Genomic DNA, 114,435 nt, shown 5'->3' with positions numbered 1-114,435 from the left:
ACGATCGAGCGGCACACCGACTGGTGGGTGACCGTGGCGGCCAAGGCCGACGCCAAGCGTTGAGGTCGGTGCCGCAACAAACGGGCTCCTGCACCAGCCCGACAGGGGCTGGCTGGCCGGCGAGCCCCCACTGACCTGAATCTAAATTATTTTCAGTTCGCCCTATCACTTTTCCCGTCTCGTCCGGCTCATAGGCAATTGCGAAACATTTCCATTCAGGAGCCGCCGTATGTCCCGCCCGCTAGACACCCTGTTGCGCCCCCGTCTGTTGGCCGTTGCCATCGCCCTCAGCGCCCCTTTGGCCAGCCCGGTACTGATGGCGGCCGAACAGTCTTCCAGCGTGCGCGCCTACGACCTGCCGGCCGCGCCGCTGGCCAGCACCCTGAACCAGATCGCCAGCCAGGCCGGCCTGGCCCTGAGCCTGAATCCGTCCCTGGCGGCGGGCAAGACCTCGGCCCCGGTCAAGGGCCAGTTCGACGCCCCCGGCGCCCTGCGTGAGGCCCTGCGAGGCACCGGTTTGCAGCTGGAGCACAGCAGCGCCGGCAGCTACAGCCTGGTGGCAAGCACCGACGGCGTGGTCGCCTTGCCGGAAACCAACATCACCGGCCAGCAGGCTGGCGAAAGTGCCTGGGGCCCGGTCGACGGCTACCTCGCCACACGTACCGCCGCCGGCACCAAGACCGACACCGCGCTGGTTGAAGCGCCGCGCTCGATTTCCGTCGCGACCCGCCAGCAGATGGAAGACCGCAACGTACAGAACCTCGACGATGCCGTGCGTTACATGCCCGGTATCGTGTCTGCCAGCTACGGCAGCGACACCCGCTATGACTGGATGCGGGTCCGTGGCTTCGAGCCCACCCAGTTCCTCGACGGCCTGCCCCTGCCCCGCGGCGTGTATGCCAACCCGAAAGCGGAAACCTGGAACCTCGACCGCCTGGCCCTGCTGCGCGGCCCGGCGTCCTCGGTGTATGGCCAGACCCCGCCGGGCGGCCTGCTGGACATGGTCAGCCGGCGCCCCAGCGCGCAAACCAGCCATGCCGTGCAGATCCAGTACGGCAGCGACAACTACCGTCAGATCAACTTCGCCAGCACCGGCAAGATCGACGACGAGGGCCAGTTTCTCTACGGGCTCAGCGGCGTGGTGCGCGATGCCGGCACCCAGGTCGATCACATCGACAACAAGCGCTACAACATCGCCCCCAGCCTGACCTGGAACATCGACACCGACACCCGCCTGACCCTGCTCTCGCAGTTCACCCGCGACGATACCGGCGCCACCAGCCAGTTCATGCCGATCCAGGGCACCAAGATCAAGTCGCCACTGGGCGAGGTTTCCCATCACAAGAACCTGGGCGACCCGGACTACGAGTTCTACGACCGCACCTACTACGCCCTGGGCTACGCCTTCGAGCACCGTTTCAACGATGTCTGGCAGTTCCGCCAGAACCTGCGCTACACCAAATCGGAGCTGTCCTTCCAGCAGTTGACCGTGGGTTCCTACGCCTACGCCCCGGCTGACGCGGCGGGCAACATCAGCCGTACCTCGACCAACGTCAACGAAGACATCGGCCAGTTCGCGGTCGACAACAACTTCCAGGCCAACTTCGCCACCGGCGACATCGACCACACCGTGCTCATCGGCCTGGACCACCAGCGCACCAGCACTTCGTACCTGTCGATTTATGGCGACGGGGGCAAAACCAATATCTTCAATCCGGTCCATGGCCAGCCGATCGTGCGCCCGGCGCGCGTCGACGCCTATTACGACTACGACCAGAAAACCATCCAGACCGGCCTCTACGTCCAGGACCAGATGGCCCTGAACCAATGGCGCCTGACCCTGGGCGGCCGTGAGGACTGGGTGCACCAGGGCACCACCTACCTCAACAAGAAGGACGTGACCAACACCGATCGCAGCCAGAACTTCAGTGGCAATGCGGCGCTGAGCTATGTGTTCGACTCGGGGGTTGTGCCGTACCTGTCCTACGCCGAATCGTTCCAGCCGGCCAGCAACGCCAGCGCGTCGCCGACCGAGTCGTACAAACCGACGCAAGGCCAGCAATGGGAGCTGGGCATCAAGTATCAGCCGCCGGGTTCGAACACTCTGCTGAGTGCGGCGGTCTACGACCTGACCCAGAAAAACGTCCTGGTAACCAGCATCGGCGCCGGTGGCGAATCGATCACCAACCAGACCGGCGAAGTGAAGGTCAAGGGCCTGGAACTGGAAGCCGTGTCTGACGTGACCGACAACCTCAAGGTCATCGCGGCCTACACCCTGGCCAAGTCCGAGGTACAAAAAGGCATCCACAAAGGCAACCGCCTGCAGCTGATGCCCAACCAGCAAGCCTCCCTGTGGACGGACTACACCTGGCACTCCGGCGTACTCGACGGTTTCGGCATCGGTGCCGGTGCCCGCTACACCGGCAATACCTATGGCGACCAGGCCAACACCTGGCTGGGCAAGGCCGACGCCTACACGGTGTTCGACGCTGCCGTGCACTACGACCTCGGTCGCCTGGACAACAGCCTCAAAGGGGCGTCGCTGAAACTCAACGCCACCAACCTGTTCGACAAGGACTACCTGTCCACCTGCGATGGTTCCTACTGCTATTTCGGCGACCAACGTAGCGTGGTCGCCAGCGCCACCTATCAATGGTAATCGGCTGCGTCTGAAGGCTAAGCAATGAAAAGCACGACCATCCGCCGCTGGTCCTTGATCCACACCTGGGCCAGCCTGATCTGCACGGTGTTTCTGCTGCTGCTCGCGCTCACCGGGCTGCCGCTGATCTTCCACCACGAGATCGACCACCTGCTGGGGGACGCGCCACAACTGCGGGAGCTGCCCGCCGACACCCCGCGCCTGGACCTGCAACAGCTGGTCAAGGCCGCCGAGGCTCACCGCCCCGGCGAGGTCATGCAGTACTTCGGCTGGGACGAGGACGAACCCAACGGCGTGCTGGCGATCATGGCCCAGAGCGCCGGCACCGAGCCCAATTCGTCCCACACCTTCATGCTCGATGCCCGCACCGGCGAGGCACTGGCCATGCCCTCGGCCAACGGCGGGTTGATGATGGTCATGCTGCGCCTGCATGTGGACATGTTTGCCGGGCTGCCGGGCAAACTGCTGCTGGCCTTCATGGGCCTGCTGTTTGTGCTGGCGATCGTCTCCGGCACGGTGCTCTACCTGCCGTTCATGCGCCGCCTGAAGTTCGCCACGGTGCGCCAGGACAAATCCAGCCGCCTGCGCTGGCTCGACCTGCACAACCTGATCGGCGTGGTGACCCTGACCTGGGCCCTGGTGGTGGGCGTGACCGGGGTGATCAGCGCCTGCGCCGACCTGATCATCGCCGCCTGGCGCAACGACAGCCTCAGCGCCATGGTCGCGCCCTACCGCGACGCCCCGCCGCTGACCTCGCTGGCACCGGCCAGCCGCCTGCTGGAGATCGCCAGGGAAGCCGCCCCGGGCATGCAGCCAGACTTCATCGCCTTTCCTGGCACACGCTTTTCCAGCGAGCATCACTACGCGGTGTTCCTCAAGGGCGACAGCCACCTGACCTCGCACCTGCTGACCCCGGTGCTGATCGACGCCAGCAGCCTGCAGGTCACAGCCGTCGGCGAGCGGCCCTGGTACATGGACGCCATGGGCATGTCCCAGCCGCTGCATTTCGGCGACTACGGCGGCCTGCCGATGAAGCTGCTGTGGGCAGCGATGGACGTCCTGACCCTCATCGTCCTGGGCAGCGGCCTGTACCTGTGGACCGTCCGCCGGCGGGCCGGCAAGCCGCGCCAGGAGGGACGCCGATGAAGCCGCGGCAAGCGAGTTTCTGGAAGGTCTTCGGCGCGCCCCTGGCGCTTGGCCTGCTGAGCGCCGCCGGGTTGTTCGCCGCGCTGCTGGGTGATGGCGTCTGGGACAGCCTGAGCTGGCTGGGCCTGGGCCTACCGACCCTGATCGCCCTGCACGGCCTGTTGCGACGCAAGCCGGCGGCCTGAACCCGGCGCCGGGAAACCGCGCCACAGGTACATCGAAAGCCCGAGGCCGATCAGCATCACCGGGATGAACACCCGGTTTTCCTGGAACGCCTCGATGGCCACCAGCACGCTGAACAAGGCCAGCCCCAGCAACGGCACATAGCTGGCCGCCAGGCTCCAGCGCCACCGCTGGGTCACCGGGTCGGGACCGCGCAGGCGTAACAGGGCGCAAGCCAGGCCCGGCAGGGCCAGCGCCGGCAGGGCCCAGTACCAGGCGATGTAGGCGAACGCCATGATCAGTTCCGGCTCGCCCTCGCCCTTGCGACGAAACTCGTATTGCAACGCCAGGTACACCGCCAGCGCGCCCAACAGGGTCAGGGCCAGGCTGTACAACCCGTGTAGAAAATAGGACCTGCGCACTCATCACTCCTTGTCTGTACCGCCGCTCGCCCCTGTGGCCAATGCCCCAGGCTGCGCTAAGATCCCCGGGCTGCGAGACTTCCACCCGCGAGGAATAATCATGTCCACCCCAAGCATGACGCTGTTCCACAACCCGGCATCACCTTACGTACGCAAAGTCATGGTGCTGCTGCATGAAACCGGGCAGTTGAACCGGGTCGCCCTGCAAGCCAGCCAACTGAGCCCGGTCAGCCCGGACGCCACCCTGAACCAGGACAACCCCCTGGGCAAGATTCCCGCCCTGCGCCTGGACAACGGCCAGGTGCTGTACGACAGCCGGGTGATCCTCGACTACCTGGACCAGCAGCACGTCGGCAACCCGCTGATCCCCCGGGACGGCTCGGCCCGCTGGCGCCGCCTGACGCTCGCGGCCCTGGCCGACGGGATCATGGACGCTGCCGTGCTGGTGCGCTACGAGCTGGCCCTGCGCGCCCCGGAAAAACACTGGGAACAGTGGCTCGACGGCCAGCGCGACAAGATCCGCCGCGCCCTGGCGGTGCTGGAGGCCGAGGCGATTGCCGAGCTGGCCTGCCACTTCGATATTGCCGCCATCAGCGTCGCCTGCGCCCTGGGTTACCTGGACTTCCGCCACCCCGACCTGGAATGGCGCCAGGACCAGCCTCAACTGGCCGCCTGGTACTTCGAGGTCAGCCAGCGGCCGTCGATGCTGGCGACCCGACCGCCGGCCTAATCGGTCAGGCGCTCGGCCCTGTTCGCCGGCAAGCCGGCTCCTGCAGCACGGGGAGCGGCTTGCTGGCGCACCAGCCACCAGGCATCCCGCGGAAACAACTGGCCAATCCGCTGCGTCAGGCGTTCGCGCTGACGCTGGTCCTCACGCAAGCCCAGTGACTTACTCATGGATGGCCTCCAGATCGAACTGCAGGGGCGCCGGGGTCTTGCTCTGGCCCAGGCCATACCAGTCCAGCTTGCGGGTCAGCACCATGAACACGCCCAACAGGCCGAACAGCAACAGCGACCCCATCAGCAAGGCGTAGTCCTCGGCGCTGAGCAGGCCATAGAGCAAGCCGTACAAGGCCGCCAGTGAAAGCGCGAACACCGCGCCATTACGCCAGCTGTGCAGCACATAGCTGACATAGAAGCCGATCAAGCCCACGCAAGCCGTAGCCGACACGCCATACGCCAGCTCGAAACCCAGGTGCTCCGACAGCGACAGCAGCAACAGGTAGAAGAACGCCAGCGCCACGCCCACCAGGCCGTACTGGATCGGGTGCACCGACAGGCTCTTGAGCACTTCAAACAGGAAGAAGCCGGCAAAGGTCAGGCCGATGAACAGCAGGGCGTATTTGATCGCCCGATCGCTTTTCAGGTACTGGTCCACCGGGTCGATGAAACTCACGCCAAAGCTGCGGCTGTTGAAGTCCTGGCATTGGCTGCTGTAAGCGCAGCGCTCCATGGCCTGCTCCAGGTTGGTGGAGAAGAACGAGGTCTGCCAGATCGCCGAAAAGCCCTGCTCGGTGACTTCACGCTGCACCGGCAGGTAGTTGCCGACAAAGCTCGGGTGCGGCCAGTTGGCCGTCAGCAGCACCTTGCTGGTCTTGCCCACAGGCAGCACCTGCAACTGGCCGGTGCCCTGCAAGCGCAGGTCGAAGGCGAAGTCCAGGCGGGTGCTCTTCTTCAGGTCCAGGGGCGGCAGCAGCACGTGCACGCCTTCGTCCAGCCAGCTGACAAAGGTGCCGGGGGCAAAGTCCAGGGTCTGGCCGTTGAGCTGCAGTTGCAGGGCGTTTTCGATGCCGCGGATATCGCTGATGCCCACCGCCAGGAACGGCTGGTCGAACTGGTAGTCCGCAAAATCCTCCTTGATGCCGTACTGCTCGGGCACGGCGAAATGGCCGCTGATGTGGTTGTCGGCGTGGAACAGCCGCGCCTCGTAGATCCCTCGGGAACGCAGCTCGGTCTGGGCCTTGCCGTCGAGTTCGAAATGCTCTGGCAGGAAGAACAACCGTCCCTGTTTCTGGCTGGTTTCCTGGTAGCGCTTCTTGGTCTTTTCGTCGGTTTTCCAGGTGCGCACGGTCTTGCGGTAATCCACCACCATCACCGGGCCGCTGATCTGCTGCTGAGTGCTGGAGCTGCGGGCGATATCCTCGAGCACGCCGTCGCGCAGGCTCTGGCGCTCGCCGATCAGGCCGCTGATCATCAACAGCGGTATCAGCAACAGCATGATCAACAGGCCGATGGCCCCGAGTTTGAAGGTCAGGTTACGGTTCATGAGGCTCTCCCAGTTCGAATGGGCGAGAGTCTGGAACGCGGGCATGGGGGTTTTATGGGGGCAATGTGGAGACTCTGTGGAGAATCCCCGCTCAGGGCAGGCGCAACGTCACCTGCACCCCACCCGCAACGTTCTCAATGCGCATCTGGCCGCCATGCAGCTGCACCACTTCCTCGACGAAGTTCAGCCCCAGGCCGGTGCTCTTGCGCCCGCTGTCCGGGCGCGGCAGGGAATAGAAGCGCTCGCACAGGCGCGGCAGGGCATAGTCCGGAATCGGCTCGCCCTGGTTGAACAGCACCAGTTCCACGCCTTCCTCCACCCGCTGCGCCGAGCAGCGCAACAGGCCGCCCACGGGGCTGAAGTCCAGGGCATTGGTCAACAGGTTGCCCAGGGCCTGGCGCAGCAGGAACGGCTCGCCGGACCAGGCCAGGTCCGCCGGCACCCGCAGTTCCACCTGCAGTTGCTTGCCTTCGATACGCCCGTGCTGGCTGTTCAACAGCTCCTTGCACAACGGCGCCAGGGGCACGCTGACCCGCTCTTCCAGGCCCTGGCGCTGCTCCACTTGCGCCAGGTTCAACAGGCGCTCGATCAACTGCTGCATGCGCGCGCTTTCGCTGTCGATATTGCCGACGAAGCGCTGGCGCTGTTCCAGGGGCATCTCGCTTTGCAGCAGCTCCGCCGCCCCACGAATGGCCGCCAGGGGGCTCTTCAGTTCGTGGGTCAGGGTGTGCACGTAACGCTCGACATAGGCCTTGCCTTCGAGCTGGGTGCGCATGTGTTCCACCGCCGTTGCCAACTGCTCCATTTCGCCACCGCGATAGTGCGGCAGCTCGGCCCGGCGCCCTTCACTGACCGCCAGCGCATAGGCCGTCATGCGCCGCAACGCCGCGCTCAGCCACCAGGACAGCAAGGCACCAAACAGCAGGCCCATGGCGATCAACCCGGCGCCGTACCACAGCAGGCGGCGTTCAGTACGGTCGACGTAGGGCTGCAAGGAACTGTTGGGCTTGGCCACGGTGACCACGCCGATGATCTGGCCGTTGTCGCGGATCGGCGCGCCCACGTGCATCACCGAAGAATTGGGATCGTCGGCCAGCGAGCGCGACGAACGCGCGCCATATTGGCCGCGCAGGGTCAGGTAGACATCGTTCCAGCGCGAATAGTCCTGGCCCACCGCCAGGCCGCTGGAGTCCAGGACCACGATGCCCTTGGCGTCGGTGACGTAGATGCGGTGGTTGACCTGATTCTTCGGCAGGCCCCAGATGGTCGCCGCCGGTTGCCGCTCACCGTAGGCCCGCAGCAGTTGCGGCCAGCGGTTCTCGCTGAGGGTGCCGGCCTTGAAATCGTCCCGCAGGATCTCCGCCAGCAGGTTGGCGGTGTCCACCAGGGTTTCCTCGGTGGACTGGCGCACGCCGGGGCGGATCTCCTTCATCACCGTGCTCAGCACGAAATAGCCGGTCAGGCTGATGAACAGCAAATAGACCAGGAAGATGCGGATGCCCAAGGTCATCAGGCGTGGCTCGGGCTGTAGCTGTAGCCCAGGCCGCGATGGGTCTGGATCGGCTCGGCCTCGGCCGCCACCAGCCGCAGCTTGGCCCGCAGGCTCTTGATGTGGCTGTCGATATTGCGCTCGTAGCCCACATCCGCCATCACCCCCAGGGCATCCAGCAACTGCTCGCGGCTGAACACCCGCTCGGGCTGCTCCAGCAGGCATTGCAGCAGGCGGAATTCATGCCGGGTCAGGCTCAGGGGCTGGGCCCGGTAGCTGATCTGCACCCGCTCGGCGTCGATGACGAACAGCGCCGTGGCCACCTCGGGAGCCGCTCGCGGGGTCATGCGCTTGAGGATCGCCTTGACTCGCGCCGCCACTTCCCGCGGGCTGAAGGGCTTGACCACATAATCGTCGGCGCCGATCTCCAGGCCCACCACCCGATCGATCTCGCCGTCCCGGGCGCTGAGAAACATCACCGGCACTTCGCTGAAGCGGCGCAGCTGCTTGCAGGTTTCAAAGCCGCTGATATCCGGCAGGCCGATATCGAGGATGATCAGGTCCGCGGGGCTCGCCTGCTGATACTCCAGGGCCGCGCGGCCCAGGCTCAACCAGGTGGTGGTGAAACCTTCGCCTTGCAGGGCGAAGATCAGGGTGTCGGCAATGGCCGCTTCGTCTTCGACAATCAGGATATGAGGCATGGCATCCAAGCACGCAAATTCAGTGGGCGAACGGTGCCGGATGCCTTGTAGACAGTCAATCAGCAGTCGGGCTTGTCAGCGGTATAGCGCCGCGCCGGGTTCACCGCCGCGCCGAATTCCCGCAGCGCCTTGGCGCCGATCAGCAGCGGATAGTTGAAGCTGCTGCGGTCGGTGAGGTTGACCTCCACCGTGCGCTTGACGTTGCCCAGGCACATCTCCAGCTCCACCACCGGGCGCTTGGCCGACTGCGGCTCTTCAGCCTCATCTCCCTCGTCGGAGCGGCTCTTGATCTTGCTGATCCGCGCCACCTTGTGCTCAAAGACCTTGCCGCCGCCATTCTTGGTGGCCAGGCGGAAACGTACCCAATCCTCACCGTCGCGGGTGAAGGTCTGGATATCCTTGGCCGACAGCGACGCGGTCAGGGCCCCGGTGTCCATCTTGGCCTGCAGGGTTTCACCGATTTCCGGCAGGCGAATGTATTCATAACGGCCATACAGGGTCGGCTCGGCGGCCATCACCGGCAGCGCCAACAGCGAAACAAGAGCAAGGACAGATTTCACGGCAGTGGATTCCTTGAAGAGAGGGGCAGCGGGATTTTAGACCGCTGCCAACGAATTGGTTCGTATAGAAGCAGCTTCAAGCCTCAAGCCTCAAGCCTCAAGCCTCAAGCCTCAAGCCTCAAGCTTGGAGCTTGCCGCTTGCCGCTTGCCGCTGCCACTTAGAATTTGGCCTGCCCGGCGAAGCTGCTTATCATGGCGCGCCCAAAAGATTGCAAAGAGTGCCTTATGCGCCGCCTGCTCACCGGCTGTTTCGTCACCCTGCTCCTGCTGCTCAACACCCTGGTGCTGTTCGGCCCGCTGATGGTGTTCGCCCTGCTCAAGCTGGTTCTGCCCGGGCGCCTGCGCGATTACGCCTCGGCCGCGGTGATGTGGATCGCCGAGACCTGGGCCGAGATCGACAAGCTGATCTTCGCCCTGTGCATCCCCACCCACTGGGACATTCGCGGCGGCGAAGGCCTGCGGGTCGACACCTCCTACCTGGTGGTGAGCAACCACCAGTCCTGGGTCGACATCCCGGCACTGATCCAGACCCTCAACCGGCGCACGCCGTTCTTCAAGTTCTTCCTCAAGAAGGAACTGATCTGGGTGCCATTCCTGGGCCTGGCCTGGTGGGCCCTGGACTACCCCTTCATGAAGCGCTACAGCAAGGCGTTCCTGGCCAAGCACCCGGAACTGCAAGGCAAGGACCTGGAGATCACCAAGGCCGCCTGCGAGCTGTTCAAGCGCCAGCCGGTGACCGTGGTCAATTACCTGGAAGGCACCCGCTTCACCCCGGCCAAGCGCCAGCAGCAAGACTCGCCCTTCCAGCACCTGCTCAAACCCAAGGCCGGCGGCGTGGCCTTCGTCCTCGCGGCCATGGGCGAGCAACTGGACGCCATGCTGGACGTCACCGTGGTCTATCCCCAGGAACGCATTCCCGGTTTCTGGGACCTGATCAGTGGCAGCGTGCCCAAGGTGATCATCGACATCCGCACCCGCGAGCTGGACCCGGCGCTGTGGCACGGCGATTACGAAAACGACCCGGCGTTCCGCCAACAGGTGCAGGACTGGGTCAACCGGCTGTGGACCGACAAGGACCAGCGCATCAGCGAACTGCTGAACGAACGCCGCTGATCAATCGCTGATCACGTGGGGCAGGAAGCGGCTGCTGTCCTTGGTGATCGGCGAGTTGTCTTCACGAATGCCGATCCCCGCTGGCTGGTCGCCAATCACCCAACTGCCAATCACCGTGTGGTTGCCGGCAAACACCGGCAGCGGGTGAAACCGCTGGCGGATACAGGGCCCGCCATAGGGCCCGGCCTCGATCAGGCGCTCACCGCCTTCGGTGCAGATTTCCACATTGGCGCCCTCTCGGGAAAAGAACGGCTTGCGCACCCAACCCGGGCCCAGGCTGGCGGAGGGGTCGTCGTCAATAAACGCCGGCAGCAGGTTCGGGTGCCCCGCGTGCCGCTCCCAGAGCAGGGCCAGCGCGCCCTTGTTGGAAAGAATCGCCTTCCACGGCGGCTCGACAAACTGCGTGCCGCTGCCGGCAATCGCCGGGCCGTAGGCTTCGTGGAACAGCTGTTCCCAGGGATAGAGCTTGAACAGGCTGTCGATGGGCATCTCCAGCAGGTCGACGAAACGCCCACCGGCATTGAGGCCGATGTCCTCGATATTGATCAGGCGCGTGCCCAGGCCAGCCTGACGGGCAATGTCGCGCAGGTATTCGACGGTGCCGCGATCCTCCAGTGAATCCCTGACCGAGGCGAAGTGCATCGGCGACTTGAAGCCGCCCTGGACGAAGGCCTGCAGCAGCTTGTCCTCGATGCTGTTGAACTGATCGCAGCCAGCCGGCAACCGCCCGCGCTGCAACTGCTGCTCAAGCCAGACGTACTGGAAGAAGCTCGCCTCATACAGCGAGGTCGGCGTGTCGTAATTGGTCTCCAGCAACTTGGCCGGGCCGCTGCCGTCGTAGCACAGGTCCATGCGCCCGTAGAGATGGGGGTCGCCCTGCTTCCACGACTGGCGGATCAACTCGTGAAAGGCCCGGGGAATGGCCAGGCGCTCCAGCAACGCTTCGCTGTCCACCACTTCGGCCACCAGGGCCATGCACAGCTCGTGCAGTTCCTGGGTCGGGTCCTCCAGGTCGTCCTCGATCTGCCGCAGGCTGAAGCGGTAGTAGGCCGACTCGTCCCAGTACGGCTCGCCGTCGAAGGTGTGGAAGGCAAAGCCCAACTGCTGCGCCGTGGCCTGCCAATCCGCACGCGGGGTGCTGGGGATGCGCTTCAAGAACCGAAACCCCAGCTGTGCCCGGAACCGAAACCGCCTCGACTGACCACCTCATGGGCGCCGGCCATGGAGTCGCCGGCGCGGGTGAAGCGCTCCGGACTGGAAATACCGAAACGGCCACCGTTGTTGGCATGGCTGAAGGTCTTGCCGGCCTCGACCTGCTGGCTGAGGGTGCTCAATTGCACACCGCCGCGACCGTCGCGCTCCTGGTACAGGGCCTCGCTGAAATACCGTGGCTCCGGGCTCGAATCCAGGCCGATCCAGCGCCAGAAACTGGAACCGGAACTGGAAGAGCCACCCCCGTACGAGCCTCCATTGCCGGCGCTCACCGCGCTGCTACCACTGCTACTGGTGCCGCTGGAATTGGAGCTGGTTTGCTGCGGCTCGTCCTCGGGCTTGACCGGCACCATGCGTTGGCTGGTCAGGGCAAAGCCCTGGAAAGTCGGTATGTAGGTCCGATTGTAGATGGAGACCTTGCAACTGCCGGGGTAGAAGTCCTCCTCGCAGTCTTGCAGGTCCGGGTAACGCGGGGCCACCACGTCACTACGCTCCCAGGCGTCGTCGCGGGCCGACTGGCAGATGTCCAGTGGGATCTGCGCCTGCTCACACTCCTGCGGGCTGGTGAAATGCTGGACTTGGCGAACTTCCCGAGTCGCCTGAGGCTCGCCGTCACAGGCGGCCAGGGCGAACGGCACGCTGCCCAGCAGCACCAGGCGCACGCTTTTACTGCGTTTCATGCCGGCGCCCTCAGACCGATGGGGTCATGCAGGCCGCATTCAGCAGGCCGACACCGACAGACACCGCCGCCACCAGGATCGCCGCGGCGTTTTCCTGGTTGGCAATGCGCTGGGACAGGCCCTTGAGGGTCAGGCTGACGACAAAGAACGCCAGCAGCTGCACCACCGAGGCGATGCCGGCCCAGAGCAGGAAATCGATGATCGAGATGGAATGGGAAATCGCGCTGGCCACCGGAATGGCAAAGCCCAGCAAGGCGCCGGACAAGGCGATGGCCGCCGCACTGTTGCCCTGGCGGATCAAGGCGAACTCGTTATAGGGGGTCAGGCGCGTATAGATGAACGCGTAGAGGGCAAAGACCAGGGCAGCGCCCAGCATGTAGAGCATGAAACCGAGCACCGCGTCGGCGGGCAAAGACATCTTCAGTGCATCCATGAACATCGCGTTCAAGCTTCCTTGGAAAACGGGGCGCGAGATATAGCACAGGCCCGATTCGGCGAAAACTCCGGGAAAGGTAAAGACCGCTGTTTCAGGAATCAGGGGAAGCCCCGGCGCGCCAGGCGCCGGAGCCGGAGCGCGTTACTTGGCCACGCCCCAGATGCCGCCCAGGCTTTGCAGCAGGGAACCGCCAACGCCCTGCTGGCCCAGGTACTGCAGGATCAGCGGCGCAAACTGGCCGATCATGCCGCTGTCCATGCCCAGGGCGCCAAAGGCGTTGTTCAGGTCATTGGTGTCCTTGACGTTGCCCAGGGCGCTGTCCAGGCCGGCGCCCTTGCCGGAAGACTGGCCGAGCAGGCCGCTCAAGGCGCCCAGGCTGCCCAGGGCGTTGCTGCCCGAGAGCTGGTCCAGGCCCGGTACGCTTTGGCTCAGTTGCGAATAGTCGGAACCGCTGAGCTGATTCTTCGCCAGGCCGAGCATGGCGCCGGTGCCGCCAATGGCTTGCTGGGGGGTGACATTGAGTTGCGCCAGGGTGCCCAGCAGGTCGGCGGTCTGGGAAGTCGGCGCGGCGGCAGCGGCCTTGTCACCGCCCTGCATGCCGGCAATGGCGTTGGCCGCATCGCTCAAGCTGAAACCGCCGGCCAACGCCGAACCGGCTGCCAGGCTCATCAGGGTGGCCAGGGCAAAACCGCGTGGAATATTCATCGAAACAACCTCAAAGGGCAGGAAACCATCCCTGGTCGGGTGGCTGGAAAACAGCCTTTTGACTGATCTGCACGGCGAATGTTCCGAAACGCGTGGAGCCGCGCTCGCGCCTCCTGGATTTTAGTCGACAATCCGCGCATCCATGGCCTCCCGCTCTGCGTATATCCCGCATCGACGATCGGCGGAGCCAAGACCGGCGCCCGCCGTAGCATGAGGCCGCACCCCGTGAATGGAACAACTGCCCACCCTGGACTACCCTCTGGCTGCATTGACCGTCGCCAGCAGTGGTCCATCCACTTGCCGCTTGCCTGGAGAACCGCCATTTCCGCTCTCGACCCTGATCAGCTCCGGCATCTGCTGGCCCAGTGTTCACTGGGTGATCGCCGCGCCTTCGAAACCCTGTACCGCAACGTTGCACCGCGGCTGATGGGCGTCGCCCTGCGCTTCATGGGCCGCCGCGATCTGGCCGAGGAAGTGCTGCAGGAGAGCTTCGTGCGTATCTGGAACAACGCCGTGCGCTACCAGCCGCACCTGTCCGCGCCCCTGACCTGGATGATCAACATCACCCGCAACCAGGCCATCGACCAGTTGCGCAAACACCGCGAACGGCCGCTGGGCGAACGCGAAGAACAACAGCTGGAGGATGAAAGCCCGTCGGCCCATGAACTGCTGGACAGCGCCCGCGCCGCCCAGGCCCTGAACCGCTGCCTGGAAAGCCTCGACGGCATGCAGCGCCAGTCGATTACCGTGGCCTACTTCCAGGGCCTGTCCTGCTCGGAACTGGCCGAGCACCTGGCGGCGCCCCTGGGCTCGGTCAAATCCTGGATCCGCCGCGGCATGGAACGCCTGCGCAGGTGCCTTGAATCATGAATTATCAAACCCCTGAACGCCGCCGCGCGCTGGCCGCCGACTACGCCATCGGCCTGATGCAGGGCGCCGCGCGCCGGCGTTTTGAAATGCTCCTGCTGGACGACGCGGCCCTGCGCGAAGAACTGGCGCAGTGGCAAGAAAGCCTCGCCAGCCTGACCGAAGCCATCCCCGAGCAGGCAGTACCGGAACAGGTCTGGCAAGGCATTCAGGCGCGTATCCTGCCCCAGGTCCTGCACCTGCCGAAGAAGAACCCGCGGTGGATGCGCCTGCGTCTGGCGCTTGCCGCCTGCGCCGTGCTGGCGACCCTGTACATCGGCTTTATCCAGCAGCGCGATCAGGTGCGCTACAGCGCCACCCTGCTCAGCGCCGAACAACAACCGGCGCTGCGGATCAAGGCCCACGCCCAGTACCTGCAAGTCGAACCCCTGACCCTGGCCGCCATCGGCCTGGACCGCAGCCTGGAACTCTGGGCGATCCCCGCCGACGGCCCGCCGATTTCCCTGGGCGTGGTGCCGGTGGGGGGCAAGGGCAAGATCAACCTGAGCCAGGCCCAGCGCGCCCTGCTCGATACGCCGATCGCCCTGGCGGTGAGCCTTGAGCCCCATGGCGGCTCGCCCACCGGGCAACCGACCGGGCCGGTGCTGTACCAGGGGCAACTGAGCGCGCTGTAACAGGCAACGGCTGCCGCAGGAGCGGGCTTGGCCGCCAACGCCCTCAAGGTAAACTCCGCGTCCAGGCCCCCACCCGCGTCCTTGCAGGCAGCCCCCTGCCTGCCATGGAAACCCCGCGTCGCCTGGCGCCACCCACCGAACGGACTCTTATGAAAGCTGCGCTCTACAGCGGCCTGCTGCTGGCCCTGGCAATCGCCATCCTCCTCTGGCGAATCGGTACCCCGGTCGATAGCCGCGCATGCACCGACGCGGCCCCCGGCCCGCTGACCGGCTTCATCCGCCAGCACTTCAGTGATAGCCAGGGAGCCGACTGGCGCGACGACGGCAGCGCCTTGGGCATTCTTGAAGATCCCGAGGCCCAGGCGTTCGCCCGCCAACCCGAGCGCTACTACTGCGAAGCCCTGAACCTGCTGCAGGACCCACAGCGCACCCAGACCGAAAAGGTGCACACCACGGCCCTGATGCTGTCCCTGCCCCTCGACTACTACCTGGACTTCATGGACCGCAGCCACCAGCTGTACCAGCGCGGGGCCATAGAGCGCCCCGTCCTGAGCCTGGTGCTGCTGCCAAGAGGCACGGCGCTCAATTACTGGTGGCTGCCCCAGTGGCGCTCGCGTTTCCTGCGGGATGCACCAGGGATTCTTGACGACGCCCACATGAACGAGATCCTGAGTGGAGAACACTGGTTCGACTACCCGGGCAGGGGCTATTGATCGAGTCGGGTTCGCAGGCAACGAAAAGCCCGCCAATGGGCGGAATGCTGTTCACTTGAGCGGCCGAACGAACAGGAACTTGTTGTAGTGGCAAGGCCTGTTGTGGCGAGGGAGCTTGCTCCCGCTGGGGTGCGCAGCGCCCCCCAGTAGCATCTACGCGGTGAGCCTGACAAGCCGCGCCAGCAGGTTTACGACCGCTACGCGCCGGGGCGCCGGCCGGGCGGGAGCAAGCTCCCTCGCCACAGAAAAAACGCCGCCTTCCCGGCAAGAGAAGGCGGCGTTTTCAGTTGGCTGACAGGCATCAACCCAAAGGCTGACGGTCCTCAGGCAGCGCTGAACAGCTTGTGCGGGTCGATGACGAATTTCTTCGGTACGCCGGCATCGAATTCGCCATAGCCGCGCGGGGCGTCGTCGAGGCTGATGACCTGCACGCCCACCACTTCGGCGATGTTGATGCGGTCCCACATGATGGCCTGCATCAGCTGGCGGTTGTATTTCATCACCGGGGTCTGGCCGGTGTGGAAGCTGTGGGATTTGGCCCAGCCCAGGCCGAAGCGGATGCTCAGGCTGCCGATCTTCGCCGCGGCGTCCACGGCGCCCGGGTCTTCGGTGACGTACAGGCCGGGAATACCAATCTTGCCCGCCACCCGCACCACGCCCATCAACGAGTTGAGCACGGTGGCCGGGGCTTCGTGCTGGGCACCGGCATGGCCGTGGCCACGGGCTTCGAAGCCCACGGCGTCCACCGCGCAGTCGACTTCCGGCTCGCCCAGCAGGGCGGCGATCTGTTCGTGCAGCGGGGTGTCTTTGGACAGGTCGGCAATTTCAAAACCCTGGGCCTTGGCGTGGGCCAGGCGCACCGGGTTGACGTCGCCGACGATCACCACCGCCGCCCCCAGCAGGCGAGCCGAGGCGGCCGCCGCCAGGCCCACGGGGCCGGCACCGGCAATGTAGACGCTGCTGCCCGGGCCGACACCGGCGGTCACCGCACCGTGATAACCGGTGGGCAGGATGTCGGAGAGGCAGGTCAGGTCGCGGATCTTCTCCATGGCCTTGTCGCGGTCCGGCAGTTTCAGCAGGTTGAAGTCGGCGTAAGGCACCAGCACGTATTCGGCCTGGCCACCGGTCCAGTCGCCCATGTCGACGTAGCCGTAGGCACCGCCGGCGCGGGCCGGGTTGACGGTCAGGCAGACCCCGGTGTGTTGTTCCTTGCAGGAACGGCAGCGTCCGCACGCCACGTTGAACGGCACCGACACCAGGTCACCGATCTTCAGGTTCTCGACGTCACTGCCCTTCTCGATGACTTCGCCGGTGATTTCGTGGCCCAGGACCAGGCCGACCTGGGCGGTGGTACGGCCGCGAACCATGTGTTGGTCCGAACCGCAGATATTGGTGGAGACCACGCGCAGGATGACGCCGTGCTCGATCTTCCTGCCGCGCGGGTCCTGCATTTTTGGATAGTCGATTTTCTGTACCTCGACCTTGCCGCTGCCCAGATACACGACACCACGATTACCAGACATGTCAGTCACCTCTTTATTTGTTGTTGTGACGAGAGTGAAACAAGCTTCAAGCGGCAAGCTACAAGCCGCAAGAAGTGTGCACGCCGCTTTTTCTAGCGGCTTGGAGCTTGCAGCTTGTCGCTAAAGAACGACCGTTCGGTTGCCGTTAAGGAAGACTCTGCGTTCGATGTGGTAGCCCACCGCCCGGGCCAGGGTCAGGCCTTCAATGTCTCGCCCCTTGGCAATCAGGTCCTCGGGGTAGTAGCTGTGGTCCACCACCTCCACGCCCTGGGCGATGATCGGGCCTTCGTCCAGGTCGTTGTTGATGTAGTGCGCGGTGGCGCCCACCAGTTTCACGCCCTTGTTGTAGGCCTGGTGATAAGGCTTGGCACCCTTGAAGCCCGGCAGCAGCGAGTGGTGGATATTGATCGCCTTGCCGTCGAGCTTGCGGCACAGCTCCGGCGACAGCACTTGCATGTAGCGGGCAAGGATCACCAGTTCGGCGCCGGACTCCTCGATCACCTGCCACACCTGACGCTCCTGGGACGGCTTGTCGTTGGGGTCGAGGGGGAAGTGGTGGTAGGGAATCTGGTGCCAGTCGGCCAGGGGCTTGAGGTCCGGGTGGTTGGACACCACCGCCACCACGTCCATGGGCAACTGGCCGATGCGCTGGCGATAGAGCAGATCGTTGAGGCAGTGATCGGCCTTGGAGACCATGATCACCACCTTCGGCCGGTAGTGCGGCGCGGTCAGTTCGAAGTTCATCGCGAAGGCTTTGGCGCGCTCGGCCAGCCCCTGGCGGAACCCCTGTTCGTCGAGGCCGTCGGGCTGGCGAAATTCCACGCGGATGAAGAAGCGGCCCGAGAGCCGGTCATCGAAGGAGTGGTGCTCGGTGACGTAGCAACCCTGCTCGAACAGAAAGCGGGTCACCGCGTCCACCGTGCCGAGCACGCTGGGGCAGTCGGCGGTGAGAATCCATGTATCGGGGGCGCGGCTCATGCGGGGTAACTCCTGTTCATAAGGGCAACCGCAGCGCGGTTGATCACCTGTAAAACCAAGGCCCGGCGATCAGGCCTGCACGCTCAGGCCGTATTCGGCGGCGGCATCTTGCAGCCACATCCACCAGTAATCGGAGAAGCTGCGGCGCACCAGCAATTCCCAGGTGTCTTCGCCGGTGCGGCGGATCACCAGTTGCGACTTGGCGAACACCGTCCCCACCGCCTTGCCCACCGGGAAGTTGTTGGGGTGCACGTCGTAGCTGGTGGACTTCATCAGCACCTGGCGCACGTTGGGCCCGGACAGTTCGAGGATCTGCTGGCCGCCGCTGACGTTGACGATCTGGATATGCAGGTCGCCCAGGGCCGCGCGCAGGTTCTGCTCGGCGGCGAACTCTTCGCCGCTAGGCACAATCAGCAGCCACTCATCCGGGCCCAGCCATTGCAGGCTGGTCTCGCCCTTGACCACCACGCTCAGGGCACCCGGCAATTCGATGCCCAGGGCCTTGTGCACTCCGGCGGCGAAGGCCGGGTCGTGGCCGTCGCCACGGATCGTCAGGTGGCCAAGCAGTTTCTTCTCGCGCAGGGTGACCCCGGCGTTCTTGCGGCCCTTGCCCACCAGGCTCGGCAGGTCGGCGTGGTGCAGGGACGACTCGGCCTTGGCCCCGGTGGTGGGGCGCTGTTGGTAAACGTTGACTGCGGTCATGGAGCACCTGTCCTTTATTCTGTGGTCCGGTTCCGGTTGCCGCCGCCAGAGGCTGCGATCGAGTGGGAACCGGGCGCAAGGTTTTGCCTCCCGGGAAGGTCCTGCGGACCTTGTCGCAGCCTGCGGCAGCGGCTACAGGGGGCCTACCCGGGTTCATGTCATATGTTCTGGCGATCGCCCTTGGGGTCGAAGAACACCGAGGAAACGATTTCCGCCTCGATCACCCGGCCATCGGCCAGGGGCGCGAAGACTCGCTCGCCCAGGCGCTTGAGACCGCCCTTGACCACGCCCAGGGCAAAGGAATACCCCAGGGAGTTGTGGGCGTAGCTGGAGGTCACGTGACCGACCATGCTCATCGGAATCGCCTGCTTGGGGTTGAACACCAGTTGCGCGCCTTCCGGCAGCCACTGGGTCGGGTCGATCGGCTTGAGGCCCACCAGTTGCTTGCGCTGCTCGCGCACGCAGTCTTCACGGTTCATCCCGCGCCAGCCGATCCACGAGAACGGCTTGGTCCGGCCCACGCACCAGCCCATGTTCAGGTCGTCCGGGGTCATCGAGCCGTCGGTGTCCTGGCCGACGATGATGAAGCCCTTCTCGGCCCGCAGCACGTGCATGGTTTCGGTGCCGTAGGGGGTCAGGTTGTATTTCTTGCCGGCCTCGACGATCTGCTCCAGCACGCCCATGGCGTAGTCGGCCTGGACGTTGACCTCGTAGGACAGCTCGCCGGTGAACGAAATACGGAACACCCGCGCCGGCACGCCGCCCACCAGGCCTTCCTTCCAGGTCATGAACGGGAAGCCGTCCTTGTCCAGGTCGATGTCGGTGACTTCGCTCAGCAGCTTGCGGCTGTTGGGGCCCGAGAGGGTCATGGTGGCCCAGTGGTCGGTGACCGAGGTGAAGTACACCTTGAGGTCCGGCCATTCGGTTTGCTGGTAGATCTCCAGCCACTGCAGCACGCGCGCCGCGCCGCCGGTGGTGGTGGTCATCAGGAAGTGGTTGTCGGCCAGACAGGCGGTCACGCCGTCGTCGAAGACCATGCCGTCTTCCTTGCACATCAGGCCGTAGCGGGCCTTGCCCACGTCGAGCTTGGTCCAGGCGTTGGTGTAGATGCGGTTGAGGAACTCCCGGGCGTCCGGGCCCTGGATGTCGATCTTGCCCAGGGTCGAGGCGTCCAGCAGGCCGACGCTGTCGCGCACCGCCTGGCATTCACGCTTGACCGCGGCATGCAGGTCTTCGCCGTTTTTCGGGAAGTACCAAGGGCGCTTCCACTGACCGACGTCTTCGAACTCGGCGCCATTCTTCACATGCCAGGCATGCAGCGCGGTGAAACGCACCGGCTCGAAGATGTGCCCACAGTGCCGGCCGGCCACGGCGCCGAAGGTGATCGGCGTGTAGTTCGGGCGGAACATGGTGGTGCCCATCTGCGGGATGCTGACGTTCAGCGAGCGGGCGGCAATGGCCAGGCCGTTGACGTTGCCCAGCTTGCCCTGGTCGGTGCCGAAGCCCAGGGCGGTGTAGCGCTTGACGTGCTCCACCGACTCGAAGCCCTCGCGGGTCGCCAGTTCGATGGCGGCAGCGGTGACGTCGTTCTGCAGGTCGACGAATTGCTTCGGCGCGCGGGCGGTGCCTTTTTCATGGGGCACCTGGAACAGCGCCAGGGTCGGTTCTTCAAGGCGGGTCAGGGCTTTGGGCAACACGCCCTCCACACTCTGGAACCCAGCTTCGCTGGCCGCGCGCACACCGCCCTCGAAACCGTCGGCCAGGGTATCGCCGAGGCTGTAGACGCCGTTGATGCCGCCGACGCACACGCGTTTCTGCGGTGCTTCACCGGGCACGAAACCGAGGATGTCTTCACGCCACACCGGCTTGCCGCCCAGGTGAGAGGCCAGGTGCACCACCGGGCTGTAGCCGCCGGAGCTGGCGATCAGGTCGCAGTCGAGCCACTCGCCGGGGCTGGTGACCTTGTGCGCCTTGACGTCGATGGCCGCCACCCGCGCGCCGGTCACGTGCTTGCTGCCACGGGCCTCGATCACCGCGCTGGAGGTGAGGATGCGGATGCCCTTGGCCCGGGCTTCTTCCACCAGGGCGCCGCGCGGGTTGTGCCGCGCATCGGCGATGGCCACCACTTGCAGGCTGGCGTCGAGCCAGTCCAGGGCCACGCGGTAGGCGTGGTCGTTGTTGGTGGACAGCACCAGTTTCTTGCCCGGGGCCACACCGTAACGGCGCACGTAGGTGGACACCGCGCCGGCCAGCATGTTGCCCGGCACGTCGTTGTTGCCGTAGACCAGCGGCCGCTCATGGGCGCCGGTGGCCAGCACCACGCGCTTGGCGCGGACCCGGTGGATACGCTGGCGCACCTGGCCGATCGGCGCACGGTCACCGAGGTGATCGGTGAGGCGCTCGTGAATGGTCAGGAAGTTGTGGTCGTGGTAGCCGTTGACCGTGGCCCGTGGCAGCAGCAACACGTCCGGCAGCGACTTGAGCTCGGCGACCACACTGGCCACCCACTCCACCGCCGGCTTGCCGTCGAGGCTTTCGCGGCTGTCCAGCAGGGTGCCGCCGAACTCTTCCTGCTCATCGGCGAGAATCACCCGGGCGCCGCTGCGGGCAGCCGCCAGGGCGGCGGCGAGGCCGGCCGGGCCGGCGCCGACGATCAGCACATCGCAGTGCTGGTTCATGTTGTCGTAGGTGTCCGGGTCGTTCTCGGTGGGCGAACGGCCGAGGCCCGCCGCCTTGCGGATGTACTTCTCGTAGGTCATCCAGAACGATTGCGGGTACATGAAAGTCTTGTAGTAGAAACCCGGCGGCATCAGCTTGCCGCCGACCTTGCCGAGAATCCCCATCATGTCGTTGTTGACGCTGGGCCAGCCGTTGGTGCTGGTGGCCACCAGGCCCTGGTACAGCGCCTGTTGGGTGGCGCGCACGTTGGGGATCTGGGTGGCTTCGGTGGCGCCGATCTGCAGCACCGCGTTGGGCTCTTCACAGCCGGCGGCGAAGATGCCCCGGGGCCGGGAGTACTTGAAGCTGCGACCGATGATGTCCACGCCGTTGGCCAGCAGGGCCGAGGCCAGGGTGTCGCCTTCAAAGCCTTTGTAGCTCTGGCCGTTGAAGGTGAAGGTGAGGACTTTGTTGCGGTCGATGCGCCCGCCGTTGGACAGGCGATTGGTCTGGCTCATACCTTCTCTCCAGCAGCCTTGGCGGTGAATTGCGGCTTGGTGCCTATCTTGTAGGTTTCAAGAATTTCGTAAGTGACGGTGTCGCGGGTGGCGTTGAAGTACTGGCGGCAACCGGCGGCGTGGATCCACAACTCGTGGTGCAGGCCGCGGGGGTTGTCGCGGAAGAACATATAGTCGCCCCACTCCTCGTCGGTGCAGGCGTTCGGGTCCAGGGGCCGGGGAATGTGGGCCTGGCCGGACGAATGGAATTCCTCTTCGGAGCGCAGTTCGCCGCAGTGAGGACAGAAGATATGCAACATAGGTGTTTGTCCTTTTAGTGGGCGACCGCAGCAGCGCCGTGTTCATCAATCAACGCACCGTTGTGGAAACGGTCGATGGAGAAAGGGGCGGCCAAGGGATGCATCTCGCCCTTGGCGAGGCTCGCGGCAAACACGTTGCCCGAGCCCGGGGTGGCCTTGAAGCCGCCGGTGCCCCAACCGCAGTTGAAGAACATGTTCGGCACCGGGGTCTTGGAAATGATCGGGCAGGCGTCCGGGCTGGTGTCAACGATGCCGCCCCACTGGCGGTTCATGCGCACTCGGGAAAGGATCGGGAACATCTCGACGATGGCCTGGATGGTGTGCTCGATCACCGGGTAGGAGCCGCGCTGGCCGTAGCCGACCCAGCCGTCGATACCGGCGCCGATCACCAGGTCGCCCTTGTCCGACTGGCTGATGTAGCCGTGCACGGCATTGGACATGATTACGCTGTCGATGATCGGTTTGATCGGCTCCGACACCAGCGCTTGCAGCGGGTGGGATTCGATCGGCAGGCGAAAGCCCGCGAGCTTGGCCATGTGCCCGGAGTTGCCGGCGGTGACCACCCCGACGCGCTTGGCGCCGATAAAGCCCTTGTTGGTCTCGACGCCGATGCACACGCCGTTTTCCTTGCGGAAGCCGATGACTTCAGTCTGCTGGATCAAGTCCACGCCCAGGGCGTCGGCGGCGCGGGCAAAGCCCCAGGCCACGGCGTCGTGACGGGCCACGCCGCCACGGCGCTGGACGGTGGCGCCCAGCACTGGATAGCGAGTGTTCTTCGAGCAATCAAGGTAGGGGATTTCGTCCGCCACCTGCTGGGTGTTGAGCAGTTCGCCATCGATGCCGTTGAGGCGGTTGGCACTGACCCGACGCTCGGAATCACGGATGTCCTGCAAGGTGTGGCACAGGTTGTAGACCCCGCGCTGGGAGAACATCACGTTGTAGTTGAGGTCCTGGGACAGACCTTCCCAAAGCTTCATCGCGTGTTCGTAGAGCTGCGCCGACTCGTCCCACAGGTAGTTGGAACGCACGATGGTGGTGTTGCGCGCGGTGTTGCCACCGCCCAGCCAGCCTTTTTCCACCACCGCGACATTGGTGATGCCGTGTTCCTTGGCCAGGTAGTAGGCGGTGGCCAGGCCATGCCCGCCACCGCCGACGATGACCACGTCATAGACCTTCTTCGGGGTCGGCGTGCGCCACATACGCTGCCAGTTTTCATGGTGGCTGAGAGAGTGCTTGAAGAGGCCGAAGCCCGAATAGCGTTGCATAGTCATTGCTCCAGTTGCGGCTCTCAGCGGTAAACCGGGAAATCAGCGCACAGGGTCGCCACCTGGCGAGCGACATTGGCCTCGACGTCGGCATCGCCGAGGTGGTCGAGAATGTCGCAGATCCAGCCGGCCAGCTCCGTGCACTGAGCGACCTTGAATCCGCGGGTGGTGACCGCCGGGGTGCCGATGCGCAGGCCGGAGGTGACAAACGGCGACTGCGGGTCATTGGGCACGGCGTTCTTGTTCACGGTGATGTGGGCACGGCCCAGGGCGGCGTCGGCATCCTTGCCGGTCAGGCCCTGGCGAATCAGGCTGACCAGGAACAGATGGTTGTCGGTGCCGCCGGACACTACATCGTAGCCGCGTTTGATAAATACGCCGGCCATGGCCTGGGCGTTGTCGATCACCTGTTGCTGATAGGCCTTGAAGCCGGGCTCCAGCGCTTCCTTGAAGCACACGGCCTTGGCGGCGATCACGTGCATCAACGGGCCGCCTTGGGCGCCGGGGAATACTGCGGCGTTGAGTTTCTTCTCGATCTCTTCGTTGGCCTTGGCCAGGATCAGGCCGCCACGGGGGCCGCGCAGGGTCTTGTGGGTGGTGGTGGTGACCACGTCGGCATAGGGCAGCGGGTTGGGGTACAGACCGGCGGCCACCAGCCCGGCCACGTGGGCCATGTCGACGAACAGCAGCGCCCCGACCTTGTCGGCGATCTGCCGGAAGCGCGGGAAATCCAGGGTCTTGGAGTAGGCCGAGAAGCCGGCGACGATCATCTTCGGCTTGTGTTCCACGGCCAGACGCTCGACTTCGTCGTAGTCGATCAGCCCGGTGCGGGTATCGATGCCGTACTGCACGGCGTTGTACAGCTTGCCCGAGGACGACACCTTGGCGCCGTGGGTCAGGTGGCCGCCATGGGCCAGGCTCATGCCGAGGATGGTGTCGCCGGCCTGCAGCAGGGCCAGGTACACCGCGCTGTTGGCGGAAGAACCGGAGTGTGGCTGGACGTTGGCGTAATCGGCGCCGAACAGCTGCTTGGCGCGCTCGATGGCCAGGGCCTCGACCTTGTCCACATGCTCGCAGCCACCGTAGTAGCGCTTGCCCGGATAGCCTTCGGCGTACTTGTTGGTCAGCCCGCTGCCTTGCGCCTGCATCACCCGCTTGCTGGTGTAGTTCTCCGACGCGATCAGCTCGATGTGATCTTCCTGGCGTTGTTCCTCGGCATTGATCGCCGCCAGCAGTGCATCGTCGTAACCCTGGATCTGGTCTTGCTTGCTGAACATCACGTCTCTCCCAGCGGCGGCGCTGCGCCTTTCGTCTCGGTGAGGCCAGCCTTAAAGCTGCGCCCTTTGGATGCGATGGTATGACCGGGAAGGGGAACTCAAATGCCTATGGACGCCACGCAAAGGTGCGTTTACGACATGCCTTGGCGCGCCGGGATAAATGCCCGGGGCCGCAACCGGCTGAAGGCTCTGGATCGGCGCCTTGCGGCGTGGCGCAGGTCCGGGCCGCAGGCGAAAGGCGCCCGCGCCTGTAGCCGCTGCTGAGCCCGCGAAGCTGCGCAAAGGTCCGCAGGACCTTGCCTGGCGATTTCCCGCCGAGCTGCGGCGCCCTCAAGATCGCTGCGTCTGCTACGTCGCAATGCCGCCCAAGCCGATCGCAGCCTGCGGCAGCGGCTACAGGAGTTGGCGCAGGGCCAGTAGCAGGAGAAAGTGCGCCGGGTACAGCAGGTAGGCCCAACGCCGCATCGCCGGCACCGTACAACCGCGCAACACTCGCAGCAGCATCACCCCCAGCCACGGCGCCAGCAGACAAGCGGCAATACCGCAGGTCGCCACCGGATTGCCCAGGCGCGCCGCCGGGAACAAGGTTTCCCATTGGTTGGCCGCCAGGCACAGCGCCCCGGGCAGCAGGCTGAAGTACCAGGGCCGGCGCAGCACCAGCAGCAGGGCCAGCGGCAGCAACACGCCGAAGGCGCCGAACATCAGCCGCTCACTGAAAACCACGGCCAGCAGCAAGGCCAGCAGGCCAAGCCCCAGGTCCAGGCCGCTGCGCCGTTGCCAGGTGCGCGCCACCAGCAGGCCCAGGGCCAGGGTGGGCAGCACATTCAAGGTATCGGGGTCGGGGATGAACAGGCGGTAGGGAATCTCGCTCAACAGGCTGAACAGCAGCAGCCAGCCCAGGTAGCGCCATGCTCCGGGCCGGCGCTCGGTTTCAACCCTGGCCCGCGCCAGGTTCACCGCCATCGCCAGGCAGAACCAGGGAAATGCCAGGCGCCCGGGCACATACAGCCAGTCCAGGCTCCAGCCCACATACCGCAGGTGATCGGCAACCATGCTCAGCAGCGCCAGCCACTTCAACGCATCCAGCGCCCCATCGCGCTGGGCGTTGTCGGTTTTCAGCATCGCATCACGCATAAATCCTTATGGGCCCTGCATTATTCCCGCATAAACAGAGCGTGTGCTGAGCCATTATTCTTGGGTAAAGTGCGCACCATCATCGACCACGGAGCCGGCCATGACCGACAAGAGCCAACAATTCGCCAGCGACAACTACTCCGGCATCTGCCCCGAAGCCTGGGCCGCCATGGAGCAGGCCAACCACGGCCACGAGCGCGCTTACGGCGACGACCAGTGGACCGCTCGCGCCTCGGATCATTTCCGCACACTGTTCGAAACCGACTGCGAAGTGTTCTTCGCCTTCAACGGCACCGCCGCCAACTCCCTGGCCCTGTCGTCGCTGTGCCAGAGTTACCACAGCGTGATCTGCTCGGAAACCGCCCACGTCGAAACCGACGAATGCGGCGCTCCGGAGTTCTTCTCCAACGGTTCCAAGCTGCTGATCGCCGGCACCCATAACGGCAAGCTGACCCCGGAATCGATCCGCGAGATCGCCCTCAAGCGCCAGGACATCCACTACCCCAAGCCCCGGGTGGTCACCCTGACCCAAGCCACCGAAGTGGGCAGCGTCTACACCCCGGAAGAAGTCCGCGCCATCAGCGCCACCTGCAAGGAACTGGGGCTGAACCTGCACATGGACGGCGCGCGCTTCTCCAACGCCTGTGCCTTCCTGGGCTGCACCCCGGCGGAACTGACCTGGAAGGCCGGCGTCGACGTGCTGTGCTTTGGCGGCACGAAAAACGGCATGGCCGTGGGGGAAGCGATCCTGTTCTTCAACCACAAGCTGGCGGAAGACTTCGACTACCGCTGCAAGCAGGCCGGCCAGCTGGCCTCGAAAATGCGCTTTCTCTCGGCGCCCTGGGTCGGCCTGCTGGAAAACGACGCCTGGCTCAAGCACGCCCGCCACGCCAACCACTGCGCGCAGCTGCTGGCCCAACTGGTGGCCGACATCCCGGGCGTGGAACTGATGTTCCCGGTGCAGGCCAACGGCGTGTTCCTGCAACTCTCTGAACCGGCGATTGCTGCCCTGACCGCCAGGGGCTGGCGCTTCTACACCTTCATCGGCAAGGGCGGCGCGCGCTTCATGTGCTCCTGGGACACCGAAGAAGAGCGCGTGCGCGAACTGGCGGCGGACATCCGCACCGTGATGAGCGCCTGACCCAGCCTCCCGACCAGAAAGCTTGCCGTGGCGAGGGAGCTTGCTCCCTCGCCACAACGGCAACCGAGCATCAGTTCACAAATTCCTGAACTGATTATTTGCCCCTGCTGATTCAACATCCGCCGCCTTTATCCGAGACTCCGGGGTCGACCTATAAAAACAAGGCTGCAGCCCATGACGACCTCTTCTTGCGTCACCGAGAAAGCCCATCCCCCGGGTCTTGCGATCGAAACCCGCTCCATCGATTACGTGCCGCGCAACGAGCGCCACGGCAAGGTCTGGCACCAGGGGCCCTTCTGGTTCACCGGCAATTTCGTGCTCACCACCATGGTCACCGGCTTCACCGGCGCGGCCCTGGGCCTGAGCCTGCAATACGCGATCCTGGCGATCGTCATCGGCGTGTGCCTGGGCACTTTCTGCATGGCTTTCCACGCCAACCAGGGCCCGCGCATGGGCCTGCCGCAGATGATCCAGTCCCGCGCCCAGTTCGGCCTGCGCGGGGCCATCGTGCCGTTCACCGCGGTGGTGTTCGTCTACATCGGCTTCAACGTGTTCAACGTGATCCTCGCCACCGACGCCATCAACACGGTGATCCCCGGGGCCCGGGCGCCCTGGTACACCCTGATGATCGCCGTGGCGGTGCTGATCGCGGTGGTTGGCCATGACCTGCTGCACACCGTGCAGCGCTGGCTGACCTACGTGATGATCAGCGTGTTCGCGGTGCTCACCCTCAGCGCCCTGCTGACCTTGCAGGCCGACGCCGCCGTGGCCGACGCGCATTTTTCCTGGTCGGCGTTCCTGATCCAGCTGTCGGCCGCGGCCGGTTACCAGATCAGCTATTCGGTGTACGTCTCCGACTATTCGCGCTACCTGCCGCACCAGACGCCGTCGCGCAAGGTGATCTTCTGGACCTACCTGGGCGCCGCCGGTTCGGCCCTGTGGCTGATGTCCCTGGGGGCCTTCCTGGCGTCCGCCCTGCCCTCGCCGGATGCCATCGCCAGCGTGCGCGAAGTGGGCAACCGCCTGATTCCCGGCTTCGGCACCTTCACCGTGCTGATCGCGGTGCCGGCGCTGGTCGGCATCATGGCGGTCAACTGCTACGGCGCGATGCTCACCGGCATCAGTGCGATCGACGGCTTCAAGTCGATCAAGCCCAACCTCAAGAGCCGGGTCTGCGGCATCCTGCTGGTGGCGGTGGTGATCTTCCTGATCGCCATGAACATTCCCGAAAGCTACCTGGGCAGCTTCAACACCTTCGTCCTACTGATGCTGTATTTCCTGGTGCCCTGGACCGCGGTCAACCTCGCGGACTTCTACCTGGTGCGCAAAGGCCGCTATGCCATCAGCGACATCTTCAACCCTGCCGGGATCTACGGCCGCTGGTCCAGCGCCGGGCTGCTGGCGTACTTCCTTGGCCTGCTGGCGATGGTGCCGTTCATGTCCCTGAGCTTCTACCAGGGCCCGCTGTCCCAGGCCCTGGGCGGCGCCGACATTGCCTTCGTGATTGGCCTGGCGGTGGCCGGGCTGGTCTACTGGGCGCTGACCCGCAACCTCGACCTGGAAGCGGAACGCCTGGCCATTCAGGCCAGCGAACAGCAGCTGGAAGGAGGCGCGCAATGATTCCTCAGGGTTCTGTCAAAGTGGCCTGCCAGCAACTGGCCCCGCACATCGGCGACCTGGAGTACAACCGCGCCCTCGGCGCCGAGGCGATTCGCCAGGCCGCCGCACGCGGCGCCCAGGTGGTGGTGCTGCCGGAACTGGTGCAGAGCGGCTATGTGTTCACCGACCGGCACGAGGCCCTGGCGCTCTCGGAAAGCCTCGACGGGCCGACCCTGAGCCTGTGGAAAACCCTGGCCGAGGAGCTGCAAGTGGTGATCGTCGGCGGCTTCTGCGAGCGCCTGGACAATGAGCGGGTGGCCAACAGCGCGGCCCTGGTGGAGCCCGAAGGCACCCTGACGGTGTACCGCAAGGCGCACCTGTGGGATCAGGAAAACCTGATCTTCACCCCGGGCGACGAGCCGCCGCCGGTGGTGGCCACGCGCTTCGGGCCGATTGCCGTGATGATCTGCTACGACCTGGAGTTCCCGGAATGGGTGCGCCTGCCGGCCCTCGCCGGCGCGGCGCTGTTGTGCGCGCCGGTGAACTGGCCGGACGGCCCGCGGCCGCTCGGCGAACGGCCGGCGGAGATGGTCCGGGTGCAGGCCAATGCGGCGGTCAATCGGATGTTCATTGCCGCCTGCGATCGCTGTGGCGAGGAACGCGGGGTGAACTGGGTGGGGGGCTCGACCCTTGTCGATGCCGACGGTTATCCGCTGGCGGGCAAGGATCGGCACAGTGCCGAGCAGTTGCTGCTGGCGGAACTCGACCTGGCCCAGGCCTGGCACAAGTCCATCAGTGAACACAACCATGTGCACCTGGATCGGCGCCCGGCGTTGTATTGAGCGCCAGGCCTACTTGTGGGAGTGAGCGGCCGGCTCACTCACCACAAGAGTGGGGTCAGAACTCCACCCGCACGTCGCCCTTGGGCACGCTGCAGCAGGACAGGATGTAGCCTTCGGCTTCGTCTTCCTCGGTGATCCCGCCGTTGTGCTCCATTTCCACTTCACCGCCCAGCTTGAGCACCTTGCAGGTGCCGCAGATGCCCATGCCGCAGGCCTTGGGAATCATCAGGCCGAGCTTGGCCGCGGCGGCATGCACGGTTTCCCCCGGCGCCACGCGGATGCTCTTGCCAGAGGCGGTGAATTCCACCTGATGCAGATCGGCCAGGTCCGGCTCCGGCGCCTCGGCCGCCTGTTCGGCGTGTTCCACGGCGTCGGCGCGGGCTTCGGCCGGGGTCGCGCCGAAGGATTCCTCGTGGTAGCGCGCCATGTCGAAACCGGCGGCTTCCAGCAGGCGCTTGACCGCATTCATGTAGGGCGTCGGCCCGCAGCAGAACACTTCCCGTTCGAGGAAGTCCGGGGCCATCAGCTCCAGCATCTTGTGGTTCAGGTAGCCGCGATAGCCGGCCCAGGGCTCGCCCAGGCCGTGTTTCTCGCAGATCAGGTGCAGGCTGAAGTTGTCGATCCGCGAGGCCATGTGTTCCAGCTCGCGGTGGTAAATGATGTCCTTGGGTGAACGGGCGCTGTGGATGAACACCATGTCGACGTTGGCGTTGGTGTCGTAGAACCAGCGCGCCATGGACATCACCGGGGTGATGCCGACGCCGCCGCTGAGGTAGAGGATCTTCGGGCTGGGGAAGTCGATGGCGTTGAACAGCCCCACCGGCCCGTGCACCGCCAGTTCCTGGCCTTCATGCAGGGTGTCGTGCAGCCAGTTGGAGACCTTGCCGCCCGGCACGCGCTTGATGGTCACCGAAAAACTGTAGGGCACCGACGGCGAGCTGGAAATGGTGTAGGAGCGCATCACCGGCTGGCCTTCGATCTCCAGCTCCAGGGTGACGAACTGCCCGGGCTTGAAGAAGAACATGATCGGCTGGTCGGCCATGAAGCAGAAGGTCCGCACATCCCAGGTTTCCTGGATGACTTTGACGCAACGGACGATGTGACGGCCATTGGCCCAGGTCTGGGTGGTTACCGGGTTGAGGAAGGTGTTGGACATGCTGTTCTCCACGGCCGACTGTCGGCGTCTTGTCAGCGATTCTGCGTAAGGCTTCTCGCGCCCATTTACCTATCTGCGACATTCACATGCTTATCGCGACCAGCCCCCATCTGCCGGGGTTGGCGCGTCGGGAACAGATTGGGCCATGTCGCCCATGGATAAGGTTCCTGGCGCCTGCGGACCCACACTCGCCTCAACGACAACAGCCGTTTTTTTCGTGACTTGCGTAGCACCCACCGTAGCCACTATTTAATTCGCCGGCCGCACAGAACGGCCATGAGGACTTGAACGATGGACGTCACCGCAACCCTGAGCTTGGGCGATCCACTGGAACCTGCACGCAAGGCCACTGCACAGATGCTGCAGGAGCGCGAGCGGACCTTCTCCCTGCCGCAGCCCTTCTACTGCGATGAAAGGCTGTTCGATATCGACATGCAGGAGATCTTCCAGAAGGAATGGCTGATCGCCGGCATGACCTGCGAGATCCCCACCAAGGGCAACTACATCACCCTGCAGATCGGCAAGAACCCGATCATCGTCATCCGCGGTACCGACGGCGTGGTCCACGCCTTCCACAACGTCTGCCGCCACCGCGGTTCGCGGCTGTGCACCAGCGACAAGGGCAAGGTCGCCAAGCTGGTCTGCCACTACCACCAGTGGACCTACGAACTGGACGGCCGCCTGCTGTTCGCCGGCACCGAGATGGGCGCCGACTTCGACATGAAGCAGTACGGCCTGAAACCGGTGAACGTGAAGACCGCCGGCGGCTACATCTTCATTTCCCTGGCCGAGAACCCGCCGGCCATCGACGACTTCCTGGCGACCCTGGCCCATTACATGGAGCCCTACGACATGGAGAACACCAAGGTGGCGGTGCAGACCACCTTGCATGAAAAGGCCAACTGGAAGCTGGTGCTGGAGAACAACCGCGAGTGCTACCACTGCGGCGGCTCGCACCCCGAATTGCTGAAAACCCTGCTGGAATGGGACGACGTCACCGACCCGCGGGCCGACCAGGCGTTCAAGGACCACGTGGCCGCTTCCGCCGCCGCCTGGGAAGCCGAGAAGATCCCTTACGCCCACGCCAGCTTCGGCCTGCGCAACCGCATCGTGCGCATGCCGCTGCTCAAGGGCACCGTGTCCATGACCATGGACGGCAAGCAGGGTTGCGCCAAGCTGATGGGGCGGATCAAGAACCCGGACCTGGGCTCGATGCGCATCCTGCATCTGCCGCATTCGTGGAACCACTGCATGGGCGACCACATCATCGTGTTCACCGTGTGGCCGATCAGCGCCCAGGAAACCATCGTCACCACCAAGTGGCTGGTGCACAAGGATGCCGTGGAAGGTGTCGATTACGACGTCGAGCGCATGCGCCAGGTGTGGGACGCCACCAACGACCAGGACCGGCGCCTGGCGGAAGAAAACCAGCGCGGCATCAACTCCACCGCCTACCAACCGGGCCCGTACTCCAAGACCTACGAGTTCGGCGTGGTCAACTTCGTCGACTGGTACAGCGAGCGCATGCTGAGCAACCTCGGCGCGGAACCGGCGCCTTATCTCAAGGGCGTGCCGGTACACGGATAACATCAGCCGCGAGCGATAAGCGATAAGCAGCAAGACAAGAGCCCGGGGGCGGGGTACGTCGGCCCCCGGGCATTGCCGTCGCTGCAGATCGCATCAAGCAAGTGGCCAGCTGATGACGCCATTCTCGCCAACAAACGCCTCAGTGATCGTGTCCCCCTGCAACCTCACCCTCACGTAGCCATTGCGTACCCGCAGCGGGTAGTTCGGATCGCCGGCCAGTTGGGTTTCCGACCACAGCACGCCCGGCGCGCCGTCCAGTTCGCTGGCATCGCCATAGGGAATCGCGCCGTGGCCGATGCAACGGCCGTTCATGCCGTTCATGTCGGCCTTGGGTGCATAGCAGATGCCATTGTGCAGGTGCCCCCAGTACCAGTAATCCGGCGCCCGATTCCCCAGGGCCGCGTACACCTGCTGATACAACGGGGTCGGATTCTGCCCGGTGATGTCCAGCCCCTGGTGATGGCTGAGCAGCATGATCTTCTTGCCCTGCCCCTGGGTACTGACCAGCGTCTTGAGCCACTGCTGCTGTTCCGGCCCCAGGTTGCCGTCCATGTACAGGCCCATCGGGTCCGAGTAGTAGGCGCTGTCCAGGCCGACGATCAGCCAGTGACTGTTGACCAGGGCGAAATAGCTGGTGCCTCTCTGGCCTGGAAACAGCGAACCGACCTCACTGAAATAGGCATGGGCACCGCTGTACATCTCATGGTTGGAGTTGAGGCTGAACGTGCCTTGCTGGCCCAGGGGCCAGTCCGTCAGATCGTTGCCTTCCTCGGTGCTGTTCCCGGAGTAGTACACGTCCCCCAGGTGCACCGTGAAATCGGGCTTTTCCTGGCGGATCAGGTCTGCGACCCGCTGCGCCGCCGAGTTGGCCTGGAAATACCCGGTCCCCCAATCGCCCGCCAGGTCCAGCAGCACCTCATCATCGATAGTGACCAGCGCCGGGGTGGCGCCGAAGGTCGCATGCTTATGCAGATTCTCGATCCAGCTGATCAGGGCTTCGCTCCACAGCGGGTCGAGCAGCTCCCACTTGCGACAGCCCAGCAGGCTGCCGTCCTTGAGGACCCGGGTCGGTAGCTCGTCCACCGTCTGCGGCAAGGGTTTGGCGGCCCCCAGGTGCAGGAACGACAAGCCATGGGCCAGTTCCCAGGGCACCGGGACCTGGCCCGGCGGCAAGTCGCCGTGGGCAATGGTGTACTGCGCCTGGTCATGGGCACGTTGCAGCAAGCCGACGATGGCCTGCAGCTTTTCGGGCTCAAGCTGTTGAGTCAGCGTGTCCCAGGACAACTTGAGCCTGTCCACCAGGCCGTCGACCCGGTGTTGCACCAGGCCGAGTTCATGTTCCAGATCGGTGACAAAAGCCATGCCGGTATCCCTCTTGGTGGTTGCTCCGCGCGAGCCCGTTGCGCTCGCGTCACAGGGTTTTCATGTACTCGATCAACTGCCACGTCTGCTGCTCGGAGAGCTGCGTGCCGTACAGGTGGCCACTGTTGCTGTTGCCCTCCAGATGCGTGTCGTACTTGAAGTAGCCCGGGCCCTGCAGCGTCGGGCCGCTGGTGATGAAGCCGACCTTCTGCGGGTCATACACATCCGAGCCGGTGTAGAACACCTGGGGCCGCAGTTCCGGCGCCTGCAACAGGTCCCAGAGGCTGGGCACCGAGCCGTTGTGCAGGTACGGCGCGCGCAGCCAGATGCCGTCGGTGGGGGTGTTGCTGTAGCTCTGGGTCTTGCGATAGGCGCCAAAGTCGAACGGCGGTTTCTTGAAGCCGTGGAAGGCCTGGACCAGCCCGGTGGTGAAGGAATCCAGGCGATGTGGGTCGGTGCCCAGTACCTGGATCTGGGTGGTGACCTGGCCGGTGTCGGCCTTGCCGAAATCATGGCAACCGGCGCAGTTGGCTTCCCACAGCGGCTTGCCCTGGGCCGCCTTGGCCTGATCGAGGGCGAACGGCCAGGCCGGCGGCTTGTGCCCCAGCAACCAGTGGGTGACCCGGTTGAAGCTCTGCGGCAGCACCGATTGCGGGGTCGCGCCCACGGCCATCGCCGCCGCGTAGTTGCGCTCGCGGATCTGGTTGTTGTTGCCGTCCCAGTGCAGGTACATCGACTCCCGGGACTTCTGGTTCCAGATCTGCGGCAGGTCCACGGTGCCGATGGTGGAGTCGTCGGGGAAGCCGAACACCACCATCTTGGTCGGATTGAAGGTGTCGGTGCGCCCCGGGCCCTGCGGCGGCCGCAGCTTCTGCCAGGCGTAGGCCTGCTTCTGCTTGAGCAGCGCGCTCCTGGCCATGGGCATGATCAGGTAGCGGTTGTACAGGCGCTCGATGAAGCCCAGCTGGAACTTGGCGTTGACCGCGTTCATCACCGCGTCCACGGTGAATGTCGGGTCGCTGGCGCAATCGTAGGCGAACCACTGGAACGCCTGGAGCTGCATCAGGTTGGCCGGCGCCGTGGGCACCACCTGGGACACATCGCCGGCACTGGCGCGGTAGGCGCCGGTGTGGCACAGGGCGCAGTTGGGCTCCACCGTCGGGTAGCCGAGCTGCCGCTTGGCCATGCCCACCGGCAGGTCCCGGCCGTTCTCGTAGAGGAAGCCGAAGACCTCGTAGCCGCCGGGCCGGGGCAGTTTTTCCGGGCACATCTGTGGCAGCACGGCGAACAGGTAGTAAGGAATCCGCGCCTCGATGCCCAGGCCGATGGCGGCGTATTTGAAGTGGTCCTCGTCGGAGGCTTCCACCGGCTGCGGCACCTCGCGCAGCATGTTGACCCAGGTCTGGTAGCCGACGAATCCCAGGACCAGCAGCGACACCAGGACCCCGACGCGAAAGCGGTGGCGCGCCCAGCAGGCGGCCCAGTGTTCACGCAGGGCCCGCAGCCCGGCACAGAGCAAGGCCCAGGGCCGGTTGGCCGGGAGGTTGCCCAGGTACAGCAGGATACCGAGCACCAGGAACATGCCGAGGTCGCCCATGAGCATGGGCACGAACACCTGGGACGGGTTGCTGGTGTCGATCAGGTAGATCCAGAACGCCACGGCAATCAGCCGCGACAGCACACAGAGCCAGGAATGCACCACGTAGCGCGGCGCATTGAAGCCCGAAGGCATGTAGAACAGGCTGATGCCCACCAGCAGCATGCCGGTGTTCTCCAGCCAGGGATCGGACAATACCGGCGGCAGGCCGACCACCGCGGTCAGCAGCGCCGGGGCAAACAGCGCCGGCAGGGCGAACACCATGTTCATGGCGATGCCCAGCCAGATGAAGCGTTGGAACCAGCGGATATATGCGTTCATCTCAACCTTCCCTGCCTCCCTGTGGAGCGGCCGCCACAGCCTGCACTCAGCCTCGAAGCGTGCTTCCCGCGCTGCCTGTTTCCTGTCCTGGCCCGGGCCCGCGGCTACCTCGCCGCGGGCCGGCCAGGGTCAGCCCTGGGCGGTCTTGTCCAGGTGCGCAAGGATCAGCGGGTACACATCCACCACCGCGTTCTTGCCGAAGATGCAGTCGATATGCCCGTAACCCGGCACCACATGGCGGCTGAACAGCTCGGGGCCATGCAACTGGCACAGGCGCTCGTAGGTCTTCTGCGTGCTTTGCGGCAGGTAGCACTGGTTGTCGGCGCCGCTGATGAAGCAGATCGGCAGCTTCAGCCGGTCGAAATGCGGCATGTAGACGTCGCGCCCCTTGAAGTCCACCAGGTGGCCCTTGCGGCAGATCAGCGCCAGGTGCTCGAAGGTTTCGATGTTGGACGCGCCGAACAGCTCGTGCAGGTTGTCGTGCAGGGTCTGGTTGAGGGTGTCGTGGCGGTACAGCGAGGCGTACATGAAGGTGATGCGGTGGCACACCGGGTTGGTGCAGTAACCCTGGGCTTCAAGCCGGGCATAGCCGTTGAGGGCCGTGTCGTAGAGCTTGTTGAACCAGCTTTCCTTGCTGTCGGCATAGGCCGTCAGCGACTTGATGCCGATGGCGTCGAGCATGCCCGGCAGGTGCAACCCGGCCTTGATCCCGGTGGCGGCGGCCACCACGGTGTCGGCGGCGATCTGCGAGCAGACCACCGAACGCACGCCCTGCAGGCCCGCCAACAGCGACATGAAAAAGGTCGTGGCGCCATAGCAATGCACCACGCATTGCACGTCCCGGGCCCCGGTCGCCTGCTTGATCTGGCCGATGGCGGCCTTGAAGTCGTAGGCGGCGATCTGGTCGCCATTGCATTCCTGCTTGCTCGCCGGCAGCAGGATGCTGACCCGGAAATCCAGGAGCCAGACGTCATAGTCGTGCTTGCACAGGTATTCCAGCAGGTTGGTCTGGATGGTGTCGGTGGAGAAGATGTTGGAGCCCACGCCCAGCCCGTGCACCAGCATCACCGGGCCCTTGCTACCTGCCTGATAACGCGTCAGGCGCAGGTGCACATGGTCCTCGGTCTGGAAGAAATGCACGGTCGGCACCGGCGCATCCAGGGGGCGTTTCAGCCGGGGTGGCGCGTCGGGGTTGAAGTAGATATCCCCGGCGAAGACCCCGCCGTAACTCTCCCAGAGAATCCCGGCGAAAAACTTGCCGAAGCGCGCCAGGGCCTCGATGCGCTCGCGCTCGTTGCGCGCGTTGAGCACCTTCATGGTGGTCATCTGCCGAGCGAAGTCCGCCGGCAGGATGTGCATCACCCCGCTGCCCAGCACCGCGCCGTTCTGGTCCTGGCCACGGTACAGGGTCACGTAGAGGGTGCTGGTGTCGGCCCAGATGTTCAGCACGCCGTGGTCTTCGGGCACGGTCTTGAACGCGCTGAAGAAGTACTCGCTGCCGTCCTCGGCGGTCAGGCGCATGTCGTAGTTCATGTGGCGCACGCCGACCTGCTCCTGGTACTCCTCGAACAGGTTGAACACGCCGTGGCTGGCCACCAGGGGCTGGGGCGACAGCACCGGGGCATTCAGCGTGCCGACCAGGGTCGCGGCGTGCGCGGGCTCCTTGATCATCCGGTCGAGGTCGGCGGCGGTGATGGTCAGGGTGAATTCGATCGGCGAGTTTTCCGCTTCACCACGCTTGGCGGCCGCTTCATACACCTTGAGGTCGGTGCCCTGGGGCTGAGTGAAGGCGCTGGAAAAATACCCCTTCATGGTCTCGGTGAACTGCACCCCCAGGGTCGGTGCCGGCACCGCCTTGCTCGGCGCCGACGGCAGGCGGTAGTCGATCTGCCAGCCACGATCCTGCGCCAGCAGGCGCATATTGCGTTCGCTCACGGCCGAAATGGTCAGCAGCGGATTGACCGCCAGCGACGTCGGAATCACCGCGCCATCCGTCACATACAGCCCGGGGTAAACGTCCGTGCCAGTGGGGCCGCTGAACACCTGGCCCTTGTGGTTGACCACGCCCTGCCCGGCGTCTTCACCCATCACACAGCCGCCCAGCGGGTGCACCGAGACAATGCTGTGCTTGAGCAGCGGGGTCCAGATCGGGTTTTCCACCCAGATCCCGCCCAGCGCCCGGGTGGCCTGGTGCAGGCGTTCGTTACCCAGCACCACGTTGGGCTGTTCGCCCACCCCTGGCCAGTCGATGCGCAGCTGGTCCTGGGCGTCCAGCAGCATGCGCCCACGGCCGTTGTCGTGGCTCATGATCAGGTAGGTCTGCATGTTGTGCAGGGCACCGTGGTAAGGCCCACGCAGAAAGCTCTCGGCCTCGCGCTCCTTGTAACCCAGCTTGCCGCTGAGGCTATCGTCGGTGGGCTGGCCCAGGGTGCTGGCGAACAGCGCCATGCTCGGCACCATGGCCCGGCCCAGGGCGCCGGGAATCGAGCCCTCTTCGATCACCATGCGGCTGCGCCAGTCGCCTTCGCTGCGCATGTCGATGATCGAGGTGATGCAGGGGCCCACCGGTTGCAGCTCGTTGGCCGGGTGGGTGCCAAAGCCGATGCCGTTGATCGGCTGCTCGCAGTTGTGGCCGAAACCGAGGATGTCGCCATTGCCGCTCATGTGTTCGCCGAGCTGGGCCGAGGTGGACAGGCCCTTGGCCCGGGAACGCAGGAGAATTTCCGTGGAGCCCAAGGTCCCGGCGGACAGCACGACGATGTCGGCCTTGACGAACAGGGTCGGCGCCGAGAACTTCTCGCGGCCGCTGTCCAGGTACTGGAAGTGCACGATCCAGCCGTCACCGTCACGCTCCAGGTAGCGCACCTGGGCCTGGCAGAAGATCTCGGCCCCATGGTTGCAGGCGTCCGGCAGGTAGTTCATCAGGGTGGTGTTCTTGGCCTTGTTGTTACAGCCCGAGACGCAGTCGCCGCAGTGGTTGCACGGCAGCTGCTCGACCCCGACGTGGTTGAGGTTGTTGGGCAGTTTGTTGAAGGTCACGTTGATCGGTGGCTTGTAGAAGTGCGTGCCCTGCTTGAGGAAATCCGCGGACTTGCGGTGGGCCTTGAGCTTGGCCAGGGGCGGCGCCGAATCCGGATAGGGGTTGGGCTTGAGCATTTCCCGGGCCCGGGCAAACCCCTCCTTGAGCAGGGTGTCTCGGTGCTCGCGCACGGCCTGGGGCCAGCGCGGGTCGTCGAAGACTCCGGGTTCGGGTTCCAGGGCGACGTTGGCGTTGATCAGCGAAGTGCCCCCCAGGCCACAGCCCACCACCACGTTCTGCTGGGCGTTGACGTGCAAGTCGAACAGCCCGGTGCGCGAGCCAATGTGGCCTTCAGGGTCATGCACCTGGAGTTCTTCGGTGGCGCTGGCCAGGGTGTTGGGGTACTCGCCGGGCTGGATTTCCCGGCCCCGCTCCAGCAGGCAGACCCGGCGGCCGGCCCGGGACAATCGGGAGGCGGCGATGCCGCCCCCGTAGCCGGAGCCGATGACGATAACGTCGTAGTGTTCCTGGATCTCGCTGATGGGGGTCGCGATCCGAGTCATGACGGGATACCTCTCAGGCAAATGGGGCAACTCTGCGGTTGCCTCTGATGGGTAAAGCCAGGCGCGCACCACAGGGCCACGGCGCCAGAAACACCCACAGTGAAATCAGTGCTGAGGGCGCAGGCCCAGGTGCGCGGCTACAGGCGTGCGCGCTGATTGGCGGCGCGGCGGCGGGTACGTCGAGGGAGGGAGGCGCGGGTTGCAAAAGCCGCTGATAGACGACAATCCATTGCCTGAGCTCCCGGCAGCCGGATGTGGATAAGTAACTGCCAAGTCCTTGTGGCATCAGTCAAGACAGGCCCCTTGGCACTGTCAAGGCAGCCCTTAGAACTGTATGAAATTTGATCTATTGCCGTGCACGCTATGAACGACAAGGGGTGCAGCCTTCAGCAAACACCTTATCCACACCTTGGCCCACAGCAACTGTGGGCAAGTGCATGGCGGTTGGGGATATTTCGCCGGGCAATGGCAATAAAAACCGTGACTTATGCAAAAGCAGGGGTTTTGAACGCCATTGATCGATTTTTGAACAAACACCTGAAAGCCACGTCATCAGCGGCCTATAGCGGAAGGCGAACACCTTATCCACAGAAAGGCCAACAGACTTTGGGGGCAACTGGGGTGAATACCTCGGAGCACTGTGGAAAACCCCTGAAAGCCGCGAATAATCGGGCTCCCGGCGGGGTAAGTGGCCGAAAAAGCCGCATTTGGCTAGTTTTTGATCAAAACCCTGCAAGGCACGATCTGTAAGGCCTGTAGCGCTAAGCGAACATCTTATCCACAGAAGCGCCAACAGACTTTGGGGGCAAGTGCTGTGCAAAACTCTCTTCGGCTGTTTCCCCGCCCTGGAAAAAAAGCCTTGAAAAACGCCTGCTTAGCCTGATCAAATTTCGTACAGGCGGCTACAGGGCTTGTTGCACATGGGCTGGAGCAAGGCGCGAACACCTTATCCACAGGTCCGCGCACAGGGATTGTGAGTAACCAGCCCACCAGCCCCTTGCAGGAGCTGGCGGTGCGGCACGAAGGGGGAGGCATAACCTCGAACTCAGCGAACCACGCCTTCTTCGATGAGCAGTTTGAGAATGGCCTCGGCGCCCGCCTCGGGGCTCACGCCCTTGAGCACCTGGCCGGTGCCGCCGCTGGCCTTGGCGGTGGCGGCCTTCATGCGGTCGGCGCCGCTCTTGGCCTTGATCACTTTCAGGCGCTTGGGCCGGGGTTTGGCCGGTTGCAGGCTGGAGGCTGTGAACAACTCGTCCTCCACCACCACGACCTGATCGGCCTGCAGCACGCCGCGACGCGCCGGGCCGTAGGCGCTCTGGCGCGGTTTCGGCGCGGCGTTATCCACAGTGGCGAGGAACGGCAGGCGCACCTTGAGCCGACGCCGCTGGCCACGGGGCAAGGCTTGCAGCACATGGGCCACGCCATCGGCCAGGGACTCGACTTGCGCCAACCCCACCACCAGGGGCCAGCCCAGGTTTTCCGCCAGCAGGAATGGCAGCATGCCGGAGCCTTCGCCGGTTTCCGCCTGGCTACCGGTCAGCACCACCTGGGCGCCAGCGTCACGCAGGTACTGGCTCAGGATCGGCAGGGCATCGGCGCCCGCCGGCTGTTCCAGCACATGCAGCTGTTCCAGGCCCATGCCCAGGTAAGCGCGTAGCGCCGGTTCGGCGACGTCGCCGGCATGCAGCACCTGCAGTTTGTCCCCCGCCAGTTGCAGGCCCAGCTCCACCGCGCGGGCGTCCTGTTCGGCACGCCGTGGGCGGCCGGAAGTCGGGTGCGCGCCTATCGATACCAGGCTGATCACATTGCTGTTCATAACGTCCCCTTAAGCCGCATCGCGCTTGGCGTCGTTGCGGTAGGCCGCTACCGCCGCGATCAAGGCCTTGAGAATTTCCGCGCTGTCGCCAATCACCGACAAGTCGGCGCGCTTGATCATGTCGCAACCCGGGTCGAGGTTGATCGCCACCACCTTGTCGCAGGCGCCAATGCCTTGCAGGTGCTGGATCGCCCCGGAAATCCCCACCGCCACATAGACCCGCGCGGTGACCCAGATGCCGCTGGCCCCCACTTGCCGGTCACGGGCCATGAAACCGTCGTCCACCGCCACCCGCGAGGCGCCTTCGGTGGCGCCCAGGGCCGCGGCGGTCTGGTGAAACAGTGGCCAGTCCTTGACCCCGTTGCCCCCGGAAAAGATGAATTCGGCCTCGGCCATGGGAATCGCCGCCGGGTCCACCGCTACCGCGCCCAGATCCTCGATGCGCGCCAGGCTGCGGGCCACGCTTGTGGATAACTCCACCGGCAAGGCTTCGTGGCGGGTTTCGCTGACCGGCTCGGCGCATTCGGCCGCCGCCAGGATCAAGCGTGGCGCCGGTCGCGCCAGGTCCTGCAAGCCGGCACCGGCACGGCCGATGCACTGCCCGTCCTTGACCTGCCAGACCCGGGTCGCCGGGCGTTCGCCCAGGGCCGCGGCCAGGCGCCGGCCCAGTTCGCCGCCACCGGTGCGGCTGTCGGGCAGCAGCCAATGACGCGGACTGAACTGGTTATCCACAGCCCGCAGGCCCTGCACCCGTTGTTCTGGTGCATAACCGTCGAACTCGCTGCCAGGCAGCACCAGCAGGCGGTCGACGCCCGCCATGGCAAAGGCCGACTCCTTGTGCTCGCCAAACACCACCGCCAGCACCGCGCCGTCCTGGCCCGCCAGTTGCCGGGCCAGGCCCAGCAGGTCGCGGTCGTGGCTGCTCAGGCGGCCGCCGACCATGTCCGGTACCACGCTGATGTAGAACGCCGGTTGCGCCACCTGATGCAGCGGCAACTGCACCTCGGCCGCCGCCGTGCGCTTGGCACTGCCGCCCTGCTGGGCGCCACTGCGGTCGATGCGCTTGAGGCCGTTGGGGCCGATGAAACCGATGCCGTGGGGGTTCTTGCGGATCAGGCCATTGGGGCCCATCCAGCTGTGCTGCGCCGGCTGCATGGCCGCGTGCAGCGGGTGCAGGCGGTTGCGGGCGATCCACTCGGCGCGGGGATCGCGGCGGATAATCTCGCTCATCAGTGCACCTCCGCAGGTTCGGGTTTCACCGCCGCCGGGGCTTTACCCGGGGCGAGCTCTTCGAGCAAGGCATCGGCCACCAGCTCGGCGATGTCCTTGATCATCGGCCGTGGCTCCACCACCCCTTCGAGCATCGCCGTGCACTGTGGACAACCCACGGCCACCAGCTCGGCGCCGGTCTCGCGGATGTCCTGCATGCGCATGTCGGGAATCCGCTGCTTGCCCGGAATGTCGGTGATCGGCGCGCCGCCGCCACCGCCGCAGCAACGGGAACGGAAGCCCGAGCGCTGCATTTCCTTGATCTCGATGCCCAGGGCCCGCAGCACTTCGCGCGGCGCTTCGTACTCGCCGTTGTAGCGCCCCAGGTAGCAAGGGTCGTGATAGGTCACGCTGCTGCCCTTGTGCTGGCCCAGGTTCAGCGCACCAGCGTCGATCAGTTCGGCCAGATAGGTGCTGTGGTGCTGCACCAGATAGTGGCCGTTGAAGGCGCCGTATTCATTTTTCAGCACATGGAAACTGTGGGGATCGCAGGTGACGATGCGCTTGAAGCGGTACTTGGCCAGGGTCTGGATATTGCGCTTGGCCAGCAGCTGGAAGGTCGCTTCGTCGCCCAGGCGCCGGGCCACGTCGCCGCTGTCACGCTCTTCCAGGCCGAGCACGGCGAAGTCCACCTTGGCCGCCTTGAGCACCTTGACGAAGGCCCGCAGGGTGCGCTGGTTGCGCATGTCGAAGGCGCCGTCGCCGACCCAGAACAGCACGTCGGTGCTTTGCTTTTCGCTGAGCAGGGACAGGTTCAGGTCCGCCGCCCAGTTCATCCGCCCGCCTGGGTTGAAGCCGCCGGGGTTGTCGGTGGCGATGAGGTTTTCCAGGACCTCGGCGCCCTTGTTCGGGGTCGCGCCCTTCTCCAGGGTCAGGTGACGACGCATGTCGACGATGGCATCGACGTGCTCGATCATCATCGGGCATTCCTCGACGCAGGCCCGGCAGGTGGTGCAAGACCACAGGGTCTCTGCATCCACCAGGCCGTTGACGATGGGCTGGTGCGGATGGCCGCCATGTTCGCCAATGGCTTTGCCAGGGTACGGGCTGCCGGCGAACTGCGCGTCAGTGCCGCCGGCCAGGCCGACCACCATGTCCTGGATCAGTTTCTTCGGGTTCAGCGGCTGGCCGGCGGCGAAGGCCGGGCACGCCGCCTCGCACTTGCCGCACTGCACGCAAGCGTCGAAGCCCAGCAGCTGGTTCCAGGTGAAGTCCTTGGGTTTTTCCACGCCCAGGGGCACGCTTGGGTCTTCCAGGTCCAGCGGCTTGAGGCCGGTGGAGCGGCCGCCGCCAAAGCGTTCGGCGCGGCGGTGCCAGGCCAGGTGCAGGGCCCCGGCGAAGGCGTGCTTCATCGGCCCGCCCCAGGTCATGCCGAAGAACAACTCGGTCACGCCCCAGAGCACGCCGACCGCCAAGATCGCCGCCAGCACCCAGCCGCCGAAGTGTTCCGGCAGGATCCCGGCCACGGGCAGGGTCACCACAAAGAAACTCACGGAAAACGCCAGTAGGCTTTTCGGCAGGCGCATCCATGGCCCCTTGGACAGCCGCGCCGGCGGGTTGCGCCGGCGCTTGGCGACAAACAGCGCGCCGACGAACATCAGCGTGGTCGCCAGCAGCAAGGCATAGCCGAGGATGCGGCTGTGCAGGCCGAAACCATGCACCAGGATCGCCAGCACCGCCGCCAGGACGAAGCCGCCCGCCGTGGCCACGTGGGTGTTGGCCATGTATTTGTCCCGGGCCACCACATGGTGCAGGTCCACCATGTAGCGCTTGGGCATGGCCAGCAGGCCGCCGATCAGGTCGACCTTGGAGGCCCGCCCCTGGCGCCACAGGGCCACGCGCCGCAGCGCGCCGAGGACCGCAAGGCCAACGGCGGCGAACAACAGAATGGGAAGAAGGGTGTTCAACATCACAGTCACCTTACAGTCAGCTGCAAGCGGCAAGCTTCAAGCGGCAAGAAAGAGCAATGTGAGCAGTGCTTTCGCTTGCAGCTTGCAGCCGGAAACTTGCAGTTGCCGCTAAAAATCCTCACAGAGCCGAGTGCGTCCTATCGACCGCGCGCTTCCAGCAGCAAGAAAGAGCAATCGCGAACGCCTGCTTCAACTTGCCGCTTGCAGCTTGAAACTTGCAGCTGCCGCTAAAAGTCCTTGCACAGGCGCAGTGCGTCGTAGATCGCGGCGTGGGTATTGCGCTGGGACACGCAGTCGCCGATGCGGAACAACAGGTAGCCCTCCCCCGTTTCGCTCAGGCACGGCTGCGGCTTGATCGCGAACAGCGCCTCGACGTCCATCTGGCCCTTGTTGCGCGAACCTTCCTTGAGCCCGTAGTAGAGCTCCTCGTCGGGACGCACGCCGTTTTCCACCACCACCTGGTCCACCACCCGCTCTTCGCGGGCGCCGGTGTATTCGTTCTCCAGCACCGCCACCAGCTTGTCGCCCTCGCGGTAGACCTTCTCCAGGGTCAGGTCCCCGGTCATGATCACTTCCTTGGGGTACAGGCTGCGGTAGTAGGTGGGGAACGAGGTGCCGCCCACGGCGATGCCCGGCTTGATGTCGTCGGTGACGATCTCCACTTGCGAGCCCTTGTCGGCGATGAAGTCGGTGACCGACATGCCGGTGAACTCGCAGATGGTGTCGTAGACCAGCACGTTCTTGCCCGGCGCCACCTTGCCGTCGAGGATGTCCCAGCTGCTGACCACCAGCCCTTCGGCGGCGCCCCAGTGTTCGTTCTGCTCGATGAACGGATGGCCGCCCACGGCCAGCACCACCACGTCGGGGCGCAGGTCGAGGATGGTCGCGGTGTCTGCCGCGGTGCCCAGGCGCAGGTCGACCTTCAGGCGCGCCAGTTCCAGCTGATACCAGCGGGTGATGCCGGCGATCTGATCGCGTTGCGGAGCCTTGGAGGCGGTGGTGATCTGCCCGCCAATGGCCTCTTTCTTCTCGAACAGGGTCACGTCGTGGCCGCGCTCGGCGGCGACACGGGCGGCTTCCATACCCGCCGGGCCGGCCCCGACCACCACCACCTTGCGCTTGATGCCGGTGGTTTTCTCGATGATGTGCGGCACGCCCATGTATTCACGGGACGTGGCGGCGTTCTGAATGCACAGCACGTCCAGGCCCTGGTACTGGCGGTCGATGCAGTAGTTGGCGCCGACGCACTGCTTGATCTGGTCGATCTGGCCCATCTTGATCTTGGCGATCAGGTGCGGGTCGGCCATGTGCGCGCGGGTCATGCCGACCATGTCGACGTAACCGCCTTCGAGAATTCGCGTGGCCTGGTTCGGGTCCTTGATGTTCTGTGCGTGCAGCACCGGAACCTTGACCACTTCCTTGATGCCCGCCGCCAGGTGCAGGAACGGCTCCGGCGGGAAGCTCATGTTGGGGATGACGTTGGCCAGGGTATTGTGGGTGTCGCAGCCCGAGCCGACCACGCCGAGGAAATCCAGCATGCCGGTGTCGTCGTAGTACTTGGCGATCTGTTTCATGTCCTCGTGGGACAGGCCGTCCGGGTGGAACTCGTCACCGCAGATGCGCATGCCGACGCAGAAATCGTCGCCGACTTCAGCGCGCACCGCCTTGAGCACTTCCAGGCCGAAACGCATGCGCTTCTCGAAGGTGCCGCCCCATTCATCGGTGCGCTTGTTGACCCGCGGGCTCCAGAACTGGTCGATCATGTGCTGGTGCACCGCCGACAGTTCGACGCCGTCCAGGCCACCGGCCTTGGCCCGGCGCGCGGCCTGGGCGTAGTTGCCGATCACCCGCCAGATCTCTTCCGGCTCGATGGTCTTGCAGGTGGCGCGGTGCACCGGTTCGCGCACACCGGACGGCGACATCAGGGTCGGCCAGTTGAAGCCGTCCCAGCGCGAGCGACGGCCCATGTGGGTAATCTGGATCATGATCTTGGCGCCATGCTTGTGCATGGCGTCGGCCAGGTTCTGGAAGTGCGGGATGATGCGGTCGGTGGACAGGTTCACCGAGCTCCACCATTCCTGCGGGCTGTCGATGGCCACCACCGAGGAACCGCCGCAGATCGCCAGGCCGATGCCGCCCTTGGCCTTTTCTTCGTAGTACTTCACATACCGTTCAGTCGTCATGCCGCCGTCAGTCGCGTAGACCTCGGCGTGGGCGGTACTGAGCACACGGTTGCGGATGGTCAGTTTGCCGATCTGGATCGGCTGGAACATCGCTTCGAAAGCCATTTTTCTTAACTCCGCTTACAACGGTTTGACGACGAACAGGCCATCGTCGTGGCCTTCTTCGGAACCACCGTAAACCTGCTCTGCCACGGTGCGGATCTTGCTGCCACGGGCGGCCAGGATCTGGTCCATGGCGCCGGCGAACCAGCCGGTGAACATGTAGTCGACCTTGCGCCCGACCTTGCCGTAGACGTAGACGAACGCCGAGTGTTCGAGCTTGACGCTGGCGGTGCCTTTATCCAGGTCGATGTCCTGGATCTTGAACAGCCCCCAGCCGCGCTGGGACAGGCGCTTCATGTAGTGCTCGAACACCGCGACGCCTTCCAGGCCGTGGCATTCGGCTTCTTTTTCGCACCAGTGCCAGGCGGACTTGTAGCCGGCCTTGTAGAGGATCTTGGCATAGGCCTCGGCGCCCAGGACCTCTTCGATGCCCATGTGGTTGTTGACGAAGAAATGCCGCGGCACGTAGAGCATCGGCAGGGCGTCGGAGGTCCAGACACCGGTTTCGCTGTCGACTTCGATAGGCAATTGCGGGGCGATCTTGGCCATGTTTCAAAACTCCGGAATTCTGTGGATAAGTACGTCTGTAGCCGCTGCCGCAGGCTGCGAAAAGGCTCGAAGAGCCTTCCGAGGGCCGCAAGAGCGCGTCTCCTTCGGAGCCGATCGCAGCCTGCGGCAGCGGCTACAGGAATGTGCTGTGGGGGGTGGTCTTATTCGCCCCAGACATCCTTGAGGACATTGACCCAGTTCTCGCCCATGATCTTGCGCACCACGCGCTCGCTGTGGCCGCGCTTGAGCAGGGTTTCGGTGAGGTTGGGGAACTCGCCCACGGTGCGGATGCCCAGCGGGTTGATGATCTTGCCGAAGTTGGTCAGGCGCCGGGCGTAGCCCTTGTCGTGGGTCAGGTATTCGAAGAAGTCCTGGCCATGGCCCTGGGTGAAGTCGGTGCCGATGCCGATGGAGTCTTCACCGACGATGTTCATGGTGTATTCGATGGCTTCGGCGTAGTCGTCGATGGTCGAGTCGATGCCCTTGGCCAGGAACGGCGCGAACATGGTCACGCCGACGAAACCGCCGTGGTCGGCGATGAACTTCAGCTCGGCATCGGACTTGTTGCGCGGGTGTTCCTTGAGCCCCGACGGCAGGCAGTGGGAGTAGCAGACCGGTTTCTTGGATTCGAGGATCACTTCCTCGCTGGTCTTGGAACCGACGTGGGACAGGTCGCACATGACCCCGACGCGGTTCATCTCGGCGACGATCTCGCGGCCGAAGCCCGACAGGCCGCCGTCGCGCTCGTAGCAGCCGGTGCCCACCAGGTTCTGGGTATTGTAGCACATCTGCACAATGCCCACGCCCAGCTGCTTGAACACCTCGACATAGCCGATCTGGTCTTCGAAAGCGTGGGCGTTCTGGAAGCCGAAGAGGATGCCGGTCTTGCCCACTTCCTTGGCCTTGCGAATGTCCGCGGTGGTGCGCACCGGCATCACCAGGTCGCTGTTTTCACGGATCAGTTTCTGGCTCGACGCGATGTTGTTGACAGTGGCCTGGAAGCCTTCCCAGACCGACACCGTGCAGTTGGCGGCGGTCAGGCCACCCTTGCGCATGTCCTCGAACAGCTCGCGGTTCCACTTGGCAATGATCAGCCCGTCGATAACGATGCTGTCGGCGTGTAATTCGGCTGGGCTCATCAGGCTGTCCCCTTATTGGCGATTCATGCGCCGAATCGTCTGCCGGCGCTTTGGGGTCAGCATATGCTTGAGGGCCGGGGCGCCTGGGTGCAAAAACGACAGGGGAATTGCCGAAAGCGTCAAGCACTGACAAAGGGCCGGACGGAGGGCAGGGATGGCCTCTGTTCTTTGCCCGGGGCATGCGCCAGAATTCGCCGCTTCAACGAACGCTTCACTGGATGAGGGCAGCGCTGCAATGAAACCGATCTTCCTGGCCTTGTTACTGATAGCGACCGGCGTACAGGCGGCCGAAGAGGCCGACAACACGCCCTGCGACGGCGTGGAAAACGACGTGCAGACCCTGGAGTGCGCGACCTACAACCGGACCACCGCCGAGCAGTTGCTGGGCGACAACGTGCAAAGCCTGCTGGAACGCCTGGGCACCTTGTACGGCAACGACAAGGCGCAACTGGCCGACATCAGCGCCAAGGTCAAGAACGCCCAGCAGCTGTGGCAGAAGCAGCGCGAGGCCGACTGTGCGATGGAATCCTTCCCGGCCAAGCCCGGGACCAAGGCCTACACCATCGCCACCAATGATTGCTTGGCACGGATGAGCGACGAGCGTTCAGAATTCATCGAATCCATCGCCCAGGAATGACCCGATCGCGCTGGTAGGAGCGGGCTTGCCCGTAAAAATCGCCCTGCCGAACCCGGTGCGGCGGTTGCGAGGGTTTCGCGAGCAAGCTCGCTCCTACAAGGTCAACGCCAGGTCAACGCCGGGTCAGGCGCCGCCGCGAAAGCACGAGACGCCCCAGGCGGTGAGCTTGAACGGCAGGTGGTAGTGCTGGCGCGGGTCATCCAGGCCGAAGCGGTACACCAGCACATCGAGGAAGGGCACCGGCGGCAGCGCCTGGCCTTGCTCGCGATAGAACGCCGCCACCTCCAGCTCCACTTCGTAGACGCCCGGCCCGAAGCTGGCCGCGCACTCTGGCAAGCCATTCAGCAGGCCATTGCCGCCGATCCGCCCCTGGCATAGCCAATCGCCGCCCAGGCGGCGCACCCGCACCACCATGCCTTCGGCCACCTTGCCGCTGGCGACGTCCACCACGTGGATGGAAATGCCGCCGTTCATTTCCAGAACCCCTGATGCGCAAGGGCCGCTTCATTCTCCAGCATCGGCCCGAACACCGGGATCTGCCGCTGCCCGCGGGCAAAGACTTCACGGCACGGCAGGGAAAAGGTCGGGTTTTCCGGGTGGTCGCCGGTCAGTTCCAGCAAGGCATGTTCGGACAGGGCGTAAACCACCCGGCCAATGCCGGTCCAGTAGATGGCACCGGCGCACATGCAGCAGGGCTCGGCGCTGGTGTACAGGGTGCACTCGGCCAGGGCCTGGGGGCTGAGGAGCCTGGCCGCCTTGGCAGCGGCAGCCAGTTCGGCATGCTGGGTCGGGTCGCCTTCGGGGGGCATCGAGTTGTTGCCGGCGCTGGCGATGACCTTGCCGTCACGGTCCGCCACCAGGGCGGCAAATGGGTGACGGCCACGGGCCTTGGCCTCTTCGGCGAGCTGGATGCTCTGACGCAGCAATTGCAGGTCCAGCTCGCTGACGCCGGCTGGGATGGAAGAGAGAATCCGGGTCATCTTGACCTCCTGTTCACGGGCAGAGGCCGCCACACAAAATGGCGGCGCGAAAAACTTCAGTCGCCAAGTTCGGCATGAGCAGCCAGCACCGGGGCGGCCGGCTCACGCGGATTGAGCAGCAGATTGAGGACGATGGCGGTCATGGCGCCGAGAAATATCCCGCTTTCCAGCACCAGCTTGAGCGGGCCATGCAGGTGGGCGAACAGCGCCGGGAAGGACATCGGCAGCACCCCGACGCTGACCGAAACCGCCACCACGATGGCGTTGCGCGTGCCTTCGAATGGCACCCGCGACAGCTCCTGGATACCGGCCACGGTGGTCATGCCGAACATCACGATGGCACAACCGCCAAGCACCGGAGTCGGTACTGCGGCCACCAGGGCGCCGAGCTTGGGAAACAGCCCCATGAGCACCATGATTGCCCCCGCGGCGGCCACCACGAAGCGGCTCTTGACCTTGGAAAGGGCGATCAGCCCGGTGTTCTGGGTAAAGGCGTTGTAGGGAAAGCTGTTGAACAGGCCGCCGACCATGGTTGACAGACCGTCGGCGCGAAAGGCGTCGCCCAGGGTGCGTTGGGTGGTTGGCTTGCCGGTGAGCTTGCCGATGGCCAGGCAGTTGCCGGTGGTCTCGGCCATGATCACCAGCATCGCCAGGGTCATGATCAGGATCGGCACCAGGGAAAACTGCGGGGCACCGAAGGCCATGGGCGGGCTCAGCTCGAACCAGGCCGCCTGGCCGACCTGGGCGAAGTCGGTCATGCCGAACGCCGCGGCGATCAGGCTGCCGACCAGCAAGCCGATCAGCACGCTGAGGTTGCCGATGAAGCCGGAAAACCTGCCATAGATCACCAGGGTCACCGCCACCGTGGCCAGGCCCAGCAGCAGATTGGCCGGCGCACCGAAATCATCCGCCGCCGGGTTGCCGCCACCGAGCCAGATGGCCGCCGCCGGCATCAGGGAGATGCCGATGATGGTGATCAGGCTGCCGATCACCACGGGCGGGAAGAATCGCAGCAGGCGGCTGAACAGCGGTGCCAGGGCAATGGTGACAAGACCCGCCGCGATCACCGCACCAAACACCTCGGTCAGGCCGAACTGCTTGCCGATCATGATCATTGGCGCCAGGGCGATGAACGAGCAGCCCTGGATCAATGGCAGCCGCGCCCCGAAGCGCCAGAACCCCAGGGTCTGAATCAGGGTGGCAAGACCCGAGGTCAGCAGGTTGGCGTTGATCAACAGCACCACCTGGGCCGGGGTCAGGCCCAGCGCATTGCCTAGAATCAAGGGTACCGCCACGGCACCGGCATACATCACCAGTACATGTTGCAGGCCGAAGGTGAACAGCTGGCGAACGGGCAGGACCTCGTCCACGGGATGCACACGGGAAATAGTCATGTCGCAGGTCTCCTGAAGGTGCGGCTTTTGTTGTTGTTCTGGCAGGCATCCGGGAGCAGCGCTCCGGCAGGAAGTACGGACGTCGCGGGGCATCATCTGTGCTTGAATACGATGAAACAAATGAGCAGCCATCGTTTTTAACGATGGATCAGACAGCCCTGTTCCAGGGCCGGGAGCCGCGATGCGCTTTTCACTGGATCAACTGCAGATGTTCGTACAGGCCGCGCAAAACGGTTCGTTCTCGGCGGCGGCGCGCAAGCTGGGCAAGACCCAGTCCACGGTCAGCGTGGCCATCGGCAACCTGGAGGCGGACCTGGGGGTGGAGTTGTTCGACCGCAGCGCCCGCAACCCGGTACTGACCGCCACGGGGCAAAAGATACTGCTGCAGGCCGAGGCCGTGCTGGAGCGCTGCCTGACCCTGCAGGCCCATGCCGACTGCCTGTCAGAGGCGGTCGAGCCGCACCTGTCGATCGTCATCGAAACGCCCTACGGCCCGCTGATGCCGGCCTTGCAGGAGTTCGAGCAGGCTTTTCCCTATGTCGACCTGCTGATCCGCCATCCGCTGTCCGGCGATGCCAGCGAACTGGTGGCCCGGGGCGAGGCAGTGCTGGGCATCGCCTTTTCACAACCCGGCTACCCCCAGGAACTGGAGTTCCAGCAGTTGGGCAAGCTGATCATGTTGCACGTCTGCCACCCGGACCACCCGCTGGCGCGACTCGATAGCGTGACCTTCGACGACCTGCACGTGCACCGGCGCCTGGCCTTCAGCGCCCACGCCAACAAGCTGCCCAGCAGCGAATACCTGCGCTCCACCCAACTGTGGCAGGCGGAAAACTACCTGGCGCTGCTGGAAATGGTCCGTGCCGGCCTGGGCTGGGCCACCCTGCCCCGGCAACTGATCCAGCGTGAACTGGCCAAGGGCGAGCTGGTGGAACTGCAACTGGGCGCCTACCCACATACCGACTGGCTGATCGGCGTCGACCTGCTCTGGGCCCGGCAGCGAGTGATGGGCAAGGCCGAACGCTGGCTCAAGGAACGCCTGCTGCGCCAGAAGGTGTACGAAGTGGACCGGCGCGGGCAGTCCACGACCTGGTAGCGGCCGCGCCGGGCAACAACGGGACAAGGTTCTGCGTTTGGCCGGACAGAAAATATAAGCAAGGATTCGTATTACTTATAAAAGGCTTATATAGTCCGCCATGAACGAGATCCTCTGGAGTAGAAAAGCGGTCAAGCAGTTGATGCGACTGCACCACGAGCATCAGGTCCAGGTTCGCGATGCGATTTCCCTGCTGGCCGACATGCCCGCCAGTGGCAGCGTCAAGCCCTGTCCGGCCACACCTATGCCTATCGCCTGCGGGTCGGGCAGTACCGGGTCCTGTTCGACTGGGACGGAGCCATTCACATCGTCAGTGTTCAAGAGGTCAAGAAACGTGATGAACGCACCTACTGACATCCAGATCATCCACGGCCCGGACGGCAGCCCGGCATTCGTGGTGATTCCCTACGCGCAGTACATGGCCCAGCACAAGGAAGCCGATCTGATTCCCCATGACGTGGTCAGCCGCATGGTCGACGGCGCCACGCCGATCCGCGCCTGGCGCGAGCACCTGCACCTGACCCAGGACGAAGTCGCCAGGCGCCTGGGGATCTCCCAGCCGGCCTTTGCCCAGCAGGAAAGCGTCGCCCGGCCACGCCGGGCCACCCGGGAAAAGATCGCCGCCGCCTTCGGCATACGCGCCGACCAGCTGGAGCTGTAAGCTGCACCCCACTCACCGATTGAAAGGGTTCCCCATGAGCATTTGCGGTATCGAGATCAAAGGCAGCGAAGCCATCTTCGCCCTCGCCTCCCTGCAAGACGGCGCGCCGCAACACCAGCCGCTGGCCACCAAGAAAATCGCCCTGGAAGACGATGACGAGGCCGCCAACGTCAAGGCCTTCGCCAGTCAGGTCGGGGCCTTTGTCCGCGAACACGGGATCACCCGCATCGCCATCAAGAAACGCAGCAAGAAAGGCGAGTTCGCCGGCGGCCCCACCACCTTCAAGATCGAAGGCGTGTTTCAGTTGCTGGAGCAGTGCGAAGTGAGCCTGCTGTCGCCGCAGACTCTCAACGCTCAGTACAAGAAACACGCTTTCGAATTGCCGGCGACGCTGAACAAGTACCAGCACGAAGCCTACAAAGCGGCCTGTGCGGCCCTGATGAAAAAATGATCCAGGGCGTTGCCTGACGCAACCTCCAGCGCACCTGAGAGCCCCGCGTCCCTGCGGGCCGTTCGTCGCTGGCGGCAGCGGCTACGCCTTGCGGTGGTAGTGCTGCAGCCAGTCGGCAAAGGAATTGTCCTCCAGGGCGTAGGCACCACGGCTGGACTTCCACACCAGCTCCTTCTCCCGCAAGGCATCGATGCACGCCTGCACCGTCTGGGTTCCCGGTTGGGTATCGCTGCCCATGGCCTGGAGCGCCTTGGCGACCGCCGCTAGGGTGTCGTCGGTAAAGGGCGCAAACGACAGGTTGTTGCGCGAGCGCTCGACCATCACTTCCAGCACTGCCCGCTGGGCCAGGGTCAGGCCATTCCAGGCGCTTTCAAATTCGCTCCAGACCCCGGCCCGGAGCATCTCGGCACTGCTGCGCAACAGCTCGTTGAGCTGGCTTGCCTCCCCCAACTCTAGGGCCACCTGGCCAATGATGCTGCGGAGCATTTCCGGGCGCCGACCGACCCATTCGAAGGCCAGATCCAGGTCCTCGGCATTGAACTGGTTGGTGGGCGCCAAGTGGGCGTTCAGGTGCGCGGTGTAGGCCTTGGTGAAGTCACGCCCCAGCAAGGGAAAGGGGGTGATGCTCGAACCAAAGAACGGCTGGTTGCGGTTCAGCACCAGATGGGCCAGCTTGTCCCGGTTGGACCCGGTGAACACCAGGCGCAGGCCGCTGGTGTCCATCTCGCGCCCCTGATTGAGCTGGTCACGGGCGGCCTTGAGGGCAAACATGGCATTCAACCCGGCCTCGGAACTCAGCGCATGCTGGGCCTCATCGATGACCAGCACCACGGTCTTGCCCGCCGCGCTGTGCAGCAGTTCCAGAGCCTGGGTCAGGGTGGCCCCTTCCGGCAGTTGGGACGCGCTGAAGTCCCAGGACAAGGTCCGCAGAAAACTGAGCTTCTCCACCCCCAACGACTTGGCCAGCTTGCGCATGCCCTTTTCGAACGGCACCAGCGCGCCGGCAATCGCCCCGGCGATCAGCTCGGCGGGGTCTTTTTCGCGGTTGGCCCAAAGATCGACATAGACCGCCAGCCAGCCTCGACGCTGGCACTCGGGCAGCAGGTCTTCGCGCAGGAAGGTACTTTTACCGGTACGCCGCGGCGCCGCCAGGAACAGCCCCGAGCTGTAGTCCTGGATCCCGGAGCCCACCAGGCCATCGGCAATATTGAGCGCCAGGGCAGGACGACGAAACACGAAGCCAGTGTTTTTCGACATGGTTTTATACTCAATTATTGCCAGGACTATAATTTATAGTCGCGAGTATAATTAACTATAAAACCCTGTCAAACCAGCTCCCGGCCGCCGCCCGACTGGCGCCGGTCTTCCCGCGGGCAGTGCACGAAACGCGCACGGTAGCTGCGGGTGAAGTAGGACGGCGATTCAAAACCGCAGGCAATGCTCACCTCCAGCACGCTCATGTCGGTCTGGCGCAGCAGTTTGCGGGCCTTCTCCAGGCGCAGCCCCAGGTAGAAGTTGCTCGGGGTGTCGTTCAGGTGCAGGCGGAACAGGCGCTCCAGCTGGCGCCGGGTGACCTTGATCGACTCGGCCAGGGCCAGGGTGCTCAGGGGCGGCTCGCTGTGCTGTTCCATCTCGCCGATCACCTGCACCAGCTTCTTGTTGCTGATGCCGTAGCGGCTGGCGACTTCCATGCGCTGGTGATCCTTGCGCGGGCGGATGCGCCCGAGCACGAACTGCTCGCTGACCTGGATCGCCAGTTGCGGGCCGTGGGCCTGGGCGATCAGGTCGAGCATCATGTCGATCGACGCGGTGCCGCCGGCGCAGGTGATGCGCCGCCGATCGATCTCGAACAGCTCCTGGGTCACGCTCAACTGCGGATAGGACTCCTTGAAGGCCTCGATGGCTTCCCAATGCAGGGTCACCCGGTGCCCTTCCAACAAACCACTCTCGGCAAGGATCACGCTGCCGGTGTCGATCCCGCCCAGAATCACGCCTTCCCCCTCCAGCCGCCGCAGCCAGTGCTCCAACGCCGGGGTCAGGAACTTCAACGGTTCGAAACCCGCCACCACCCACAGGGTCGCGCCCTTCTTCAGCGGCTCCAGGGCCGCGTCGACATTCACCGACATGCCATTGCTGGCCAGCACCGCGCCGCCGTCAGCGCTCAACACGTGCCAGCGGTACAGCTCGCCACGAAAGCGATTGGCCACCCGTAGCGGCTCGATGGCCGAGATAAAGCCGATGGCGGAGAACCCCGGCATCAGCAGGAAATAGAAATCCTGGGACATGCAACGCACTCCAGTGACGGCCAGCGTGGGCCTTGTGATACGCCAAAGCCATCCCAGCCACAAGGGGGCAGGTCGCTGCAGTGCAAGAGTCGGTCGCCGCTGTGCGTTTGCCGCAGGCGAGGCCTGCGTACCTTGGCATCACCTGCGCACAAAGACGCCGGGACCGACAATAACGACCTGCCGAGGAAAGCATCATGAAACGACTGATCAGCAGCTGTGTGCTTGCGCTTAGTGGTAGCGTTTTTCTGAGCAGCGGGGCCTTGGCCGCCGACGCCGCCAGTTGCCAGAACGTGCGGCTGGGGGTGGTCAACTGGACCGATGTGATCGCCACCAGCGCCATGACCCAGGTCCTGCTCGACGGCCTCGGCTACAAGACCAAGCAGACCAGCGCCTCGCAGCAGATCATCTTCGCCGGCATCCGCGACCAGCGCCTGGACCTGTTCCTGGGCTACTGGAACCCGCTGATGACCCAGACCATCACCCCGTTCGTCGAGGCCAAGCAGGTCAAGGTCCTGGCCGAGCCGAGCCTCAAGGACGCCCGCGCCACCCTGGCCGTACCCGCCTACCTGGCGGACAAGGGGCTGAAGACCTTCGCCGACATCGCCCGCTTCCAGAAGGAACTGGGGGGCAAGATCTACGGCATCGAACCCGGCTCTGGGGCCAACACCCAGATCAAGGAAATGATCGCCAAGAACCAGTTCGGCCTGGGCCAGTTCCAGCTGGTGGAGTCCAGTGAAGCCGGCATGTTGTCGGCGGTGGCCCGGGCGGTGAAGCGCAACGAGGCCATCGTGTTCTTCGGCTGGGCGCCGCACCCGATGAACGTCAACTTCAAGATGACCTACCTCAGCGGCAGCCAGGATGCCCTGGGGCCGAACGAAGGCCAGGCCACGGTGTGGACCGTCACCGCGCCGAGCTACGCCGAGCAGTGCCCGAACGTGCACCGGCTGCTGACCAACCTGACCTTCAGCGCCGAAGACGAGAGCCGCATGATGCAGCCGCTGCTGGATCACAAGGACGCCCTGGAATCGGCCCGGCAGTGGCTCAAGGACCACCCACAGGACCAGCAGCGCTGGCTGGAAGGGGTGACCACCTTCGATGGCAAGCCGGCCGCCGAACACCTGCAACTGACCAGTAAATAAACCACCCACACTCGCGCCCCGCAGCCCACCCAGGGCTGCGCACGGCCACCCCACGCCCCCAGCAAACACGCCTGTAAGGAACCGCACCATGAACCACGACGTCATCATCACCTGCGCACTCACCGGTGCTGGCGACACGACCGCCAAGAGCCCCCACGTGCCGGTCACCCCGAAACAGATTGCCGCCGCCGCCGTGGAGGCCGCCAAGGCCGGCGCCACCGTGGTCCACTGCCATGTGCGTGACCCGGCGACCGGCAAATTCAGCCGGGACGTGGCGCTGTACCGCGAAGTGATGGAGCGGATTCGCGAGGCCGACATCGACATCATCGTCAACCTCACCGCCGGCATGGGCGGCGACCTGGAGATCGGCGCCGGCGAGCACCCCATGGAGTTCGGCCCCAACACCGACCTGGTCGGCCCCCTGACCCGCCTGGCCCATGTCGAGGAACTGCTGCCGGAGATCTGTACCCTGGACTGCGGCACCCTGAACTTCGGCGACGGCGACACCATCTACGTGTCCACCCCGGCCCAGCTGCGGGCCGGCGCCAAGCGCATCCAGGAACTGGGGGTGAAGGCCGAGCTGGAAATCTTCGACACCGGGCACCTGTGGTTCGCCAAGCAGATGATCAAGGAAGGGCTGCTGGACAACCCGCTGTTCCAGCTGTGCCTGGGCATTCCCTGGGGCGCCCCGGCGGACACCACCACCATGAAGGCCATGGTCGACAACCTGCCGGCGGACGCGGTCTGGGCCGGCTTCGGCATTGGCCGCATGCAGATGCCCATGGCCGCGCAGGCGGTACTGCTGGGAGGCAACGTGCGGGTCGGCCTGGAAGACAACCTGTGGCTGGACCGTGGCGTGCTCGCCACCAACGGCCAACTGGTGGAACGGGCCACGGAGATCCTCAGCCGCCTCGGCGCCCGAGTCCTGACCCCGGCCGAGGGCCGACAGAAAATGGGCCTGAAACAACGCGGCTAACCCGAACCACCCACCCCTTGTAGGAGCGCGCTCGCTCGCGAAGAGGCCCGCAAGGCCGCCAACAGGGCCGCTGGCAAGCCAGCGCCTACAGACTCTTTTTTCAGGAAGACGCAATGACCTTTATCACCGAGATCAAGACCTTCGCCGCCCTGGGCAGCGGCGTGATCGGCAGCGGCTGGGTGGCCCGCGCCCTGGCCCACGGCCTGGACGTGGTGGCCTGGGACCCGGCCCCCGGGGCCGAAGCCGCCCTGCGCAAGCGGGTCGCCAATGCCTGGGGCGCCCTGGAAAAACAGGGGCTGGCACCCGGCGCCTCGCCACAGCGCCTGCGCTTTGTCAGCACCATCGAAGCCTGCGTAAAAGACGCCGACTTCATCCAGGAAAGTGCTCCGGAACGCCTGGAACTCAAGCTGGAGCTGCACAGCAAGATCAGCGCCGCGGCCAAGCCCGATGCCCTGATCGGCTCCAGCACCTCGGGCCTGCTGCCCAGTGAATTCTACGAGGGCTCGACCCACCCGGAACGCTGCGTGGTGGGCCACCCGTTCAACCCGGTGTACCTGCTGCCACTGGTGGAAGTGGTGGGCGGCCAGCGCACCGCACCCGCCGCGATCCAGGCGGCGATCAAGGTCTATGAATCCTTAGGCATGCGCCCCTTGCACGTGCGCAAGGAAGTGCCGGGGTTCATCGCCGACCGCCTGCTCGAAGCGCTGTGGCGCGAAGCCCTGCACCTGGTCAACGACGGCGTGGCGACCACCGGGGAAATCGACGACGCGATCCGCTTTGGCGCCGGCCTGCGCTGGTCGTTCATGGGCACCTTCCTCACCTACACCCTGGCCGGGGGCGACGCTGGCATGCGCCACTTCATGGCCCAGTTCGGCCCGGCGCTGCAACTGCCCTGGACCTACCTGCCAGCCCCGGAACTGACCGACAAGCTGATCGACGACGTGGTCGAAGGCACGGCCGAGCAACTGGGCACGCACAGCATTTCGGCCCTGGAGCGCTATCGTGATGACTGCCTGCTGGCGGTGCTGGAGGCGGTGAAAACCACCAAGGCCAAGCACGGCATGCATTTTCACGACTAACCCACCCCCTGCATCCAACCGGTGATCCCATGCCTGCCCTGACCACCTACAGCACCCGCATCATCAGCGATTGGGTCGACTACAACGGCCACCTGCGCGATGCCTTCTACCTGCTGATCTTCAGCTACGCCACCGATGCCCTGATGGATCGCCTGGGGCTCGACAGCGGCCACCGCGAAGCCAGTGGCCACTCGCTGTTCACCCTGGAACTGCACCTGAACTACCTGCACGAAGTGAAGCAGGGCACCGAGGTCCAGGTGCGCACCCAGATCATTGGCCACGACCGCAAGCGCCTGCACCTGTATCACAGCCTGCACAGGGCCGGTGATCCCCAGGAGCTGGCCGGCAACGAGCAGATGCTGCTCCACGTCGACCTGGCCGGACCGCGTTCGGCGCCGTTCAGCGAGCCGGTCCTGCAGCGCCTGCAAGCCCTGACCGCCGAACAGGCCGATCTGCCGCGCCCCGCCTACATCGGCCGGGTCATCGGTCTGCCCGCGGAAAAATAATCAGCCGTAGAAAAGGAGATCACCGTGAACACCGCCGCCCTTGCCGACTACCGCCGTTACCCGCTGATCAGCCCGTTAAGCGCCGTCCAGGTATTGCCGGACCGGGTTCAGGTGCGCTGGGCCGATGATCGCCTCAGCCCTTTTCACCATCAGTGGCTGCGGGACAACTGCCCCTGCGCGCACTGCGTCTACAGCGTGACCCGCGAACAGGTACTGGAAATCATCGACGTCCCCGAAGACCTTGGCTGCCTCGGGGCGCGCATCGATAGCCAGGGTTGCCTGTGCCTCGACTGGTCGGACGGCCACCAGAGTCGCTTCGACCCCGGCTGGCTGCGGGCCCACGCCTATGACCGGCAATCCCGCGAGGAGCGCCGCGCGAACAAGGCGCAGAGCCAGCTGTGGGACAGCCACCTGCAACTGCCGGTATTCGACTATCAGGCCCTGATGGACGACCCCAAGGCGCTGCTGCAATGGCTGCTGGCCCTGCGCGACATCGGTCTGACCCAGGTCCGTGGCGCGCCCAGCGAACCCGGCTCCCTGGCCCTGATCGCCCGGCGCATCGCGTTTATCCGCGAGAGCAACTTCGGCGTGCTGTTCAACGTGCAGTCCAAGGCCGACGCCGACAGTAATGCCTACACCGCCTTCAACCTGCCCTTGCACAGCGACCTGCCGACCCGCGAACTGCAACCGGGGCTGCAATTTCTGCATTGCCTGGTGAATGACGCGACGGGCGGCGAAAGCATCTTCGTCGACGGTTTCGCCATAGCCGATGCCCTGCGCCGCGAAGACCCCGACGCGTTCCGCGCGCTGTGTGAAATACCCGTGGAGTTTCGCAACAAGGACCGCCACAGCGACTACCGCTGCCTGGCACCGATCATTGCCCTGGATACCCTGGGCGAGGTCGCGGAAATCCGCATGGCCAACTTCCTGCGCGGCCCCTTCGACACCACCGAACAACAGATGCCCCGGCTGTACCGCGCCTACCGACGTTTTATCGCCTTGACCCGCGACGCCCGGTTCCGGGTGATCCGCCGCCTTGATCCGGGCCAGCTCTGGTGCTTCGACAACCGCCGCACCCTGCACGCGCGCAACGCCTTCGACCCGGCCAGCGGCGCCCGACACTTCCAGGGTTGCTACATCGACCGCGACGAGCTGTTATCCAGAATCCTGGTGCTACAGCGCTGATCGCCCCACCTGCTGCCCGGCTCCCGCACAGGAGCCGGGCAGCGGTGCAACGTTCCCCAGGCAAAAAAAAGCCCCGATCAAGCCGTGACAGGATCGAGGCAGGGACTACTGCTGAGGAGCTGCGGTGAGAAGGTGACCAAACCATCACGACGCCAGCTGGGTTCAGTCTGCCGATTCGGCCCTGACAGCGGTTAGCCGAAAGCGACGTGTTCATAGGTAAAAGGGCCATGACGAAAAGCCGCCATTGTCATGCTGGCTATTGTCGCCCCTCGGCAACCCATCCAATAACTTCCGCAGCACAGAGATAAAAACTACAACCTTGTTTTATCAAACATCTTCCATGAAACGAACAACCGTAATGTAAAAATAGCCAATCTTCTCCCAATCTTCTCTTTTATTGTAGATGGTTTCTTCGGAACTCATTCTAATGTGATACATGATACCGGAATTCTTGTCTTCGTAAGAGGTCATCCCTCTAACTTCCCAGACACAACAAACAAACTTCAGATACTCACTCACACCAAATCTATCATGCAGATACTGCTCTACTGCTTGTGCATCCTTTCCTTTAATCCGATATAGAGCGGTCAAAGGAGCACTTTGCCTCTCCGGCTCCGAATCGCACTTAACATATTCGATAGTATCTGAAGTCCCCACCATCGCCTTCAAAAAGTCCCCACACTCATCCGCTGCCGCGGCAACGTGAGAGGACAGACACAACAATATAGACACACAAACACTGAAAAACGCCTTCATCAACTACCGCTCCACTATTAGATAACCAACAAATCTTCCCTGAGATCCAGGCATGCGCTTATTGATCAGATACTCATACAAAGCATTCCATCTTATTAACTCATAGAGTGTTACACACCCTTCCGACATATGCCCAATATGTATATATCGAGTGCTGTTGACTTCCGTACCTTCCAAGGCAATGGGAAACCAGACATCGGTGCAAATCACCCTCCCGGGATAAGCAGCTCTATATCCCGAAGTATCAACTTCTGCGTGAGAGAAATCAGGGGCCATGATTCGGTGCCTACCTGGGGCTATGGGCGTAAACTCCCTGCCCCAGACGCTGTTAAGCGTAACCCTTGCGCTGACTCCTGAAAACTCAGCTACAGCCCACTGCTGAGTGAATGCAAAGTTCTTGATTTCTGACCTGACCCCTTTCTCTAAATTCGCGTATTTCACACGGATCGTTGCTGCATTTTTTTCTGGCCCAATGTCAGACAGATACAAAGGGACATTGCGGTGACTCAAAGCCACTTCTTTACCAACAAAACCACTATTGCCATCCTTCACTTGGAAGTGAGCATATTTTTCTGACGTTTTCACCATGACCAACTTAGTGTATTCACACAAATAGATAAAACTCGCCCCATGGGAAAACATAGGTCTAAAGCCCAGCCAGCCCTTGTCATCCGCCCGTCTCACATACTTGGTCGTTACCCCGACACGTTGCCGAGCGTTCACATCCCGGGTAGTGGCATGCACATTATTCACAAGCACAATCTGACTCATGAGCAACGCCTCAAACAACGTCATCCGGTTCTATTTGGAGCAGCCCGCTGACGTCAGTAAAAACCCGTTGCGTCAATCCATCTTGATCTGTAATGCCCCTATACACCTTGCCATCCGGCGTCACGACCTTGTACTTGAAACCAGGCACCGGTTCGCCATCGGCATCCAGTAGCTCAAACTGTGCGTTGTGGCGGTGCTGAATGGCCAATGGCGTGATGGGGGTGAATTCGGCCAGAGTGACGGTATTGCCGATGATGACCGTTCCCGACCCACCAATGACGACGTTGCCGTGGCTACCCAGCGAATCGGTAGTGGCGACGGGTCTGCCATTGATCAACACATTACTGATCAAGTTACCCGTCAGAGCAGATCCACACGCCGTCTGGTCCCCCTCACGGGCAACGGCTAACCCATCGAAAATGACATCGGGCGATCCACTGACAATAGGGTTCACGCCATGCCCGGGAATCGGGCAGGCAGTGGGGTCGGTGACACGAGCGGCGGGCTTCCCTGACATGATGATTGCTCCTTGAGAACGGCGTTCAGCGATAACGCCTGAATCATTGCGCTACCTCTTATGCCGCCAGGAGACAGGTCAAACAAGGCGGAAAAATCTGAAATGCAAGTCAGATCCATAGCTGCGCGACGACCGGTTCCAGGCCACCGACTTAGCCGAAAACGACCTGTTCATAGGTAAACGGGCCATCACGACAATCTGCCCTTGCTGCCACCCGGACGCCCTACCAGAATCGACTGACGACCACGCTCCCTGAACAAGGATAAAAGTCATGATGCATGCGGATCTGATTGACCAGGACGACCTGCTGGGACAACTCCGGGCCCTGGGTTTCGAAATGCCCGCAGGCGCCAGCGCCGAGCAGGCCTGCGAATGTGCGGTAAGGGGTTTGAGCGACGCGCGGGCCAAGGCGCTCAAGGGCATGGTGGAGCAGATGCTCACCGGCAATGCGACCATTCTTCCGGCGGTGCGCCAGGCCATCGACCGTCAGTTGCTGCCGGCGCTGGCCGAGTACCTGCAACACAAGCGCGCGTGAATGTCCCCAACGCCTGAGTCGGTTGCTAGAGTCCGCTCTCCCCAGACCGACACAGGCAACCCCTCATGATCCGCATTCAACCCGGCGCCCTCAGCGAACAATCCGGCTGGCTGCAATTACGCCGGGCCCTATGGCCCGACTGCCCGCCGCAAGAACACCAAGCTGAAATCCGCCAGATGCTGGCAGAGCCCCAGCGCTATGGCTGCTGGTTGGCCCATGGGGCAAACGGGGTGGCGGTGGGACTGGCCGAGGCGGCGTTGCGCCACGACTACGTCAACGGCACCGACAGCTCGCCAGTGGTCTTTCTCGAGGGGATCTATGTAGCGCCCGAGTATCGCCGCCTGGGCATCGCCCAGCGGCTGATCGAGCAGGTGGCGGCATGGGGACGGCAACAAGGCTGCGTGGAACTGGCCTCGGATACCAGCCTGGACAATCTGCCCAGCCAGACCCTGCACCGCGCGCTGGGTTTCGAGGAAACCGAGCGCGTGGTGTATTTCAAGAAACGCCTGTGACTACAGGCGCACGCTGGCGAAGGTCGATTCGTTGCGCGCCTGGCTCAGGGCCGACAGCGGCCCGGACAGCGGCGCCAGGACCATTGCTTGCGGCAACGGCATCATCGCCACCTGCTGGGTGGTGTTGGAGCCGATGCGCTCGTCACGCGGTGGAATACCGAAGTACTCGCGGTAGCACTTGGAGAAGTGCGGCGTGGAAACAAAGCCACAGACCGAAGCCACTTCGATGATCGACATCGGCGTCTGCTTGAGCAGTTGCCGGGCACGGATCAGCCGCAGCTTGAGGTAGTAGCGCGACGGCGAACAGTGCAGGTACTTCTGGAACAGCCGCTCCAGCTGACGCCGGGACACGGCGACGTAGACCGCCAGTTCATCGAGGTCGATCGGCTCTTCGAGGTTGGCCTCCATCAGCGCGACGATTTCCTGGAGCTTGGGCTGGTTGGTGCCGAGCATGTGCTTGAGGGGCACGCGCTGATGATCCTGTTCGTTGCGGATACGCTCGTAGACGAACATTTCCGAGATCGCCGCCGACAGCTCGCGGCCGTGATCGCGGCTGATCAGGTGCAGCATCATGTCCAACGGCGCGGTGCCGCCGGAGCTGGTGAAGCGGTTGCGGTCGAGGGTGAACAGGCGGGTGCTCATGGCGACCCGGGGAAAGGCTTCCTGCATCGACGCCAGGCATTCCCAGTGCACGCTGCAATCGAAACCATCCAGCAGGCCGGCGCAGGCCAGGGCCCAGCTGCCGGTGCATACCGCGCCCAGGCGGCGGGACTGGCGCGCCTGGCTTTGCAGCCAGGACACATGTTCACGGGTCACGGTGCGCTGGATACCGATACCGCCGCAGACAATCACGGTATCGAGGCTGGGGGCTTTGTGCATGGAGGCATCGGGGGTGATCTGCAGGCCGTCACTGGCCCAGACCTGGCCACCGTCGACGCTGAGGGTGGTCCAGCGATACAGCTCGCGACCGGACAGTTGGTTGGCCATGCGCAGCGGTTCGACTGCGGAAGCCAGGGAAATCAGCGTGAAATTGTCCAGCAGCAGAAAGCCGATGGATTGAGGCGCACGGTTCTGGGGTTGGGCCCCGGAGTTGAACGACGTCATCGCGATATCTCCTCACACAAAGCGGGTGATGGCCTCAGGCGGAGGCTCTTTTTATGTGCCCTGCGACTCAAGAGAGGCGGGCTTGGTATTCACAGAGCAATTGCCATGCCTAAAGTTGAATGGGCATTCAAGAACTCCTGAAAACGACGTCGCAACGCGTCTACATAGCCCTTGTCAATGTGCGGATAAGAAGCACGCAAAGCGCCGCGCCAGACACTGGCACAGGAAACCGTGAGCAGTTCGGTAGCACTTGCGCGACAGACACTTCGCCGCCGGGTGGGCGAGTGTCACTCAAAGCACAACCAGGCATCGGCCGTGGGGGCGGCCCGACTCGCCGGGCGACTTGTCTATTCACGACGCGCCAAAAGGTGGCGCGCCGCTGGGTTAGTGAGCAATTAGCGCGCGCCGCTTGCCCAGCCCGCACTCAACACTCCACCGCACTCACCGCCAGGCCGCCACGGGAGGTTTCCTTGTATTTGTCGTGCATGTCAGCGCCGGTATCGCGCATGGTGCGAATCACCCGGTCCAGGGAGATGAAGTGCTGGCCATCGCCGCGCAAGGCCATCTGCGCGGCATTGATCGCCTTGACCGCGGCAATCGCATTGCGCTCGATGCACGGCACCTGGACCAACCCGCCCACTGGGTCGCAGGTCAGGCCCAGGTTGTGTTCCAGGCCGATTTCCGCGGCATTGCACAACTGCTCCGGGGTCGCCCCGAGAATCTCCGCCAGCCCCGCCGCCGCCATGGCACAGGCCGAGCCCACTTCACCCTGGCAGCCGACTTCGGCACCGGAGATCGAGGCGTTCTTCTTGCACAGGATGCCGATGGCCGCCGCGCCGAGGAAGAAATCCACCACGTTGGCGTCGGTCACGTCTTCGCTGAATTTCATGAAGTAGTGCAGCACCGCCGGAATGATGCCCGCCGCGCCGTTGGTGGGCGCCGTCACCATGCGCCCGCCAGCGGCGTTCTCTTCGTTCACCGCCAGGGCGAACAGGTTGACCCACTCCATGGCGCTCAAGGTGGAGCCGATCACATTGGGCTTGTTCAATTCCTGCAGGCTGCGGTGCAACTTGGCCGCGCGGCGGCGCACATTGAGCCCGCCGGGCAGGATGCCCTCGTGCTTGAGGCCCTGCTCCACGCAATCCTGCATGGCGCGCCAGAGCGCCATCAGGCCGCTGCGGATCTCCTCTTCCGAACGCCAGACCTTCTCGTTGGCCAGCATCAGTTCGGCAACCCGCAGGTTGTGCTTCTGGCACAGGCCCAGCAGTTCCACCGCACTGGAAAAATCGTAAGGCAGCTCGCTGCGGTCCAGGTCCGCGACGCCGCTGTTGGCCTGGGCCTGGTCGACGACAAAACCACCGCCCACCGAATAGTAGGTATCACGGTGCAACTCCCCGCCCTCGCCTTCGGCCACCAGGGTCATGGCGTTGGGGTGGAACGGCAGGTTGCGGTCCAGCAGCTGCATGTCCCGGGACCAGATGAAAGGCACCGGCAGGCGCCCGTCCAGCAACAGGGTGTCGGTTTCCCGCAGCTGTTCGATGCGAGCGCCGATCAGCGACGGATCGATCGCATCCGGCCACTCCCCCATCAACCCCATGATCACGGCATTGTCGCTGCCGTGGCCGATGCCGGTGGCCGACAGCGAGCCAAACAGCTGCACCTCGACCCGCCGCACCTGCTCCAGCAGTTGCCTTTCCTTCAATACCTGGACGAACAGCGCTGCTGCGCGCATGGGCCCGACGGTGTGGGAACTGGAGGGGCCGATGCCGATCTTGAACAAGTCGAAAACACTGATAGCCATTACTGCGGAACTCCTCGTTGAGCACAGTCCGGACGCCGGAAACGCCCTCTGACGGAGCTGCTACGCTCAAGCTGCAATCCGCCGAGAAGGGCGCATCATCAGGCTTTTTCGGGGTCCCTCGACGTCTGACACCGACCCACTCATGCCCACTAACGCCGCCAGGCGTCACGCTGGGTTTTTGGGCGTTTTTTGCGGCTCAGATGGAGGAAAAAACAGCGAAAAACACTGTAAGCGACCTCACCGACACTGGATGCGACCCTCCCTGTACTGGATACGACGCACCCTGTAGGCGACAGATTTTCACTGGTACATGATCAGTCTCGACTCGATTGCAAGGCACGGTGGTAGAGCTGTTCCCGACACACCAACCGCCACACTTATAAGCGCGGTCCAAACGCCGCCAAAAAAACATCCAGGAGTCCCCCCTATGAAAGGTTCCCCGTCGTTGTTGTTGGCCGCCATGCTGAGTCTGCCGCTTCTGGCACAAGCCGCAGAACCGGCGCAATGCAGCACCGTAAACTTCTCCGATGTCGGCTGGACCGATATCACCGTGACCACCGCCACCACCAGCGTTGTGCTCAACGCCCTGGGCTACAAGACCAAGACCACGATGATTTCCGTGCCGGTGACCTACAAGTCCCTGGCCGACGGCAAGAACATGGACGTGTTCCTCGGCAACTGGATGCCGACCATGGAAAACGACATCAAGCCGTACCGCGACGCCGGCACCGTGGCCACCGTGCGGGCCAACCTGGAAAACGCCAAGTACACCCTGGCGGTTCCCGAGTCGCTGTATGACAAGGGCCTGAAGGACTTCGCCGACATCGTCAAATTCAAGAAGGAACTGGACGGCAAGATCTACGGCATCGAGCCGGGCAACGACGGCAACCGCACCATCCAGACCATGATCGACAAGAACGCCTTCGGCCTGAAGGACGCCGGTTTCAAGGTCGTGGAGTCCAGCGAGGCGGGCATGCTGTCCCAGGTCGAACGCGCGCAGCGCCGTGACACCGCGGTGGTGTTCCTGGGCTGGGAACCGCACCCGATGAACACCCGGTTCAAGATGAAGTACCTGACCGGGGGCGACGAATTCTTTGGCCCCAACTTCGGCCAGGCCACCATCTACACCAACACCCGCAAGGGCTATGCCGAAGAATGCAGCAACGTCGGCCAGCTGCTGAAGAACCTGTCGTTCACCCTGAACATGGAAAGCACCCTGATGGGCAACGTGCTGGACGACAAGATGAAGCCTGACGCGGCCGCCAAGGCGTGGCTGAAACAGAACCCTCAAGTGCTCGACACCTGGCTCGCCGGGGTGACCACCATTGACGGTAAACCCGGCCTGGAAGCCGTGAAAGCCAAGCTTGCGCAGTAATCGTTTACGCCGGGCGGGCTCGCCCGCCCGGGCTGTTTTTTCCTTGCATGCGGACGTTCAATACCATGCTCACTGATCAGAAAATCCCCCTGGGCCAGTACATCGCGGCTTTCGTAGAGTGGTTGACGAAGCACGGCGCCAGCATCTTCGACGCGATCGCTACCACCCTGGAAACCATGATCCACGGCGTGACGTTCGCGCTGACCTGGTTCAACCCCCTGGCCCTGATCGGCCTGATCGCCCTGCTGGCGCACATGATCCAGCGCAAATGGGGCCTGACTGTATTTGTCGTGCTGTCGTTCCTGCTGATCCTCAACCTGGGGTACTGGCAGGAAACCATGGAAACCCTGGCCCAGGTGCTGTTCGCCACCCTGGTTTGCGTGGTCATCGGCGTGCCGCTGGGAATCGTTGCCGCGCACAAGCCGCTGTTCTACACCATGATGCGTCCGGTGCTCGACCTGATGCAGACCGTTCCCACCTTCGTCTACCTGATTCCGACCCTGACCCTGTTCGGCCTGGGCGTGGTGCCCGGACTGATCTCCACCGTGGTGTTCGCCATCGCCGCGCCGATCCGCCTGACCTACCTGGGCATTCGCGATGTTCCACAAGAGTTGATGGACGCAGGCAAGGCCTTTGGCTGCTCGCGCCGTCAGTTGTTGTCGCGCATTGAACTGCCCCACGCCATGCCGAGCATCGCCGCCGGTATTACCCAGTGCATCATGCTGTCGCTGTCGATGGTGGTGATCGCCGCCCTGGTAGGCGCCGACGGCCTGGGCAAACCGGTGGTCAACGCACTCAATACCGCGGACATCGCCCTGGGCTTCGAAGCCGGCCTGGCGATCGTGCTGCTGGCGATCATGCTCGACCGCATCTGCAAACAACCTGAAGCCAAAGTAGGGGGTGACGCATGAGCATAATCCGCTTCGATAACGTCGACGTTATCTTCTCCAAGGACCCTCGCGAAGCACTCAAGCTGCTGGACCAGGGCATGACCCGCAACGAGATCCTGAAAAAGACCGGACAGATCGTCGGCGTGGAGAAAGCCAGCCTGGACATCCAGAAAGGCGAGATCTGCGTGCTGATGGGGCTGTCCGGCTCCGGCAAGTCCAGCCTGCTGCGCTGCATCAACGGCCTCAACACCGTGAGCCGCGGCAAGCTGTTCGTCGAACACGAAGGCAAGCAGATCGACATTGCCTCCTGTACCCCCGCCGAACTGAAGATGATGCGCACCAAGCGCATCGCCATGGTGTTCCAGAAGTTCGCCCTGATGCCCTGGCTGACGGTGCGCGAGAACATCAGCTTCGGCCTGGAGATGCAGGGCCGCCCCGAGAAGGAACGGCGCAAGCTGGTGGACGAGAAACTCGAACTGGTGGGCCTGACCCAGTGGCGCAACAAGAAGCCCGACGAGCTGTCCGGCGGCATGCAGCAACGGGTCGGCCTGGCCCGCGCACTGGCCATGGACGCCGACATCCTGCTGATGGACGAACCCTTCTCGGCCCTCGACCCGCTGATCCGCCAGGGCCTGCAGGACGAACTGCTGGAGCTGCAACGCAAGCTGAGCAAGACCATCGTATTCGTCAGCCACGACCTGGACGAAGCGCTGAAACTGGGCAGCCGCATCGCCATCATGAAGGACGGGCGGATCATCCAGTACAGCAACCCGGAAGAGATCGTGCTCAATCCCGCGGACGACTACGTGCGCACCTTCGTCGCCCACACCAATCCGCTGAACGTGCTCTGCGGGCGCAGCCTGATGCGCAGCCTGGACAACTGCAAGCGGGTCAACGGTTCGGTGTGCCTGGACCCGGGTGGCGATTCCTGGCTCGACCTGGCAGACGGCAACACCATCAAGGGCGCCCGGCGCAACGGCTCGCAGCTGGACCTGCAGAACTGGGTTCCGGGACAGGCGGTGGAAGAACTGGGCCGGCGCCCGACCCTGGTCGACTCCAACATCGGCATGCGTGACGCCCTGCAAATCCGCTACCAGACCGGCAACAAACTGGTGCTCCACGACAACCAGAAAGTCGTGGGCATCCTTGGCGACAGCGAGCTTTACCACGCGCTGCTCGGCAAGAACCTGGGTTAAGCAGCAGACACAAAAACGCCGCGAGCAATCGCGGCGTTTTGCTTGGTACAGCACGAAATGCGTGAGGCGAGGGAGCTTGCTCCCGCTCGGGGGCGACGCAACCGTAAAGCCTGGCTCGGCGAGTTGACTGCCGGAGCCCGATTGCAGTCACTGGGGTGGCGGTGCCACCCAGCGGGAGCAAGCGCCCTCGCCACAGCGTCGCACCGCCCTTTTCAACACTCAGCTATAGACACGGCCGAGGAGCTGCCGATGGCTTTCGAACTGATCGAGCACATCACGGGTGATCTGTTCCTGGGTGAAGCCCATCAAGTCGTACTCCTGGCTGCCGTTGTGCAGGTACACCTCGGCGCGGTAGAAACGGCTGCGCACTTCGCTGTCCGCCCCTTCCGGCTGGGCCGATTCGCTCGGCGCCGCCAGGTAGCCGTCCAGGCTCACTTCATAGACGAAGGGATTGCCCTCCTCCATTTCCACCCGCAGGCCCAGCAGGCTCTTGGACTTGCCCAGGTTGGCCTGCACTTCATGGCCCAGGTTGCGCAATTGCGCGGCGGCTTCCTGCAGGGCCGGGCTGATGTGCTTGTCCATGTAGCGCTGGACCACCGACTGGGTCGGTTGCAGGTCCAGCTGGCTCAGGCGCTCGCTGAAACCGCGACGGCCGCGCTCGGCCAGTTGCGCTTGTTCCTGCTCGATCTGCACGTCCTGGCGCATGGCCTTGTGCAAGCCGAACATGAAGCAGATCAGCACCACCGAGAACGGCAGGCCGGCCAGCACCACCATGGTCTGCATGGCTTCGAAGTTGCCGGCGAACAGCAGCCCGATGGTCACCAGGGTGATCACCACCGACCAGAAGATCCGCAGCCAGTGCGGGGCGTCTTCGTCGACGTTGCCGCCCTTGCACGAAAGGTTGGCCATCATCACCGCGCCGGAGTCGGCCGGGGTCAGGAACAGCACGAAGCCGACGAAGATCGACACACCGATGACAATCTTCGACGCCGGGTAGTGCTCAAGCAGCTGGTAGATCGCCATGGAGGGCTGTTCCAACGCCGTCTTGCCCAGCTCCACCGCTCCCTGGTTGACCACCAGGTCCAGCGCCGAGTTGCCGAAGATCGACAGCCAGGCCAGGGTGAAGCCCAGGGGAATCAGCAGCACGCCGGCCACCAGTTCACGCACCGTACGCCCACGGGAAATACGCGCGATGAACATGCCCACGAATGGGGCCCAGGAAATCCACCAGGCCCAGTAGAACAGGGTCCACAGGCCCAGCCAGCGGTCGGACTTGGCGCTGTCGCCTTCGTACACGTAGAGGTCGAAGGTCTTCAGCACCACACCGTTCAGGTAGTCGCCGATGTTCTGCACGAAGCCGTTGAGCAGGTGCAAGGTCGGGCCGAACAGCAGGACGAAGATCAACAAGCCGCTGAACAGCACGATGTTCAGGTTGGACAGGCGGCGAATGCCGTTTTCCACGCCGGACACCGCGGCGATGGTGGCCACCGTGCTCATGACGATGATCACGATCAGCAGGTTGGTGTTGCTGTGCTCCATGCCGAACAGGTTTTCCAGGCCCGAAGACACCTGCATCGAGCCGATCCCCAGGTTGGTCACCAGGCCCAGCAGGGTCACGAACATGCCGAAACCGTCCACCGCGTGGCCGGCCGCGCCCTTGACCCAACGCTCGCCCACCAGCGGGTACAACGCCGAACGCAACGCCAGCGGCTGGTTATGCCGATAGGCGAAATACGCCACCGCCAACCCCACCAGCGCATAGATCGCCCAACCGTGCAGGCCCCAGTGCAGGAAGGTCAGCTGCAACGCCTGGCGTGCCGCCAGGTTGCTGCCGGGTACGCCTTCGGGCGGGTTGAAGTAGTGATCCAGCGGCTCGGAAGCGCCGAAGTACAGCAGCGAAATGCCGATACCCGAAGAGAACAGCATCCCGGCCCAGGCGCCGTAGCTGAAGTCCGGGGTGTCTTGCTTGGTCCCCAGCTTGAGCTTGCCGTAGGAGGAGAACGCCAGGCCCACCACGAACACCAGGTAAGCGGCGATCACCACCATGTAGTACCAGCCGAAGCTGCGGGACAACCAGGCCTGGGCAATGCCCAGCAATCTGCCGGCCTCTTGCGGGGCGATGATCAGAATGGCGGTCAACAACAGAATCAGCGCGGTGGAGGTGTAGAACACCCAACCGTTGACCCGCACCTTCTCCGGTGGGGTCTTTATAAGAGAGGCAGAACTCATTGCACAGATGCTCCAGGCAGTGCGAGAGAAGGACACAAGGCAACACCGCACCCGACCAATCGGTTAGTTGGCAGCCGATCATCGGGTGATATAAAGACACCCCGAAAAAGCCCGAAACCGCAAAAGCCGCGTTGCGCACCCGCATCCAAGGTCAGTGACGAACCTGCAGCTCGTCGTCTGTTCCCCGGAGCGTCCTGCCCCTTCAACACGTCCTTACTCTTGCCGGTCCACGCCATGCCACGTGTAAGTTTTGGGCTATTTCGGAGGTCGTTTTCCCGCCGTCCGCGAGTAGGAAAACCTCCCCAGGCAGCGACGATTTGTCGCAGATCTTATTCTTTGTTGATTGAACGTTCAATCAAAACAAAATAGACTGGCCCACAAGTCGACCGGCGTCATACGCCCGCCGACAGGCCTAAGGAGAGGTATCAGATGCCCAAGGTCGGTATGCAACCCATACGCCGCCAGCAATTGATCGAAGCCACGCTGCAAGCGGTCGATCAGGTCGGAATGGGGGACGCCAGCATTGCGCTGATCGCCCGTTTGGCCGGTGTTTCAAACGGCATCATCAGTCACTACTTTCGGGACAAGAACGGCCTGATCGCAGCGACGATGGGTTACATCATGAGCATGCTCAATGAAGGCGTCAGAGCACGCCGCCTGGCCCTGACGGACGACAGCCCGCGCGCTCACCTGAAAGTGATCATCGAGGGCAACTTCGATGCCAGCCAGGTGAACGGCCCGGCAATGAAAACCTGGTTGGCCTTCTGGGCTTCCAGCATGCACCAGCCCGATTTGCACAGGTTGCAGCGGATCAACGACCACCGCTTGTATTCCAACCTGTGTTGCCAGTTCCGCCGTGCCCTGCCGCTCTACCATGCGCGCAAGGCAGCTCGCGGCCTGGCGGCTTTGATCGACGGTTTGTGGTTGCGTGGTGCCTTGTCGGGTGATGCATTCGACACCGACCAGGCGATACGGATCGCTTACGAATACATGGATCTACAACTGGCTAAGCAGGAGCGCTAGAGCACAAAAGAGACGCTCGGCCCCTGACCCGCCACTGATCAACGTGCCCTGAACTTCGGGACACGCCCGGTGGTCAAGCCCACTACTTAATGCACTTGCGAGGACACTATGGCCCGTTTCGAACTGCAAAAACTCTACATCGACGGCGGCTACACCGATGCCGGCAGCGACGCCACTTTCGATGCCATCAACCCGGCCAACGGTGAAGTTCTCGCACAAGTGCAGCGTGCGACCAAGGAAGACGTGGAACGCGCCGTGGTCAGCGCCGAAAAAGGCCAGAAGATCTGGGCCGCCATGACCGCCATGGAGCGTTCGCGCATCCTGCGTCGCGCCGTGGAAATCCTCCGCGAGCGCAACGACGAACTGGCTGCTCTGGAAACCCTGGACACCGGTAAAGCCTTCTCCGAAACCAAGTACGTGGACATCGTCACCGGCGCCGACGTGCTGGAATACTACGCAGGCCTGGTACCGGCCATCGAAGGCGAGCAGATCCCGCTGCGCACCACGTCCTTCGTCTACACCCGTCGCGAACCCCTGGGCGTGGTCGCCGGCATCGGCGCCTGGAACTACCCGATCCAGATCGCCCTGTGGAAATCCGCGCCAGCCCTGGCAGCCGGTAACGCGATGATCTTCAAGCCAAGTGAAGTGACCTCGCTGACCACCCTGAAACTGGCCGAGATCTACACCGAAGCCGGCGTACCGGCTGGCGTGTTCAACGTCCTGACCGGCAGCGGCCGCGAAGTCGGCACCTGGCTGACCGAACACCCGCGCATCGAGAAAGTCTCCTTCACCGGCGGCACCGACACCGGCAAGAAAGTCATGGCCAGCGCTTCCAGCTCCTCGCTGAAAGACGTGACCATGGAACTGGGCGGTAAATCGCCGCTGATCATCTTCGACGACGCCGACCTGGATCGCGCCGCCGACACTGCGATGATGGCCAACTTCTACAGCTCCGGTCAGGTCTGCACCAACGGCACGCGCGTGTTCGTACCGAGCCACCTGAAAGCCGCTTTCGAAGCCAAGATCGCCGAGCGCGTTGCGCGCATCCGCATCGGCAACCCGGAAGACGAAAACACCAACTTCGGTCCGCTGGTCAGCTTCCCGCACATGGAAAGCGTGCTGTGCTACATCGCCAAGGGCAAGGAAGAAGGTGCCCGCGTACTGTGCGGCGGCGAGCGCCTGACCGACGGCGAATTCGCCAAGGGTGCCTTCGTTGCCCCGACCGTGTTCACCGACTGCACCGACGACATGACCATCGTCCGTGAAGAAATCTTCGGCCCGGTCATGGCGATCCTGACTTACGAAACCGAAGAAGAAGTGATCCGCCGCGCCAACGACACCGACTTCGGCCTGGCCGCCGGTATCGTCACCAAGGACCTGAACCGCGCCCACCGCGTGATTCATCAGCTCGAAGCCGGTATCTGCTGGATCAACGCCTGGGGCGAATCCGACGCCAAGATGCCGGTCGGCGGCTACAAGCAGTCGGGTGTTGGCCGTGAGAACGGCATCAGCTCGCTGAACAACTTCACCCGCATCAAGTCGGTGCAGGTCGAGCTGGGCGACTACGCCTCGGTGTTCTAAGCAGCGGCAAGCAGCTAGCTACAAGCGGCAAGTACAGGCCACAGCCTTGCTTGCCGCCCGCTCCCCATTTCCTGCCAAGCCTGCTTCGCCGCTGTTTCTTGCCGCTTGAAGCTTGAGGCTTGCAGCTCCCCACGGAGGCTCCAATGGCCCAAGAATACGATTACATCATCATCGGTGCCGGCTCGGCCGGTAACACCCTGGCGACCCGTCTGACTGAAGACGAAGGCGTCACCGTCCTGCTGCTGGAAGCCGGCGGCCCGGACTACCGTTTCGACTTCCGTACCCAGATGCCGGCGGCACTGGCCTTCCCACTGCAAGGCCGACGCTACAACTGGGCCTACGAGACCGACCCAGAGCCACACATGGACGGCCGGCGCATGGAATGCGGTCGCGGCAAGGGCCTGGGCGGCTCGTCGCTGATCAACGGCATGTGCTACATCCGCGGCAACGCCATGGACTACGACGGCTGGGCCAAACTGCCGGGCCTGGAAGACTGGACCTACCTGGACTGCCTGCCGTATTTCCGCAAGGCGGAAACCCGTGACATCGGCGCCAACGACTACCATGGCGGCGAAGGCCCGGTCAGCGTGACCACGCCCAAAGCCGGCAACAACCCGCTGTTCCACGCCATGGTCGAAGCCGGCGTGCAAGCCGGTTACCCACGTACCGAAGACCTGAACGGCTACCAGCAGGAAGGCTTCGGTCCGATGGACCGTACCGTGACCCCCAAAGGCCGTCGTTCCAGCACCGCCCGCGGCTACCTGGACACCGCCAAGAAGCGTTCGACCCTGACCATCGTCACCCACGCCCTGACCGACAAGATTCTCTTCGACGGCAAGCGCGCCGTGGGCGTGAGCTACCTGCAAGGCAGCACCGAAGAGCGCGTGGAAGCCCGCGCCCGCAAGGAAGTCATCGTCAGCTCCGGCGCCATTGCTTCGCCACAGTTGCTGCAACGCTCCGGCGTAGGCCCGCGGGCCCTGCTGGAAAGCCTGGACATCCCGGTGGTCCACGACCTGCCGGGCGTCGGCGAGAACCTGCAGGACCACCTGGAACTGTACCTGCAGTACGCCTGCACCCAGCCGGTATCGCTGTACCCATCGCTGCTGTGGTGGAACCAGCCGGCCATCGGTGCCGAGTGGCTGTTCAACGGCACCGGCATAGGCGCCAGCAACCAGTTCGAAGCCGGCGGTTTCATCCGTACGCGCGAAGAGTTCGAGTGGCCGAACATCCAGTACCACTTCCTGCCGGTGGCGATTAACTACAACGGCAGCAACGGCGTGCAGGAGCACGGTTTCCAGGCGCACATGGGCTCCATGCGCTCGCCGAGCCGTGGTCGCGTGCAGCTCAAGTCCAAGGACCCGCGCCAGCACCCGAGCATCCTCTTCAACTACATGGCCACCGAGCAGGACTGGCAGGAATTCCGCGACGGCATCCGCCTGACCCGGGAAATCATGCAGCAGCCAGCCCTGGATGCCTTCCGCGGTCGCGAACTCAGCCCGGGCATCGAGGTGCAGACCGATGAGCAACTGGACAAGTTCATCCGCGAACACGCCGAGACCGCGTTCCACCCATCCTGCTCGTGCAAGATGGGCACCGACGACATGGCCGTAGTCGATAACCAAGGCCGCGTGCACGGCATGCAGGGCCTGCGCGTAGTGGACGCCTCGATCATGCCGATCATCACCACCGGCAACCTCAACGCACCGACGATCATGATGGCCGAGAAAATCGCCGACAAGATCCGTGGTCGTCAGCCGCTGCCTCGCAGCAAGGCCGCCTACTACGTGGCCGGCGGCGCCCCGGTACGTGGCAAGCCAATGCGCGACATTACCCCGACCGCGCAGTAAGCCGTACGGGCGCCGACTGCAACGGTCGGCGCCCTTTTTACCTCCCCACGCATTTCCTCCCCGCCCAGGCCAGGACAGCGTCCTTGATCGCAGCCTTCGGCAGCGGCTACAGTTCTGCAACCTGTACATTCCCTGCGCGCCCAAGCCCGTCGACACCTATACCTGTATCCGTTCGCTGGCCAAACGCGCCGGCCGGCTATCGCGCCTCACAAGGAGGTCCCCATGTTCGACTTTCACCCCCAGCTCAAGCAGCGCTTCGCTGCCTTGCGCACGGGCGCCGAATTCTTTTCCCTGCGGTATGTACGCGAGTCGGACCAGTACCTGTCGGTGCGCAAGAATATTGCCGAGCCGCCGAGCCTGGGCCGTGACGAAGGGGCGATGCTGACCGTGCGGGTGCGCGGCGTGGAAGCGTATGCCGCCACCAACGACCTGTCGCAACGTGGCCTGCAGGCGGCCCTCGAGCGTGCCGAGCAACAGGCTCGGGTGATTGCCGCCCACGCCCTGCTGGACCTGCGCGAGCAGCCGGTGTCCAGCGACCGCGCGGACTACCTTTCGCCGAACCTGGAGCACGCTTTCCCGTCCCTCAGCGACTGCTACCAGTTGCTGGGCGATGAATCGGCCTCGGTGCCCAAGGATGAACGCCTGGTGAACTGGCAGGTGGGCATCGGCGTGACCCAGGTCGAGCAGATCTACCTCAACAGCGCCGGCGCCGAGCTGCGCCAGGCCCAGCGTTTCGTCTACCCGGGCCTGGACGTGACCGCCTACGACGGCAGCGACAGCCAGACCCGCAGCCTGGGCCGGGAGAACTTCGGCCAGCAGGGCGCCGGCGATGTGATCAGCCGTTGCGGCCTGCTGGGCGCCGCGCCACGGGTGGCCGACCAGGCGCTGCAGTTGCTGCTGGCGCCGAACACCCCACAGGGCCCGCGGGACCTGCTGCTGATGCCGGACCAGATGATGCTGCAGATCCACGAGTCCATCGGCCACCCCCTGGAGCTGGACCGCATCCTCGGCGACGAACGCAACTACGCCGGCACCAGCTTCGTCAAACAGGAAGACTTCGGCCGCCTGCTATACGGCTCCTCGCTGCTCAACGTGACCTTCGACCCACAGATCCCCGAGGAACTGGCCAGCTACGGCCATGACGACGATGGCAGCGCCGCCAGCAAACAGTTCCTGATCCGCGAAGGCCTGCTGGTACGACCACTGGGCAGCGCCCTGTCGCAATACCGCAGCGGCCTCGACGGCGTCGCCAACAGCCGCGCCAGCAGCTGGAACCGCGCACCGATCGACCGCATGGCCAACCTCAATATCGAACCCGGCGACCAGCCCCTGGAACGCCTGATCGGGCAGATCGAGCACGGCATCCTGATGTCCACCAACCGTTCCTGGTCCATTGACGATGCGCGCAACAAGTTCCAGTTCGGCTGCGAATGGGGCCAGTTGATCGAAAACGGCGAACTCAAGGGCGTGGTCAAGAACCCCAACTACCGGGGCATTTCCGCGCAGTTCTGGCGCAACCTCAGCGCGGTGGGCGATCGCAGCACCTTCCAGGTCCTGGGCACGCCCAACTGCGGCAAGGGCGAACCCAACCAGGTGATCCGCGTGGGCCACGCTTCGCCGGCCTGCGTATTCAGCAAGATTGACGTATTCGGAGGAGACGCCTGATGACCAGGACGACGAATCAGGCCGAGCCGTTCAAGGCATTGGTGCAGTGGCTCAAGGACGCGCTGCGTGAGACCGAGCAATTCACCCTGAGCTACGCCGCCGAAGCCTCGGAGTTCATCCGTTTCAACCACGCCAAGGTCCGCCAGGCCGGGCAGGTGCAGCAGGCCAGCGTGCATTTCAAGCTGATCGATAACGGCCGCCACGCCGACCTCAGCATGACCCTGAGCAACGACCCCGAGGTGGATCGCCAGCGCCTGGCCGAGGCCTTGCAGCAACTGCGCGAGACCCTGCCGCTGCTGCCGGTAGACCCGTACCTGATGCTCAACCACACCCATTGGCACAGCCAGCACGTCCAGGAGCATCCGCTGCCCGGCAGCGAGCAGGTGGTCGAGGAAATCGGCCGCGCCGGCGCCGGCCTGGACCTGGTGGGCATCTATGCTGCGGGGCCCATCAGCCGCGGCTTCGCCAGCTCCAGCGGGGCATTCGGCTGGCATCAGGCCAACAGCTTCAACTTCGACTTCAGCCTGTTCCACGACAACGGCGAGGCGGTGAAAGCCAGCTACGCCGGGCACGCGTGGGACAGCCAGGCCTTTGCCCTGCGCTTCCAGCAGGCCCGGGAGCAGTTGCAGTTCCTCGGCCGGCCCTTGCGGACCCTGCCGCCAGGACAATACCGCGCCTACCTGGCACCCGCGGCGCTCGAGGAAATCATGGGCATGCTGGCCTGGGGCGGTTTCTCGGCCCAGTCGATTGCCAGCAAGCACAGCCCGTTGCAGAAACTCTACGCCGGCGACGCCGCCCTGAACCCCCTGGTGTCACTCGACGAACAGGTCAGCGGCTCCCTGAGCCCGGCGTTTTCCGACGAAGGCTACCCACGCAGCGACCTGTCGCTGATTGCAGCGGGTAGCGCCAATGCGCAGCTGATCAACTCCCGCAGCGCCGCCGAGTACGGCCTGACCGCCAACGGCGCCGGCAGCGGCGAATACCCCAGCGCGCTGAACATGGCGGCGGGCCAGCTGTCCCAGCAGGAGATCCTCAAGCAACTGGGCACCGGGCTGTACATCAGCAACCTGTGGTACCTGAACTACTCGGACCTGCCGGCGGCGCGCCTGACCGGCATGACCCGCTTCGCCACCTTCTGGGTGGAAAACGGCGAGATCCAGGCCCCGGTCAGCACCATGCGCTTCGATGACAGCGTCTACAGCCTGCTGGGCTCGCAGCTGGAAGCCCTGACCGAACAGCGGGAGCTGCTGCTGTCGGCCAGCACCTACGGCCAGCGCCAGACCGCCTCGATGCACCTGCCCGGAGCGCTGATCAGCCGCCTGACCCTGACCCTGTGAAATCAGCCTCAAGCTGCAAGCCACAAGCTTGCAGCTTGAAGCTGACAACTTGTCGCTGCCCTTGCTGAGGTCCCATGCCAGAACGCCCGCCTCTCGACGCTACCACCGCCCGCTGGGTGCCCTGGGTAGTGGCCATCGCCTTCTTCATGCAATCGCTGGACGGCACCATCCTCAACACGGCGCTGCCGGCCATGGCCAAGGACCTGGCGGAAGACCCGCTGCGCATGCAGGGGGTGATCATCGCCTACATGCTCACCGTGGCCCTGCTGATTCCGGCGTCCGGCTGGATCGCCGACCGCTTCGGCACCAAGAAGATCTTCTTCGGCGCCATCTTGCTGTTCAGCATCGGTTCCCTGCTGTGCGCGATGTCCAACACCCTGTCCCAGCTGATCGGCGCCCGGGTGATCCAGGGCCTGGGCGGCGCGCTGATGCTGCCGGTGGGGCGGCTGGTGGTGTTGCGGGCCTACCCGCGTTCGGAGCTGGTCCGGATCATGGGCTTCATCACCATCCCCGGGCTGCTGGGGCCGCTGATCGGCCCGACCATGGGCGGCTGGATGGTGCAGTACCTGACCTGGCACTGGATCTTCCTGATCAACCTGCCGGTGGGGGCCGTCGGCTGCTACGCGGTGTGGCGTTTCATCCCCGACCTGCGCGGCAGTGAACGCACGCGCTTCGACAGCCTGGGTTTCCTGCTGTTCGGCGCGGCGATGGTGCTGATCACCATCGCCATGGAAGGCCTGGGGGAACTGCACCTGCCGCACTTGCGGGTGATGCTGCTGCTGTTTGGCGGGCTGGCCTGCCTGGCCGCCTACTGGTTGCGTGCGGTGCACACCGACAACCCGCTGTTCGCGCCGTCGCTGTTCAAGGTGCGGACCTTTGCCGTGGGCATCCTCGGCAACCTGTTCGCCCGCCTGGGCAGTGGCGCCCTGCCGTTCCTGGTGCCGCTGCTGCTGCAAGTGGCGCTGGGTTATTCACCGTCCCAGGCGGGGATGAGCATGTTGCCCCTGGCGGCCGCGGCCATGCTGGCCAAGTCCATCGCCCGGCCACTGATCGAACGCCTGGGCTACCGCATCGTGCTGACCGGCAACACCCTGGCCCTGGGCATGATGCTGGCGAGCATGGGGCTGGTCAGCGAACAGACGCCCTATCCGCTGCTGCTGGGCATGCTGGCGGTACTGGGGGCGATCAACTCGCTGCAGTTCACCGCGATGAACACCGTGACCCTGATCGACCTCGACGACGCGGCCGCCAGCAGCGGCAACAGCCTGCTGTCGGTGGTGGCGCAACTGTCCCTGAGCCTTGGGGTGGCCTGTGCCGGGGCACTGCTGGGCGGCTTCACCGCACAAGTGGGCAATGACGGCGTGGACACCGTGCTCGGCGCCTTCCAGCTGACGTTCCTCACCGTGGGCATCATGGCGATGCTGGCGGCGGCGATCTTCCTCCAGCTGTCGCCCACCGATGGCCGCCGCGCGCGCAAGGTCGAGGAACAGCACATCGAGCATTGAGCAGCGGCAAGCGGCCAGTGTGGTTGCTCGTCCAGAATTTGCAGGTTGGGGGAGCGGGACTGATACACTGCGCGACATTTTGTTTTGCAGGCCAGTCCCGTGACCACCATTGCCACCGCTTTTAATACTTTGCCCCTGTCTCCCGCCATGCTGGCTAACCTCGACTCCCTCGGTTATGCCCAGATGACGCCGATCCAGGCGCAAAGCTTGCCGGTGATTCTCAAGGGCATGGACCTGATCGCCCAGGCCAAGACCGGCAGCGGCAAGACCGCGGCCTTCGGCATCGGCCTGCTGAACCCGATCAACCCGCGCTACTTCGGCTGCCAGGCGCTGGTGATCTGCCCGACCCGCGAGCTGGCCGACCAGGTGGCCAAGGAAATCCGTCGCCTGGCCCGCGCCGAAGACAACATCAAGGTCCTGACCCTGTGCGGCGGCGTGTCCTTCGGCCCGCAGATCGCCTCTCTGGAGCACGGTGCGCACATCATCGTCGGCACCCCGGGGCGTATCCAGCAACACCTGCGCAAGGGTTCGCTGGTGCTTGATGGCCTGAACACGCTGATCCTCGACGAAGCCGACCGCATGCTCGACATGGGTTTCTACGACGCCATCGAAGACATCATCGAGCAGACCCCGTCGCGCCGGCAGACCCTGCTGTTCTCCGCCACGTACCCGGTGGGCATCAAGCAACTGGCGTCGAAATTCATGCGTGATCCGCAGACGGTGAAAGCCGAAGCGTTCCACGACGACACGCAGATCGAACAGCGTTTCTACGAGATTTCCCCGGAAGAACGCATGAGCGCAGTGACCAAAGTCCTGCACCACTTCCGCCCGGCCTCCTGCGTCGCTTTCTGCTTCACCAAGCAGCAGGTGCAGGAAACCGTCGATCACCTGACCTCCAAAGGCATTTCCGCCGTCGGCCTGCACGGCGATCTGGAACAGCGTGACCGCGATCAGGTGCTGGCGATGTTCGCCAACCGCAGTACGTCGGTACTGGTCGCCACCGACGTGGCCGCCCGTGGCCTGGACATCGATGCGCTGGACATGGTGATCAACGTCGAGCTGGCCCGCGATTCGGAAATCCACATTCACCGCGTTGGCCGTACCGGTCGCGCTGGCGAAAAAGGCATCGCGGTCAGCCTCGTCGCACCGTCCGAAGCCCATCGCGCGCAAGCCATCGAGCAGTTGCAGAAAACCCCGCTGAACTGGGATCAGGTCGACAACCTCAAGTCACAGGGCGGCGCCCCGCTGCAGCCACCGATGAGCACCCTGTGCATCGCTGGCGGGCGCAAGGACAAAGTGCGTCCGGGCGATATTCTCGGTGCACTGACTGGCGACGCCGGTATCCCGGGCGCCCAGGTCGGCAAGATTGCGATCTTCGACTTCCAATCGTATGTGGCGGTTGAACGCACCGTGGTCATGCAGGCGCTGCAGCGTTTGAACAACGGCAAGATCAAGGGCCGTTCGCTGCGCGTGCGCGTCCTCTAACCCCACCGTCCCTGTAGGAGCGAGCTTGCTCGCGATAGCGTCCGAACAGCCGACATCGAGGTTGAACCCGGCACCGTTATCGCGAGCAAGCTCGCTCCTACACAAATTTGTGCGAGGACACCGTTTTGCGTTCTACCGAAGTCGTGATCATCGGCGCTGGCGCCGCCGGGCTGATGTGCGCCCTGACCGCTGCCGGCCGGGGCCGCCAGGTGCTGCTGCTGGACCACGCCAACAAGGCCGGCAAGAAGATCCTGATGTCCGGTGGCGGCCGCTGCAATTTCACCAACATGTACACCGAGCCGGCCAACTTCCTTTCGCAGAACCCGCACTTCTGCAAATCGGCCCTGGCCCGCTACACCCAGTGGGACTTCATCGGCCTGGTGGCCAAGCACGGCGTGCCCTACCACGAGAAGAAACTCGGCCAGCTGTTCTGCGATAACAAGTCCAGCGACATCCTCGGCATGCTCCTCGACGAGTGCGAGCAGGTCGGGGTCGAGCTGCGCCTGGACACCTCGATCCAGCAGATCGAGAAGCTTGAGTCCGGCTACCTGCTGCAGACCACCCTGGGCGCGGTGCAGTGCCAGTCCCTGGTGATCGCCACCGGCGGCCTGTCGATCCCGACCCTGGGCGCCACCGGCTTCGGTTATCAAGTGGCCAGGCAATTCGGCCACGAGCTGCTGCCAACCCGCGCCGGCCTGGTGCCGTTCACCATCACCGACCAGCTCAAGGCGTTGTGCGGCGAGCTGTCGGGCACCTCGGTGGACTGCCTGGTGAGCTGCAACGAGCAGAGTTTCCGCGAGAACATCCTCTTCACTCACCGTGGCCTCAGTGGTCCGGCGATCCTGCAGATTTCGTCCTATTGGCAGCCCGGCGATACCGTCGAGATCAACCTGCTGCCGGACCACGACGCCCTGGGCTGGCTGCAACAGCAGCAGGCCGAGCGCCCCAACAGCGAACTGAAAACCCTGCTGGGGGAGATCTTCACCAAGAAGATGGCCGGCCTGCTGGCCGAGCACTGGTTCGTCTCCAAGCCGATGAAGCAATACACCCCGGCGGAGCTGGCGGACGTGGCGCAGAAGCTCGGCAGCTGGCAGCTGGTGCCGGCGGGCACCGAAGGCTACCGCACCGCCGAAGTGACCCTGGGCGGGGTCGACACTCGCGAAGTGTCGTCCAAGACCATGGAATCGCTGAAGAGCCCGGGGCTGTATTTCATCGGTGAAGTGCTGGACGTCACCGGCCACCTGGGCGGCTTCAACTTCCAGTGGGCCTGGGCCTCGGGCTACGCGGCGGCGCAATACGTCTGAGCCGGGTGGCAAGGGGCCGATGAGGAACGGATTTTGCTCAAGGATGTGACGGCGGCATTGCGCCGTCGTCAATACTGGCTCAATTTAGCTGCATCGCCCCGGAAGGCCTGTCCCACTCCATGTCATCGACTTCTTTTCGTCAGTCTCTGCGCCGCCTCTGGGCGCTGGATAAATTCAGCTACAGCGTGCGGGTGTTCATCGCCCTGACCGGCAGCATGGCACTGTGCTGGTATCAGGATGAAATGGGCCTGCTGATCCCGCTGTTTCTCGGCATCATCGCCAGCGCCCTGGCGGAAACCGACGACAGCTGGCAGGGCCGGCTCAATGCCCTGGCCGTGACCCTGGTGTGCTTCAGCATCGCCGCGCTGTCGGTGGAGCTGCTGTTCCCCTACCCCTGGATCTTCGCCATCGCCCTGGCCCTGGCCAGCTTCGGCCTGACCATGCTCGGGGCGCTGGGCGAACGTTATGGCGCCATTGCCTCGGCGACCCTGATTCTCTCGGTCTACACCATGATCGGCGTGGACCAGCGCGGCGGCGCGGTGATCGACTTCTGGCACGAGCCGGTGCTGCTGGTGGCCGGCGCCGCCTGGTACGGCCTGCTCTCGGTGCTGTGGCAGGCGCTGTTTTCCAACCAGCCGGTGCAGCAGAGCCTGGCCCGGCTGTTTCGCGAGCTGGGTTTCTACCTCAAGCTCAAGGCGTCGCTGTTCGAGCCGATCCGCCAGCTGGATGTAGAAGCCCGGCGCCTGGAGCTGGCCCAACAAAACGGTAAGGTGGTGGCGGCCCTCAACGCGGCCAAGGAGATCATCCTGCACCGGGTCGGCAATGGTCGGCCGGGGTCGAAGGTCAGTCGCTACCTGAAGCTGTATTTCCTTGCCCAGGACATCCACGAGCGCGCCAGTTCGTCCCACTACCCGTACAACGCCCTGGCCGATGCCTTCTTCCACAGCGACGTGCTGTTCCGCTGCCAGCGCCTGCTGCGCCAGCAGGGCAAGGCTTGCCGCGCGCTGGCGGAATCCATCCAGTTGCGCCAGCCATTCGTCTATGACGCCAGCTTCGCCGAAGCCCTGAGCGACCTGCATGCCTCCCTGGAACACTTGCGCATCCAGAGCAACCCGGCCTGGCGCGGGCTGTTGCGTTCGCTGCGGGCCCTGGCGGCGAACCTCGGCACCCTCGACCGCCTGCTCAGCGACGCCAGCAACCCCGACGCCCTGGCCGACGCCACCGACAGCAGCCTGCTGGACCGCTCGCCACGCAACCTCAAGGATGTCTGGACCCGCCTGCGCACCCAGCTGACGCCCACTTCGCTGCTGTTCCGCCATGCCCTGCGCCTGCCCCTGGCGCTGAGCATCGGCTATGGCATGGTGCACCTGATCCACCCGTCCCAGGGCTACTGGATCATCCTCACCACGCTGTTCGTCTGCCAGCCCAACTACGGCGCCACCCGGCGCAAGCTGGGCCAAAGGATCGTCGGCACGGCCATCGGCCTGACGCTGGCCTGGGCGCTGTTCGACCTGTTCCCGAGCCCCCTGGTGCAGTCGTTGTTCGCCATCGCTGCCGGGGTGGTGTTCTTTACCAACCGCACCACCCGCTACACCCTGGCCACGGCCGCCATCACCCTGATGGTGCTGTTCTGCTTCAACCAGGTGGGCGACGGTTATGGGCTGTTCCTGCCGCGGCTGTTCGATACCCTGCTGGGCAGCCTGATCGCCGGGCTGGCGGTGTTCCTGTTCCTGCCGGATTGGCAGGGCCGGCGCCTGAACCAGGTGCTGGCCAACACCCTGACCTGCAACAGCATCTATCTGCGCCAGATCATGCAGCAGTACGCCGCCGGCAAGAGCGACGACCTGGCCTACCGCCTGGCCCGGCGCAACGCCCACAACGCCGATGCGGCGCTGTCCACCACCCTGGCCAACATGCTCATGGAGCCGGGGCATTTCCGTAAGGAGGCCGACGTGGGTTTCCGCTTCCTGGTGCTGTCCCACACCCTGCTCAGCTACTTGTCGGGCCTGGGCGCGCACCGGGAAACCCGGCTGCCGGACGATGTTCGCGAGCACTTGATCGAAGGCGCCGGGGTCAGCCTGGCGGCCAGCATCGACGAGATTGCCCAGGGCCTGGCCAACAAGACCCCGATCGATATCCAGAGCGATGCCGAAGAAGCGCTGGCCAATGAGCTGGAGCAGATGCCGGATGAGATCGACGAAGGCCAGCGTCTGGTGCAGACCCAGCTGGCGCTGATCTGTCGCCAACTGGGCCCGCTGCGAACCCTGGCGGCGCACCTGATCAAGGCAGCTTAAGAGCAGCGGCAAGCTTCAAGCCACAAGCGGCAAGAGCTGCGCGAACGGCTCTAGCTTGGCGCTGCCCCTCTTACATGCCGTGCTGACGCAACAGGCGGTCGTAGCTGCCGTCGGCTTTCATGGCGGCAATTTCCTGGTCGAACCGGGCCACGATCTGCGCGTGCTCGGGGTTCTTCAGGCTGACCAGGATATGCAGGCTGTTCTCGCTCAGAGGCTTGGGCAGGAATTCCACGGCGTTGCGTACCCGCGGTGATTCACGGGCCAGGTAGTAGCGCGCCACGTACTCGTCTTCCAGGGTCAGCTTGACCCGATCCGCCGCCAGCATGCGCACGGCCATGGCGAAGTTGTGCACCGGGACTTTCTGCAGGTCCGGGTCGTTGTCGAACTCCGGTGAATAGGCGTAGCCGCGCACCACCGCCACCGGGTACTCATGCAGTTGCTTGAGGTTGGTGTATTCCAGCGGGGCGTCCTTGCGCTTGATGAAGCGCACACGGTTGATCATGTATTCCGCGGAAAACTGCCCCAACTGGGTGCGTTCTTCGTTGTACCAGGCGTTGACCAGCACGTCGTAGCGCCCCTCGCCGATACCCAGCAGGGCCCGGGCCCAGGGCACCTGTTCGAATTCGCTGGAATAGCCCGCGCGTGCCAGAGCGGTACTGACAATATCGGTGGCCACGCCACCATTGACCAATGTCGCGTCGGTGAAGGGGGGCCAGGCATCGGCGACCAGCCGCAGCTTCTGTGCAAAAGCGCTCTGGTCCAGCAACAGCAATCCGATCAAGGCCAAAGCTCGATGCAGTCGCAGCATGCTAATAGATCCTTAGCGGGCCCAGGGCCCGGCGCGTTCCAGCCCACACTCAAGGGTTACGGCCTGCTCGGTGCAGGTCGGCCCAGATCCTAACATTAGCTCATCCGAACTCATGCACAGGCCTGGAAAACAGATTACACAAAGAAGGCAAATACCAGTGAGCTGAGTAATGGCATTTTGACCTAACTCACAGAAACAATTTCTCCGTGACTGCCGACAAGACATCCCGAAGCGATGTGCTTACTATTTCGCGCAGCCTTCAATACAGGATAAAAAAATGACCATCGAATGGGTCTGCAAGCATCACACCGACTTGGGCAAGGAGCAGTTGTACGCGATTCTGCAATTGCGCACCGAAGTCTTTGTCGTGGAACAGAAATGCCCCTATCAAGAGGTCGACGGCCGTGACCTGGAAGGCGATACCTGCCACCTGATGGCCTGGGACGGTGACCGGCTAGTGGCTTACCTGCGCCTGCTGGACCCCATCTCCCAGGGCGGTGACGTGGTCATTGGCCGCGTGGTCATCGCTGAACAGGCACGTGGCCAGGGGCTGGGCCACACCCTGATGGAACAGGCACTGAAGCAGGCCGAACGGCATTGGCCCGAAACCCCGATCTACCTCTCGGCCCAGGCTCACTTGCAGGCCTACTACAGCCGCTACGGTTTCGTGGTGGCGGGCGAGGAATACCTGGAAGACGATATTCCGCACATCGGCATGCGCCGGCCCTGAGCCTCAGGGATAGCCCAGCACGGCCTTGATCTGCCGCAGGTTGGGCTCGATCCAGCCCTTGTCGATGGCGCCCCAGTTGTGAATCCGATAGCGCCCGGCATGGTTGCGCGCGCCGTCCTGCTGCTCGAACTCGCAGAGGATATCCAGGTCCGCCAGGGCGGCGATGGTGTCCTGGGCGGTGCGCCGCGGCATGCCGGTGACTTCGGTGAGCGCCGGCACGCTGCTGGCCAGGCCGCTGTCGATCAGGTACGCCACATACAGGCGGCGGTAGAAACTGCTCTTGGTCTTGCTCACATCCATCGCCCACTCCTTGTGTTCAGGGGTTAATCCGCCGATCCCGGCCTGGCTTGCAGGTCGCGCCAGGTCAGGTAGACCCGCAGGTCGAATTCCAGCTGGTGATAGCCCGGCAGCATATGCTCGCAGAGCTTGTAGAACGCCTTGTTGTGATCGGATTCCTTGAAGTGCGCCAGTTCGTGCACCACGATCATCCGCAAGAACTCCGGCGCCGCCTCCTTGAACAGCGAGGCGATGCGGATCTCTTTCTTGGCCTTGAGCTTGCCGCCCTGCACCCGGGACACCGTGGTGTGCAGGCCCAGGGCACGGTGGGTCAGGTCCAGGCGGTTGTCGAACAGCACCTTGTCGATGGCTGGCGCATTGCGCAGGTATTCCTGCTTCAACTCCAGAGCGTAGCTGTACAACGCCTTGTCGCTCTGCACCGCGTGCCTGCCCGGGTAACGCTGGCTCAGGTAATCGCCCAGGCGCTGTTCAGCGATCAACTGACGCACTTGCTGCTGCAAGGCGACGGGATAGGCCTGGAGGTATTTGAGTGCGGTCATGAAGGGGCAACGCAAGGCGTAAAGGGCGCCAGTGTAGCGAATTCAGGCCTGTAGCGCGCTCCAGTCAAACGGCTGGGCAAACTGGCTGGCGGTGTTGGCGGTCAGCGGGCGAGCCACCAGGAAACCCTGCACATACTCGCAGCCGTTGGCCTTGAGCCATTCGTATTGCTCGAGGGTTTCCACGCCCTCGGCGATGACCAGCAGGTTGAACTGATTGCACAGGTCGATCACGCAGCGAGCGATGGCGGCGTCCCGTGGCGAGGTCAGCAGCCGGGCGATCAGGTGCCGGTCGAGCTTGAGGGTATCCAGTTGCAGGTCGCGCAAGTAGGCCAGGCAGCAGCTGCCCGAGCCGAAGTCATCCAGGGCCACCCGCACCCCCAGTTGATGCAGTTGCTGCAGTTGCTTGCGGGTCTCGTCCAGGTTATGGGTCAAGGCGGCCTCGGTGACCTCCACTTCCAGCTGGCGCGGTTGCAGGCCATAGCGCAACAACACCTGGCGCAACTCGGCCACCAGGTTGGGCATGCCGAACTGGGTGGCGCTGAGGCTGACGCCGAGCACCAGCTCCGGGTTGAACACTTGTTCCCAGTCCTTGCGCTGGGCCGCGCCCTGTTGATAGATCCAACTGCCCAGGCGACTGATCAGCCGCGCCTCTTCAAGCAAGGGCAGGAACAAGCCCGGCGGCACATCGCCAACGCTGGGATGACGCCAGCGCAGCAAGGCTTCAAAGCCGCGCAAACGCCCATCGGCGATCGCCACCTGAGGCTGATAGACCAGGGTGAACTCCTTGCGCTCGACCGCGCTGCGCACGCTTTCCTCGAGCATCAGCCGGGAACGCGCGCGGCCATTCATCTCATGGTCGTAGTAGCGGTACTGCTGGCGGCCGGCGCGCTTGGCTTCATACATGGCGACATCCGCGGCGCGCAACAGGCCGTCCAGATTCGAGCCGCAGTCGGGATAGATGGCAATGCCGATACTGGCCCCGAGCACCACTTCCAGGCCATCGATCTGCTGGGTGATGGACAGCCGCTCGATCAGCCGCTCGGCGACTTTCGCCGCCTGCTCGGGAAAGCTCAGCTCCAGCAATGCAGTGAATTCATCGCCGCCCATGCGCCCGAGAATGTCGAAAGAATGCAGGCACTCCTTCAGTTGTTCGGACACCCAACGCAGCACCCGGTCGCCGATGTCATGCCCCAGGGAATCATTGACCCGCTTGAAGCCGTCGAGATCCAGATAGAGCAGGACCAGGGTCTTTCCCGAACGGTCGCTGCGCAGCAGGATGCTCTCGACGGTCTGGTAGAAGCCACGGCGGTTGAGCAGGCCGGTCAGCGGGTCGGTCACGGCCTGGTATTCCAGCTGCTGATGCAGGTGGCGCACTTCGGACATGTCCAGCAGGGTGACCACCATCGCCTTCTGCTCACTGGGCAACGGCGCGCAGGACAGCGCCACACTGATCTGCTGGCCCGGCACGGTGCGCAACAGGGCGTCGTGCAGGCGGAAGGTTTCCCCTCGGCGATAGCAGGCGTAGAGCTCGGAGTCACTCCAGCTGGGAACGTGGGGCTTTTGCAGGTAGTCGAGAAAGGCCGAGCCTTCCAGCTCCTTGACCTGGGCGTTGAGCAGACGCGAGACCGCCGGGTTGGCGAAACGCACACGGCCGTCCTCGTCCACCACCAGGATGCCTTCGGCGGCGTTGTCCAGCACCGAAGCATTGAACGCTCGCGCCACTTCCAGATCGTGGCTCAGGTGCTGCAGGGCCCGGCGATTGCGCTGATGCTCCAGCAGGGCCTGGACCTTGGGCTTGAGGATCTGCGGGTCGAAAGGCTTGAACAGATAGTCCACCGCACCGCTGGCATAGCCCTTGATCACAGCGTCCTGGGACTGTTCGTTCGCGGTCAGGAAGATGATCGGGGTCAGCCGGGTACGCTGGCTGCCGCGCATCAACCGAGCCACTTCGAAACCATCCATGCCAGGCATCTGCACGTCCAGCAGGACCAGGTCCACTTCATGCTCAAGCAACAGGCCGAGGGCTTCGATCCCCGAGGCGGCGGTCATCACCTGCCAATCCTGGCGCTGCAACAATGCGCGCATGCTCAGCAGGTTTTCAGGATAGTCATCGACGATCAGAAGAGTAGAGTGGCCTTCGGCTGCCTCTGGTTGCACGCATTCCATGCTGCTTCTCTTGTCTGTAATAAGACTGAACTGGTGTGAAAACCTGACAAAGATTATGGAATCACTCTAGACCCGGATCCTCAAAAGCAGTAGCTGTCATCACGCCATCACTTCGTCAATGGACTCGACTCCCGACTAACGGTCACAGATTTGCCGCATAAAAGCCGCGATAGATGGCATTTCGACATTTTGCTGACGTCATATATCCGCCATACGGAGCCCTCCAGCGGCCGCTTCTGAGCTATAAAGACGCCCTAAGAAGCGCAGGCTAAAGCCTTCGGCAACCTGCACCAGCCACGCCCTTGCGGAATCAGCGACCATGATCGACCTGGCAACCTGGAACCTCAGCATTCCTGTCGGCAGCCCCCCGACAACCATTGACACCCCAACCCTGGTCAAGGGTTTCAAGGACCGGTATTTCCACTCCGACACCGGCACTCTGTTCTTCTGGTCCCCGGTCACCGGCTCGAAAACCGAGAACGCCATCTACCCGCGCACCGAGCTGCGCGAAACCTATGCCAACGGCACCTTGCGCAACTGGACCTACCCCGAAGCCGACAACCTGCTGTACGCGACCCTGGCGGTGAATCAGGTGCCCTCGTCGGGCAAGGTCGTCATCGGCCAGATCCACGCCTACAACAGCACCAAGCCCCTGGTGAAGGTCGAGTACCAGTACAAGACCAGCAAGGGCAGCGGCAACATCGTGGCCAAGGTGCGCCTGCACCCGGATGACAAGGAAGGCCGCGTCATCAGCATCGCCGAGAACGTCCCCATGAACCGGGAGTTTTCCTACCTGATCCACCTCAGCCCGGGCGGCGCCCTGGGCATCAGCGCCGCCGGCTACCAGTGGGACAGCCAACTGAGCGCGAGCTGGCGCAACAAACCGCTGTACTTCAAGGCCGGGGTCTACGTACAGGACAACACCGGCTACACCAGCGAAGGCGGCAAGGTGACCTTTTCCAAGCTGGACATCGACCACAACAAAATCTGAACACCCTCCTCTTGCCGGCGAAGGCAGGAATGGCGGGCACAAAAAAGCCCGCATCGCTGCGGGCTTTTTCGAAGGGGCGCTAAGGCTTAGTTGACCTTGGCGTTCAGCTCGCCCTTGAGGTAGCGCTGGAACATCGCTTCCAGGGAGATCGGCTTGATCTTCGAAGCGTTGCCGGCAGTACCGAAGGCTTCGTAACGGGCAATGCACACATCGCGCATGGCGGTGACGGTCGCACCGAAGAATTTACGCGGGTCGAATTCGCTCGGGTTGGTGGCCATCAGGCGGCGCATGGCACCGGTGGACGCCAGGCGCAGGTCGGTGTCGATGTTGACCTTGCGCACGCCGTACTTGATGCCTTCGACGATTTCTTCAACCGGCACGCCGTAGGTTTCTTTGATGTCGCCGCCGTACTGGTTGATGATCGCCAGCCACTCTTGCGGAACCGAAGACGAACCGTGCATCACCAGGTGGGTGTTGGGGATGCGCTTGTGGATTTCCTTGATGCGGTCGATGGCCAGCACGTCGCCGGTAGGCGGCTTGGTGAACTTGTAGGCGCCGTGGCTGGTGCCGATGGCGATGGCCAGGGCGTCGACCTGGGTCTTCTTGACGAAGTCCGCGGCTTCTTCCGGGTCGGTCAGCATCTGGCTGTGATCCAGCACGCCTTCGGCGCCGATGCCGTCTTCTTCACCGGCCATGCCGGTTTCCAGGGAACCCAGGCAGCCCAGCTCGCCTTCCACCGACACGCCGCAGGCGTGGGCCATGGCCACGGTCTGCTGGGTGACGCGCACGTTGTATTCGTAGTCGGTCGGGGTCTTGCCGTCTTCGCCCAGCGAGCCGTCCATCATGACCGAGGAAAAGCCCAGCTGAATGGAACGCTGGCACACATCGGGGCTGGTGCCGTGGTCCTGGTGCATGCACACCGGGATATGCGGGAACTCTTCGATGGCAGCCAGGATCAGGTGGCGCAGGAACGGTGCACCGGCGTATTTGCGGGCGCCGGCCGAAGCCTGGACGATCACCGGGGAGTCAGTCTTGTCAGCGGCTTCCATGATGGCGCGCATCTGCTCAAGGTTGTTGACGTTGAAGGCTGGAACGCCGTAGCCGAATTCGGCTGCGTGGTCCAGCATCTGGCGCATGCTGATGAGTGCCATTGTGTGTGTCTCTCCCGGTCGAGGGTCGTTAATCGTGCAAGCCTGCCGTAGCGGCGACTGCTATTCAAGTGATTGCAGATCGGGGGTCAGCCCGCTCTGTTCTGTCCGTTACAACTAAATCCGTGGCGCCTCGCAGGAGCCGGCGTGCCGGCGAAAGGGCCTCACAGATCAAGGCCACCTTCGCTGGCAAGCCAGCGCCTACATGGCCTTGCAGCCGCGGCCGATCAGGTCGTTGGTGGCAACCCAGTAGACCAGGCCCTCCTCGCCCTTGACGTGGAACGCCAGCATGTCGTCGCTGTACAGCGAACCCGAGCCACTGGGTTCAAGCTTCAGGCGGCGCACCTGGTCGTCACCGCCCAGGCGTACGTCGACCGCCTTGCGGCTGTCGTCGGTGTAGCGCCACAGCACCTGGGCCTGGCTGTCGCAGGTCCAGGTCGTCCAGTTGTCGGTGGTCGGCGACTTGAGCAGGTTCAAGTTGGCGCAACCGGCCAACAAGCCCAGCATCGCCACGGCGATCAAACCTTTCATCGATGTTCCTCGGCTGGCGGCCCACAGGCCCCGGCGCGTTGCGTTAACCCATCTGACCCGTCAAGGGCAACCCTGTTCCCTGGCCTTTGACGGTGTCTCGTACTTCTCCAGGCCCTCAGGGCCCAGGCGCTTGTTGATCACGGGCGCCGTCTCGGCTTGCCAGTCGGCCTGGTAACAGCCTTTCTGCGCCTCGCCGGCATCCTCCGCGGGCGTTGCCTTGGGGGCACTGGAGCACCCCGCCAGCAAGCCCACGGCGATCAACCATGACAACGTCTTGACCATCAGAACACTCCTTTGCCTGGCCAATCGAGGCTTCAGGCCTTGGCCCGGGCTTCCAGGACTTCAACCGCCGGCAGCACCTTGCCCTCGACGAACTCGAGGAACGCGCCACCACCGGTAGAAATGTAGGAGATCTGCTGGGCCACGCCATACTTGTCGATGGCCGCCAGGGTGTCGCCACCGCCCGCGATGGAGAACGCGGCGCTGTCGGCGATGGCCTGGGCCAGCACTTGGGTGCCGTTGCCGAACTGGTCGAATTCGAACACGCCCACCGGACCGTTCCAGAGAATGGTCTTGGAGGACTTCAGCAGCTCGGCGAACTGCGCGGCGGTCTGTGGGCCGATGTCGAGGATCATGTCGTCAGCGGCCACTTCGGCGATCAGCTTGACGGTAGCCGCGGCGCTCTCGGCGAACTCCTTGGCCACCACCACGTCCACTGGCAGCGGCACGCTGACCTTGGCGGCGATGGCGCGGGCGGTGTCCAGCAGGTCCGGCTCGTACAGCGATTTGCCCACCGGATGCCCGGCAGCAGCGAGGAAGGTGTTGGCGATGCCGCCACCCACGATCAGTTGGTCGCAGATCTGGCTCAGGCTGTTGAGCACGTCCAGCTTGGTGGACACCTTAGAACCGGCAACGATGGCGGCCATCGGCTTGGCCGGGTTGCCCAGGGCCTTGCCCAGCGCATCCAGCTCAGCGGCCAGCAGCGGACCTGCGGCGGCCACTTTGGCGAACTTGGCCACGCCGTGGGTCGAGCCCTCGGCGCGGTGCGCGGTGCCGAAAGCGTCCATCACGAACACGTCGCACAGGGCGGCGTATTGCTGGGCCAGTTCGTCGGCGTTCTTTTTTTCGCCCTTGTTGAAGCGCACGTTCTCGAACAGCACGATGTCACCGGCCTTGACCTCGACACCACCCAGGTAGTCGGCCACCAGCGGCACTTCACGCCCCAGGGCACGGCTCAGGTAATCGGCCACCGGCTTGAGGCTGTTCTCGGCGGAGAACTCGCCTTCGGTCGGGCGGCCCAGGTGCGAGCAGACCATCACAGCCGCGCCTTTTTCCAAGGCCAGCTTGATGGTCGGCAGCGAAGCCAGGATCCGCGCATCGCTGGTGACAACACCGTCCTTGACTGGGACGTTGAGGTCTTCGCGGATCAGCACACGCTTACCTTGCAGATCGAGGTCGGTCATCTTCAACACGGTCATGGGTCGCAATTCCTGGGTTACTGTTGTTCAGAAACAGAGAGTTTAGTGGCAGAGCGTGGAGTGGCTGTTTGAAGGTAGTGCCCAGCAACATCCAGCATCCGGTTGGCAAAGCCCCATTCGTTGTCGAACCAGGCCAGGATGTTCACCAGCCGGGGGCCGGAAACACGGGTCTGACTGGCATCGACGATCGCCGAATGGGGGTCATGATTGAAATCACAGCTGGCGTGAGGCAGCTCGGTATAGGCCAGCAGGCCCTTGAGCGGACCGCTGGTGGCGGCCTCGCGCAGGATCCGGTTGACCTCGCCGGCGTCGGTATCGCTCACGGTCTGCATCGTGATATCGAGGCAGGACACGTTGACCGTCGGCACCCGCACTGCTTTGGCCTGGATTCGCCCGGCAAGTTCCGGCAACAGACGTTCGATACCCCGCGCCAGACCGGTGGACACCGGAATCACCGACTGGAAGGCCGAACGGGTGCGGCGCAGGTCTTCGTGGTGATAGGCGTCGATCACCGGCTGATCGTTCATCGCCGAGTGAATGGTGGTGATCGACACGTACTCCAGGCCAACGGCCTGATCCAGCAGGCGCAACAGCGGCACGCCGCAGTTGGTGGTGCAGGAGGCGTTGGACACCAGCAGCTCGGCGCCGGTCAGGCAATCCTGATTGACCCCGTAGACGATGGTGGCGTCGACATCCGCCTCGCTGGCCATCGGCTGGGAGAACAGCACTCGCGGCGCGCCGGCGTCGAGGAAACGCTGGCCGTCTTCGCGGGTGTGGTAGGCACCGGAGCATTCCAGCACCAGATCGACGTCCAGGGACGCCCAATCGATGCCTTCAGGGGTAGCACTGCGCAGTACTTTCACGCAGTTGCCATTGATATGCAGACAATCGCCGTCGACCTTCACCTCACCGGGAAACCGCCCGTGGGTGGAGTCGAAGCGTGTCAGGTATTCGACACTGGCCATGTCGGCCAGATCGTTGATGGCCACGATCTCGAACCCGGCCGCAGCCCCTCGCTCGAACAGAGCACGCAAGACGCAACGACCAATCCGGCCGTAGCCGTTGAGTGCAACTTTATAGGGACGCGGTTGAGGCATGGGGTTCTCGATGACCGGTGATGAAACCGTCAGCTTCGTGCTGCCTGCGCCATCGTCATCGCGAGCAAGCTCGCTCCCACAAGGACGGTAAACATCCCTGCAGGAGCGAGCTTGCTCGCGATTGCGTCAGTGCAGACAACCCTGCTTCCGGGTTTAGTCTTCCAGCAGTTCTTCGGCCTGGCCCAGGATGTTGTCCAGGGTGAAACCGAACTCTTCGAACAGGGCCGGCGCAGGCGCCGACTCGCCGTAGGTGGTCATGCCGATCACGCGGCCTTCCAGACCGACGTACTTGTACCAGAAGTCGGCGTGGGCAGCTTCGATGGCGATCCGCGCGCTGACCTGCAGCGGCAGCACCGACTGCTTGTAGCCTGCATCCTGGGCGTCGAACACGCTGGTGCACGGCATGGAAACCACACGCACCTTGCGGCCCTGCTCGGTCAGCTTGTCGAAAGCCTGAACCGCCAGGCCCACTTCCGAACCGGTGGCGATCAGGATCAGCTCCGGCTCGCCCGCGCAGTCCTTCAGCACATAGCCACCGCGGCTGATGTCGGCGATCTGGCCGGCATCGCGGGTTTGATGCTGCAGGTTCTGGCGGGAGAAGATCAGCGCCGATGGGCCGTCCTTGCGCTCCAGGGCGTATTTCCAGGACACCGCCGATTCCACGGCATCGGCCGGGCGCCAGGTGTCGAGGTTCGGGGTGGTGCGCAGGCTGGTCAGTTGCTCGATCGGCTGGTGGGTCGGGCCGTCTTCGCCCAGACCGATGGAGTCGTGGGTGTAGACGTGGATCACCCGCTGCTTCATCAGCGCCGACATGCGCACCGCGTTGCGAGCGTATTCCATGAACATCAGGAAGGTCGCGCCGTAAGGCACCAGGCCGCCGTGCAGGGCCACGCCGTTCATGATGGCGGTCATGCCGAACTCGCGCACGCCGTAGTACATGTAGTTGCCGCTGGCGTCTTCAGCGCTGACGCCCTTGCAGCCTTTCCACAGGGTCAGGTTGGAACCGGCCAGGTCAGCCGAACCGCCGAGGAACTCGGGCAGCAGAGGACCGAAGGCGTTCAGGGTGTTCTGGCTGGCTTTACGGCTGGCGATGGTTTCGCCCTTGGCCGCCACTTCAGCGATATAGGCGTTGGCCTTCTCGGCGAAGTCCGCTGGCAGATCACCGGCGAGGCGACGCACCAGTTCGTTGGCTTCGGTCGGGAATGCGGCGGAGTAGGCAGCGAAGCGCTGATCCCACTCGGCTTCCACGGCGCGGCCGGCTTCCTTGGCGTCCCACTCGGCGTAGATGTCGGCCGGGATTTCGAACGGGCCATGGTTCCATTTCAACGCGGCGCGGGTCAGGGCGATTTCCTCGGCACCCAGTGGCGCGCCGTGGCAGTCTTCCTTGCCCTGCTTGTTCGGCGAACCGAAACCGATGGTGGTCTTGCAGCAGATCAGGGTCGGCAGCGGGCTCTTGCGCGCGGTGTCGATGGCCGTCTTGATCTCTTCCGGATCGTGGCCGTCGACATTGCGGATCACCTGCCAGTTGTAGGCTTCGAAACGCTTCGGCGTGTCGTCGGTGAACCAGCCTTCGACTTCGCCGTCGATGGAGATGCCGTTGTCATCGTAGAAGGCAATCAGCTTGCCCAGGCCCAGGGTACCGGCCAGGGAAGCGACTTCGTGGGAAATGCCTTCCATCATGCAGCCATCACCCAGGAACACATAGGTGTGGTGATCGACGATGTTGTGGCCTGGACGGTTGAACTGCGCCGCCAGGACTTTTTCCGCCAGGGCGAAACCCACGGCGTTGGCCAGGCCCTGACCCAGTGGGCCAGTGGTGGTTTCCACGCCCGGGGTGTAGCCGAATTCAGGGTGGCCCGGGGTGCGGCTGTGCAGTTGGCGGAAACTTTTCAGGTCATCGATCGACAGGTCGTAGCCGGTCAGGTGCAGCAGCGAGTAGATCAACATCGAGCCATGACCATTGGACAGCACGAAGCGGTCACGGTCGGCGAAAGATGGATTGCTCGGGTTGTGCTTCAGGTAGTCACGCCAAAGTACTTCGGCGATATCCGCCATACCCATAGGGGCACCTGGATGGCCGCTGTTGGCTTTTTGCACGGCATCCATGCTGAGGGCACGAATGGCGTTGGCACGCTCACGACGGCTGGGCATCGCTGATCTCCTGGGGATTGAATAAAACGAAACGGAAAAAAGGCCTGCATTTTCCCTCAGGCGTCTGACGGGGGCAATGACAGATAGTCACTCAGGCATGTTTTTCCCTCGCTCAGGGGCACAATCCACTGATTTAACGCCGCTCGCCATTCGTTGACAGTAGAAGCAGAGGCTCTGGCAAAGCGCCTCCAAACAGCAATATCAAAACTTTTTGATATTGGTCTTGCAGGCCTTTGCGGGCATCTCTAGACTGCTGCCCCATGAACCTGCCCGCGCCTGCCATCAGCCATGACGATTGCGACGAACTGGCGGCCCTGTGCAAGGCCGGCGGTGACTCCCTGCGACTGAATGTATTGCGTGCGCTGAGCAACGATTCGTTTGGCGTGCTGGAACTGGCGCAGATCTTCGCCATTGGCCAGTCGGGCATGAGTCATCACTTGAAGGTGCTGGCCCAGGCCAACCTGGTGGCGACCCGTCGCGAAGGCAATGCGATTTTCTATCGCCGCGCCCTGCCCCATACCGAACTCCTGGGTGGCAAGCTGCACGCAGCGCTGCTGGAAGAGGTCGACCAACTCAACCTGCCCGTTGAAGTGCAGGCCAGGATCGGCCTGGTGCACCGGCAGCGGGCCGCGGCCAGCCAGGACTTTTTTTCCCGGGTGGCGGAGAAGTTCCGCGCCCAGCAGGACCTGATCGCAGGACTGCCCCAGTACCGCGACAGTGTGCTCGCGCTGCTGGACAAACTGAGTTTCAACCCAATGGCCACGGCCATTGAAGTCGGCCCCGGCGACGGTGGATTTCTCCCCGAACTGGCCCGACGCTTTGCCCGGGTAACCGCACTGGACAACAGCCCGGCCATGCTTGAACTGGCACGCCAGCTGTGTGAACGCGAAATGCTGGCTAACGTCAGCCTGCAATTGGCCGATGCACTGGATGGCGTGGAACTGACGGCCGACTGCGTGGTGCTGAACATGGTGCTGCACCACTTCGCCGCACCGGCCGAAGCCCTCAAGCAGATGGCCGAGTTGCTGCAACCAGGCGGCAGCCTGTTAGTGACAGATTTGTGCAGCCACAACCAGAGTTGGGCCAAAGAGGCTTGCGGTGATCTCTGGCTGGGCTTCGAACAAGATGATTTGGCCCGTTGGGCCAGCGCTGCGGGACTGACTCCCGGGGAAAGCCTGTATGTAGGCTTACGTAATGGTTTCCAGATTCAGGTCCGCCATTTTCAGCGACCGGCTGGCGACACTCACCATCGGTAAATTTTAGGAAACCGTCGAGATGAGCGAATACTCCCTTTTCACCTCCGAGTCCGTGTCTGAAGGGCATCCGGATAAAATCGCTGACCAGATTTCCGATGCAGTGCTGGACGCCATCATTGCCCAGGACAAGCACGCCCGCGTTGCGGTCGAGACCCTGGTCAAGACCGGCGTGGCCATCGTTGCCGGCGAAGTCACCACCAGCGCCTGGGTCGACCTGGAACAGATCGTTCGCGATGTGATCTGCGATATCGGCTATACCAGCTCCGACGTCGGCTTCGACGGCGCCACCTGCGGCGTGATGAACATCATTGGCAAGCAGTCCCCCGACATCAACCAGGGTGTGGACCGTGCCAAACCTGAAGATCAGGGCGCCGGCGACCAGGGCCTGATGTTCGGCTATGCCAGCAACGAAACCGCAGCGCTGATGCCCGCGCCCATCGCCTTCTCTCACCAGTTGGTGCACCGCCAGGCCGAAGCACGCAAGTCGGGCCTGCTGCCTTGGCTGCGCCCGGATGCCAAGTCCCAGGTCACCTGCCGCTACGAGAACGGCATCGTGGTCGGCATCGACGCGGTAGTGCTGTCGACCCAGCACAACCCGGAAGTGTCCTACAACGACCTGCGTGAAGGCGTGATGGAGCTAATCGTCAAGCACGTGCTGCCAGCCGAACTGCTGCACAAGGACACCCAGTTCCACATCAACCCGACCGGCCAGTTCATCATCGGCGGCCCAGTGGGCGACTGCGGCCTGACCGGGCGCAAGATCATCGTCGACAGCTACGGCGGCATGGCCCGTCACGGCGGCGGCGCGTTCTCCGGCAAGGACCCATCGAAGGTTGACCGTTCCGCCGCTTATGCCGGTCGTTACGTGGCCAAGAACATCGTTGCCGCCGGCCTGGCCGAGCGCTGCGAGATCCAGGTGTCTTACGCCATCGGCGTGGCCCAACCGACTTCGATCTCGCTGAACACCTTCGGCACCGGCAAGATCAGTGACGACAAGATCGTCAAGCTGGTCCGCGAGCACTTCGACCTGCGCCCATACGCGATCACCACCATGCTCGACCTGCTGCACCCGATGTACCAGGAAACCGCAGCCTACGGTCACTTCGGCCGTGCTCCGCAAACCAAGACCGTGGGTGACGACACCTTCACCACCTTCACTTGGGAAAAGACCGACCGCGCCGACGCCCTGCGCGCTGCTGCCGGCCTCTAAGCTTCACCTGGCAACATCCCAAGCCCCGCCCGGCTCGTCCGGCGGGGCTTTTTTGTGGCTGAAGATTTCCTTCCAGACCCTGCCGACTGCCGTCAGCGCAGGGCCCGGGGCAATTGACGATGCGCTTTTACCCCCCGGCGCAACACCTCGCAAACACCTTCATCCAAGCCTGCTGCCAATCCCCTCTAGCCTTTAGCGCATGCCCATCAGAGCAAGGATGCTCCCCATGCTGCCAAGACTCTTCCTGTTACTGAGCCTGACCCCATTCCTAGCCCTGGCCCGTTGCCCTGATTGGACTGCGCAGCAGGCTGCCGAAGAAATCGCCGTCCTGCAGCAGCAAGTGCAGCGCTGGGACCGCAGCTACCACCGCGACGGCCAGTCGCCCATAGCGGACGAACTCTACGACCAGTCCCGCCAGCGCCTCGGCAACTTGCGCCAGTGCTTTGCACAACTTCCCCAGGCAACGGACCAGCCACTGCTCGGCGCCGAGGGCAGCATTCCCCACACCATTGCCCACACGGGAGTGGAAAAACTCGCCGACGCCAAGGCCGTGGGACGCTGGCTCACAGGCCGCGACAACATCTGGGTGCAGCCCAAGATCGACGGCGTAGCGGTGACCCTGATCTACCGCCGAGGGCATTTCCAGCAGGCACTCAGCCGCGGCGATGGCGTGCACGGCCACGACTGGACCAGCGCCGCTCGACAGATCGAGGCCATCCCCAAGCGGTTGCCCCGGCCTGTCGACCTGTTGCTTCAAGGGGAGCTTTATCTACGCCTGGAGCAACATGTCCAGTCTCGCGCCGGCAGCCTCAAGGCGCGTAACCGAGTGGCGGGCTGGATGGCGCGCAAACAGCTGGCAGCGGCAGAGGCCGCGCAGATCGGGCTGTTCGTCTGGGATTGGCCCCAGGGCCCCGCCACCATGAGCGAACGCCTGGAACAACTGGCGAGCCTGGGCTTTCCCGAGGGACGTTCATACAGCCAGCCCATCGAGGGCCTGGCCGATGCCCAACAGTGGCGAGCCCGCTGGTACCGCTCGCCCCTGCCCTTTGCCAGCGACGGCATCATTCTGCGGCAAAGCCGGCGCCCCACCGCTGAACGCTGGCAAGCCAAGGTGGCGCACTGGATTGCCGCCTGGAAATACCCCTACGCCCAGGCCCTAGCGAATGTCCGTCAGGTGCGTTTTCACGTTGGCCGCACGGGACGCATCACACCGCTGCTGGAAATCGAACCGGTGACCCTGGATGACCGGCAGATCCGCCGTGTCAGCGTCGGCTCACTACCCCGTTGGCGAGCCCTGGACATTGTTCCTGGCGATCAGGTAGCCATCAGCCTGGCCGGGCTGACCATCCCGCGCCTGGATGAAGTGGTGCTCAGAAGCACCCAGCGCCAGAGCCTCCAGCCGCCGCAGGAAACAGACTTTCATGTTCTCAGTTGCTGGCAGCCGTCACCCGGCTGTGAGAGCCAATTCCTGGCCCGACTGACCTGGCTCAGCGGCAAACAGGGCCTGAATCTGCAGAATGTCGGCAGCCAGACCTGGGCCAGGCTGATTGAAACAGGCCGTATCAAAGGCCTGCTGGATTGGCTGACCCTGGATCAGGCAGAGCTTGCTAACATTGCCGGCTTCGGCGAACACAGCAGTCAGCGTCTGCTCAAGAGCCTGCACGGCGCCAGGCAGCAGCCGTTTCCTCGCTGGCTGAAGGCCATTGGCTTGCCTCCCAGTGGCTCGGCCGACCTGAGCGGCCCATGGCAGACACTGGCCCAGAGAAGCAGCCTGGACTGGCAGAATGAAGCCGGGATCGGAGCGGGACGGGCCGCGCAGCTGGTGGCGTTTTTCCAAGACCCGCATGTACGGGCCCTGCAGGGCGCCCTGAATGCCGCCGGAATCGAAGGTTTTTAGCTTGATGTGCACGTTGAACCACTTAGGCTGGAATGCGCTCCAACTGCCCATTCCCGGCACAACAGTCAGTGTTCTTTCATTGGTTATTTTTTGATCTTTTTCACCTGGAGCCTTCAATGAAATTTTTCCCATCGCTCGCCGCCCTGACCCTTTGCAGCCTGATCAGCGCGCCGTTGCTGGCCAACGAGCCGGCCCCACAGCTGACCGGCTGCGCCGCCAAGCGCCAGGCCATCATGGAGCAGATCGAACAAGCCAAGGCCCATGGCAACAGCGACCAGCAAGCCGGCCTGGAACGCGCCCTGAGCAATGTCACCACCTACTGCACCGACGCCTCGCTGAAAAAGGAACGGGAAAACAAGGTGCTAGAAGCCAAGCATGAAGTCAGCCGGCGCCAGGCCGACCTGGACAAGGCCATGAAGAAAGGCGACTCGGAGAAGATCAACAAGCGCAAGGACAAGCTTGCCGAGTCCCGCAAGGAACTGCAGCAAGCCCTAGACGAACTGGACAAGTAAGCGTCCCGATGGCCAAGGCCCTGCTCAGCAGGGCCGTCAGTCAATGATTACGGAACTCTTTGTGGCAGGCACTGCAAGCGTCCTCGACCTTCTGCACCGCCGGCCCCAGGTTGCTGGCCTTGTAAGGCTGGACCTGGCTGACCGTCACCAGCTCACCGGTGGCCGCCTCAAGGGTTCGGGCCAGTTCCTGGAAGCGCGCCTGCTTACGCCAGACGTCATCGGTGGCACTACTGTGGTCCTCTTCCTTGACCTCGGGGAAGTGCTTCCAGGGCTCGTGGGACAGGCTGTCGAGCTTCACCGCGCCTTCGGCAAAGCGTGCGCCGTCGAAAGGAATCCGCCCACGCAACATGCCCCCCAGGTCCTCGCCGGTCTTGAGCATCTGCTTGAAGATCACCTTGCGCTGCCCCAGGGGAGAGTTGGGGTCGACACCGCCACAGGCGGAAAGCGTCAGGCAGGCCAGCAATACAACAGAAAGTCTTTTTAGCGTCATGGTGGCTTCAGGTCTGGTCACGGAAACGGCGGCCAGTATCCTCGCCTCCCCGGCAAACACCAATAGCCCTATTAATAATATGGGTTGCCCCCGAGCACTCATGCGGCGGACAACTCCTCAAGGAAATACGCCATGAACCCGAGCCTGCTCCGCTGGCCTCGTCATTTGCTCTGGGCCCTGCCGGCCCTGGCGCTGCTCGCTGGCTGCAACGGCGGCGACAATACCAAGCCTGCAGCCACTCATGCCCTGGCCACCTATAACAGCGCCAGTTGGGAAACCTTGCCCAGCGTCGCCGACAACGACCTGCTGGCCGGTTTTGGCTCCTGGCGCAGTGCCTGTACCCGCCTCAAGGCCGACCCGGTATGGGGTAGCACCTGCGCTGCAGCGGCAAACGTGCCGCAAACCCCCGAGGCAATCCGCGGCTTTCTCCAGGAACACCTGCAGGTCTACGGCTTGCGCTCGGGCAGCGGCAGCAGCACCGGCCTGATCACTGGCTACTACGAGCCGGTGTATCCCGGCAGCCTGACTCAGACCCAGGTGGCCAACGTGCCGGTATACGGAGTGCCGGACGACATGATCATCGTCGCCCTGGACAGCCTCTACCCGGAGCTCAAGGGTAAGCGCCTGCGAGGCCGGCTCGAAGGCCGGGTGCTCAAGCCCTATGACGATGCCGCCACCATCGAGAACAAAGGGGCCAAGGCGCCGGTGATTGCCTGGCTGACCGACCCGATGGACCTGCAGTTCCTGCAGATACAGGGCTCCGGGCGAATCCAGCTGGATGACGGGCGGCAATTGCGGATTGGCTATGCCGACCAGAATGGCCATCCGTACCGGCCCATCGGCCGCTGGCTGGTGGATCAGGGCGAACTGAAGAAAGAGGACGTGACCATGGGCACCATCGCCGCCTGGGCCAAAGCCCATCCGGCGCGGATTCCCGAACTGCTGGGCAGCAACCCCAGCTACGTATTCTTCAACCGCAACCCGGACAGCAACGAAGGCCCGCGTGGCTCATTGAACGTGCCACTGACTTCCGGCTATAGCGTCGCGGTCGACCGCAAGGTGATTCCCCTGGGCAGCCTGCTGTGGCTGTCCACCACCCGCCCGGATGGCAGCAGCCTGGTACGGCCGGTAGCCGCCCAGGACACGGGCGGTGCAATTACCGGCGAAGTACGCGCCGACCTGTTCTGGGGTACAGGTGACGCCGCCGGACAACTGGCCGGCGACATGAAGCAGCAGGGGCAGATCTGGATGCTCTGGCCCAAGGGCGCAGCGCTGCCCAAAGTGCCGGAAGTTGCCAATACCCCGTGACCCCTTGCCGGCGAAGACGACCTTGAGGACGCTTTCGCCGGCAAGCCGGCTCCCACGGCGGCGGGAATCAGACGGACACGAAGAAGAAGCTGGCGATCAGGCCCATGCCCACGAACCACACCAGGGAGCGCAGGATCGCCCAGTCCGCCAGGTAGCAGATCATGTACAGCAGGCGGCTGGTGATAAACAGCACCGCCAGCACGTTGATCGTCACCAGTTCGGCGTTACCCGCCACATGGGCGATGATCACCGCCGCCGCGAAGGCCGGGGTCACCTCGAAACCGTTGAGCTGCGCGTTGTGGGCCCGCTTGGGCAGCCCCTCCAGGGTACTCAGGAACGCCCGTGGGTCATGGTTGTAGCGGAGCCCGTATTTGCCGGCGCCCTTGGCGATGGCGGTACACAGGTAGGGCAGGACAATTGCGATCAACACACACCAGAAAGCGACAGTCATGGAGCAAATCCTTTTTTAGAGTTTTAGGGAGTGTTCAGAACTTCATCACCAACATGCCAATCAGCACCAATCCACAGGCTAAGAGCCGTGGCCGGCCGAAAGGTTCTTTCAGGTAGCGCATGCCGAACAGCACCACCAGAATCACACTGATCTCACGCAACGCCGCCGCTTCGGCGATCGACCCCAGTTGCATGGCCCAAAGCACCAGAGCGTAGCTGAACAGCACGCAGAACCCGACACTCAGCCCCAGGCGCCATTGCTCGCGCCAGAACTGCACAAACGCCGGGCGCTTCCATACCACCGCCAGCAGCGGGAAGGGCCAGGCACTGAGCAACGTGACCCACGTCAGGTAGTCCAGCGGGTGCGACCAGCGGCGCAGCGCCTGGCCGTCGATATAGGTGTAGCAACCGATGCACAGCCCGATCAACGCCACCACCGGCAGCATCGACCAGGGCAGCCGTGCCCCACCGCCCCCTTGCCAGAGCAGGCAGAGCATGCCGAAGGGAATCAGCAGAATGCCGAGGACCTGCTGGGTACTCAGCACTTCGCCAGCGAAGATCAGGGTCAGCGCCAGCACCACCAGCGGCGAAAGACCGCGCATCAGCGGGTACACCAGCCCGAGATCTCCCACTCGGTAGGCCTGGATCAGCAGATAGCGATACAGCAGCTCGAAGGCCGCCGAGGCCATGATCCAGGGCCAGATGTCCAGCGGCGGCCATTCCAGGAAAAACACCATGACGGCCACAAACAGCAAGGCCACGGTGTCCATGCAGGCCACCACCAACAGGCGCTCGCCACTGAACTTGATCAAGGTATTCCAGGCCGCGTGCAACAGCGCCGCCACCAGAACCAGACTTGTCGCCAGCACCTTGCGCTCCCTGCTTGCCTGAAGAAATGTGGACAGTCCCTGCGCGGACACAGGCCTGGAATCCTCGCACGCCGGCGGGCGCGCTTGCACGGCCTGTCAGCGCATTTGGCGGTGCCGACGGCAAATTCGGCAACATGGGCCTGCTCGATGCACTTTTCCGCAATGGCCTGCAACGTCGCCGCCACGCCGTGGTCAATGGCTGCGGCCAGGCGCCGCTGGCGAAAACTGTGCCCCTCGTCGAGGCCGATACATCAAACCCCTAGCCTGAAAGCGTTCAGGCCGCTTTTTCCGTAATCATCCAAAGGAGTCCGGATGCTTGAACTTGTCGCTGCCTTTATCTGCCTGACGACCCTACTCACCTACGTCAACTTCCGTTTTATCGGCCTGCCGCCGACCATCGGCGTGATGGTCACCGCCCTGCTTTTCTCACTGCTGCTGCAAGGCCTGAGCTATCTGGGCTACCCCGGCCTGGAGGAACATGTGGAGGAATTGATCGGCAAGATCGACTTCGGCGATCTGCTGATGAACTGGATGCTGTCGTTTCTGCTGTTCGCCGGCGCCTTGCACGTCAATCTCAACGACCTGCGCAGCTATCGCTGGCCCATTGGCCTGCTGGCCACCGTCGGCGTGCTGATCGCCACGTTCGTCATTGGCAGCCTGGCCTACTGGATCTTCGGCCTGTTCGGCTGGCAGGTGAGCTTCCTTTACTGCCTGCTGTTCGGGGCACTGATTTCTCCCACCGACCCGATCGCGGTACTGGGCGTGTTGCGTACCGCCAACGCCTCCAAGCCACTGAAGACCACCATCGTCGGTGAGTCGCTGTTCAATGACGGCACCGCGGTGGTGGTGTTCACCGTGCTGTTGGGTATCGCTCAACTGGGAGAAACCCCGACCGTGGCCGCCACGGCGTGGCTGTTCGTGCACGAAGCCATCGGTGGCGTGCTGTTCGGCGGGCTGATCGGTTACCTGGTGTACCTGATGATCAAGAGCATCGAGCAGCACCAGATCGAGGTGATGCTGACCCTGGCGCTGGTGATCGGCGGTTCGGCGATGGCCAGCGAGCTGCACGTCTCGGCACCGATCGCCATGGTGGTGGCCGGCCTGATCATCGGCAACCTGGGGCGCAACCTGGCGATGAACGACATGACCCGGCGCTACCTGGACGGTTTCTGGGAGTTGCTCGACGACATGCTCAACGCGCTGCTGTTCGCCCTGATCGGCCTGGAACTGTTGCTGCTGCCCTTCAACTGGCTGCACCTGGCGGCCGCCAGCCTGCTGGCGGTGGCCATCGTGCTGTCGCGGGTGCTCACCGTGGCCCCGGCGATCCTGCTGTTGCGGCGCTGGCGCAGCGTACCCCGCGGCACCATCCGCGTGCTGACCTGGGGCGGTTTGCGGGGCGGCGTCTCGGTCGCCCTGGCGCTGGCCCTGCCTCTGGGGCCAGAACGCGACCTGGTGCTGAGCATTACCTACATCGTGGTGCTGTCGTCGATCCTGCTGCAGGGGCTGACCATCGGCAAACTGGTGCGCCATGTCACCGAGGATGCCCCGGCGGCCAAGGCCGAGGCCCATTGATCATTTTTTGATCTGCCGCGGATCGGGCGCTGGTGCCCGGTCCGCGTTGTTGTTTGGTTTGTCGCTTTCACTGCGCGCCTGGGCATGGCTGATCAGGGCAACGATGAAACTGCCGCCAATGATGTTCGCGGCCCGGCTCGGCTTGCCCATCCGTGAGGCTCCTGAGCCAGGCGGGTCATTCAGCTACGACACGCGGGGCTCAGGGCTGTTCCTTTCCTGCGCCCGGCATCAGGCGTCGGAAGCGTCGTCCTTGAACTGGTCCTTGACGTATTTGATTTCGGTGCGGCCATGGGGCGCCGGCAAGCCGTCTTCGCCGAGGTTGACGAAGACCATCTTCTCGACCGTGAGAATGGATTTGCGGGTGATCTTGTTGCGCACTTCACACGTCAGGGTGATCGAGGTGCGACCGAATTCGGTGGCGGTGATACCCAGCTCGATGATGTCGCCCTGGCGCGAAGCACTGACAAAGTTGATTTCCGAGATGTACTTGGTCACCACACGTTGGTTGCCCAGTTGGACAATGGCGTAGATCGCCGCTTCCTCATCGATCCAGCGCAGCAAACTGCCGCCGAACAGCGTGCCGTTGGGGTTGAGGTCTTCGGGTTTTACCCACTTGCGGGTGTGGAAATTCATGGGGGCTCCAAGGTGTTTGAGCGATATGTAGTGGACGCCCCCAGCTTCAAGTTTCAAGCCACAAGCTGCAAGTAAAAATCGGCCTGCTTTTACTTACCGCTTGAAGCTTGCGCCTTGCCGCTCAAAGAAAGCTATAATCGCCACCGTTTCAAAACGGTCATCTGCACTTGATACCGTTTTCCCGCCACCTGTCCGAGGGGCGCTGCAGCAGGCATGACCTGTCAGGCTCGGATGGGGCGTTGTTGGTACAGGGTTCCCTGTACGGACACTAAACGCACAACGGCGCCCATTCGCACACTACGAATGGAGGCTCTTGATGAGCGCTGTAAACACGCCTGCAGGTTTTACCGACTACAAAGTCGCCGACATCTCCCTGGCTGCCTGGGGTCGTCGCGAAACCATCATCGCCGAATCGGAAATGCCAGCCCTGATGGGTCTGCGCCGCAAGTACCTGGCCGAACAGCCGCTCAAGGGCGCGAAAATCCTCGGCTGCATCCACATGACCATCCAGACCGCCGTGCTGATCGAAACCCTGGTTGCCCTGGGTGCCGAAGTACGCTGGTCGTCCTGCAACATCTTCTCGACTCAAGACCAGGCCGCTGCGTCCATCGCCGCCGCCGGCATTCCTGTATTCGCCTGGAAAGGTGAAACCGAGGAAGAGTACGAGTGGTGCCTGGAGCAGACCATCCTCAAGGATGGCCAGCCTTGGGACGCCAACATGATCCTCGACGACGGCGGCGACCTGACCCAGCTGCTGCACGATAAATACCCGCAAGTGCTGGATCGCGTTCACGGCGTGACCGAAGAAACCACCACTGGCGTGCACCGTCTGCTGGACATGCTGGCCAAGGGCGAGCTGAAGGTTCCTGCGATCAACGTCAACGACTCGGTGACCAAGAGCAAGAACGACAACAAGTACGGCTGCCGTCACAGCCTGAACGACGCCATCAAGCGCGGCACCGACCACCTGCTGTCCGGCAAGCAAGCGCTGGTCATCGGCTACGGTGACGTGGGCAAGGGCTCGGCTCAGTCGCTGCGTCAGGAAGGCATGATCGTCAAGGTTTCGGAAGTTGACCCGATCTGCGCCATGCAAGCCTGCATGGACGGTTTCGAACTGGTTTCGCCGTTCATCGACGGTATCAACCACGGCACCGAAGCCAGCATCGACAAGGCCCTGCTGGGCAAGATCGACCTGATCGTGACCACCACCGGTAACGTCAATGTTTGCGACGCAAACATGCTCAAGGCCCTGAAGAAGCGCGCCGTGGTCTGCAACATCGGCCACTTCGACAACGAAATCGACACCGCTTTCATGCGCAAGAACTGGGCATGGGAAGAAGTTAAGCCACAGGTACACAAGATCCACCGTACCGGCCATGGCGATTTCGACCCACAGAACGACGACTACCTGATCCTGCTGGCCGAAGGCCGCCTGGTGAACCTGGGCAACGCCACCGGTCACCCAAGCCGCATCATGGACGGTTCGTTCGCCAACCAGGTCCTGGCGCAGATCTTCCTGTTCGGCCAGAAGTACGCCGACCTGTCGCCGGCCCAGAAAGCCGAGCGCCTGACCGTTGAAGTACTGCCGAAGAAACTCGACGAAGAAGTGGCCCTGGAAATGGTTCGCGGCTTCGGCGGCGTGGTCACTCAACTGACCAAGCAACAGGCTGAGTACATCGGCGTGACCGTCGAAGGTCCATTCAAGCCAGACGCTTACCGCTACTAAGAGCAGCTGCAAGCTTTGAGCTTCAAGCGGCAAGCCAGGGCCACAAGCCCGGCTTGCCGCACAAAGCCTTCAGCTTCGCCCCTATTTGCTTAAACAGTGTCAGGCAACAGGCTCCAGAAACAGGAGATGAGCGCACCCACGCTTCTCCTGGCGCTGCGGCTTGCGGCTTGTAGCTGGAGGTTCCCTCCATGTCCCAAGACCGTCGTTACAGCTTCGAGTTCTTCCCCACCAAGACCGATGCTGGGCATGAAAAACTGCTCGCCACTGCCCGTCAGCTGGCCAGCTACAACCCCGATTTCTTCTCCTGCACCTATGGTGCCGGCGGCTCGACCCGTGACCGCACGGTCAATACCGTGCTGCAACTGGAGAGCGAAGTTAAAGTCCCTGCGGCCCCGCACCTGTCGTGCGTCGGCGACAGCAAGGCCGACCTGCGCGGCCTGCTCCAGCAGTATCAGGCTGCTGGCATCAAGCGCATTGTCGCCCTGCGCGGCGACCTGCCTTCGGGCATGGGCATGGCCAGCGGTGAGCTGCGCTACGCCAATGACCTAGTGAGTTTCATCCGCGAAGAAACCGGCAGCCACTTCCACATCGAAGTCGCCGCTTACCCGGAAATGCACCCGCAGGCACGCAATTTCGAGGAAGACCTGGTCAACTTCGTGCGCAAGGCCAATGCCGGCGCCGACAGCGCGATCACCCAGTACTTCTTCAACGCCGACAGCTACTTCTACTTCGTCGAGCGTGTGCAGAAGATGGGCGTGAACATCCCGATCGTGCCGGGCATCATGCCAATCACCAACTACAGCAAGCTGGCGCGTTTCTCCGACGCCTGCGGCGCCGAGCTGCCGCGCTGGATCCGCAAGCAGCTGGAAGCCTATGGCGATGACAGCGCCAGCATCCAGGCCTTCGGCGAGCAGGTAATCAGCGAGATGTGTGAACGCCTGCTCCAGGGCGGCGCCCCCGGGCTGCACTTCTACACCTTGAACCAGGCCGACCCCAGCCTGGCAATCTGGAACAACCTGAAGCTGCCGCGCTGATAGCGCAGCAACACAAGGACTGGGCCCTGGTGAAAACCAGGGCCTTTTTATTTGCGACAGGCTTGAGCTAGAGCGCCTGGAACTGCCCCTAGCAATTGCATGATCTCTCGTCGTAATCTCCAGCAATGTCCGTCATAGCCCGGTTGCTGACCGCCCTTCTCTGCACTTGCCTGAGCCTTGCAGCCCATGGCGAGAGGCTGCGTATTGTCACCGAACCCTGGGCGCCCTACGTCTATGAGGAAAATGGCCGGGCCAAGGGACTGGACTACGAGACCACGGCCATCGTCTTCCAGCGCCTGGGCATCGACGTGGAATGGCAGTTCCTGCCCTGGAAACGCTGCCTGGCCATGCTTGAAACCGGCCAGGCCGATGGCGCCCTGGACATCTTTCACAGCGATCAGCGCGACGGCACCCTGCTCTACCCCAGCGAACCACTCTCGGACGTGGAATTCGTGATGTTCTACGCCAACCAGCGCCCGCACCCGTTCAAACACCTGGATGAACTCAAGGGCCTGACCATCGGCACCTCCCCCGGCTATCTGTACAGCGACGATTTCAGCAACTCGACCCTGTTCAACCACGAGCCCGCGCCCACCCACGAGGCCAACTTCGGCAAGTTACTGCTGGGGCGGATCGACCTGTTGATTACCGACAAACGCGTTGGCCAGCACCTGCTGGACAGCCTGGGGCTGCGCGACCAGATCAGCCAGAACCCCACCGTCATCAGCCGTCAGAGCCAATACCTGGCGGTGCGCCGCAATGCCGGCATGGACCTGTTGGTCCAGCGTTTCGGCGCCGAGCTCAAGCGTTTCAAGCGCGAACCGGCCTATGCGCAGTTGAGCGCCAAGTACGGAGCGGAACCCACTCTGCCACCCGTCAGGGCTTCATCAACCCGAGAATCAGAAAAAACCGTTGAGCAGCAGGAAAGCAGCGCACACTGAATGCTCTGTTATACTCCGGCCTCCCGCCAGGCTCACGCCCGGACGCTGGACCCTGTTCAAGGCCTCTCCACCCCGCTACGGCGCAGCCATCCGGCCCGCGCGAGCCACCGGTGAATGAGCCTTCAGGCCAGCAGGACCGGACGGGATTGCGTCCTCTTAAACGCCATTCACGCCCGGCAAGATTATCCCTTTGGGCCAAGCCCTCACTAAAACAGGATTACTCATGTCCTTTGCTTCCCTCGGTCTCTCCGAGGCTTTAGTCGGCGCCATCGAAGCCGCCGGCTACACCCAGCCTACTCCGGTGCAACAGCGGGCCATTCCCGCCGTGTTGCAAGGTCGCGATCTGATGGTCGCGGCACAGACAGGTACTGGTAAAACCGGCGGTTTCGCCCTTCCGATCCTGGAGCGGTTGTTTCCCAACGGTCACCCGGACAAATCCCAGCGTCACGGCCCGCGCCAACCCCGCGTACTGGTCCTGACCCCGACCCGCGAACTGGCCGCCCAGGTGCATGACAGCTTCAAGCTGTACGCCCGCGACCTGAAGTTCGTCAGCGCCTGCATCTTCGGCGGCGTCGGCATGAACCCCCAGGTCCAGGCCATGTCCCGTGGCGTCGATGTACTGGTGGCGTGCCCCGGCCGTCTGCTGGACCTGGCCGGCCAAGGTAGCGTCGACCTGTCCCACGTGGAAATCCTGGTACTCGACGAAGCCGACCGCATGCTCGACATGGGCTTCGTCCATGACGTGAAGAAGGTCCTCGCGCGCCTGCCAGCCAAGCGCCAGAACCTGCTGTTCTCCGCGACCTTCTCCAAGGACATCACGGACCTGGCCGGCAAGCTGCTGCACAACCCCGAGCGCATCGAAGTCACTCCACCGAACACCACGGTGGAACGTATCGAGCAGCGGGTGTTCCGCCTGCCCGCCAGCCACAAGCGCTCGCTGCTGGCCCACCTGATCACCGCCGGTGCCTGGGAACAGGTGCTGGTGTTCACCCGCACCAAGCACGGCGCCAACCGCCTGGCCGAGTACCTGGACAAACACGGCCTGAGCGCCGTGGCGATCCACGGCAACAAGAGCCAGAACGCCCGCACCAAAGCCCTGGCCGACTTCAAGGCCGGCGACGTGCGGATCCTGGTCGCCACCGATATCGCCGCCCGTGGCCTGGATATCGACCAACTGCCACACGTGGTCAACTTCGAGCTGCCTAACGTCGATGAAGACTACGTGCACCGTATCGGTCGTACCGGCCGTGCCGGGCGCTCGGGCGAGGCCATCTCCCTGGTGGCCCCGGACGAAGAAAAACTGCTGAAAAGCATCGAGCGCATGACCAAGCAGAAGATCGCCGACGGCGACCTGATGGGCTTCGATGCCAGCACCGTGGAAGCCGAGAAGCCGGAAGTGCGCGAGCGTCCGGACGTGCGCAACCCGCGCAATCCCCGTGGCCCACGCGGCGACGGCCCGAACGGCGGTGGCGGTGGTGGCGGCCGCAAGGACAAAGGCAAGGACAAGGGCGGCAAAGACAAGCCGGCCCGTGGCGAACGCCCGGCCCGCGAGCAGAAGCCTCGTGAAGGCACCCCAGCCCGCGAACAGCGTCAGCCGACGCCCCGTGCCGACCGGGCACCGGACGAGTTCCTCGACGACGACGTGGACAACTTTGGTAACCGCGCGGACTACGTCAGCCCGTACCAGAACAAGAACAACCAGAGCCGCGGCCGCCGCCCAGGCGCTCCAGCCCAGGGTGCCGGTGCCGGCAATCCGCCACGCGGCGGTGCAGGTGGTGGCCAGGGCCGCTCCGGCAACCCGCGCAACAGCAACGGCAGCACCACCGGCACCGCGCCAGCCAAGCGTAACAATGGCCCGCGCAGCGGTGCCCCGCGTGACAGCCAAGGCCGTCGCGACGAGTCGCGCAACCGCCGGCCGAACCGTGACGACCAGGCCCGCCAGGAACCCGCCGTGCAGAATCCTCGGAGCAACCAGCCGAAGATCATGCACAAGGAGTCCAAGGCCGACCGCTTCCCGACGCCTGAGCAACTGGATCAGTTGCCAAGCCGCCCACGGGGCGAGAAACCGGCACTGCTGACCCGCAATCGCTGAGTCACTGCGCTGAAATGAAGAACGCCCCTGGTCGCAAGACCCGGGGCGTTTTTTGTGGCGGCTGGTCGAGGGCGCGTTC

The 114,435-nt window shown here is 63.7% G+C and carries 101 protein-coding genes, 2 pseudogenes and 1 riboswitch (1 of these 104 only partly in view); of the genes and pseudogenes, 49 read left to right on the top strand and 54 right to left on the bottom strand.

The annotated features are described in order from the left end of the window. From LXM55_RS27615 to LXM55_RS27600, 4 genes are all read left to right on the top strand, one after another. Positions 1-63, top strand: the final stretch of a protein-coding gene (locus LXM55_RS27615; protein WP_233323296.1) for a FecR family protein. 915 nt of this gene lie to the left of the window's left edge; the window shows 63 of its 978 coding nt (coding positions 916-978); its start codon lies beyond the left edge, outside the window; the stop codon is at positions 61-63. 166 nt (positions 64-229) lie between these two features. Then, positions 230-2,659 (top strand): TonB-dependent siderophore receptor, encoded by a 2,430-nt coding sequence (locus LXM55_RS27610; protein ID WP_233323295.1) that lies wholly within the window; start codon positions 230-232, stop codon positions 2,657-2,659. A gap of 24 nt (positions 2,660-2,683) precedes the next feature. Continuing rightward, entirely contained in the window at positions 2,684-3,805 is a 1,122-nt protein-coding gene (locus tag LXM55_RS27605; protein WP_233323294.1) for a PepSY-associated TM helix domain-containing protein, read from the top strand. Next, the gene (locus LXM55_RS27600; protein WP_060841422.1) at positions 3,802-3,990 is read left to right on the top strand and encodes a hypothetical protein; all 189 of its coding nucleotides are present in this window, start codon (positions 3,802-3,804) and stop codon (positions 3,988-3,990) included. Before LXM55_RS27605 ends, LXM55_RS27600 begins: the two co-directional genes overlap by 4 nt. On the opposite strand, the gene LXM55_RS27595 is transcribed toward LXM55_RS27600, so the two are convergent. Continuing rightward, on the bottom strand, positions 3,937-4,389 hold the full coding sequence (locus tag LXM55_RS27595) for a hypothetical protein (RefSeq protein ID WP_233323293.1): 453 nt from the start codon (positions 4,387-4,389) through the stop codon (positions 3,937-3,939). The two genes, LXM55_RS27600 and LXM55_RS27595, sit on opposite strands and share 54 nt — an antisense overlap. Before the next feature lie 100 nt (positions 4,390-4,489). On the opposite strand from LXM55_RS27595, the gene LXM55_RS27590 reads away from it, so the two are divergent. Next, positions 4,490-5,119, top strand: a complete 630-nt coding sequence (locus LXM55_RS27590) for a glutathione S-transferase N-terminal domain-containing protein (protein WP_233323292.1) — start codon at positions 4,490-4,492, stop codon at positions 5,117-5,119. Here the strand turns inward: LXM55_RS27590 and LXM55_RS27585 are convergent. The 5 genes from LXM55_RS27585 to rloA2 form a co-directional block, all read right to left on the bottom strand. Then, the gene (locus tag LXM55_RS27585) at positions 5,116-5,286 is read right to left on the bottom strand and encodes a hypothetical protein (RefSeq protein WP_233323291.1); all 171 of its coding nucleotides are present in this window, start codon (positions 5,284-5,286) and stop codon (positions 5,116-5,118) included. The genes LXM55_RS27590 and LXM55_RS27585 overlap by 4 nt on opposite strands. Further along, complete coding sequence (gene creD / locus LXM55_RS27580; protein ID WP_233323290.1) at positions 5,279-6,655, bottom strand: cell envelope integrity protein CreD; 1,377 nt, start codon at positions 6,653-6,655, stop codon at positions 5,279-5,281. Before creD ends, LXM55_RS27585 begins: the two co-directional genes overlap by 8 nt. A gap of 91 nt (positions 6,656-6,746) precedes the next feature. Next, positions 6,747-8,165: a two-component system sensor histidine kinase CreC gene (gene creC, locus LXM55_RS27575; RefSeq protein WP_233323289.1), complete on the bottom strand. Its 1,419-nt coding sequence runs from the start codon at positions 8,163-8,165 to the stop codon at positions 6,747-6,749. After that, positions 8,165-8,845 carry a two-component system response regulator CreB gene (creB, locus tag LXM55_RS27570; RefSeq protein ID WP_233323288.1) on the bottom strand — a complete coding sequence of 227 codons (681 nt, stop codon included), beginning with the start codon at positions 8,843-8,845 and terminating at the stop codon, positions 8,165-8,167. The genes creC and creB overlap by 1 nt, the downstream gene beginning before the upstream one ends. Positions 8,846-8,904: 59 nt before the next feature. Continuing rightward, the gene (gene rloA2, locus LXM55_RS27565; RefSeq protein WP_233323287.1) at positions 8,905-9,405 is read right to left on the bottom strand and encodes a retropepsin-like aspartic peptidase RloA2; all 501 of its coding nucleotides are present in this window, start codon (positions 9,403-9,405) and stop codon (positions 8,905-8,907) included. 225 nt (positions 9,406-9,630) lie between these two features. On the opposite strand from rloA2, the gene LXM55_RS27560 reads away from it, so the two are divergent. Next, on the top strand, positions 9,631-10,518 hold the full coding sequence (locus LXM55_RS27560; protein ID WP_233323286.1) for an acyltransferase: 888 nt from the start codon (positions 9,631-9,633) through the stop codon (positions 10,516-10,518). On the opposite strand, the gene LXM55_RS27555 is transcribed toward LXM55_RS27560, so the two are convergent. From LXM55_RS27555 to LXM55_RS27540, 4 genes are all read right to left on the bottom strand, one after another. Continuing rightward, the gene (locus tag LXM55_RS27555; protein WP_233323285.1) at positions 10,519-11,673 is read right to left on the bottom strand and encodes a glutathionylspermidine synthase family protein; all 1,155 of its coding nucleotides are present in this window, start codon (positions 11,671-11,673) and stop codon (positions 10,519-10,521) included. It abuts the gene before it with no gap. After that, entirely contained in the window at positions 11,670-12,410 is a 741-nt protein-coding gene (locus LXM55_RS27550) for a DUF1190 domain-containing protein (RefSeq protein WP_233323284.1), read from the bottom strand. The genes LXM55_RS27555 and LXM55_RS27550 overlap by 4 nt, the downstream gene beginning before the upstream one ends. A 10-nt stretch (positions 12,411-12,420) precedes the next feature. After that, entirely contained in the window at positions 12,421-12,849 is a 429-nt protein-coding gene (locus LXM55_RS27545; RefSeq protein ID WP_233323283.1) for a DUF350 domain-containing protein, read from the bottom strand. A gap of 138 nt (positions 12,850-12,987) precedes the next feature. Next, positions 12,988-13,551 (bottom strand): DUF2780 domain-containing protein, encoded by a 564-nt coding sequence (locus LXM55_RS27540; protein WP_233323282.1) that lies wholly within the window; start codon positions 13,549-13,551, stop codon positions 12,988-12,990. A 225-nt stretch (positions 13,552-13,776) separates the two neighbouring features. On the opposite strand from LXM55_RS27540, the gene LXM55_RS27535 reads away from it, so the two are divergent. The 3 genes from LXM55_RS27535 to LXM55_RS27525 all read left to right on the top strand — a co-directional run bounded on the left by LXM55_RS27535 (position 13,777) and on the right by LXM55_RS27525 (position 15,805). Then, positions 13,777-14,421: a sigma-70 family RNA polymerase sigma factor gene (locus LXM55_RS27535; protein ID WP_442799793.1), complete on the top strand. Its 645-nt coding sequence runs from the start codon at positions 13,777-13,779 to the stop codon at positions 14,419-14,421. After that, positions 14,418-15,092, top strand: coding sequence for an anti-sigma factor (locus LXM55_RS27530; RefSeq protein ID WP_233323281.1), 675 nt, complete (start codon positions 14,418-14,420; stop codon positions 15,090-15,092). Before LXM55_RS27535 ends, LXM55_RS27530 begins: the two co-directional genes overlap by 4 nt. Before the next feature lie 149 nt (positions 15,093-15,241). After that, entirely contained in the window at positions 15,242-15,805 is a 564-nt protein-coding gene (locus LXM55_RS27525; protein WP_233323280.1) for a hypothetical protein, read from the top strand. A 323-nt stretch (positions 15,806-16,128) separates the two neighbouring features. Here LXM55_RS27525 and fdhA read toward each other — a convergent pair whose 3' ends face one another. The 8 genes from fdhA to LXM55_RS27485 all read right to left on the bottom strand — a co-directional run bounded on the left by fdhA (position 16,129) and on the right by LXM55_RS27485 (position 26,159). Then, complete coding sequence (gene fdhA / locus LXM55_RS27520) at positions 16,129-17,328, bottom strand: formaldehyde dehydrogenase, glutathione-independent (protein ID WP_233323279.1); 1,200 nt, start codon at positions 17,326-17,328, stop codon at positions 16,129-16,131. Positions 17,329-17,448: 120 nt separating this feature from the next. Further along, a complete protein-coding gene (purU, locus tag LXM55_RS27515; RefSeq protein ID WP_161758537.1) occupies positions 17,449-18,306 on the bottom strand; it encodes a formyltetrahydrofolate deformylase in 858 nt (285 codons plus the stop codon). Positions 18,307-18,375: 69 nt separating this feature from the next. Beyond that, the gene (locus LXM55_RS27510; protein WP_011063900.1) at positions 18,376-19,008 is read right to left on the bottom strand and encodes a sarcosine oxidase subunit gamma; all 633 of its coding nucleotides are present in this window, start codon (positions 19,006-19,008) and stop codon (positions 18,376-18,378) included. Positions 19,009-19,166: 158 nt separating this feature from the next. After that, entirely contained in the window at positions 19,167-22,184 is a 3,018-nt protein-coding gene (locus tag LXM55_RS27505; RefSeq protein WP_233323278.1) for a sarcosine oxidase subunit alpha, read from the bottom strand. Further along, the gene (locus LXM55_RS27500) at positions 22,181-22,483 is read right to left on the bottom strand and encodes a sarcosine oxidase subunit delta (RefSeq protein ID WP_011063902.1); all 303 of its coding nucleotides are present in this window, start codon (positions 22,481-22,483) and stop codon (positions 22,181-22,183) included. Before LXM55_RS27500 ends, LXM55_RS27505 begins: the two co-directional genes overlap by 4 nt. A gap of 14 nt (positions 22,484-22,497) precedes the next feature. Further along, positions 22,498-23,748, bottom strand: a complete 1,251-nt coding sequence (locus LXM55_RS27495; RefSeq protein ID WP_025131188.1) for a sarcosine oxidase subunit beta family protein — start codon at positions 23,746-23,748, stop codon at positions 22,498-22,500. A 23-nt stretch (positions 23,749-23,771) separates the two neighbouring features. Continuing rightward, complete coding sequence (locus LXM55_RS27490) at positions 23,772-25,025, bottom strand: serine hydroxymethyltransferase (RefSeq protein WP_233323277.1); 1,254 nt, start codon at positions 25,023-25,025, stop codon at positions 23,772-23,774. 393 nt (positions 25,026-25,418) lie between these two features. Beyond that, positions 25,419-26,159, bottom strand: a complete 741-nt coding sequence (locus LXM55_RS27485; protein WP_233323276.1) for a TraX family protein — start codon at positions 26,157-26,159, stop codon at positions 25,419-25,421. A gap of 100 nt (positions 26,160-26,259) precedes the next feature. On the opposite strand from LXM55_RS27485, the gene LXM55_RS27480 reads away from it, so the two are divergent. The 3 genes from LXM55_RS27480 to LXM55_RS27470 all read left to right on the top strand — a co-directional run bounded on the left by LXM55_RS27480 (position 26,260) and on the right by LXM55_RS27470 (position 29,741). Further along, the gene (locus tag LXM55_RS27480; protein ID WP_233323275.1) at positions 26,260-27,300 is read left to right on the top strand and encodes a threonine aldolase family protein; all 1,041 of its coding nucleotides are present in this window, start codon (positions 26,260-26,262) and stop codon (positions 27,298-27,300) included. A 174-nt stretch (positions 27,301-27,474) separates the two neighbouring features. After that, complete coding sequence (locus tag LXM55_RS27475) at positions 27,475-28,920, top strand: purine-cytosine permease family protein (protein ID WP_233323274.1); 1,446 nt, start codon at positions 27,475-27,477, stop codon at positions 28,918-28,920. Beyond that, on the top strand, positions 28,917-29,741 hold the full coding sequence (locus LXM55_RS27470; protein ID WP_233323273.1) for a nitrilase-related carbon-nitrogen hydrolase: 825 nt from the start codon (positions 28,917-28,919) through the stop codon (positions 29,739-29,741). The genes LXM55_RS27475 and LXM55_RS27470 overlap by 4 nt, the downstream gene beginning before the upstream one ends. Positions 29,742-29,796: 55 nt before the next feature. On the opposite strand, the gene gbcB is transcribed toward LXM55_RS27470, so the two are convergent. Next, complete coding sequence (gene gbcB, locus LXM55_RS27465) at positions 29,797-30,897, bottom strand: glycine-betaine demethylase subunit GbcB (protein ID WP_233323272.1); 1,101 nt, start codon at positions 30,895-30,897, stop codon at positions 29,797-29,799. Between the two features lie 291 nt (positions 30,898-31,188). On the opposite strand from gbcB, the gene gbcA reads away from it, so the two are divergent. Next, positions 31,189-32,484: a glycine-betaine demethylase subunit GbcA gene (gbcA, locus tag LXM55_RS27460; protein ID WP_233323271.1), complete on the top strand. Its 1,296-nt coding sequence runs from the start codon at positions 31,189-31,191 to the stop codon at positions 32,482-32,484. Positions 32,485-32,577: 93 nt separating this feature from the next. Here gbcA and LXM55_RS27455 read toward each other — a convergent pair whose 3' ends face one another. From LXM55_RS27455 to LXM55_RS27415, 9 genes are all read right to left on the bottom strand, one after another. Further along, on the bottom strand, positions 32,578-33,846 hold the full coding sequence (locus tag LXM55_RS27455; protein ID WP_233323270.1) for a metallophosphoesterase family protein: 1,269 nt from the start codon (positions 33,844-33,846) through the stop codon (positions 32,578-32,580). 49 nt (positions 33,847-33,895) lie between these two features. Next, a complete protein-coding gene (locus tag LXM55_RS27450; protein ID WP_233323269.1) occupies positions 33,896-35,764 on the bottom strand; it encodes a c-type cytochrome in 1,869 nt (622 codons plus the stop codon). Between the two features lie 129 nt (positions 35,765-35,893). Next, positions 35,894-39,346 carry a GMC oxidoreductase gene (locus LXM55_RS27445; protein WP_233323268.1) on the bottom strand — a complete coding sequence of 1,151 codons (3,453 nt, stop codon included), beginning with the start codon at positions 39,344-39,346 and terminating at the stop codon, positions 35,894-35,896. 1,045 nt (positions 39,347-40,391) lie between these two features. Then, positions 40,392-41,162, bottom strand: coding sequence for an electron transfer flavoprotein subunit beta (gene etfB / locus LXM55_RS27440; RefSeq protein WP_233323267.1), 771 nt, complete (start codon positions 41,160-41,162; stop codon positions 40,392-40,394). A gap of 9 nt (positions 41,163-41,171) precedes the next feature. Continuing rightward, entirely contained in the window at positions 41,172-42,392 is a 1,221-nt protein-coding gene (gene etfA, locus LXM55_RS27435; protein ID WP_233323266.1) for an electron transfer flavoprotein subunit alpha, read from the bottom strand. Further along, a complete protein-coding gene (dgcB, locus tag LXM55_RS27430) occupies positions 42,392-44,341 on the bottom strand; it encodes a dimethylglycine demethylation protein DgcB (protein WP_233323265.1) in 1,950 nt (649 codons plus the stop codon). Before dgcB ends, etfA begins: the two co-directional genes overlap by 1 nt. A gap of 227 nt (positions 44,342-44,568) precedes the next feature. Continuing rightward, on the bottom strand, positions 44,569-46,629 hold the full coding sequence (gene dgcA, locus LXM55_RS27425; RefSeq protein ID WP_233323264.1) for a dimethylglycine demethylation protein DgcA: 2,061 nt from the start codon (positions 46,627-46,629) through the stop codon (positions 44,569-44,571). A gap of 15 nt (positions 46,630-46,644) precedes the next feature. After that, positions 46,645-47,175, bottom strand: a complete 531-nt coding sequence (locus LXM55_RS27420) for a 4-vinyl reductase (protein WP_233323263.1) — start codon at positions 47,173-47,175, stop codon at positions 46,645-46,647. A 161-nt stretch (positions 47,176-47,336) separates the two neighbouring features. Next, the gene (locus tag LXM55_RS27415; RefSeq protein WP_123726579.1) at positions 47,337-48,314 is read right to left on the bottom strand and encodes a dipeptidase; all 978 of its coding nucleotides are present in this window, start codon (positions 48,312-48,314) and stop codon (positions 47,337-47,339) included. 235 nt (positions 48,315-48,549) lie between these two features. Between LXM55_RS27415 and LXM55_RS27410 the strand changes: the two genes are divergently transcribed. Next, positions 48,550-48,951 carry a lysozyme inhibitor LprI family protein gene (locus tag LXM55_RS27410; protein ID WP_233323262.1) on the top strand — a complete coding sequence of 134 codons (402 nt, stop codon included), beginning with the start codon at positions 48,550-48,552 and terminating at the stop codon, positions 48,949-48,951. A 123-nt stretch (positions 48,952-49,074) separates the two neighbouring features. Here LXM55_RS27410 and LXM55_RS27405 read toward each other — a convergent pair whose 3' ends face one another. From LXM55_RS27405 to LXM55_RS27395, 3 genes are read right to left on the bottom strand one after another with little or no spacing between them, the layout of a single operon-like run. After that, a complete protein-coding gene (locus LXM55_RS27405) occupies positions 49,075-49,425 on the bottom strand; it encodes a hydroxyisourate hydrolase (protein WP_233323261.1) in 351 nt (116 codons plus the stop codon). After that, a complete protein-coding gene (locus LXM55_RS27400; protein ID WP_233323260.1) occupies positions 49,422-49,931 on the bottom strand; it encodes a nucleoside deaminase in 510 nt (169 codons plus the stop codon). Before LXM55_RS27400 ends, LXM55_RS27405 begins: the two co-directional genes overlap by 4 nt. A 56-nt stretch (positions 49,932-49,987) precedes the next feature. Then, positions 49,988-51,325: a nucleobase:cation symporter-2 family protein gene (locus tag LXM55_RS27395; protein WP_233323259.1), complete on the bottom strand. Its 1,338-nt coding sequence runs from the start codon at positions 51,323-51,325 to the stop codon at positions 49,988-49,990. Between the two features lie 181 nt (positions 51,326-51,506). On the opposite strand from LXM55_RS27395, the gene LXM55_RS27390 reads away from it, so the two are divergent. From LXM55_RS27390 to LXM55_RS27375, 4 genes and pseudogenes are all read left to right on the top strand, one after another. Next, positions 51,507-52,421, top strand: a complete 915-nt coding sequence (locus tag LXM55_RS27390; protein WP_233323258.1) for a LysR family transcriptional regulator — start codon at positions 51,507-51,509, stop codon at positions 52,419-52,421. A 100-nt stretch (positions 52,422-52,521) separates the two neighbouring features. After that, a pseudogene (locus LXM55_RS27385) lies at positions 52,522-52,775 on the top strand (type II toxin-antitoxin system RelE family toxin). Then, complete coding sequence (locus LXM55_RS27380) at positions 52,759-53,082, top strand: helix-turn-helix domain-containing protein (RefSeq protein WP_233323257.1); 324 nt, start codon at positions 52,759-52,761, stop codon at positions 53,080-53,082. Before LXM55_RS27385 ends, LXM55_RS27380 begins: the two are co-directional and overlap by 17 nt. Before the next feature lie 34 nt (positions 53,083-53,116). Continuing rightward, positions 53,117-53,533, top strand: coding sequence for a DUF3010 family protein (locus LXM55_RS27375; protein ID WP_233323256.1), 417 nt, complete (start codon positions 53,117-53,119; stop codon positions 53,531-53,533). 81 nt (positions 53,534-53,614) lie between these two features. Here LXM55_RS27375 and LXM55_RS27370 read toward each other — a convergent pair whose 3' ends face one another. Together LXM55_RS27370 and LXM55_RS27365 are read right to left on the bottom strand one after the other, a co-directional pair. Continuing rightward, positions 53,615-54,790, bottom strand: a complete 1,176-nt coding sequence (locus tag LXM55_RS27370) for an ATP-binding protein (RefSeq protein ID WP_233323255.1) — start codon at positions 54,788-54,790, stop codon at positions 53,615-53,617. A gap of 68 nt (positions 54,791-54,858) precedes the next feature. Beyond that, positions 54,859-55,818, bottom strand: coding sequence for a GlxA family transcriptional regulator (locus LXM55_RS27365; RefSeq protein WP_233323254.1), 960 nt, complete (start codon positions 55,816-55,818; stop codon positions 54,859-54,861). A 194-nt stretch (positions 55,819-56,012) separates the two neighbouring features. Here LXM55_RS27365 and LXM55_RS27360 point away from each other — a divergent pair, with 194 nt between their 5' ends. From LXM55_RS27360 to LXM55_RS27340, 5 genes are all read left to right on the top strand, one after another. Beyond that, positions 56,013-56,957 carry a choline ABC transporter substrate-binding protein gene (locus tag LXM55_RS27360; RefSeq protein ID WP_233323253.1) on the top strand — a complete coding sequence of 315 codons (945 nt, stop codon included), beginning with the start codon at positions 56,013-56,015 and terminating at the stop codon, positions 56,955-56,957. An 88-nt stretch (positions 56,958-57,045) separates the two neighbouring features. Next, complete coding sequence (locus LXM55_RS27355) at positions 57,046-57,933, top strand: 3-keto-5-aminohexanoate cleavage protein (RefSeq protein ID WP_233323252.1); 888 nt, start codon at positions 57,046-57,048, stop codon at positions 57,931-57,933. A 113-nt stretch (positions 57,934-58,046) separates the two neighbouring features. Continuing rightward, positions 58,047-59,012: an L-carnitine dehydrogenase gene (locus LXM55_RS27350; RefSeq protein WP_233323251.1), complete on the top strand. Its 966-nt coding sequence runs from the start codon at positions 58,047-58,049 to the stop codon at positions 59,010-59,012. A 29-nt stretch (positions 59,013-59,041) separates the two neighbouring features. Continuing rightward, positions 59,042-59,518, top strand: a complete 477-nt coding sequence (locus LXM55_RS27345; RefSeq protein ID WP_233323250.1) for a thioesterase family protein — start codon at positions 59,042-59,044, stop codon at positions 59,516-59,518. 24 nt (positions 59,519-59,542) lie between these two features. Further along, positions 59,543-60,703 (top strand): gamma-butyrobetaine dioxygenase, encoded by a 1,161-nt coding sequence (locus tag LXM55_RS27340; RefSeq protein WP_233323249.1) that lies wholly within the window; start codon positions 59,543-59,545, stop codon positions 60,701-60,703. A gap of 327 nt (positions 60,704-61,030) precedes the next feature. Here LXM55_RS27340 and LXM55_RS27335 read toward each other — a convergent pair whose 3' ends face one another. The 3 genes from LXM55_RS27335 to LXM55_RS27325 are packed head-to-tail and all read right to left on the bottom strand — an operon-like array spanning position 61,031 to position 62,780. After that, entirely contained in the window at positions 61,031-61,459 is a 429-nt protein-coding gene (locus LXM55_RS27335) for a DUF4952 domain-containing protein (RefSeq protein WP_233323248.1), read from the bottom strand. A gap of 3 nt (positions 61,460-61,462) precedes the next feature. Further along, on the bottom strand, positions 61,463-62,230 hold the full coding sequence (locus LXM55_RS27330; protein ID WP_233323247.1) for a hypothetical protein: 768 nt from the start codon (positions 62,228-62,230) through the stop codon (positions 61,463-61,465). 10 nt (positions 62,231-62,240) lie between these two features. Beyond that, positions 62,241-62,780 (bottom strand): PAAR domain-containing protein, encoded by a 540-nt coding sequence (locus LXM55_RS27325; protein WP_325169921.1) that lies wholly within the window; start codon positions 62,778-62,780, stop codon positions 62,241-62,243. A gap of 238 nt (positions 62,781-63,018) precedes the next feature. On the opposite strand from LXM55_RS27325, the gene LXM55_RS27320 reads away from it, so the two are divergent. Together LXM55_RS27320 and aac(6') are read left to right on the top strand one after the other, a co-directional pair. Further along, positions 63,019-63,282 carry a hypothetical protein gene (locus tag LXM55_RS27320; protein ID WP_016962894.1) on the top strand — a complete coding sequence of 88 codons (264 nt, stop codon included), beginning with the start codon at positions 63,019-63,021 and terminating at the stop codon, positions 63,280-63,282. A gap of 65 nt (positions 63,283-63,347) precedes the next feature. Then, on the top strand, positions 63,348-63,794 hold the full coding sequence (gene aac(6'), locus LXM55_RS27315) for an aminoglycoside 6'-N-acetyltransferase (RefSeq protein WP_233323245.1): 447 nt from the start codon (positions 63,348-63,350) through the stop codon (positions 63,792-63,794). Here aac(6') and LXM55_RS27310 read toward each other — a convergent pair whose 3' ends face one another. After that, entirely contained in the window at positions 63,795-64,898 is a 1,104-nt protein-coding gene (locus LXM55_RS27310; RefSeq protein WP_060841469.1) for a GlxA family transcriptional regulator, read from the bottom strand. A gap of 424 nt (positions 64,899-65,322) precedes the next feature. Beyond that, the gene (locus tag LXM55_RS27305; protein ID WP_233323244.1) at positions 65,323-66,699 is read right to left on the bottom strand and encodes an L-serine ammonia-lyase; all 1,377 of its coding nucleotides are present in this window, start codon (positions 66,697-66,699) and stop codon (positions 65,323-65,325) included. Between the two features lie 427 nt (positions 66,700-67,126). Between LXM55_RS27305 and LXM55_RS27300 the strand changes: the two genes are divergently transcribed. The 3 genes from LXM55_RS27300 (at position 67,127) to choV (ending at position 70,160) form a co-directional block, all read left to right on the top strand. Further along, a complete protein-coding gene (locus tag LXM55_RS27300; RefSeq protein WP_233323243.1) occupies positions 67,127-68,074 on the top strand; it encodes a choline ABC transporter substrate-binding protein in 948 nt (315 codons plus the stop codon). 65 nt (positions 68,075-68,139) lie between these two features. Further along, on the top strand, positions 68,140-68,985 hold the full coding sequence (gene choW, locus LXM55_RS27295) for a choline ABC transporter permease subunit (protein ID WP_233323242.1): 846 nt from the start codon (positions 68,140-68,142) through the stop codon (positions 68,983-68,985). Beyond that, the gene (gene choV / locus LXM55_RS27290) at positions 68,982-70,160 is read left to right on the top strand and encodes a choline ABC transporter ATP-binding protein (protein ID WP_233323241.1); all 1,179 of its coding nucleotides are present in this window, start codon (positions 68,982-68,984) and stop codon (positions 70,158-70,160) included. Before choW ends, choV begins: the two co-directional genes overlap by 4 nt. Positions 70,161-70,379: 219 nt before the next feature. Here choV and LXM55_RS27285 read toward each other — a convergent pair whose 3' ends face one another. Continuing rightward, complete coding sequence (locus LXM55_RS27285) at positions 70,380-72,332, bottom strand: BCCT family transporter (protein ID WP_233323375.1); 1,953 nt, start codon at positions 72,330-72,332, stop codon at positions 70,380-70,382. A 486-nt stretch (positions 72,333-72,818) separates the two neighbouring features. Between LXM55_RS27285 and betI the strand changes: the two genes are divergently transcribed. The 9 genes from betI (at position 72,819) to yccS (ending at position 86,430) form a co-directional block, all read left to right on the top strand. Then, positions 72,819-73,412 (top strand): transcriptional regulator BetI, encoded by a 594-nt coding sequence (gene betI, locus LXM55_RS27280; protein ID WP_185697116.1) that lies wholly within the window; start codon positions 72,819-72,821, stop codon positions 73,410-73,412. A 108-nt stretch (positions 73,413-73,520) separates the two neighbouring features. Next, the gene (gene betB, locus LXM55_RS27275; RefSeq protein WP_233323240.1) at positions 73,521-74,993 is read left to right on the top strand and encodes a betaine-aldehyde dehydrogenase; all 1,473 of its coding nucleotides are present in this window, start codon (positions 73,521-73,523) and stop codon (positions 74,991-74,993) included. 143 nt (positions 74,994-75,136) lie between these two features. Further along, positions 75,137-76,840, top strand: coding sequence for a choline dehydrogenase (betA, locus tag LXM55_RS27270; protein ID WP_233323239.1), 1,704 nt, complete (start codon positions 75,137-75,139; stop codon positions 76,838-76,840). Between the two features lie 222 nt (positions 76,841-77,062). After that, positions 77,063-78,505, top strand: coding sequence for a TldD/PmbA family protein (locus LXM55_RS27265; RefSeq protein ID WP_233323238.1), 1,443 nt, complete (start codon positions 77,063-77,065; stop codon positions 78,503-78,505). Beyond that, on the top strand, positions 78,505-79,842 hold the full coding sequence (locus LXM55_RS27260; RefSeq protein ID WP_233323237.1) for a TldD/PmbA family protein: 1,338 nt from the start codon (positions 78,505-78,507) through the stop codon (positions 79,840-79,842). The genes LXM55_RS27265 and LXM55_RS27260 overlap by 1 nt, the downstream gene beginning before the upstream one ends. A gap of 74 nt (positions 79,843-79,916) precedes the next feature. Continuing rightward, the gene (gene mdtD / locus LXM55_RS27255) at positions 79,917-81,347 is read left to right on the top strand and encodes a multidrug transporter subunit MdtD (RefSeq protein ID WP_233323236.1); all 1,431 of its coding nucleotides are present in this window, start codon (positions 79,917-79,919) and stop codon (positions 81,345-81,347) included. 147 nt (positions 81,348-81,494) lie between these two features. Next, positions 81,495-82,832, top strand: coding sequence for an ATP-dependent RNA helicase DbpA (dbpA, locus tag LXM55_RS27250; RefSeq protein WP_233323235.1), 1,338 nt, complete (start codon positions 81,495-81,497; stop codon positions 82,830-82,832). 125 nt (positions 82,833-82,957) lie between these two features. Beyond that, entirely contained in the window at positions 82,958-84,136 is a 1,179-nt protein-coding gene (locus LXM55_RS27245) for an NAD(P)/FAD-dependent oxidoreductase (protein WP_233323234.1), read from the top strand. Between the two features lie 119 nt (positions 84,137-84,255). Then, positions 84,256-86,430: a YccS family putative transporter gene (gene yccS, locus LXM55_RS27240; protein WP_233323233.1), complete on the top strand. Its 2,175-nt coding sequence runs from the start codon at positions 84,256-84,258 to the stop codon at positions 86,428-86,430. Positions 86,431-86,500: 70 nt separating this feature from the next. On the opposite strand, the gene LXM55_RS27235 is transcribed toward yccS, so the two are convergent. After that, positions 86,501-87,238 (bottom strand): substrate-binding periplasmic protein, encoded by a 738-nt coding sequence (locus LXM55_RS27235; protein WP_233323232.1) that lies wholly within the window; start codon positions 87,236-87,238, stop codon positions 86,501-86,503. 277 nt (positions 87,239-87,515) lie between these two features. Between LXM55_RS27235 and LXM55_RS27230 the strand changes: the two genes are divergently transcribed. Next, entirely contained in the window at positions 87,516-87,968 is a 453-nt protein-coding gene (locus LXM55_RS27230) for a GNAT family N-acetyltransferase (protein WP_233323231.1), read from the top strand. A gap of 3 nt (positions 87,969-87,971) precedes the next feature. On the opposite strand, the gene LXM55_RS27225 is transcribed toward LXM55_RS27230, so the two are convergent. Genes LXM55_RS27225 through LXM55_RS27215 form a run of 3 tightly spaced genes read right to left on the bottom strand, consistent with a single transcriptional unit; the run spans position 87,972 to position 90,970 of the window. Continuing rightward, entirely contained in the window at positions 87,972-88,268 is a 297-nt protein-coding gene (locus LXM55_RS27225) for a winged helix-turn-helix domain-containing protein (protein ID WP_011063952.1), read from the bottom strand. 23 nt (positions 88,269-88,291) lie between these two features. Next, positions 88,292-88,804, bottom strand: coding sequence for a M48 metallopeptidase family protein (locus LXM55_RS27220; protein WP_233323230.1), 513 nt, complete (start codon positions 88,802-88,804; stop codon positions 88,292-88,294). A 42-nt stretch (positions 88,805-88,846) separates the two neighbouring features. After that, positions 88,847-90,970 (bottom strand): putative bifunctional diguanylate cyclase/phosphodiesterase, encoded by a 2,124-nt coding sequence (locus LXM55_RS27215; protein ID WP_233323229.1) that lies wholly within the window; start codon positions 90,968-90,970, stop codon positions 88,847-88,849. 319 nt (positions 90,971-91,289) lie between these two features. On the opposite strand from LXM55_RS27215, the gene LXM55_RS27210 reads away from it, so the two are divergent. After that, a complete protein-coding gene (locus tag LXM55_RS27210) occupies positions 91,290-91,961 on the top strand; it encodes a polysaccharide lyase family 7 protein (protein ID WP_233323228.1) in 672 nt (223 codons plus the stop codon). A gap of 86 nt (positions 91,962-92,047) precedes the next feature. Here LXM55_RS27210 and fba read toward each other — a convergent pair whose 3' ends face one another. The 6 genes from fba to tkt form a co-directional block, all read right to left on the bottom strand. Further along, a complete protein-coding gene (gene fba / locus LXM55_RS27205) occupies positions 92,048-93,112 on the bottom strand; it encodes a class II fructose-bisphosphate aldolase (protein WP_003229012.1) in 1,065 nt (354 codons plus the stop codon). A 198-nt stretch (positions 93,113-93,310) separates the two neighbouring features. Beyond that, complete coding sequence (locus LXM55_RS27200) at positions 93,311-93,640, bottom strand: MliC family protein (protein WP_011063956.1); 330 nt, start codon at positions 93,638-93,640, stop codon at positions 93,311-93,313. Between the two features lie 60 nt (positions 93,641-93,700). Next, positions 93,701-93,922 (bottom strand): hypothetical protein, encoded by a 222-nt coding sequence (locus LXM55_RS27195; RefSeq protein ID WP_233323227.1) that lies wholly within the window; start codon positions 93,920-93,922, stop codon positions 93,701-93,703. Positions 93,923-93,954: 32 nt separating this feature from the next. Continuing rightward, positions 93,955-95,118, bottom strand: a complete 1,164-nt coding sequence (locus tag LXM55_RS27190; RefSeq protein WP_233323226.1) for a phosphoglycerate kinase — start codon at positions 95,116-95,118, stop codon at positions 93,955-93,957. Positions 95,119-95,135: 17 nt separating this feature from the next. Next, positions 95,136-96,215 carry an erythrose-4-phosphate dehydrogenase gene (gene epd / locus LXM55_RS27185; protein WP_233323225.1) on the bottom strand — a complete coding sequence of 360 codons (1,080 nt, stop codon included), beginning with the start codon at positions 96,213-96,215 and terminating at the stop codon, positions 95,136-95,138. A gap of 153 nt (positions 96,216-96,368) precedes the next feature. Continuing rightward, positions 96,369-98,366 (bottom strand): transketolase, encoded by a 1,998-nt coding sequence (gene tkt, locus LXM55_RS27180; RefSeq protein WP_233323224.1) that lies wholly within the window; start codon positions 98,364-98,366, stop codon positions 96,369-96,371. A gap of 260 nt (positions 98,367-98,626) precedes the next feature. Here tkt and LXM55_RS27175 point away from each other — a divergent pair, with 260 nt between their 5' ends. The 4 genes from LXM55_RS27175 to LXM55_RS27160 all read left to right on the top strand — a co-directional run bounded on the left by LXM55_RS27175 (position 98,627) and on the right by LXM55_RS27160 (position 103,241). Continuing rightward, positions 98,627-99,622 carry an ArsR/SmtB family transcription factor gene (locus LXM55_RS27175; RefSeq protein ID WP_233323223.1) on the top strand — a complete coding sequence of 332 codons (996 nt, stop codon included), beginning with the start codon at positions 98,627-98,629 and terminating at the stop codon, positions 99,620-99,622. 19 nt (positions 99,623-99,641) lie between these two features. Further along, a complete protein-coding gene (metK, locus tag LXM55_RS27170; protein WP_060841492.1) occupies positions 99,642-100,832 on the top strand; it encodes a methionine adenosyltransferase in 1,191 nt (396 codons plus the stop codon). A gap of 226 nt (positions 100,833-101,058) precedes the next feature. After that, positions 101,059-102,729 (top strand): NAD-dependent DNA ligase LigB, encoded by a 1,671-nt coding sequence (gene ligB, locus LXM55_RS27165; protein ID WP_233323222.1) that lies wholly within the window; start codon positions 101,059-101,061, stop codon positions 102,727-102,729. Between the two features lie 116 nt (positions 102,730-102,845). Beyond that, a complete protein-coding gene (locus LXM55_RS27160; RefSeq protein ID WP_233323221.1) occupies positions 102,846-103,241 on the top strand; it encodes a DUF1090 domain-containing protein in 396 nt (131 codons plus the stop codon). A 40-nt stretch (positions 103,242-103,281) separates the two neighbouring features. On the opposite strand, the gene LXM55_RS27155 is transcribed toward LXM55_RS27160, so the two are convergent. Beyond that, positions 103,282-103,731, bottom strand: a complete 450-nt coding sequence (locus LXM55_RS27155; RefSeq protein WP_233323220.1) for a c-type cytochrome — start codon at positions 103,729-103,731, stop codon at positions 103,282-103,284. Positions 103,732-103,863: 132 nt separating this feature from the next. Between LXM55_RS27155 and mltA the strand changes: the two genes are divergently transcribed. Beyond that, positions 103,864-105,039 (top strand): murein transglycosylase A, encoded by a 1,176-nt coding sequence (gene mltA / locus LXM55_RS27150; protein WP_233323219.1) that lies wholly within the window; start codon positions 103,864-103,866, stop codon positions 105,037-105,039. A 67-nt stretch (positions 105,040-105,106) separates the two neighbouring features. On the opposite strand, the gene LXM55_RS27145 is transcribed toward mltA, so the two are convergent. Together LXM55_RS27145 and LXM55_RS27140 are read right to left on the bottom strand one after the other, a co-directional pair. After that, a complete protein-coding gene (locus tag LXM55_RS27145; protein ID WP_233323218.1) occupies positions 105,107-105,490 on the bottom strand; it encodes an MAPEG family protein in 384 nt (127 codons plus the stop codon). Positions 105,491-105,524: 34 nt separating this feature from the next. After that, positions 105,525-106,358: an EamA family transporter gene (locus tag LXM55_RS27140; protein WP_233323217.1), complete on the bottom strand. Its 834-nt coding sequence runs from the start codon at positions 106,356-106,358 to the stop codon at positions 105,525-105,527. A 312-nt stretch (positions 106,359-106,670) separates the two neighbouring features. On the opposite strand from LXM55_RS27140, the gene LXM55_RS27135 reads away from it, so the two are divergent. After that, complete coding sequence (locus LXM55_RS27135; RefSeq protein WP_233323216.1) at positions 106,671-107,930, top strand: cation:proton antiporter; 1,260 nt, start codon at positions 106,671-106,673, stop codon at positions 107,928-107,930. Here LXM55_RS27135 and LXM55_RS27130 read toward each other — a convergent pair. After that, a pseudogene (locus LXM55_RS27130) lies at positions 107,931-108,071 on the bottom strand (formate/nitrite transporter family protein); the annotation flags it as partial. It abuts the gene before it with no gap. 87 nt (positions 108,072-108,158) lie between these two features. Beyond that, positions 108,159-108,563, bottom strand: a complete 405-nt coding sequence (locus LXM55_RS27125) for an acyl-CoA thioesterase (RefSeq protein WP_011063971.1) — start codon at positions 108,561-108,563, stop codon at positions 108,159-108,161. A gap of 188 nt (positions 108,564-108,751) precedes the next feature. Then, positions 108,752-108,858, top strand: a riboswitch (S-adenosyl-L-homocysteine riboswitch). 21 nt (positions 108,859-108,879) lie between these two features. Between LXM55_RS27125 and ahcY the strand changes: the two genes are divergently transcribed. The 4 genes from ahcY to LXM55_RS27105 all read left to right on the top strand — a co-directional run bounded on the left by ahcY (position 108,880) and on the right by LXM55_RS27105 (position 114,356). After that, the gene (gene ahcY, locus LXM55_RS27120; protein ID WP_233323215.1) at positions 108,880-110,289 is read left to right on the top strand and encodes an adenosylhomocysteinase; all 1,410 of its coding nucleotides are present in this window, start codon (positions 108,880-108,882) and stop codon (positions 110,287-110,289) included. A 188-nt stretch (positions 110,290-110,477) separates the two neighbouring features. Then, on the top strand, positions 110,478-111,323 hold the full coding sequence (metF, locus tag LXM55_RS27115) for a methylenetetrahydrofolate reductase [NAD(P)H] (protein ID WP_233323214.1): 846 nt from the start codon (positions 110,478-110,480) through the stop codon (positions 111,321-111,323). Positions 111,324-111,448: 125 nt separating this feature from the next. Beyond that, on the top strand, positions 111,449-112,264 hold the full coding sequence (locus LXM55_RS27110) for a substrate-binding periplasmic protein (RefSeq protein ID WP_233323213.1): 816 nt from the start codon (positions 111,449-111,451) through the stop codon (positions 112,262-112,264). Positions 112,265-112,487: 223 nt separating this feature from the next. Then, complete coding sequence (locus tag LXM55_RS27105; protein WP_233323212.1) at positions 112,488-114,356, top strand: DEAD/DEAH box helicase; 1,869 nt, start codon at positions 112,488-112,490, stop codon at positions 114,354-114,356. The last annotated feature ends 79 nt before the right edge of the window (positions 114,357-114,435 follow it).

Source organism: Pseudomonas sp. Au-Pse12 (assembly GCF_021341665.1).
Lineage (GTDB): Bacteria > Pseudomonadota > Gammaproteobacteria > Pseudomonadales > Pseudomonadaceae > Aquipseudomonas.
This window is presented reverse-complemented; position numbering and strand designations above follow the sequence as displayed.

Bases quoted from the DNA above. Each gene is read 5' to 3' on its own strand.
- LXM55_RS27345 (WP_233323250.1), top strand. From the start codon at position 59,042: ATGCCTGCCCTGACCACCTACAGCACCCGCATCATCAGCGATTGGGTC.
- LXM55_RS27445 (WP_233323268.1), bottom strand. From the start codon at position 39,346: ATGACTCGGATCGCGACCCCCATCAGCGAGATCCAGGAACACTACGAC.
- LXM55_RS27550 (WP_233323284.1), bottom strand. From the start codon at position 12,410: ATGAAACGCAGTAAAAGCGTGCGCCTGGTGCTGCTGGGCAGCGTGCCG.
- dgcA (WP_233323264.1), bottom strand. From the start codon at position 46,629: ATGGCTTTCGAAGCGATGTTCCAGCCGATCCAGATCGGCAAACTGACC.
- LXM55_RS27505 (WP_233323278.1), bottom strand. From the start codon at position 22,184: ATGAGCCAGACCAATCGCCTGTCCAACGGCGGGCGCATCGACCGCAAC.
- LXM55_RS27365 (WP_233323254.1), bottom strand. From the start codon at position 55,818: ATGTCCCAGGATTTCTATTTCCTGCTGATGCCGGGGTTCTCCGCCATC.
- fba (WP_003229012.1), bottom strand. From the start codon at position 93,112: ATGGCACTCATCAGCATGCGCCAGATGCTGGACCACGCAGCCGAATTC.
- LXM55_RS27610 (WP_233323295.1), top strand. From the start codon at position 230: ATGTCCCGCCCGCTAGACACCCTGTTGCGCCCCCGTCTGTTGGCCGTT.
- LXM55_RS27175 (WP_233323223.1), top strand. From the start codon at position 98,627: ATGAACCTGCCCGCGCCTGCCATCAGCCATGACGATTGCGACGAACTG.
- LXM55_RS27105 (WP_233323212.1), top strand. From the start codon at position 112,488: ATGTCCTTTGCTTCCCTCGGTCTCTCCGAGGCTTTAGTCGGCGCCATC.
- yccS (WP_233323233.1), top strand. From the start codon at position 84,256: ATGTCATCGACTTCTTTTCGTCAGTCTCTGCGCCGCCTCTGGGCGCTG.
- LXM55_RS27225 (WP_011063952.1), bottom strand. From the start codon at position 88,268: ATGGATGTGAGCAAGACCAAGAGCAGTTTCTACCGCCGCCTGTATGTG.
- choW (WP_233323242.1), top strand. From the start codon at position 68,140: ATGCTCACTGATCAGAAAATCCCCCTGGGCCAGTACATCGCGGCTTTC.
- LXM55_RS27200 (WP_011063956.1), bottom strand. From the start codon at position 93,640: ATGAAAGGTTTGATCGCCGTGGCGATGCTGGGCTTGTTGGCCGGTTGC.
- LXM55_RS27390 (WP_233323258.1), top strand. From the start codon at position 51,507: ATGCGCTTTTCACTGGATCAACTGCAGATGTTCGTACAGGCCGCGCAA.
- LXM55_RS27320 (WP_016962894.1), top strand. From the start codon at position 63,019: ATGATGCATGCGGATCTGATTGACCAGGACGACCTGCTGGGACAACTC.
- mltA (WP_233323219.1), top strand. From the start codon at position 103,864: ATGAACCCGAGCCTGCTCCGCTGGCCTCGTCATTTGCTCTGGGCCCTG.
- LXM55_RS27335 (WP_233323248.1), bottom strand. From the start codon at position 61,459: ATGAAGGCGTTTTTCAGTGTTTGTGTGTCTATATTGTTGTGTCTGTCC.
- LXM55_RS27405 (WP_233323261.1), bottom strand. From the start codon at position 49,425: ATGAACGGCGGCATTTCCATCCACGTGGTGGACGTCGCCAGCGGCAAG.
- metK (WP_060841492.1), top strand. From the start codon at position 99,642: ATGAGCGAATACTCCCTTTTCACCTCCGAGTCCGTGTCTGAAGGGCAT.
- LXM55_RS27300 (WP_233323243.1), top strand. From the start codon at position 67,127: ATGAAAGGTTCCCCGTCGTTGTTGTTGGCCGCCATGCTGAGTCTGCCG.
- LXM55_RS27585 (WP_233323291.1), bottom strand. From the start codon at position 5,286: ATGAGTAAGTCACTGGGCTTGCGTGAGGACCAGCGTCAGCGCGAACGC.
- LXM55_RS27400 (WP_233323260.1), bottom strand. From the start codon at position 49,931: ATGACCCGGATTCTCTCTTCCATCCCAGCCGGCGTCAGCGAGCTGGAC.
- ahcY (WP_233323215.1), top strand. From the start codon at position 108,880: ATGAGCGCTGTAAACACGCCTGCAGGTTTTACCGACTACAAAGTCGCC.
- LXM55_RS27540 (WP_233323282.1), bottom strand. From the start codon at position 13,551: ATGAATATTCCACGCGGTTTTGCCCTGGCCACCCTGATGAGCCTGGCA.
- LXM55_RS27330 (WP_233323247.1), bottom strand. From the start codon at position 62,230: ATGAGTCAGATTGTGCTTGTGAATAATGTGCATGCCACTACCCGGGAT.
- gbcB (WP_233323272.1), bottom strand. From the start codon at position 30,897: ATGTCCAACACCTTCCTCAACCCGGTAACCACCCAGACCTGGGCCAAT.
- etfA (WP_233323266.1), bottom strand. From the start codon at position 42,392: ATGAGCGAGATTATCCGCCGCGATCCCCGCGCCGAGTGGATCGCCCGC.
- LXM55_RS27220 (WP_233323230.1), bottom strand. From the start codon at position 88,804: ATGACCGCACTCAAATACCTCCAGGCCTATCCCGTCGCCTTGCAGCAG.
- LXM55_RS27260 (WP_233323237.1), top strand. From the start codon at position 78,505: ATGACCAGGACGACGAATCAGGCCGAGCCGTTCAAGGCATTGGTGCAG.
- tkt (WP_233323224.1), bottom strand. From the start codon at position 98,366: ATGCCCAGCCGTCGTGAGCGTGCCAACGCCATTCGTGCCCTCAGCATG.
- LXM55_RS27590 (WP_233323292.1), top strand. From the start codon at position 4,490: ATGTCCACCCCAAGCATGACGCTGTTCCACAACCCGGCATCACCTTAC.
- purU (WP_161758537.1), bottom strand. From the start codon at position 18,306: ATGAGCCGCGCCCCCGATACATGGATTCTCACCGCCGACTGCCCCAGC.
- LXM55_RS27145 (WP_233323218.1), bottom strand. From the start codon at position 105,490: ATGACTGTCGCTTTCTGGTGTGTGTTGATCGCAATTGTCCTGCCCTAC.
- LXM55_RS27450 (WP_233323269.1), bottom strand. From the start codon at position 35,764: ATGAACGCATATATCCGCTGGTTCCAACGCTTCATCTGGCTGGGCATC.
- LXM55_RS27490 (WP_233323277.1), bottom strand. From the start codon at position 25,025: ATGTTCAGCAAGCAAGACCAGATCCAGGGTTACGACGATGCACTGCTG.
- LXM55_RS27605 (WP_233323294.1), top strand. From the start codon at position 2,684: ATGAAAAGCACGACCATCCGCCGCTGGTCCTTGATCCACACCTGGGCC.
- LXM55_RS27485 (WP_233323276.1), bottom strand. From the start codon at position 26,159: ATGCGTGATGCGATGCTGAAAACCGACAACGCCCAGCGCGATGGGGCG.
- betI (WP_185697116.1), top strand. From the start codon at position 72,819: ATGCCCAAGGTCGGTATGCAACCCATACGCCGCCAGCAATTGATCGAA.
- etfB (WP_233323267.1), bottom strand. From the start codon at position 41,162: ATGAACAGCAATGTGATCAGCCTGGTATCGATAGGCGCGCACCCGACT.
- LXM55_RS27495 (WP_025131188.1), bottom strand. From the start codon at position 23,748: ATGCAACGCTATTCGGGCTTCGGCCTCTTCAAGCACTCTCTCAGCCAC.
- LXM55_RS27215 (WP_233323229.1), bottom strand. From the start codon at position 90,970: ATGGAATGCGTGCAACCAGAGGCAGCCGAAGGCCACTCTACTCTTCTG.
- LXM55_RS27210 (WP_233323228.1), top strand. From the start codon at position 91,290: ATGATCGACCTGGCAACCTGGAACCTCAGCATTCCTGTCGGCAGCCCC.
- LXM55_RS27195 (WP_233323227.1), bottom strand. From the start codon at position 93,922: ATGGTCAAGACGTTGTCATGGTTGATCGCCGTGGGCTTGCTGGCGGGG.
- metF (WP_233323214.1), top strand. From the start codon at position 110,478: ATGTCCCAAGACCGTCGTTACAGCTTCGAGTTCTTCCCCACCAAGACC.
- LXM55_RS27360 (WP_233323253.1), top strand. From the start codon at position 56,013: ATGAAACGACTGATCAGCAGCTGTGTGCTTGCGCTTAGTGGTAGCGTT.
- LXM55_RS27380 (WP_233323257.1), top strand. From the start codon at position 52,759: ATGAACGCACCTACTGACATCCAGATCATCCACGGCCCGGACGGCAGC.
- LXM55_RS27190 (WP_233323226.1), bottom strand. From the start codon at position 95,118: ATGACCGTGTTGAAGATGACCGACCTCGATCTGCAAGGTAAGCGTGTG.
- LXM55_RS27415 (WP_123726579.1), bottom strand. From the start codon at position 48,314: ATGAGCCCAGCCGAATTACACGCCGACAGCATCGTTATCGACGGGCTG.
- LXM55_RS27560 (WP_233323286.1), top strand. From the start codon at position 9,631: ATGCGCCGCCTGCTCACCGGCTGTTTCGTCACCCTGCTCCTGCTGCTC.
- gbcA (WP_233323271.1), top strand. From the start codon at position 31,189: ATGGACGTCACCGCAACCCTGAGCTTGGGCGATCCACTGGAACCTGCA.
- LXM55_RS27600 (WP_060841422.1), top strand. From the start codon at position 3,802: ATGAAGCCGCGGCAAGCGAGTTTCTGGAAGGTCTTCGGCGCGCCCCTG.
- LXM55_RS27395 (WP_233323259.1), bottom strand. From the start codon at position 51,325: ATGACTATTTCCCGTGTGCATCCCGTGGACGAGGTCCTGCCCGTTCGC.
- LXM55_RS27310 (WP_060841469.1), bottom strand. From the start codon at position 64,898: ATGACGTCGTTCAACTCCGGGGCCCAACCCCAGAACCGTGCGCCTCAA.
- LXM55_RS27480 (WP_233323275.1), top strand. From the start codon at position 26,260: ATGACCGACAAGAGCCAACAATTCGCCAGCGACAACTACTCCGGCATC.
- LXM55_RS27475 (WP_233323274.1), top strand. From the start codon at position 27,475: ATGACGACCTCTTCTTGCGTCACCGAGAAAGCCCATCCCCCGGGTCTT.
- creB (WP_233323288.1), bottom strand. From the start codon at position 8,845: ATGCCTCATATCCTGATTGTCGAAGACGAAGCGGCCATTGCCGACACC.
- LXM55_RS27410 (WP_233323262.1), top strand. From the start codon at position 48,550: ATGAAACCGATCTTCCTGGCCTTGTTACTGATAGCGACCGGCGTACAG.
- LXM55_RS27125 (WP_011063971.1), bottom strand. From the start codon at position 108,563: ATGAATTTCCACACCCGCAAGTGGGTAAAACCCGAAGACCTCAACCCC.
- LXM55_RS27355 (WP_233323252.1), top strand. From the start codon at position 57,046: ATGAACCACGACGTCATCATCACCTGCGCACTCACCGGTGCTGGCGAC.
- LXM55_RS27160 (WP_233323221.1), top strand. From the start codon at position 102,846: ATGAAATTTTTCCCATCGCTCGCCGCCCTGACCCTTTGCAGCCTGATC.
- fdhA (WP_233323279.1), bottom strand. From the start codon at position 17,328: ATGTCTGGTAATCGTGGTGTCGTGTATCTGGGCAGCGGCAAGGTCGAG.
- mdtD (WP_233323236.1), top strand. From the start codon at position 79,917: ATGCCAGAACGCCCGCCTCTCGACGCTACCACCGCCCGCTGGGTGCCC.
- LXM55_RS27545 (WP_233323283.1), bottom strand. From the start codon at position 12,849: ATGTTCATGGATGCACTGAAGATGTCTTTGCCCGCCGACGCGGTGCTC.
- dgcB (WP_233323265.1), bottom strand. From the start codon at position 44,341: ATGTTGAACACCCTTCTTCCCATTCTGTTGTTCGCCGCCGTTGGCCTT.
- LXM55_RS27500 (WP_011063902.1), bottom strand. From the start codon at position 22,483: ATGTTGCATATCTTCTGTCCTCACTGCGGCGAACTGCGCTCCGAAGAG.
- LXM55_RS27265 (WP_233323238.1), top strand. From the start codon at position 77,063: ATGTTCGACTTTCACCCCCAGCTCAAGCAGCGCTTCGCTGCCTTGCGC.
- LXM55_RS27230 (WP_233323231.1), top strand. From the start codon at position 87,516: ATGACCATCGAATGGGTCTGCAAGCATCACACCGACTTGGGCAAGGAG.
- creD (WP_233323290.1), bottom strand. From the start codon at position 6,655: ATGAACCGTAACCTGACCTTCAAACTCGGGGCCATCGGCCTGTTGATC.
- LXM55_RS27350 (WP_233323251.1), top strand. From the start codon at position 58,047: ATGACCTTTATCACCGAGATCAAGACCTTCGCCGCCCTGGGCAGCGGC.
- creC (WP_233323289.1), bottom strand. From the start codon at position 8,165: ATGACCTTGGGCATCCGCATCTTCCTGGTCTATTTGCTGTTCATCAGC.
- LXM55_RS27470 (WP_233323273.1), top strand. From the start codon at position 28,917: ATGATTCCTCAGGGTTCTGTCAAAGTGGCCTGCCAGCAACTGGCCCCG.
- LXM55_RS27510 (WP_011063900.1), bottom strand. From the start codon at position 19,008: ATGACCGCAGTCAACGTTTACCAACAGCGCCCCACCACCGGGGCCAAG.
- LXM55_RS27155 (WP_233323220.1), bottom strand. From the start codon at position 103,731: ATGACGCTAAAAAGACTTTCTGTTGTATTGCTGGCCTGCCTGACGCTT.
- LXM55_RS27375 (WP_233323256.1), top strand. From the start codon at position 53,117: ATGAGCATTTGCGGTATCGAGATCAAAGGCAGCGAAGCCATCTTCGCC.
- dbpA (WP_233323235.1), top strand. From the start codon at position 81,495: ATGCTGGCTAACCTCGACTCCCTCGGTTATGCCCAGATGACGCCGATC.
- choV (WP_233323241.1), top strand. From the start codon at position 68,982: ATGAGCATAATCCGCTTCGATAACGTCGACGTTATCTTCTCCAAGGAC.
- epd (WP_233323225.1), bottom strand. From the start codon at position 96,215: ATGCCTCAACCGCGTCCCTATAAAGTTGCACTCAACGGCTACGGCCGG.
- LXM55_RS27135 (WP_233323216.1), top strand. From the start codon at position 106,671: ATGCTTGAACTTGTCGCTGCCTTTATCTGCCTGACGACCCTACTCACC.
- betB (WP_233323240.1), top strand. From the start codon at position 73,521: ATGGCCCGTTTCGAACTGCAAAAACTCTACATCGACGGCGGCTACACC.
- LXM55_RS27530 (WP_233323281.1), top strand. From the start codon at position 14,418: ATGAATTATCAAACCCCTGAACGCCGCCGCGCGCTGGCCGCCGACTAC.
- LXM55_RS27110 (WP_233323213.1), top strand. From the start codon at position 111,449: ATGTCCGTCATAGCCCGGTTGCTGACCGCCCTTCTCTGCACTTGCCTG.
- betA (WP_233323239.1), top strand. From the start codon at position 75,137: ATGGCCCAAGAATACGATTACATCATCATCGGTGCCGGCTCGGCCGGT.
- LXM55_RS27525 (WP_233323280.1), top strand. From the start codon at position 15,242: ATGAAAGCTGCGCTCTACAGCGGCCTGCTGCTGGCCCTGGCAATCGCC.
- LXM55_RS27235 (WP_233323232.1), bottom strand. From the start codon at position 87,238: ATGCTGCGACTGCATCGAGCTTTGGCCTTGATCGGATTGCTGTTGCTG.
- LXM55_RS27305 (WP_233323244.1), bottom strand. From the start codon at position 66,699: ATGGCTATCAGTGTTTTCGACTTGTTCAAGATCGGCATCGGCCCCTCC.
- ligB (WP_233323222.1), top strand. From the start codon at position 101,059: ATGCTGCCAAGACTCTTCCTGTTACTGAGCCTGACCCCATTCCTAGCC.
- LXM55_RS27370 (WP_233323255.1), bottom strand. From the start codon at position 54,790: ATGTCGAAAAACACTGGCTTCGTGTTTCGTCGTCCTGCCCTGGCGCTC.
- LXM55_RS27455 (WP_233323270.1), bottom strand. From the start codon at position 33,846: ATGGCTTTTGTCACCGATCTGGAACATGAACTCGGCCTGGTGCAACAC.
- LXM55_RS27420 (WP_233323263.1), bottom strand. From the start codon at position 47,175: ATGGCCAAGATCGCCCCGCAATTGCCTATCGAAGTCGACAGCGAAACC.